The 114928-nt window shown below is 60.7% G+C and carries 96 protein-coding genes and 1 tRNA gene (2 of these 97 running past the window's edge); 45 read left to right on the top strand and 52 right to left on the bottom strand.

The genetic code is table 11. From position 1 onward, the window contains the following. Nucleotides 1–215, top strand: partial view of a hypothetical protein gene (locus C7U61_RS15815; protein WP_106998959.1) — the 3' portion only. It extends 196 nt beyond the left edge of the window; 215 of the gene's 411 nt are visible here — the last part of the coding sequence; its start codon lies off the left edge, out of view; the stop codon is at nt 213–215. 46 nt (nt 216–261) lie between these two features. Here C7U61_RS15815 and C7U61_RS15810 read toward each other — a convergent pair whose 3' ends face one another. The 3 genes from C7U61_RS15810 to C7U61_RS15800 form a co-directional block, all read right to left on the bottom strand. Next, nucleotides 262–1005: a TerC family protein gene (locus C7U61_RS15810; protein ID WP_106998958.1), complete on the bottom strand. Its 744-nt coding sequence runs from the start codon at nt 1003–1005 to the stop codon at nt 262–264. Between the two features lie 129 nt (nt 1006–1134). Continuing rightward, complete coding sequence (locus tag C7U61_RS15805; RefSeq protein ID WP_106998957.1) at nt 1135–1974, bottom strand: GyrI-like domain-containing protein; 840 nt, start codon at nt 1972–1974, stop codon at nt 1135–1137. Nucleotides 1975–2090: 116 nt separating this feature from the next. Then, nucleotides 2091–2771 carry a TetR/AcrR family transcriptional regulator gene (locus tag C7U61_RS15800; RefSeq protein WP_106998956.1) on the bottom strand — a complete coding sequence of 227 codons (681 nt, stop codon included), beginning with the start codon at nt 2769–2771 and terminating at the stop codon, nt 2091–2093. A 181-nt stretch (nt 2772–2952) separates the two neighbouring features. Here C7U61_RS15800 and C7U61_RS15795 point away from each other — a divergent pair, with 181 nt between their 5' ends. The 5 genes from C7U61_RS15795 to xylA all read left to right on the top strand — a co-directional run bounded on the left by C7U61_RS15795 (nt 2953) and on the right by xylA (nt 9952). Next, complete coding sequence (locus C7U61_RS15795) at nt 2953–4173, top strand: HlyD family secretion protein (protein WP_106999130.1); 1221 nt, start codon at nt 2953–2955, stop codon at nt 4171–4173. Between the two features lie 28 nt (nt 4174–4201). Next, entirely contained in the window at nt 4202–5806 is a 1605-nt protein-coding gene (locus tag C7U61_RS15790) for a DHA2 family efflux MFS transporter permease subunit (protein WP_106998955.1), read from the top strand. Between the two features lie 144 nt (nt 5807–5950). Then, entirely contained in the window at nt 5951–6976 is a 1026-nt protein-coding gene (locus tag C7U61_RS15785; RefSeq protein ID WP_106998954.1) for a LacI family DNA-binding transcriptional regulator, read from the top strand. Nucleotides 6977–7013: 37 nt separating this feature from the next. Beyond that, entirely contained in the window at nt 7014–8462 is a 1449-nt protein-coding gene (xylB, locus tag C7U61_RS15780) for a xylulokinase (RefSeq protein ID WP_106998953.1), read from the top strand. A gap of 179 nt (nt 8463–8641) precedes the next feature. Next, complete coding sequence (xylA, locus tag C7U61_RS15775) at nt 8642–9952, top strand: xylose isomerase (protein ID WP_106998952.1); 1311 nt, start codon at nt 8642–8644, stop codon at nt 9950–9952. 40 nt (nt 9953–9992) lie between these two features. On the opposite strand, the gene C7U61_RS15770 is transcribed toward xylA, so the two are convergent. Beyond that, nucleotides 9993–11018 carry a LacI family DNA-binding transcriptional regulator gene (locus C7U61_RS15770; RefSeq protein ID WP_106998951.1) on the bottom strand — a complete coding sequence of 342 codons (1026 nt, stop codon included), beginning with the start codon at nt 11016–11018 and terminating at the stop codon, nt 9993–9995. Nucleotides 11019–11185: 167 nt separating this feature from the next. Between C7U61_RS15770 and C7U61_RS15765 the strand changes: the two genes are divergently transcribed. The 5 genes from C7U61_RS15765 (at nt 11186) to C7U61_RS15745 (ending at nt 17500) form a co-directional block, all read left to right on the top strand. Continuing rightward, nucleotides 11186–12709, top strand: coding sequence for a sugar ABC transporter ATP-binding protein (locus C7U61_RS15765; protein ID WP_106998950.1), 1524 nt, complete (start codon nt 11186–11188; stop codon nt 12707–12709). Nucleotides 12710–12770: 61 nt separating this feature from the next. Further along, nucleotides 12771–13781, top strand: coding sequence for an ABC transporter permease (locus C7U61_RS15760; protein ID WP_106998949.1), 1011 nt, complete (start codon nt 12771–12773; stop codon nt 13779–13781). 68 nt (nt 13782–13849) lie between these two features. Beyond that, nucleotides 13850–14797, top strand: a complete 948-nt coding sequence (locus tag C7U61_RS15755) for a substrate-binding domain-containing protein (RefSeq protein ID WP_106998948.1) — start codon at nt 13850–13852, stop codon at nt 14795–14797. Between the two features lie 269 nt (nt 14798–15066). Next, the gene (locus C7U61_RS15750) at nt 15067–16122 is read left to right on the top strand and encodes a sugar phosphate isomerase/epimerase (protein ID WP_106998947.1); all 1056 of its coding nucleotides are present in this window, start codon (nt 15067–15069) and stop codon (nt 16120–16122) included. A gap of 190 nt (nt 16123–16312) precedes the next feature. Beyond that, nucleotides 16313–17500 carry a Gfo/Idh/MocA family oxidoreductase gene (locus C7U61_RS15745; RefSeq protein ID WP_106998946.1) on the top strand — a complete coding sequence of 396 codons (1188 nt, stop codon included), beginning with the start codon at nt 16313–16315 and terminating at the stop codon, nt 17498–17500. Between the two features lie 50 nt (nt 17501–17550). On the opposite strand, the gene C7U61_RS15740 is transcribed toward C7U61_RS15745, so the two are convergent. Beyond that, the gene (locus C7U61_RS15740; RefSeq protein ID WP_106998945.1) at nt 17551–17955 is read right to left on the bottom strand and encodes a DoxX family protein; all 405 of its coding nucleotides are present in this window, start codon (nt 17953–17955) and stop codon (nt 17551–17553) included. 259 nt (nt 17956–18214) lie between these two features. Here C7U61_RS15740 and C7U61_RS15735 point away from each other — a divergent pair, with 259 nt between their 5' ends. The 3 genes from C7U61_RS15735 (at nt 18215) to C7U61_RS15725 (ending at nt 22521) form a co-directional block, all read left to right on the top strand. Continuing rightward, on the top strand, nt 18215–19582 hold the full coding sequence (locus tag C7U61_RS15735) for a GH1 family beta-glucosidase (RefSeq protein WP_106998944.1): 1368 nt from the start codon (nt 18215–18217) through the stop codon (nt 19580–19582). 70 nt (nt 19583–19652) lie between these two features. After that, complete coding sequence (locus tag C7U61_RS15730; protein ID WP_106998943.1) at nt 19653–20201, top strand: NADPH-dependent FMN reductase; 549 nt, start codon at nt 19653–19655, stop codon at nt 20199–20201. A gap of 109 nt (nt 20202–20310) precedes the next feature. Beyond that, complete coding sequence (locus C7U61_RS15725; RefSeq protein ID WP_106998942.1) at nt 20311–22521, top strand: EAL domain-containing protein; 2211 nt, start codon at nt 20311–20313, stop codon at nt 22519–22521. A gap of 45 nt (nt 22522–22566) precedes the next feature. Here the strand turns inward: C7U61_RS15725 and C7U61_RS15720 are convergent, their stop codons facing one another. The 3 genes from C7U61_RS15720 to C7U61_RS15710 all read right to left on the bottom strand — a co-directional run bounded on the left by C7U61_RS15720 (nt 22567) and on the right by C7U61_RS15710 (nt 24390). Beyond that, a complete protein-coding gene (locus tag C7U61_RS15720; RefSeq protein ID WP_106999129.1) occupies nt 22567–23508 on the bottom strand; it encodes a rhodanese-related sulfurtransferase in 942 nt (313 codons plus the stop codon). Between the two features lie 98 nt (nt 23509–23606). Beyond that, entirely contained in the window at nt 23607–23849 is a 243-nt protein-coding gene (locus C7U61_RS19680) for a hypothetical protein (RefSeq protein WP_245410806.1), read from the bottom strand. A 55-nt stretch (nt 23850–23904) separates the two neighbouring features. Further along, nucleotides 23905–24390, bottom strand: a complete 486-nt coding sequence (locus C7U61_RS15710; RefSeq protein WP_106999128.1) for a CYTH domain-containing protein — start codon at nt 24388–24390, stop codon at nt 23905–23907. A gap of 159 nt (nt 24391–24549) precedes the next feature. On the opposite strand from C7U61_RS15710, the gene C7U61_RS15705 reads away from it, so the two are divergent. From C7U61_RS15705 to C7U61_RS15695, 3 genes are all read left to right on the top strand, one after another. Then, nucleotides 24550–25188: a 2-dehydro-3-deoxy-phosphogluconate aldolase gene (locus C7U61_RS15705; RefSeq protein ID WP_106998941.1), complete on the top strand. Its 639-nt coding sequence runs from the start codon at nt 24550–24552 to the stop codon at nt 25186–25188. 133 nt (nt 25189–25321) lie between these two features. Continuing rightward, entirely contained in the window at nt 25322–26035 is a 714-nt protein-coding gene (locus C7U61_RS15700; protein ID WP_106998940.1) for a tellurite resistance TerB family protein, read from the top strand. An 80-nt stretch (nt 26036–26115) separates the two neighbouring features. Further along, nucleotides 26116–26337 (top strand): hypothetical protein, encoded by a 222-nt coding sequence (locus C7U61_RS15695; protein ID WP_181315855.1) that lies wholly within the window; start codon nt 26116–26118, stop codon nt 26335–26337. A gap of 33 nt (nt 26338–26370) precedes the next feature. Here C7U61_RS15695 and C7U61_RS15690 read toward each other — a convergent pair whose 3' ends face one another. From C7U61_RS15690 to C7U61_RS15680, 3 genes are all read right to left on the bottom strand, one after another. Then, the gene (locus C7U61_RS15690; RefSeq protein WP_106998938.1) at nt 26371–27483 is read right to left on the bottom strand and encodes a nickel/cobalt transporter; all 1113 of its coding nucleotides are present in this window, start codon (nt 27481–27483) and stop codon (nt 26371–26373) included. Continuing rightward, the gene (locus tag C7U61_RS15685; protein WP_181315854.1) at nt 27477–28136 is read right to left on the bottom strand and encodes a DUF1007 family protein; all 660 of its coding nucleotides are present in this window, start codon (nt 28134–28136) and stop codon (nt 27477–27479) included. The genes C7U61_RS15690 and C7U61_RS15685 overlap by 7 nt, the downstream gene beginning before the upstream one ends. A 91-nt stretch (nt 28137–28227) precedes the next feature. After that, on the bottom strand, nt 28228–29121 hold the full coding sequence (locus C7U61_RS15680) for a LysR family transcriptional regulator (protein WP_106998936.1): 894 nt from the start codon (nt 29119–29121) through the stop codon (nt 28228–28230). A gap of 529 nt (nt 29122–29650) precedes the next feature. Here C7U61_RS15680 and odc2 point away from each other — a divergent pair. Together odc2 and C7U61_RS15670 are read left to right on the top strand one after the other, a co-directional pair. After that, nucleotides 29651–30784, top strand: a complete 1134-nt coding sequence (gene odc2, locus C7U61_RS15675) for an ornithine/lysine decarboxylase (protein WP_106998935.1) — start codon at nt 29651–29653, stop codon at nt 30782–30784. A 94-nt stretch (nt 30785–30878) separates the two neighbouring features. Then, nucleotides 30879–31469 (top strand): N-acetyltransferase, encoded by a 591-nt coding sequence (locus C7U61_RS15670; RefSeq protein WP_106998934.1) that lies wholly within the window; start codon nt 30879–30881, stop codon nt 31467–31469. Between the two features lie 153 nt (nt 31470–31622). On the opposite strand, the gene cysE is transcribed toward C7U61_RS15670, so the two are convergent. The 4 genes from cysE to C7U61_RS15650 form a co-directional block, all read right to left on the bottom strand. Continuing rightward, nucleotides 31623–32438, bottom strand: a complete 816-nt coding sequence (gene cysE, locus C7U61_RS15665; RefSeq protein ID WP_106998933.1) for a serine O-acetyltransferase — start codon at nt 32436–32438, stop codon at nt 31623–31625. A 77-nt stretch (nt 32439–32515) separates the two neighbouring features. Next, nucleotides 32516–33505 carry a WD40 repeat domain-containing protein gene (locus tag C7U61_RS15660; protein WP_106998932.1) on the bottom strand — a complete coding sequence of 330 codons (990 nt, stop codon included), beginning with the start codon at nt 33503–33505 and terminating at the stop codon, nt 32516–32518. Continuing rightward, nucleotides 33505–34599 carry a GTP-binding protein gene (locus tag C7U61_RS15655; protein WP_106998931.1) on the bottom strand — a complete coding sequence of 365 codons (1095 nt, stop codon included), beginning with the start codon at nt 34597–34599 and terminating at the stop codon, nt 33505–33507. Before C7U61_RS15655 ends, C7U61_RS15660 begins: the two co-directional genes overlap by 1 nt. A 140-nt stretch (nt 34600–34739) precedes the next feature. After that, nucleotides 34740–35531 carry a creatininase family protein gene (locus C7U61_RS15650; protein WP_106998930.1) on the bottom strand — a complete coding sequence of 264 codons (792 nt, stop codon included), beginning with the start codon at nt 35529–35531 and terminating at the stop codon, nt 34740–34742. Nucleotides 35532–35617: 86 nt separating this feature from the next. Between C7U61_RS15650 and C7U61_RS15645 the strand changes: the two genes are divergently transcribed. The 3 genes from C7U61_RS15645 to C7U61_RS15635 all read left to right on the top strand — a co-directional run bounded on the left by C7U61_RS15645 (nt 35618) and on the right by C7U61_RS15635 (nt 38278). Then, a complete protein-coding gene (locus tag C7U61_RS15645) occupies nt 35618–36130 on the top strand; it encodes a MarR family winged helix-turn-helix transcriptional regulator (protein ID WP_106998929.1) in 513 nt (170 codons plus the stop codon). Nucleotides 36131–36248: 118 nt separating this feature from the next. Continuing rightward, nucleotides 36249–37268, top strand: a complete 1020-nt coding sequence (locus C7U61_RS15640; RefSeq protein ID WP_106998928.1) for a LacI family DNA-binding transcriptional regulator — start codon at nt 36249–36251, stop codon at nt 37266–37268. Nucleotides 37269–37309: 41 nt separating this feature from the next. Beyond that, nucleotides 37310–38278, top strand: coding sequence for a 2-hydroxyacid dehydrogenase (locus C7U61_RS15635; protein WP_106998927.1), 969 nt, complete (start codon nt 37310–37312; stop codon nt 38276–38278). Here the strand turns inward: C7U61_RS15635 and C7U61_RS15630 are convergent, their stop codons facing one another. Beyond that, nucleotides 38279–39067 (bottom strand): gamma-glutamyl-gamma-aminobutyrate hydrolase family protein, encoded by a 789-nt coding sequence (locus C7U61_RS15630; RefSeq protein WP_106998926.1) that lies wholly within the window; start codon nt 39065–39067, stop codon nt 38279–38281. A 289-nt stretch (nt 39068–39356) separates the two neighbouring features. Between C7U61_RS15630 and C7U61_RS15625 the strand changes: the two genes are divergently transcribed. From C7U61_RS15625 to C7U61_RS15600, 6 genes are all read left to right on the top strand, one after another. Continuing rightward, a complete protein-coding gene (locus tag C7U61_RS15625; RefSeq protein ID WP_106998925.1) occupies nt 39357–40463 on the top strand; it encodes a TRAP transporter substrate-binding protein in 1107 nt (368 codons plus the stop codon). Between the two features lie 228 nt (nt 40464–40691). Further along, on the top strand, nt 40692–43007 hold the full coding sequence (locus C7U61_RS15620) for an EAL domain-containing protein (RefSeq protein WP_106998924.1): 2316 nt from the start codon (nt 40692–40694) through the stop codon (nt 43005–43007). 220 nt (nt 43008–43227) lie between these two features. After that, complete coding sequence (locus tag C7U61_RS15615) at nt 43228–43452, top strand: aa3-type cytochrome c oxidase subunit IV (protein WP_106998923.1); 225 nt, start codon at nt 43228–43230, stop codon at nt 43450–43452. Nucleotides 43453–43562: 110 nt separating this feature from the next. Then, nucleotides 43563–44726, top strand: a complete 1164-nt coding sequence (locus C7U61_RS15610) for a Re/Si-specific NAD(P)(+) transhydrogenase subunit alpha (protein ID WP_106998922.1) — start codon at nt 43563–43565, stop codon at nt 44724–44726. A 1-nt stretch (nt 44727) separates the two neighbouring features. After that, nucleotides 44728–45126, top strand: a complete 399-nt coding sequence (locus C7U61_RS15605) for a proton-translocating transhydrogenase family protein (RefSeq protein WP_106998921.1) — start codon at nt 44728–44730, stop codon at nt 45124–45126. A gap of 10 nt (nt 45127–45136) precedes the next feature. Next, entirely contained in the window at nt 45137–46531 is a 1395-nt protein-coding gene (locus C7U61_RS15600) for an NAD(P)(+) transhydrogenase (Re/Si-specific) subunit beta (RefSeq protein WP_106999127.1), read from the top strand. Between the two features lie 36 nt (nt 46532–46567). On the opposite strand, the gene C7U61_RS15595 is transcribed toward C7U61_RS15600, so the two are convergent. The 5 genes from C7U61_RS15595 to C7U61_RS19545 all read right to left on the bottom strand — a co-directional run bounded on the left by C7U61_RS15595 (nt 46568) and on the right by C7U61_RS19545 (nt 51547). After that, nucleotides 46568–48223, bottom strand: a complete 1656-nt coding sequence (locus C7U61_RS15595; protein ID WP_106998920.1) for a sensor histidine kinase — start codon at nt 48221–48223, stop codon at nt 46568–46570. Between the two features lie 246 nt (nt 48224–48469). After that, entirely contained in the window at nt 48470–49540 is a 1071-nt protein-coding gene (locus C7U61_RS15590) for an FAD-binding oxidoreductase (RefSeq protein ID WP_106998919.1), read from the bottom strand. A gap of 167 nt (nt 49541–49707) precedes the next feature. After that, entirely contained in the window at nt 49708–50583 is an 876-nt protein-coding gene (locus tag C7U61_RS15580; protein WP_245410805.1) for a tetratricopeptide repeat protein, read from the bottom strand. A 138-nt stretch (nt 50584–50721) separates the two neighbouring features. Beyond that, the gene (rpsU, locus tag C7U61_RS15575) at nt 50722–50934 is read right to left on the bottom strand and encodes a 30S ribosomal protein S21 (RefSeq protein WP_004117638.1); all 213 of its coding nucleotides are present in this window, start codon (nt 50932–50934) and stop codon (nt 50722–50724) included. Nucleotides 50935–51220: 286 nt separating this feature from the next. Next, a complete protein-coding gene (locus tag C7U61_RS19545; protein ID WP_162718316.1) occupies nt 51221–51547 on the bottom strand; it encodes a hypothetical protein in 327 nt (108 codons plus the stop codon). 177 nt (nt 51548–51724) lie between these two features. On the opposite strand from C7U61_RS19545, the gene C7U61_RS15565 reads away from it, so the two are divergent. The 4 genes from C7U61_RS15565 (at nt 51725) to C7U61_RS15550 (ending at nt 57059) form a co-directional block, all read left to right on the top strand. After that, on the top strand, nt 51725–52978 hold the full coding sequence (locus C7U61_RS15565) for a sarcosine oxidase subunit beta family protein (protein ID WP_106998917.1): 1254 nt from the start codon (nt 51725–51727) through the stop codon (nt 52976–52978). Between the two features lie 181 nt (nt 52979–53159). After that, nucleotides 53160–53525, top strand: coding sequence for a sarcosine oxidase subunit delta (locus C7U61_RS15560; protein WP_106998916.1), 366 nt, complete (start codon nt 53160–53162; stop codon nt 53523–53525). Further along, nucleotides 53522–56518 carry a sarcosine oxidase subunit alpha gene (locus C7U61_RS15555; protein ID WP_106998915.1) on the top strand — a complete coding sequence of 999 codons (2997 nt, stop codon included), beginning with the start codon at nt 53522–53524 and terminating at the stop codon, nt 56516–56518. Before C7U61_RS15560 ends, C7U61_RS15555 begins: the two co-directional genes overlap by 4 nt. After that, nucleotides 56511–57059, top strand: a complete 549-nt coding sequence (locus C7U61_RS15550; RefSeq protein ID WP_106998914.1) for a sarcosine oxidase subunit gamma — start codon at nt 56511–56513, stop codon at nt 57057–57059. The genes C7U61_RS15555 and C7U61_RS15550 overlap by 8 nt, the downstream gene beginning before the upstream one ends. A gap of 20 nt (nt 57060–57079) precedes the next feature. On the opposite strand, the gene C7U61_RS15545 is transcribed toward C7U61_RS15550, so the two are convergent. The 13 genes from C7U61_RS15545 to C7U61_RS15485 form a co-directional block, all read right to left on the bottom strand. Beyond that, entirely contained in the window at nt 57080–57568 is a 489-nt protein-coding gene (locus C7U61_RS15545) for a MaoC family dehydratase (protein WP_106998913.1), read from the bottom strand. 67 nt (nt 57569–57635) lie between these two features. Beyond that, complete coding sequence (glgX, locus tag C7U61_RS15540; protein ID WP_106998912.1) at nt 57636–59606, bottom strand: glycogen debranching protein GlgX; 1971 nt, start codon at nt 59604–59606, stop codon at nt 57636–57638. A 205-nt stretch (nt 59607–59811) separates the two neighbouring features. Then, the gene (locus C7U61_RS15535; protein WP_106998911.1) at nt 59812–61440 is read right to left on the bottom strand and encodes an alpha-D-glucose phosphate-specific phosphoglucomutase; all 1629 of its coding nucleotides are present in this window, start codon (nt 61438–61440) and stop codon (nt 59812–59814) included. Between the two features lie 4 nt (nt 61441–61444). Beyond that, a complete protein-coding gene (gene glgA, locus C7U61_RS15530; protein WP_106998910.1) occupies nt 61445–62887 on the bottom strand; it encodes a glycogen synthase GlgA in 1443 nt (480 codons plus the stop codon). A gap of 3 nt (nt 62888–62890) precedes the next feature. After that, nucleotides 62891–64153, bottom strand: coding sequence for a glucose-1-phosphate adenylyltransferase (glgC, locus tag C7U61_RS15525; RefSeq protein ID WP_106998909.1), 1263 nt, complete (start codon nt 64151–64153; stop codon nt 62891–62893). A gap of 26 nt (nt 64154–64179) precedes the next feature. Further along, nucleotides 64180–66387 carry a 1,4-alpha-glucan branching protein GlgB gene (gene glgB, locus C7U61_RS15520; RefSeq protein WP_106998908.1) on the bottom strand — a complete coding sequence of 736 codons (2208 nt, stop codon included), beginning with the start codon at nt 66385–66387 and terminating at the stop codon, nt 64180–64182. Further along, nucleotides 66384–68846: a glycogen/starch/alpha-glucan phosphorylase gene (locus C7U61_RS15515; RefSeq protein WP_106998907.1), complete on the bottom strand. Its 2463-nt coding sequence runs from the start codon at nt 68844–68846 to the stop codon at nt 66384–66386. Before C7U61_RS15515 ends, glgB begins: the two co-directional genes overlap by 4 nt. A gap of 297 nt (nt 68847–69143) precedes the next feature. After that, on the bottom strand, nt 69144–70391 hold the full coding sequence (locus C7U61_RS15510; protein WP_245410804.1) for a pilus assembly protein: 1248 nt from the start codon (nt 70389–70391) through the stop codon (nt 69144–69146). Nucleotides 70392–70538: 147 nt separating this feature from the next. Further along, complete coding sequence (locus tag C7U61_RS15505) at nt 70539–71417, bottom strand: transglutaminase family protein (protein ID WP_106998906.1); 879 nt, start codon at nt 71415–71417, stop codon at nt 70539–70541. Between the two features lie 4 nt (nt 71418–71421). After that, nucleotides 71422–73839 carry a circularly permuted type 2 ATP-grasp protein gene (locus C7U61_RS15500; RefSeq protein ID WP_106998905.1) on the bottom strand — a complete coding sequence of 806 codons (2418 nt, stop codon included), beginning with the start codon at nt 73837–73839 and terminating at the stop codon, nt 71422–71424. A 13-nt stretch (nt 73840–73852) separates the two neighbouring features. Then, the gene (locus C7U61_RS15495) at nt 73853–77173 is read right to left on the bottom strand and encodes a transglutaminase family protein (protein WP_106998904.1); all 3321 of its coding nucleotides are present in this window, start codon (nt 77171–77173) and stop codon (nt 73853–73855) included. A 183-nt stretch (nt 77174–77356) separates the two neighbouring features. Further along, entirely contained in the window at nt 77357–78784 is a 1428-nt protein-coding gene (locus C7U61_RS15490; protein WP_106998903.1) for a mannose-1-phosphate guanylyltransferase/mannose-6-phosphate isomerase, read from the bottom strand. A gap of 290 nt (nt 78785–79074) precedes the next feature. Then, on the bottom strand, nt 79075–80175 hold the full coding sequence (locus tag C7U61_RS15485) for a DUF475 domain-containing protein (RefSeq protein WP_106998902.1): 1101 nt from the start codon (nt 80173–80175) through the stop codon (nt 79075–79077). Nucleotides 80176–80587: 412 nt separating this feature from the next. Between C7U61_RS15485 and C7U61_RS15480 the strand changes: the two genes are divergently transcribed. Next, nucleotides 80588–80839 (top strand): hypothetical protein, encoded by a 252-nt coding sequence (locus C7U61_RS15480; RefSeq protein ID WP_106998901.1) that lies wholly within the window; start codon nt 80588–80590, stop codon nt 80837–80839. Nucleotides 80840–80863: 24 nt separating this feature from the next. Here the strand turns inward: C7U61_RS15480 and C7U61_RS15475 are convergent, their stop codons facing one another. Further along, nucleotides 80864–81334: a hypothetical protein gene (locus C7U61_RS15475; RefSeq protein ID WP_106998900.1), complete on the bottom strand. Its 471-nt coding sequence runs from the start codon at nt 81332–81334 to the stop codon at nt 80864–80866. A gap of 173 nt (nt 81335–81507) precedes the next feature. Beyond that, a complete protein-coding gene (locus C7U61_RS15470) occupies nt 81508–81762 on the bottom strand; it encodes a hypothetical protein (protein ID WP_106998899.1) in 255 nt (84 codons plus the stop codon). Between the two features lie 232 nt (nt 81763–81994). On the opposite strand from C7U61_RS15470, the gene C7U61_RS15465 reads away from it, so the two are divergent. Next, on the top strand, nt 81995–82303 hold the full coding sequence (locus C7U61_RS15465; RefSeq protein ID WP_106998898.1) for a hypothetical protein: 309 nt from the start codon (nt 81995–81997) through the stop codon (nt 82301–82303). A 139-nt stretch (nt 82304–82442) separates the two neighbouring features. On the opposite strand, the gene C7U61_RS15460 is transcribed toward C7U61_RS15465, so the two are convergent. Then, nucleotides 82443–82517 (bottom strand) — tRNA-Val (locus tag C7U61_RS15460). Between the two features lie 84 nt (nt 82518–82601). Continuing rightward, a complete protein-coding gene (gene cpdR1 / locus C7U61_RS15455) occupies nt 82602–82964 on the bottom strand; it encodes a response regulator CpdR1 (protein ID WP_004117561.1) in 363 nt (120 codons plus the stop codon). A gap of 272 nt (nt 82965–83236) precedes the next feature. Here cpdR1 and C7U61_RS15450 point away from each other — a divergent pair, with 272 nt between their 5' ends. Together C7U61_RS15450 and hisN are read left to right on the top strand one after the other, a co-directional pair. After that, nucleotides 83237–84136, top strand: coding sequence for an N-formylglutamate amidohydrolase (locus C7U61_RS15450; RefSeq protein WP_245410803.1), 900 nt, complete (start codon nt 83237–83239; stop codon nt 84134–84136). A 329-nt stretch (nt 84137–84465) separates the two neighbouring features. Next, nucleotides 84466–85239, top strand: coding sequence for a histidinol-phosphatase (gene hisN / locus C7U61_RS15445; protein ID WP_106998897.1), 774 nt, complete (start codon nt 84466–84468; stop codon nt 85237–85239). A 3-nt stretch (nt 85240–85242) separates the two neighbouring features. On the opposite strand, the gene C7U61_RS15440 is transcribed toward hisN, so the two are convergent. Further along, nucleotides 85243–86217 (bottom strand): alpha/beta hydrolase, encoded by a 975-nt coding sequence (locus C7U61_RS15440; protein ID WP_106998896.1) that lies wholly within the window; start codon nt 86215–86217, stop codon nt 85243–85245. A 220-nt stretch (nt 86218–86437) separates the two neighbouring features. On the opposite strand from C7U61_RS15440, the gene C7U61_RS15435 reads away from it, so the two are divergent. Next, complete coding sequence (locus tag C7U61_RS15435; protein WP_106998895.1) at nt 86438–87172, top strand: SDR family oxidoreductase; 735 nt, start codon at nt 86438–86440, stop codon at nt 87170–87172. On the opposite strand, the gene C7U61_RS15430 is transcribed toward C7U61_RS15435, so the two are convergent. From C7U61_RS15430 to C7U61_RS15420, 3 genes are all read right to left on the bottom strand, one after another. Continuing rightward, a complete protein-coding gene (locus C7U61_RS15430; RefSeq protein ID WP_106998894.1) occupies nt 87123–88061 on the bottom strand; it encodes a LysR family transcriptional regulator in 939 nt (312 codons plus the stop codon). The two genes, C7U61_RS15435 and C7U61_RS15430, sit on opposite strands and share 50 nt — an antisense overlap. Nucleotides 88062–88228: 167 nt before the next feature. Then, complete coding sequence (locus C7U61_RS15425; RefSeq protein ID WP_106998893.1) at nt 88229–89296, bottom strand: cyclic nucleotide-gated ion channel; 1068 nt, start codon at nt 89294–89296, stop codon at nt 88229–88231. A 130-nt stretch (nt 89297–89426) separates the two neighbouring features. Further along, nucleotides 89427–89906, bottom strand: coding sequence for an Lrp/AsnC family transcriptional regulator (locus tag C7U61_RS15420; protein ID WP_106998892.1), 480 nt, complete (start codon nt 89904–89906; stop codon nt 89427–89429). Between the two features lie 128 nt (nt 89907–90034). Between C7U61_RS15420 and C7U61_RS15415 the strand changes: the two genes are divergently transcribed. Both C7U61_RS15415 and C7U61_RS15410 read left to right on the top strand, forming a co-directional pair. Beyond that, nucleotides 90035–90451: a DUF2000 domain-containing protein gene (locus C7U61_RS15415; RefSeq protein ID WP_106998891.1), complete on the top strand. Its 417-nt coding sequence runs from the start codon at nt 90035–90037 to the stop codon at nt 90449–90451. Between the two features lie 353 nt (nt 90452–90804). After that, a complete protein-coding gene (locus C7U61_RS15410) occupies nt 90805–91269 on the top strand; it encodes an Hsp20 family protein (protein ID WP_106998890.1) in 465 nt (154 codons plus the stop codon). Nucleotides 91270–91399: 130 nt separating this feature from the next. Here the strand turns inward: C7U61_RS15410 and C7U61_RS15405 are convergent, their stop codons facing one another. Beyond that, on the bottom strand, nt 91400–92425 hold the full coding sequence (locus C7U61_RS15405) for a bile acid:sodium symporter family protein (RefSeq protein ID WP_106998889.1): 1026 nt from the start codon (nt 92423–92425) through the stop codon (nt 91400–91402). Between the two features lie 107 nt (nt 92426–92532). On the opposite strand from C7U61_RS15405, the gene C7U61_RS15400 reads away from it, so the two are divergent. Continuing rightward, nucleotides 92533–93390: a LysR family transcriptional regulator gene (locus C7U61_RS15400; protein ID WP_106998888.1), complete on the top strand. Its 858-nt coding sequence runs from the start codon at nt 92533–92535 to the stop codon at nt 93388–93390. Nucleotides 93391–93755: 365 nt separating this feature from the next. On the opposite strand, the gene C7U61_RS15395 is transcribed toward C7U61_RS15400, so the two are convergent. Then, nucleotides 93756–94802: a low specificity L-threonine aldolase gene (locus C7U61_RS15395; protein ID WP_106998887.1), complete on the bottom strand. Its 1047-nt coding sequence runs from the start codon at nt 94800–94802 to the stop codon at nt 93756–93758. Nucleotides 94803–95367: 565 nt separating this feature from the next. On the opposite strand from C7U61_RS15395, the gene gltB reads away from it, so the two are divergent. Both gltB and C7U61_RS15385 read left to right on the top strand, forming a co-directional pair. Next, nucleotides 95368–100107 (top strand): glutamate synthase large subunit, encoded by a 4740-nt coding sequence (gene gltB / locus C7U61_RS15390; protein WP_106998886.1) that lies wholly within the window; start codon nt 95368–95370, stop codon nt 100105–100107. A gap of 177 nt (nt 100108–100284) precedes the next feature. Continuing rightward, complete coding sequence (locus C7U61_RS15385) at nt 100285–101739, top strand: glutamate synthase subunit beta (protein WP_106998885.1); 1455 nt, start codon at nt 100285–100287, stop codon at nt 101737–101739. A gap of 62 nt (nt 101740–101801) precedes the next feature. On the opposite strand, the gene C7U61_RS15380 is transcribed toward C7U61_RS15385, so the two are convergent. From C7U61_RS15380 to C7U61_RS15370, 3 genes are all read right to left on the bottom strand, one after another. Further along, nucleotides 101802–102551 carry an aminoacyl--tRNA ligase-related protein gene (locus tag C7U61_RS15380; protein ID WP_106998884.1) on the bottom strand — a complete coding sequence of 250 codons (750 nt, stop codon included), beginning with the start codon at nt 102549–102551 and terminating at the stop codon, nt 101802–101804. Nucleotides 102552–102789: 238 nt separating this feature from the next. Then, nucleotides 102790–103980 carry a DUF459 domain-containing protein gene (locus C7U61_RS15375; RefSeq protein WP_106999123.1) on the bottom strand — a complete coding sequence of 397 codons (1191 nt, stop codon included), beginning with the start codon at nt 103978–103980 and terminating at the stop codon, nt 102790–102792. 79 nt (nt 103981–104059) lie between these two features. Beyond that, nucleotides 104060–105283 (bottom strand): lytic murein transglycosylase, encoded by a 1224-nt coding sequence (locus C7U61_RS15370; RefSeq protein ID WP_106998883.1) that lies wholly within the window; start codon nt 105281–105283, stop codon nt 104060–104062. Between the two features lie 203 nt (nt 105284–105486). On the opposite strand from C7U61_RS15370, the gene galU reads away from it, so the two are divergent. Then, the gene (gene galU, locus C7U61_RS15365) at nt 105487–106374 is read left to right on the top strand and encodes a UTP--glucose-1-phosphate uridylyltransferase GalU (RefSeq protein WP_106998882.1); all 888 of its coding nucleotides are present in this window, start codon (nt 105487–105489) and stop codon (nt 106372–106374) included. A gap of 92 nt (nt 106375–106466) precedes the next feature. Here galU and C7U61_RS15360 read toward each other — a convergent pair whose 3' ends face one another. Beyond that, complete coding sequence (locus C7U61_RS15360) at nt 106467–107984, bottom strand: outer membrane beta-barrel protein (RefSeq protein WP_106998881.1); 1518 nt, start codon at nt 107982–107984, stop codon at nt 106467–106469. A gap of 195 nt (nt 107985–108179) precedes the next feature. Between C7U61_RS15360 and C7U61_RS15355 the strand changes: the two genes are divergently transcribed. Continuing rightward, nucleotides 108180–109175: a KpsF/GutQ family sugar-phosphate isomerase gene (locus tag C7U61_RS15355; RefSeq protein ID WP_106998880.1), complete on the top strand. Its 996-nt coding sequence runs from the start codon at nt 108180–108182 to the stop codon at nt 109173–109175. Here C7U61_RS15355 and C7U61_RS15350 read toward each other — a convergent pair whose 3' ends face one another. Continuing rightward, nucleotides 109176–109634 carry an NfeD family protein gene (locus C7U61_RS15350; RefSeq protein WP_106998879.1) on the bottom strand — a complete coding sequence of 153 codons (459 nt, stop codon included), beginning with the start codon at nt 109632–109634 and terminating at the stop codon, nt 109176–109178. A 1-nt stretch (nt 109635) separates the two neighbouring features. Continuing rightward, nucleotides 109636–110652, bottom strand: a complete 1017-nt coding sequence (locus tag C7U61_RS15345; RefSeq protein ID WP_106998878.1) for an SPFH domain-containing protein — start codon at nt 110650–110652, stop codon at nt 109636–109638. A 300-nt stretch (nt 110653–110952) separates the two neighbouring features. Here C7U61_RS15345 and C7U61_RS15340 point away from each other — a divergent pair, with 300 nt between their 5' ends. Then, nucleotides 110953–111861, top strand: coding sequence for a S1C family serine protease (locus C7U61_RS15340; RefSeq protein ID WP_106999122.1), 909 nt, complete (start codon nt 110953–110955; stop codon nt 111859–111861). A gap of 33 nt (nt 111862–111894) precedes the next feature. Here the strand turns inward: C7U61_RS15340 and hemH are convergent, their stop codons facing one another. Continuing rightward, nucleotides 111895–112929, bottom strand: a complete 1035-nt coding sequence (hemH, locus tag C7U61_RS15335) for a ferrochelatase (RefSeq protein ID WP_106998877.1) — start codon at nt 112927–112929, stop codon at nt 111895–111897. Between the two features lie 97 nt (nt 112930–113026). After that, nucleotides 113027–114928, bottom strand: the 3' portion of a protein-coding gene (locus C7U61_RS15330) for a 5'-nucleotidase C-terminal domain-containing protein (protein ID WP_106998876.1). Its footprint extends 192 nt past the window's final position; 1902 of the gene's 2094 nt are visible here — the last part of the coding sequence; its start codon lies off the right edge, out of view; its stop codon occupies nt 113027–113029.

Here is a 114928-nt window from a genome sequence, read left to right as displayed (position 1 = left end):
ACTATCACGTCTATCGCCGCCGAGACCGTGGCGACCAGGGCGATAGCTTCTTCTTGCAGGCTTCCAATCGTCAGAATCTGGAAGCCATGCTGGTAAATGGCAATATCGCCGACGCTGCCGGGAACCTCATCGTTCGCGGCAACGTCCGGATCAAGGTGGATATATTCGGACATGGCGATGTCGGCCAGTGGGTCGACATCCACGTCCAGGATTGATCGGCGTGATGAAGGCCGCGCCTCGTCACCGGTGCGGCTTTCGCCATTAGTGGACGCCGGATGCCTTTTTGCGGCGATTGCGTGCCATCATGTTGAGCACTTCGACCAGAGCGGAGAAGGCCATTGCGGCGTAGATATAGCCCTTGGGCACGTGCACGCCCATGCCTTCGGCGATCAGCGTCGTGCCGATCATCAGCAGGAAGGCAAGCGCCAGCATGACGATGCTGGGGTTTTTCTCGATGAAGCTGGCGAGCGGGTTGGCGGCGACCAGCATGACGGTGACGGCGGCGATGACGGCGACGAACATGATCGGCAGGTGCGGCGTCATGCCGACGGCGGTGATGATGCTGTCGATCGAGAAGACCAGATCGAGCAGCAGGATCTGGCCGATGGCCGAGGCGAAGGTCGAGGTCGTCGACTTGGCGATGAAATCCTCGCCCTGCTCCTGCGGATCGACATTGTGATGGATCTCCTTCGTCGCTTTCCAGACGAGGAAGAGGCCGCCGCCGATGAGAATCATGTCCTTCCAGGAGAAGCCTTGGCCGAAGATTTCGAAGACGGGCTGGGTGAGCTGCACGATCCAGGCGACGGTTCCGAGCAACGCAAGGCGCATGACAAGGGCAAGGCCGATGCCGATCTTGCGGGCTCGGTCACGATGCTCCGGCGGCAGCTTGTTGGTCAGGATCGAGATGAAGATCAGGTTGTCGATGCCGAGGACGACTTCCATGACGACGAGCGTGATGAGCGCCACCCACGCGCCCGGGTCCTGTATCAGCCCCATAATATCCATTGACGATGCCCCCTTGTCAGCATTTGCCGATGCTGACCCCCAGCACGGCCTCTTCAGAATGGCCGTAATGTAAGGAGCGTCATGGTCCGTACAAGCGGCGCCGCCATTTTCATGGCGGCGGGCGCATGTTCAGGCTTTCAGGGGTATCCAGATTTCCGTCACACCCATGCCGGTGCGCGGATCGAAGCGATCGTCGTAGCGTTCCATCATGTCGGGCGTGCCGGCATGCTGTTGACCCGATTGCGGCAGCCATTCTCCGAAGATCTGATGCACCGTCGCGGAAATGCCGGAGATATGGCCGCGATGCGTGAAGATCGCGTAGCGCTGCTGCGGCAGTTTCGTTGTTACGAAACCTTCGGGCAGGCCGTCCGCGGCGGAAACTTCGGCTGCCGACATATAACGGAAGCTTTCGCTGCCTTCTTCCGCCTGGGTGCAGACGCCATAGGCGACATTGCCGACCTGGCCGGGAATATGGCCGAAATATTGGTTGAATTTCTGCCACAGCGAGGGGATGGCCTGCGTCGCCTCATAGGCATAGGTTTCCGCAAGACCTGCAAGCAGCATTGCGGGATGGGTCTCGAAGCGCGGTGCCTCGAGCTTGGGAAGGCGGGTGTCGTCCATTCTGATCGGTTCCTGTAAAGCGAGGTTGCGAACGTGCCCTTGCTTGCGCAGGCTTTCCGGCGTCATGCCGAATTGCTCGCGGAAGGCACGGGTGAAGGCCTCGTGCGAGCCGTAGCCGGCATCAAGGGCAACCTGGAGAATGGAGGAGGAGCCGTCGGTCAGTGCGAGAGCCGCTTCGCTGAGGCGGCGGCACCGGATATAGCTGCTGATCGAGTGGCCCGTCGTCATGCCGAAGACGCGCGAAAGATGATAGCGCGAGAGCCCGGCCGTCTCGGCGATCTCGTCGAGCGAGATGTCGGATTTAAAATGGCTTTCGATAAACCAGATCGCTCTTCCGATCGCGCTCATGTTCAACTCCCCTGGTTGCCGGGCCAGTCATAGGCTTCCGGCGGTGGCGATGCTTGATCGCTATTGCGGAGTTGAATTATGACCTGCCGGAGGACAGCAGGGGAGGCCTGGCCATCCTAATCCTTGCGATCCGGACCGTAGCCGGCAAGGAAGACGCGTACGGCGCCGCGCACGACATAGTCGATCTCTTCCTTCGACGGCGGCTCTTCCATGTCGCCGAAGAGCCGCAGCTTGAAATAGCCGCCGCTGGCCATTTCCAGGAAGTGGCGGGCAGCCATGTCGAAATCGTCGATCTTGAGATGACCGGCGGCAACCTGCCGCTCGAGGAAGCCGCGCAAGACCGTGCGCAGATTTTCCGGGCCGGTGAAGAAGCGTTGACAGAGGGAAGGCATGCGCTCGCGCACGCCGATGACCGTGCGCATGGCGCTGATGGTCTTGTCCGACGTGACGTGAGTGACGAAGACGATACCGAAATCATAGAGCGAGGTGGTGACATCCGCTTCGTCTGCAAGCGCGGTGCGCACGAGGTTGACGAAATGGGTGCGCTCGCTCTCCATCATGGCGGCGAAGAGATCTTCCTTATTGGCGAAATAGACGTAGAGAGTGCCCTTGGAAACGCCCGCCTCGCGGGTGACGTCGTTCATGCTTGCCGCATCGAAGCCCATTTTCATAAAGACACGCTTGGCGCCTTCGAGAATCTGATGACGCTTGGCAGGGTCCTCCCCGGCGGCCCAGCGTCCACCGGAGCCCGGCGCGGGCGCGTTCAATACAGCGGCATTTTGCGATTCGTGTTTCATCGGCTCTTTCACTGTCTCCTTCACTCGATACTCAATCATTTTTTCCGAATCTTAAACAGATTCGCAAAATAAATCGAACCGCCCGGTTCGATATCTCTTGATATGGAGTGGAAAAGGCTCTATGTCAATTGAACCGAACCGTTCGGTTCGATTTATTTGCCAGATTTTCGGTGGTAGGGAAATGTCGTCAAGTCATGGAAACAATGTAGCGCGCATCGTGAACGATCCCGCTGATGCCGAAGCGGAAGCTCGGGACCCGGGGGTATCTGCCGATGCTCCTGTTGCCGAGACGCGCGGCAATCCTGCTCCCGCCCAGGCTGCGCCCGCTGCTCCGGCCGCAGCGGCCCCACCGCCGCCGGAGAAGAAGCGGCGCAGCCTGGTTTTTCCGATCATCATCGTCGCCGTTCTCGCAGGCGGCGGCTGGTATGGCTATGACTGGTGGACAAACGGCCGCTTCATGGTCTCCACCGACGATGCCTATATCGGCGGCGACATCGCCACGATCTCGCCGAAGGTGACGGGCTATGTCGCCAAGGTGAATGTCGTGGCCAACCAGCAGGTCAAGGCCGGCGACGTGCTCGCAACGCTCGACGACGGCGACTACAAGCTGGCGCTCGGCCAGGCTCAGGCCTCGCTCGATACCGAACAGCTCTCGCTCCATACCATCGATGCACAGATCGCTGCCGGCCAGGCGGCCCTTGCCCAGTCGCAGGCGCAGAAAGTTGCCCTGGAAGCCACGGTTCGCGGCGCCCAGATCACCCAGACGCGCGCTGCCGAACTGCAATCGAAGTCGGTCGGCACCACGGCCGCTTTGGATAGCGCCAATATCGCGCTTGATCAGGCCAAGGCCAATCTGGTCGGCGGCGACGCCGCCATCGCATCCGCACAGGCCAACATCAACCTGCTGCAGGCCCAGCGCCGCCAGGCCGAGAGCACGATCAAGGGGCTGGAAGCCGCTCGTGACAAGGCCGCCCGCGATCTGTCCTTCACCGTGCTGAAGGCGCCCTATGACGGCATCGTCGGCAATCGCTCGGTCCAGGAAGGCGATCTCGTCTCTCCCGGCCAGAAGCTGATGGCGATCGTACCGACCAAGCAGCTCTATATCGACGCGAACTTCAAGGAAACGCAGATCCAGCATCTGGTTCCCGGTTCCAAGGTCAATGTCCACGTCGATGCTTTCAGCGATCATCCGATCGTCGGCACCGTCGAATCGATCTCGCCGGCTTCCGGCTCGGTCTTCTCGCTGCTGCCGCCGGAAAATGCGACGGGTAACTTCACCAAGATCATCCAGCGGGTGCCTGTCCGCATCGCATTGCCGCAGGATGCGCTTAACACCGGCCGTCTGCGCGCAGGCCTCAGCGTCGTCGTCGACGTCGATACCCGCACGGCACCGGACAAGTAAGCGCTCAAGCTCGGGAGAGAGACGCGCCATGTCGTCCGCCAGCACTACAGCCGGGTCGCCCCCACGCGCGGCCGGCCCCGCCGCGCCCACGGCGGATCATATCGACCCGAAAAAGCTCATCGCCTTTCTGGCGATGGTGCTCGGCATGTTCATGTCGATCCTCGATATTCAGATCGTCTCCGCCTCGCTCAGCGAAATCCAGGCGGGTCTCAGCGCGGGATCGGATGAGATCCCCTGGGTGCAGACGGCCTATCTGATCGCCGAAGTGATCATGATCCCGCTATCGGGAACGCTGGCGCGCATCATCTCGACGCGCTACCTGTTCGCGATCTCGGCTGCCGGCTTCACCGCGTCCAGCGCGCTTGCCGCTACCGCGACGAATATCGACCAGATGATCATCTACCGTGCCCTGCAGGGCTTCATCGGCGGCGGCATGATCCCCTCTGTCTTCGCGGCAGCATTCACGATCTTCCCGCCGTCCAAGCGCAATGTCGTTTCGCCCATCATCGGCCTCATCGCAACGCTCGCGCCGACCATCGGTCCGACCGTTGGCGGATATCTTTCCAATGCCTTTTCCTGGCACTGGCTGTTCCTGGTTAACATCCCCCCGGGCATTGTCGTCACCATCGTCACCTGGAACTTCATCGACTTCGACAAGCCAGAACTGTCGCTGATGAAGAAATTCGACTGGTGGGGCCTCTTTTCCATGGGCGTTTTCCTGGGCGCGCTGGAATATGTTCTCGAAGAGGGCAACACCAATGACTGGTTCAACGACAATTTCATTGTCGCGGGTGCTATAGCTTCGGCGATCGGCGCGGTCATCTTCTTCTACCGTGCCTTTGCGGTCGAGTTCCCCGTTGTCGATCTAAGAGCCTTCACGAACAAGAACTTCGCGTTCGGTTCGATGTTCTCCTTCGTGATGGGTATCGGCCTCTATGGTTTGACCTATATCTATCCGCTTTTCCTGGCCCGTATCCGCGGCTACGACTCGCTGCAGATCGGTGAGACGATGTTCGTTTCCGGTCTCGCCATGTTCTTCACGGCGCCGCTTGCCGGCTTCCTGGCAAGTAGGGTCGATCTGCGCATCCTAATGATCATCGGCTTCACCAGCTTCTCGGCCGGTACCTACATCATGATGCATCTGACGGTGGACTGGGATTTCTGGGAGTTGATGATCCCGCAGATCCTGCGCGGTTTCGGCCTGATGCTGTGCATGGTGCCGATCAACAATATCGCGCTTGGAACGATGCCGCCCGCCCGCATGCGTGGCGCATCCGGCCTGTTCAACCTGACGCGTAATCTCGGCGGTGCCGTCGGGCTCGCAATCATCAACACACTTTTGACGAACAGGCAGGACCAGCATTATTTCAACCTGCGCGACCATGTTCATTGGGGCAGCCATGCCGCCGTTACCCAATTGAATAACATGGCCGCCAGCTTCAATGCGGCCGGCCTGGATGGCGAGCAGGCTGCCTTGAAGCAAATGGTCAACATGGCAACGCGGCAGGCGGTCGTCATGTCCTTCGGGGATATCTTCCTGATGCTGACCCTGCTGTTCCTCGCCATGATCCTGGGCGTTCTGATGCTCAGCAAGCCGAACGCTGCGGGCGGCGGCGGTGGCGGTGGCCATTGATCCAGCTCTCATAATTTGCTCCCAAGGCATTGGCCCCTCCTCGCGAGGGGCCTCTTTTTTGCGCTCGGATTGGAAAATTCATTGGTGCGAATTTTTTGATTTACGTACATCAAAAATGGCAGTAAGGATTGCGCAGGAGGAACGATGAGACCAACCGTGCATGACATCGCTGCCGCTGCGGGCGTCAGCCTCGCCACTGTCGACCGGGTCCTGAACCAGCGGCCGGGCGTGCGGCTGGTAACGCGGGAAAAGGTGGAAGCCGCTATCCGGCAAATCGGCTATATCCGCGATGTCGCTGCCGCCAATCTGGCCAAGGGCCGTGTCTATCCTCTCGTGTTCATCGTGCCGACCGGCGACAATTCCTTCATGCACGGGCTTCGCTTCGAAGTGAATCAGGCGATGTTGCGCGCCAGCATCGAACGCACGGATATCCGCATCATCGAAGTGCCCCCTTTTGATATCCCCGCGCTCGTTGCGGCACTGGACGCCTTGCATGGACAGGACATCGCCGGCATCGCTCTCGTGGCAACCGACGCGCCGGAAGTGCGGGCCGCCGTCGACCGTCTCGTGTCGGAGCGTATTCCCGTCGTCACCCTAGTCTCGGATCTTACCGGCTCCGCCCGCCATCACTATGCGGGTATCGACAATATTGCCGCTGGCCGCACCGCTGCCCGGTTGCTGGGGCGCTTTCTGGGCGGGCGTGAAGGCGATCTCACCGTTCTCGCCGGCTCCATGCTGGTCCGCGACCATCGCGAGCGCCTGCAGGGCTTTTCCGCCGTGATGGCCGAGGAGTTTCCCAAGCTGCGGCTGCTACCCGTTTTGGAAGGACGTGACGATCCCGAGCGGACCCAATCGCTCGTTTCCAAAGCGCTCTCCGAAAGCAAGGGTATCATCGGCATCTACAGTCTCGGTGCCGGCAACCGTGGTCTGATCGCGGCTCTGAAAGCCGTACGGCCCGAGCGTGAGTTGACCGTCGTCGTGCACGAGCTGACGCAGCATACGCGGGCGGCACTGCTGGACGGCACGATCGACGCAGTCCTCAATCAAGATGCCGGCCATGAGGTTCGCAGCGCCATCCGCGTCATGAAGGCGACTGCCGACGGTCAAGCCGTCATTGCCGACCAGGAGCGCATACGTCTCGACATTTTCTTGAAGGATAATCTGCCCTGAACATTCGCACGCGGCAGAGCATAGGGAGTACTATCTGATGTATTTGGGTCTCGATCTCGGAACGTCCGGCGTCAAAGCGATGCTGATCGACGGCAATCAGAAGATCATCGGCTCCGCCAATGGCGGGCTCGATGTCTCGCGCCCGCATCCCGGCTGGTCGGAGCAGGAGCCTGCCCACTGGATCCGCGCGACCGAAGAAGCAGTGGCCGGATTGAAGGCTGTGCATCCGAAGGAACTCGCGGCCGTGCGCGGCATTGGTCTTTCCGGCCAGATGCATGGCGCGACGCTGCTCGATACCGATGACAAGGTGCTGCGCCCCTGCATTCTCTGGAACGACACCCGCAGCTATCATGAGGCTGCGGCGCTCGACGCCGATCCGCGCTTCCGCGCACTGACCGGCAATATCGTCTTTCCCGGCTTCACCGCGCCGAAACTGGCATGGGTTGCCAAGCACGAGCCGGAGATTTTCGCCAGAGTGCGCTGGGTGCTCCTGCCGAAGGACTATTTGCGCCTGTGGCTGACGGGCGAGCACATGTCGGAAATGTCCGACTCGGCAGGCACGTCCTGGCTCGATACCGGCAAACGCAAATGGTCTTCCGAGCTGCTGGCCGCGACCAATCTTGACGAGAAGCAGATGCCGACGCTGGTCGAAGGCACGGAAGTGGCCGGCAAACTGCGCGGCGAACTAGCCTCGAAATGGGGTATCGGCGGCGATGTCGTCGTTGCCGGCGGGGCAGGGGACAATGCGGCTTCGGCGTGCGGCATGGGTACGGTGAGCCATGGTGCGGCGTTCGTTTCGCTCGGAACGTCGGGCGTGCTCTTTGCGGCCAACGGCTTCTATCTCCCGAAGCCGGAAAGCGCCGTTCACGCCTTCTGCCACGCGCTGCCCAACACCTGGCACCAGATGGGCGTCATCCTCTCGGCAACCGATGCACTGAACTGGCACTCGCATGTGACCAGCAAATCCGCCGCGGAACTCACCGCCGAGCTCGGCGAGACGCTGAAGGCGCCGACCAGCGTCACCTTTCTTCCCTATCTCTCAGGCGAGCGCACGCCGCACAATGATGCGACGATCCGCGGCGCCTTCATCGGTCTGGGCCACGAAAGCGGCCGCGCGGTGCTGACGCAGGCCGTGCTCGAAGGTGTTTCCTTTGCGATCCGCGACAATCTGGAAGCGCTGCGCTCGGCAGGCACGGATATTGCGCGCGTGACGGCTATCGGCGGCGGCTCGCGCTCGCGCTACTGGCTGGCCTCGATCGCCACCGCGCTCGGCGTACCCGTCGACCTGCCCGCGGACGGCGATTTCGGTGCTGCTTTCGGTGCTGCGCGTCTCGGCCTGATCGCAGCGACCGGCGCCGACCCGGTCTCGGTCTGCACCCCGCCGCAGACCGCCGGCACGATCGATCCGGTTGCGTCGCTGACGGATGCTTATTCGGATGCTTACAAGCGGTACCGGGCGGTTTACCCGGCGATCAAGCCGTTGTGAGCACAATTTGAGGTCAACCCCCTCACCCTAGCCCTCTCCCCGAGGGGAGAGGGGACGATGGAGTAAGGCGGTCACCCATACCTTCTCCCCGTCGGGGAGAAGGTGGCCCGAAGGGTCGGATGAGGGGGCGTCACAAGTGGCAAAACACTACCGAAACACCAAACCCAAGGAGATGAGACATGAGCACCGGATTTTTTGGTGACATCAGCAAGGTAAAATACGAAGGCCCGGATAGCACCAATCCGCTGGCCTTCCGCTATTACAACAAGGACGAAGTCGTCGCCGGCAAGCGCATGGAAGATCATCTGCGTTTTGCCGTCGCCTACTGGCACACCTTCACCTGGCCGGGCGGCGATCCCTTCGGCGGTCAGACCTTCCTTCGCCCCTGGTTCAACGAGACGATGGAAGCCGCCAAGCTGAAGGCTGACGTCGCTTTCGAATTCTTTACCCTTCTCGGCGCTCCCTACTATTGTTTCCACGATGCCGACGTGCGTCCGGAAGGCAAGAATTTTGCCGAGAACACGAAGAACCTCAACGAGATCGTCGACTATTTCGCCAAGAAGCAGGCCGATACCGGCGTGAAGCTGCTCTGGGGCACGGCAAACCTCTTCTCCAACCGCCGCTTCATGTCGGGCGCTGCCACGAACCCTGATCCGGATGTTTTCGCCTTCTCGGCCGCGACCGTGAAGACCTGCCTGGACGCCACCCACAAGCTCGGCGGCGAAAACTACGTGCTCTGGGGCGGCCGCGAGGGTTACGAGACGCTGCTCAACACCGACCTGAAGCGGGAAATGGACCAGATGGGCCGCTTCCTCAACCTAGTCGTCGAGTACAAGCACAAGATCGGCTTCAAGGGCACGATCCTGATCGAGCCGAAGCCGCAGGAGCCGACCAAGCATCAGTATGATTACGATGTCGCCACGGTCTACGGCTTCCTGCAGAAATACGGTCTGGAAAAGGAAGTGAAGGTCAACATCGAGCAAGGCCATGCGATCCTCGCCGGTCATTCCTTCGAGCACGAATTGGCGCTTGCCAATGCGCTCGGCATCTTCGGCTCGATCGACATGAACCGCAACGACTATCAGTCCGGCTGGGATACCGACCAGTTCCCGAACAACGTTCCGGAAATGACGCTCGCCTATTACCAGGTTCTGGCAGGCGGCGGCTTCAAGACCGGCGGCACGAACTTCGACGCCAAGCTGCGCCGTCAGTCGCTCGATCCGGAAGATCTGCTCATCGGCCATATCGGCGGCATGGATTGCTGCGCCCGCGGCCTGAAGGCTGCTGCCAAGATGATCGAGGACAAGGCACTCTCCAAGCCCCTCGCCGACCGTTACGCCGGCTGGGATTCGGCCGAGGGTCAGAAGCTGCTGCGCGGGGAATACTCGCTCAACCAGATCGCCCAGTGGGTCGAGAGCAAGGACGTCAATCCGCAGCCGAAGTCCGGCAAGCAGGAGCTCCTGGAAAACATCGTCAATCGTTACGTTTGATTGACAGCTTTGGGAGGCGGTGGTTCACCGCCTCCCAAGACTATCGCCGGAGGCGTGCCGGAGCTGAAACCGAGTTTCGCACCACGAGATCCGGCCGCAACAGGATCTCAGTCTCGGGCGGCTCGCCATCCGAAAGCAGTTCCAACAGCAGCGCCATGGCATGCTTGCCGATCGCAGTGCGCGGCTGCCGAATCGTCGTCAGCGACGGCGTCATGAAGACGGCCTGCGGCACGTCGTCGAAGCCCGTCACCGAGAAATCTTCCGGGATGTCGTAGCCGCGTGCTTTCAGGCCAATCATCACACCGATCGCCGTCTGGTCGTTGACGCACATGAAGGCCGTCGGCAGCGTATCGCGCATGAACAGCTGCTCGACGGAGAGCCGCCCGCTCTCGATGGTGCCGTCGCCTTCCAGCACGATGCGCAGGTCCTGTCCGATTCCGGCGGCATCCAGCCCGGCCTCGTAGCCCATGCGCCGCCGGCTATAGGCGAGGCGGGTGCGGGAATCGCCGATGAAGGCGATCTTGCGATGGCCCTCGGCAATCAGCAGATCCACGGCCTTGCGGGCGCCGGCGATATCGTCGACGCCGACATAGGGAATGCCGCCGTTGAAGACCGGTTCGAAGACGCCGACGCTCGGCGGCAGCCGCGCCGTCATGGTCTGATGGCCGAAAGGCAGGATCCCGGTGAAGAGGATCAGCCCGGCCGCCTGGTTTGAATTCAGGAACTTCAGATATTCCAGACCGCGCTGCGCGTCGTTCTGCGTGTGTCCGATCAAGATGCCATAGCCGTGCGAACGCGCCTCGTTCTCCAGACCGATCAGGATATTCGAGAAATTGGGATCGCCGATATCGGGCGCCACGACCAGAATCATGTTGGAGCGGCCGAGTCTCAGGCTGCGCGCCATGGCATTGGTGGTATACCCGGTGACGGCGATAGCCTGGTTGACTTTCAGCCGCGTCGAATTGGCGACTTTCTCCGGTGTATGGATGGCCCGCGAAACCGTTGCTATCGAAACATTGGCAATTCGGGCGACGTCTTCGATAGTTGCGGGCGTGGAATTCGACACTGCGCTCTGCCTTGGGATCTCGTCTCGGGCTGGAGACTACACAGACTTACGTGGAGGTCAAAGGTAACCGCGAAATTTTGTAGGATATCCCATGATGTAAACCTTTACACGATGTATGTAAAGGTTTACATAGCATGGAAAGCGGGTGGGACCGCAGGGAGGATTCAATGAGTTCGGAAGCCGTCGACGGTGCGGTCGTGCTGTCTGCGAGAGGGATATCCAAGTCCTTCAACGGCGTGCAGGTGCTGTTCAGCGTCAACTTCGATCTTCGGGCTGGCGAAATCCATGCGCTCATGGGCGAAAACGGCGCCGGCAAGTCGACGTTGGTCAAGGTTCTCTCCGGTTTCGAGCAGCCGACATCAGGCGAAATCCTCCTCGACGGCAAGCCCGTGAAGCTGCCGCCGAACGGTGCGGCCGAGGCGCTCGGTATCGTCATCATCCATCAGGAATTCAATCTTGCGGAACATCTGACCGTCACCGAGAGCCTGTTTCTCGGGCGGGAAGTCACGCATTTCGGCGTGCTGGATCGCAAGCATATGCGGGCGGAGACGCGGCGTGTGCTCGATCTCCTCGGTTCGCATGTCGACGAGAATGCCATGATCAGCTCGCTTTCCATCGCCGACAAGCAGATGGTGGAGATCGCCAAGGCGATCAGCCGCGATGCGCGCATCGTCTTCATGGACGAGCCTACCGCCGTCCTGTCGCGCGAGGAAACCAATTTTCTGTTCAAGCAGGTGCGCAAGCTGCGCGATCAGGGAACGAGCTTCGTCTTCGTCTCCCACAAGCTCGATGAGGTCATGGAACTGACCGATCGCGTTACGGTCTTGCGCGACGGCCAATGGGTGAAGACATCGCCGACATCGCTGCTCGATGGCGAATCGATCGCCCAGCTGATGGTCGGGCGCGAGCTCTCCAGTCTTTACCCGGCCAAGAACGAACCCGATGTCGATGAGAAGGTGGTGCTCAGCGTTACCTCGGTCTCGACGGGCTACGTCCACGATGCGAGCTTCGAGCTGCGAAAAGGCGAGATACTGGGCTTTTCCGGCATGATCGGTTCCGGACGGACTGAGCTGATGGAAGCGATTGTCGGCCTGCGTTCGCGCGTCTCCGGCGAGGTCGTCGCCAACGGCCAGACGGTGCCGCCGCATGATGTGCATGCGGCCATCGATGCCGGACTTGCCTATATGACCAAGGACCGGAAGTCCAAAGGACTGCTGCTGAATTCAGGCATGGTCGTCAATCTGACCCTGCAGTCGCTCGACCGGCACGGCAAGTTCGGCTATCTGAGCGCCTCAAGCGAAGCCGATGCGCTAGCACGGGCGCGCCGCCGTTTCGATATACGCGTGCGTGACGGAAACATCGTTGCGGGACGCATGTCCGGCGGCAACCAGCAGAAGCTGCTTCTGGCGAAGATCATGGAGACCGAGCCGCGGATCATCATCATCGACGAGCCGACGCGGGGCATCGATGTGGGTACGAAGCAGCAGATCTATCATTTCATTTCGGCATTGGCGCGCGACGGCCATTCGATCATCGTGATCTCTTCGGAAATGCCCGAGGTCATCGGGCTTTGCACGCGGGTTGCCGTGATGCGGGAGGGCCGGATCGTCGGCGTGCTCGAAGGCGAGGAAATCACCGAGCAGGAAATCATGCGTTATGCGGCGGGCCTGAAGAAAAAGACGGCCGCCTGAAAGGGCGGCGGAAAACAGGGCGAATTCCCAGCAATCATGGGACGGGAGGTTGGTTTTGGTTATGAGCGTGGGTGAAGACAGCAGCGGCAAGGCCGGTCGGCGAGGGCGCTCCTGGCGGGATGTCGATCTGAGGGCCGTGGCGCCGTTTGCAGCCCTGGTGCTGCTTCTGATCGTGGGCGCGCTGGTCAATCCGAACTTCATCGGCATTACCAATCTTACGAATGTCGCGACGAGGTGCGCCTTCATCGCCATCATCGCCGTCGGTGCCACTTTCGTCATTTCGGCGGGCGATCTCGATCTGTCCGTCGGCGCCATGGTCGCCTTCGTTGCCAGCCTGATGATCCTCCTGATGAATTCGGGCGTCATTGCCGATCCCATGCTGATGCTGGCGGCGGCGATATTGTTTTCGATCGTTGCGGGCGTTCTGTGCGGCCTCGCCAATGGCCTGATCACGACCGTGGGCAAGATCGAGCCTTTCATCGCGACCTTGGGCACGATGGGCGTCTACCGCGGCCTGACCACCTGGCTGTCGCAGGGAGGGGCGATCACCCTGCGTTCGCCGGATGTGCAGGCGCTCTACAAGCCAGCCTATTACGGTTCCGTGTTCGGCGTTCCGGTTCCGATCGTGGTCATCCTTGTCATTACCTGCGTCGCCGCCTTCATCCTCTATCGCACCCGTTACGGGCGGCACGTCATCGCCGTCGGCTCCAATAGGGATGTTGCACGCTACTCGGGCGTGGCGGTCAACCGCGTGCGAACCATCGCCTTCATCATCCAGGGATTTTGCGTCGCCATAGCCGTACTTCTCTATGTGCCGCGGCTTGGGTCCACATCGGCTCAGACGGGTATTCTCTGGGAGCTTCAGGCGATCACGGCAGTCGTTGTCGGCGGCACGGCGCTGAAAGGCGGAGCGGGCAGGGTATGGGGCACGATCTGTGGCGCCTTCATCCTGGAGCTTGTCGGCAACATCATGCTGCTTTCCAATTTCATCAGCGAGTATCTGCTGAGCGCCATCCAGGGTGCGATCATCATCATCGCCATGCTGGTTCAGCGTTCGCTTGCCCGCAAATAGCGAATAACCGGGTCAGGGGGCGCCCGGTCGTCATGGTAAGGCCCTGTCTCTATCTGGGAGGAAGAAACATGCGAAAAAGACTCATAGGTTTGGCTGTCGTGATGGCGGCTCTGGCCGGCACGGTACATGCCGCCGACAAGAAGGTAACCATCGGCGTTTCCATTCCGGCCGCCGACCATGGCTGGACCTCGGGCGTGGTATTCCATGCCGAGCGCGTCGCCAAGCTCCTGATGGCCGAGCATCCGGGACTGAACGTCATCGTCAAGACCTCACCTGATGCCGCCAGCCAGGCAAACGCCGTACAGGACCTCGAGACACAGGGCATCGACGCCCTCGTGATCCTGCCGTCGGATCCGGATCCGCTCGTCAACGCCATCAAGGAAGTCAAGGACAAGGGCAAGTTCGTAGCCCTCGTCGACCGCGCGCCGAGCAACAACGACAATTCCGTCCGTGACCTCTATGTCGCCGGCAACAATCCGGCGCTTGGCCAGGTCGCGGGCGAATACATCAAGAAGAACACGCCGGACGCACAGGTCGTCGTCATCCGCGGCCTGCCGATCCCGATCGACCAGCAGCGCCAGGACGGTTTCGACAAGGGCATTGCCGGCTCGAACGTCAAGGTTCTCGACCGCCAGTATGGCAACTGGAACCGTGACGACGCCTTCAAGGTCATGCAGGACTACCTGACCAAGTTCCCGAAGATCGATGTCGTCTGGTGCCAGGATGACGACATGGCGGTCGGCGTTCTGCAGGCAATCGAGCAGGCCAAGCGGACCGATATCAAATATATCGTCGCCGGCGCCGGCTCGAAGGACATGATCAAGAAGGTCATGGACGGCGACAAGCTGATCCCCGTCGACGTGCTCTATCCGCCGGCAATGGTCGGTACCGCCATGGAGCTGACGGCCGCAAATTTCTACGATCAGGTACCGGTTCGCGGCAACTATATCCTCGATGCGACGCTCGTCACCAAGGAAAATGCCAAGGACTTCTACTTCGCCGATTCACCGTTCTGATCGGTTCTTCGGTTGATCTTCAAAGGCGCCCGCCAGTTTTCGGCGGGCGCTTTTTTCGATGTTCCGTCAGACTCGTTGGCGGCAGGAAGGAAATTTTGCGGCACGTACCTCTTGCCGTCTGCGGCGTGCCGTGATTAGGTCACGGGGCATTCGACTTTCATCCTGACGACCCTATAGTTTTTTGGAGGCTACGGCACCTCAGCCGTCTCGAATATGGGTCCGAAAGGCATCGGAAACGTTTACAGGACGCAATTAGGGAGGAATTACTGATGAAGACGATCAAGGGACCAGGCCTGTTTCTGGGCCAGTTCGCCGGCGATGCGGCGCCGTTCAACTCGTGGGATTCGATCACGAAATGGGCAGCCGATGCCGGCTATATCGGCGTGCAGGTTCCGACTTGGGCGAGTCAGCTCATCGACCTGAAGAAGGCGGCCTCCTCCAAGGATTATTGCGATGAATTCGCCGGTGTCGCCCGCGCCAATGGCGTCGAGGTCACCGAGCTTTCGACCCACCTGCAGGGCCAGCTCGTCGCGGTTCATCCCGCTTATGATGAAGCCTTCGACGGTTTTGCCGCGCCGGAAGTGCGCGGGAATCCGAAGGCGCGCCAGGAATGGGCCGTCGAGCAGGTGAAGATGGCACTGACGGCGTCGAAGCATCTCGGCATCAAGGCGCATGCGACCTTCTCCGGCGCGCTTGCCTGGCCCTTCATCTATCCCTGGCCTCAGCGCCCGGCCGGCCTCGTCGAAACCGCCTTCGAAGAGCTTGCCCGTCGCTGGACGCCGATCCTCAACCATGCCGACGAAAACGGCGTCGATGTCTGCTACGAAATCCATCCGGGCGAAGACCTGCATGATGGCATCACCTTCGAGATGTTCCTGGAGCGCGTGAAGAACCATCCGCGCGCCAACATGCTCTACGATCCCTCGCACTACGTCCTGCAGTGCCTCGACTATCTCGAGAACATCGACATCTACAAGGACCGCATCAAGATGTTCCACGTCAAGGATGCGGAGTTCAATCCGACCGGGCGCCAGGGCGTCTATGGTGGCTATCAGGGCTGGGTCGAGCGTGCTGGCCGCTTCCGTTCGCTCGGCGATGGCCAGGTCGATTTCGGGGCCGTCTTCTCGAAGATGACCGCCAATAACTTCGACGGCTGGGCCGTGGTCGAATGGGAATGCGCGCTGAAGCATCCCGAAGATGGCGCCCGCGAGGGCGCCGAGTTCGTCAAGGCGCACATCATCCGCGTCACGGAAAAGGCCTTCGACGATTTTGCCGGCAGCGGCACGGACCAGGCGGCCAATAAGAGAATGTTGGGCCTGTCGTAATTTCCTCTTCTCCCCACCGGGGAGAAGATGTCCGAAGGACAGATGAGGGGGACGAGGAGCGTCGCGACGAGTGCCTTGAGCGGCAAGCGAAAGGCAGTGTCCGCTGAGTCCCCCCTCATCCGACCCTTCGGGCCACCTTCTCCCCGCTGGGGAGAAGGGAGGTTCAATTCAAATTTCCCAGGAGGACAAAATGGCAATCGAAGGATCATCGGAACAGACGCGGGAGCCGCGCATTCGGCTTGGCATGGTGGGCGGCGGCGCCGGCGCATTTATCGGTGCGGTGCATCGCATTGCGGCACGTATTGACGATCAGTTCGATCTTGTCGCCGGCGCGCTCTCGTCCTCGCCGGAAAAGGCCGTGGCGTCAGGCCGCGATCTCGGTCTCGATCCCTCGCGCACCTATTCCAGCTACCGCGACATGGCGATCCGCGAAGCCAAGCTGAAGAATGGCATCGAAGCGGTTTCGATCGTCACGCCGAACCATGTCCACTATGACGCAGCCAAGGAATTCCTGCGCCGCGGCATCCATGTCATCTGCGACAAGCCGCTGACCTCCAATCTCGCCGACGCCAAGAAGCTGAAGAAGGTGGCCGACGAGAGCGGCGCGCTCTTCATCCTCACGCATAATTATACCGGCTATCCGATGGTTCGCCAGGCGCGCGAGATGGTCGAGAATGGCGAGCTCGGCGATATCCGTATCGTGCAGGTGGAATATCCGCAGGACTGGCTGACGGAAAATATCGAGCAGTCCGGTCAGAAGCAGGCGGCATGGCGTACCGATCCGGCCCAGTCCGGCGCCGGCGGCTCCACGGGCGATATCGGCACGCACGCATATAATCTCGCTTCCTTCGTCACCGGTCTGGAACTCGACAGCCTTGCCGCCGATCTCGACAGCTTCGTCGAAGGCCGCCGTCTCGACGATAACGGCCATGTGCTGCTGCGCTTCAAGGCGAAAGGCAAGGAAAAGCCGGCCAAGGGCATGCTCTGGTGCAGCCAGGTGGCGCCCGGCCATGAGAATGGCCTAAAGCTCCGCGTCTACGGTACAAAGGGCGGCATCGAGTGGACGCAGGCGGATCCGAACTATCTCTGGTACACGCCGTTCGGCGATCAGAAGCGGCTGATCACCCGCAACGGTGCTGGCTCCGGTGCCGCAGCGGCGCGCGTCTCGCGCATTCCGTCGGGCCATCCGGAAGGTTACCTCGAAGCGTTTGCCACGATCTATACCGAGGCTGCGCGGGCCATCAATGCCCGCAAGAAGGGTGTCGCCGTCGATCCTGCCGTGATCTATCCGACTGTCGATGACGGTGTGAAGGGTGTGGCTTTTGTCGAGGCGTGCGTTGCCTCATCCAAGCGCAACGGCGCCTGGGTTAAGCTCTAATCCTTGGTGAGGTTCGAGGCGGACGAACCGCCCGCCTCAAACCAGCTTGTTCAGGCCGCGGCTTGCCGGCCGCGTTTTGTCAGAGCGTCGATGCTCAGCGGGCCGCCGCCGGCGCTGGCGAGAAACAGGAAGATGAAGCAGAAGAGGATGGCAGCCGTGCCGCCGTTCTGCGCAGGATAGAAGCTCTGCGGCGCATGGCGCAGGAAATAGGCAAAAGCCGTCAGGCCTGACAGCACGAAGGCGGCGATGCGCGTCTTGAAGCCGATCAGGACGAGGAAGCCGAGAGTGAGTTCGAGTAGGCCGGCGATCCAGGGCAGCGATCCGACGGCGGGCACATTTTCGGCCGCTGGGAAATGCAGCACTTTCTGCGTTCCATAGCTGAAGAGCACGAGCGAGGCGACGATGCGCAGCAAGCTCAGCAGATGAGGATGAAGGGCGTGAATCGCAGGGAGCATTTGTGTCCTTTCGTTATCAAGTTTGAGGGTACCCTCAATTGATCGGAGGCCGAAAGACAAGTCACGGCCGTTGACATTGCTGTTATCTAGCCGTGCAAAGAATGTTGCTGTTGCCGGCGAAATCCTCCGAGGTGCCCCTTAGCCGCCCTTTGGTTTACGGTGCCTGCAACGTTACAGTTTTCCTGCGCCGGCACTGTACTTTGTCATGCCGCTTGGTTAAACCGCAGCCAACGAAGCCCTAACAGACGGGATTTTCATCATGATCGATCCGAAGCTTCTTGCCGATCGCTTCCCCGGCGATTTCACATTCGGTGTCGCCACCGCCGCATTCCAGATCGAAGGCGCCACCAAGGCCGATGGCCGCAAGCCGTCCATATGGGATGCCTTCGCCAACATGCCCGGGCGCGTCTATCAGCGCAACAATGGCGATGTCGCCTGCGATCACTACAACAGGCTGGAACAGGATCTCGATCTGATCAAGGACATGGGCGTCGAAGCTTATCGCTTCTCGATCGCCTGGCCGCGCATCATCCCGGAAGGCACCGGCCCTGTGAACGAAGCCGGCCTTGATTTCTACGACCGTCTGGTCGATGGCTGCAAGGCGCGGGGGATCAAGACCTTTGCGACCCTCTACCACTGGGATTTGCCGTTGGCGCTTGCCGGCGACGGCGGCTGGACGGCGCGCTCGACGGCGCATGCCTTCCAGCGCTATGCCAAGACGGTCATGGCTCGCCTCGGTGATCGCCTGGATTCCGTCGCCACCTTCAACGAGCCCTGGTGCATCGTCTGGCTGAGCCATCTTTACGGCATTCATGCGCCGGGGGAGCGCAACATGCAGGCGGCGCTCTACGCCATGCACTACATGAACCTTGCGCATGGTCTCGGTGTCGAGGCAATCCGCTCCGTCGCGCCGAAGGTGCCTGTCGGTATCGTGCTCAATGCCGCTTCGATCCTGCCGGGCAGCCCCGAGGATCTGGCCGCCGTCGAACGCGCGCATCAGTTCCACAATGGCGCCTTCTTCGATCCGATCTTCAAGGGCGAATATCCGAAGGAATTCGTCGAGGCGCTCGGCGACCGGATGCCCGCCATCGAGGATGGCGATCTGAAGACTATCAACCAGAAGCTCGATTGGTGGGGTCTGAACTACTACATGCCGATGCGCGTTTCCGACGACGCGTCGAAGAACGGCGATTTTCCCTGGACGAAGGAAGCGCCGCCGGTCAGCGACGTAAGGACGGATATCGGCTGGGAAGTTTATTCGCCCGGCCTAAAGCACGTCGTCGAGGATCTCAACAGGCGCTACGAGCTGCCGGAGTGCTACATCACCGAAAATGGTGCCTGCTACAACATGGGCGTCGTCAATGGCGAGATCGACGACCAGCCACGTCTCGACTACTATATCGAGCATCTCGGCGTGGTCGCGGATCTCATCAAGGACGGCTATCCGATGCGCGGCTATTTCGCCTGGAGCCTGATGGACAATTTCGAATGGGCTGAGGGTTACCGCATGCGTTTCGGCCTCGTGCATGTCGATTACGAGACCCAGGTGCGCACGATCAAGAAGAGCGGCAAATGGTATCGGGAGCTTGCCTCGCAGTTCCCAAAGGGCAATCACAAAGCGGTTTGATAGGTTCTGCTTCTTCCCTTCAGGGGAGCGTCCTATCGCTCGAATCAGCGTGGCCTGATAGACATCGCGCATGACCCAGCGGCCGATTTCCCTTTATGCGCTTTGCGGCAGCCAACGGCGGGCTTCGTCCAGCCGCAGGCTGCTGGAGGCATTGCAGCTCGCCTGCCCGGACGGCGTCACCATTACGATATGCGATCTGATCGGCGATCTGCCGATCTTCAATCCGGATAATGAGGGTGAGCGAACACCAGCTATCGTCGAGAGATTTGCAGCCGAGATCCGCAAGGCAGAAGGTTTGATCGTCGCTTGTCCGGAATATGCCCATGGCATACCCGGCGGCTTCAAGAACGCGCTGGACTGGCTGGTGTCGCGCGACGAGGTGCCGTTCAAGCCGCTGATGTTTGCTCACGCGTCGCATCGCGGCGATCTCGTATTGGCGCAGCTCGCCGATGTCCTGCAGACGATGTCATTGCATATCGTTGAAGACGCTTTCTTGCGTCTGCCGGTTGGCGGCAAGAGCGATGAGGCGCAGGCGGCGATGTTGCTGGAGGCGCGCGAAAGCGGCCTTTTCTCCGCAAGTCTCAGCCGTTTCGCGGGAGCGATTGCTACCAAGGCCTGAATTCTTTCGGCTTCGGCAAATATACAACTCTTTCCTGTAGGAATCTCCAACTCGCCTTAACCGTTTGTTGAAGACCTGACGGCAGACTTCTCCCCAAGGAGAAAAGGTGTTGGGAGCAGTTTTCAGGTCATCGCGCGAAAATGCACAGATCGGTCGTCATTCCATCGTGACGGCCGTTTTGGTTTGTTTCGCACTGATCGTTGCCGTCGTGACCTTGATGGTTCTGACCGCGATCGGCCGGGTTGCCGATTACTCCAACAAGCTGGATGACGAGCGCTCCTGGGAAACGACCGTCGGTGCACTGAAGACTTTTCAGGGGCAGCTGGAAGCGACGCTGCACGACCATTCCGCCCGCAACGATGCGGCGCGAAGCGTTTATGGAACGGACGATCGAGGCTGGATCGCCGGCAATTATGGCGACATTTCCTCCAACGGCGCGCTGTTCGATACTGCAGTTATCGTTGACGATAACAACAAGCCGATCGTCGCTTATCATGACGGCGAGCCATTGACCGGGAACATCGAGGACGTCCTTGGCAGCGCTGTCTGGGCCCTCGTCGATCAGGCGCGTGCGACGCGCGTCACCGGGGTGCCGGAAGCTTCGGGCTATATCATGACAAGGGATGGTATTGCGGCGGCCGCTGCCGCGACGATCCGCGAAAGATCCGGCCGCATCCCAGTGCCCGAAGGTCAGCGGCGTTATCTGATCCTGGTCCGTTATCTCGATGCCGGCCGGATCAAGATGCTCTCCAATACCTATGTCATAAGCGGCTTGACGCTGGTGCCGCCGGAAACCGTCGCCCGCTATGCCGTCTCCATTGTCGATCCTCTCGGCAAGCCTCTTGGCCGGCTGGTCTGGACCTCCCGCCAGCCGGGAGACATGAGCTATCAGCAGGTCCGCCCGCTGGTTCTCGGAGCGCTCGGTCTCGTGGGTCTGTTCTTCATCGTGCTTTTGATCCTGGGATCGATGGCGGGACGCCGGCTGCGGGCGGAAGAGGTCCAGGCGCGTCAGGTTTCTCTTCGAGACCGGCTGAGCGGCCTCCTCAATCGCGAGGGATTGCGGCTCGATGTGGACCGCCTCGTCGAGCGGGCGCGCTCCGATGGCACCAATGTCCTGCTTCTCTATCTCGATCTCGACGGCTTCAAGGAAATCAACGATGCTTATGGCCATGGCACCGGCGATCAGCTCATCCGCGCGGTAGCCGCCGGGCTCAAGGTACTCGTGCCGCCGCAGGCTGCCCTTGCCCGTCTTGGAGGCGATGAGTTCGCCATCGCCTTCCCGACCAAGGAGCTTAATGACGCCCCGGCTTTGCACCTGGCCGAGCAGATCCTGGATTTCCTTGCCGAACCGCTGGAAATCGGCCGCCGGGTGGTCGTCGTCGGTGCCAGTATCGGCATCGCAAGCTCGCCCGAGGGCCGCATCGATCGCGAAGAGCTGGTGCGCCGCGCCGATCTTGCCATGTACAAGGCCAAGGAAGCCGGCCGCGCCCGGATGACCTGCTACGAAACGGCCATGGATGCGCATCGCGAGGAACGCAATGCGCTGGAACTCGATCTGCGCCGTGCCATTGAGTTGGAGGAGCTGACGCTTGCCTACCAGCCGCTGGTGGATGCATCGAGCTGCGAGATGATCGGCGTCGAGGCCCTTGTGCGGTGGAATCGCCCCGGTCACGGGCCGATTTCGCCGGAGGTGTTCATTCCCATCGCCGAAACCAGCGGCCTGATCGAGGCATTGGGCCTGCTCGTCCTGCGCAGGGCCTGCGAGGCGGCACGGCACTGGCCGGATCTGCGCGTTGCCGTCAACGTTTCGCCGGGGCAGTTCCGCAATCCCGCCTTCGCCGATTATGTCCGCAGCGTGCTCCACAGTACCGAAATCGAAGCTGAGCGTGTGACGCTGGAAATCACCGAAGGCTATATCATTCAAAATCCGGAGCGTACCCGTCAGTCGATCGAGCGGCTGAAGAGGCTCGGCGTCAAGGTGGCGCTCGACGATTTCGGCTCCGGCTTCTCCTCCATCGGCTACCTGCGCCAGTTCGGTTTCGACCGTATCAAGATCGATCGATCGCTGACGATGAACGTGCTGGAGGACAACCGCGCCCGCGAGATGGTGAAGGCGACCGTGGCACTGGCCCGATCACTCGACATTCCCGTTACGGCGGAAGGCATAGAAACCGATGAGCAGGGAAGGGCGCTGGAGGGCTTCGGCTGTGACGAGCTGCAGGGCTATTTCTACGGCAAGCCGATGCCGGACGCCGAGATCAGCAAACGGCTCGCGGTGCAGATCGCCGCGGCGGTGGATGCGGAACACGCCGCAGCCTGAGGTTCGTGACGGAAAGCTGCTTGCGCGGTTTTTCCGGAGATGATTTCAGCCGATATGTTCGTGGCCGCGCTTGCGAGCGAGGGCGATCTGCCGCTGCCTTTCGCGATAACGCTCGCGATCCTCCTCGCTGCGCTCATGATAGCAATGGCTGCAGGAGACGCCGACCTCGTAAAAGGGTGAGGTCACTTCCTCTGATGTAATGGGATTGCGACAGGCGTGGCAGAGCTTGTGATTGCCCTCCTTCAGCCCATGCTCGACGGAGACACGCTCGTCGAAGACGAAGCAGGCGCCTTCCCACAGGCTCTCTTCCGGCGGCACTTCCTCTAGGTATTTCAGAATGCCGCCCTTGAGATGATAGACCTCGTCGAAGCCCTGCTGCTTCATGAAGGCGGTCGCCTTCTCGCAGCGGATGCCGCCGGTGCAGTACATGGCGATCTTCGGCTTGTTGTGCAGCCCCATATTCTCGCGCACCCATTCGGGAAATTCGCGGAAGGTCTTGGTCTTCGGATCGACCGCGCCCTTGAAGATGCCGATGGCGGTCTCGTAGTCGTTGCGGGTATCGATGACGATGGTGTCCGGATCCGAAATCAATGTGTTCCAATCCTTGGGCGCGACGTAGGTGCCGACGACCTTGGTCGGATCGATATCCTCGACACCCATGGTGACGATCTCCTTCTTGAGCTTCACCTTCATGCGCACGAACGGCATTTTCGACGCGCGGCTTTCCTTGTGCTCCAGGCCGGCAAATTCCGGCTGGGCGCGCAGGAAGGTGAGTACCTTGCCGATGGCGGCATCCGTGCCCGCGATCGTGCCGTTGATCCCCTCATGCGCGAGCAGCAGCGTGCCCTTCACACCATTTTCCTCGCAGAGCGCAAGCAGAGGCTCCCGCAGGCTCTCGAAGCGCGGCAAGGAAACGAAATGATAGAGCGCGGCAACGAGGAATGCGCCGGTCGTGTCGCGCCGTGGATCTGAAAGCATGTCGGTCATGCCGGGGAAATACAATTTTGTAGGCCTTCAGGCAATCGGATTCGCATTTCGAAACTATGCGCCCGGGCAGTCTCCACCCTCGGATATCGGGCAACGGGCTATCCTCGTCCTTCGACGGGCTCAAGGATGAGGCGGACGTTCTTGCGCCAGCTTTTCTGAAAAAGACGGGCCGTGTCGCGCCGGCCGCAGTCGAAGGCTATCTCCTTCAACGCCTCGCGCGCCTCTGCGCATGTGGCGACGGGAGCTATCAACCGGTAGAGCGCCCATAGGCGCTTGATACCCTTGCGGGCGGCGCGAACTGCTTCATGCAGGCCTTGTGGCCTGTCGGTCAATGCGGCCATCGCCTTGCTAAGTTGATGCGCGGCGGCTTTATGCACCTCACCATCAAAGGCCCGGTCAGGCCGTATGCGATAGCTCATCGTATTCCCGTTCGAACTGCGTCGCCAGGGCCTGGTTGGAATAGCGATATTCGCCGGTTACCTCGCGTCCGATCCAGTCCGGCAGTTCCGGATTGTCGCTTTCGTCGTCCATTTCCACTTCAGCGATAACGAGGCCGCGATGGGTGCCGCGGAAGACATCCACTTCCCAGGTGAAACCCTTGAACTGCACTTTGTGGCGGGTCTTCTCGATGACGAGGCCGATGGCCGTTTCCAGCAGTTCCTCTGCTTCGTCGACGGGGATCTCGTATTCGAATTCGTCCCTCGTCATCGACTTGCCGATCTTGATCGTCAAGGTCGCCTTGGTGTCGTTCGTCAACCGTACGCGCACGGAACGGTCTGCCATCGAGGTAATATATCCCTGCCGCAGGATCAGCCTCTCCGAAACGCAATCACGCCAGTGATCGCCGCGCACCAGAAACTTTCGCTCGATCTCTTTTGCCATGCGTTTGACATGCTCCACCGGCACAGATGACACCAGACTATCGTATGTCAGGACGAATTCCTACCCGTCCTATCCAAAACGTGCTTTTGTCTCGACAAGCACCGTCGGGAAGGCTATTCGAAAACCGGATTTCAATCGTTTTAAGGGAGCGCACCGACCATGGGCGAGAAAACCGAGAAGCTTCTTTCCATCCTGAAACTGCAGCCTGTCGTTCCCGTGCTGATCGTCGACGATGCGAAATCGGCCGTACCGCTTGCGCAGGCGCTCGTCGCCGGCGGCCTGAAGGCCATCGAGATCACGCTTCGGACCGCTGGCGCTCTCGATGCGATCCGCGCTGTCGCCGAAGAGGTGGAAGGGGCCGAAGTCGGTGCCGGTACGATCCTCAACGTCAGGCAGTGGGATGCGGCCATCGAAGCCGGTTCCAAGTTCATCGTCAGCCCCGGCACGACGCAGGAGCTGCTCGATGCTGCGCGAGGCTCGCACGTTCCGCTGCTGCCGGGCGCTGCCACGGCCAGCGAAGTCATGGCGCTGCGGGAGGAGGGCTATACGGTGCTCAAGTTCTTCCCAGCCGAGCAGGCCGGCGGTGCCTCCTATCTCAAGGCCCTCTCTTCGCCGCTATCAGGCACGGTCTTCTGCCCGACCGGCGGCATCTCGCTGAAGAACGCCCATGACTATCTGTCGCTGCCGAACGTCATCTGCGTCGGCGGCTCCTGGGTGGCGCCGAAGGAGCTGGTTGCATCAGGCGACTGGGCCGGCATCACCAAGCTTGCCGCAGAGGCAGCAGCGCTCAAGGGCTGAGACCTGAGCCTATCGAACTCGATTTCAAAGGCGCGTGGAGCTTTCCGTGCGCCTTTTTGCATGATGTGGATTGGTATTTGCGGTTGCGCTTCCTATCTCCCCTTCACCATTACAAGGACGGAGGACCATCCATATGATCGACGCCCGGAAGCTTCTTGACCAGTTCCTGGGATCGCAGGTTCCAGGAGTACAGGGGACCGTGAAAGATAGGGCCACCCAGGCCATCAATCTTGCTAGGGACAATCCGATGGCGACCAGCGCCATTGCCGGCGTGTTGCTGGGAACGAAGACGGGTCGTCAGATCGCGGGCAATGCGCTGACGCTCGGCGGGCTCGCCGCCATCGCAGGCCTCGGCTATCAGGCCTACAAGAATTATCGCGATGGCAATCAGCCGCAGCCGGCGCCGCAATCGGCCCAGCAAGCCGAGCCGCAGTTCCTGCCGCCGCCGACGGATTCCGGTTTCAGCACGTCGCCGGCGGTTGCCAGCAATGATTTTGCGCTTTCCCTGGTGCGGGCCATGATCGCGGCCGCCCGTGCCGATGGCCATATCGACGATTCCGAGCGCCAGCGTATTCTTGGTAAAGTACAGGAGGCCGGTGTCGGGTCCGAGGCGGAAGCCTTCTTCCAGCGAGAGCTTGCCAATCCCGTCGATCTCGATGCCATCGTCGCTTCGGCGAAGACCGAAGAGCAGCGCGTGCAGATCTATACCGCATCGCGGCTGGCGATCGAGCCGGATTCGCGCGCCGAACGTGGCTATCTCGATCTCTTGGCCGGACGGCTCGGTCTCGCGGATGCCCTGGTCGATCATATCGAAGCGACCGTTGCCGGCGCCAAAGTTCAGCTCTGACGGATAGGCCGGTTGCCTTTCCTCGGCAGCTGGCCTAAGCCTTCGCCGGAACTCATGTCAGGGCGTCAGGGATGGCTATATTGACGGATAAGAAAAGCGAGACCCGTTCGGCGGCGATCGCGGCCGGTATCATTTTGCTGGTCGCAACTGCCGTGCTTTACCTGATGCCGTATGTCATCGTCTGGCTCGGCTCGATCTCGCCATGGCTCGGCACCGGCTTCGGCGTCCTGGTCATCCTGGCGTTCTTCTTCGTGTTCTGGCTTCGAGCGCGCTATCAGCGGCGCAATGGCGACAAGCTCTGAGGCAGGGCTCTCCCGAATTCTTTCGAAAATCGCTCAGTTCTGCAGCGAGGCGCCGAGCAGGACGATGCCCGTGCCGATCACGAGCAGCGCGCCGAGAATTTCAATGCCGTTGCCGACCCAAACCGAAAGCCGCGAGCCCTTGCCGGTGAAACGGACGGCGGTGCCTTTCGCGAAGACGGCGATGATCGCAAGCAGCGAGACGGTGAGCGCGGTGCCGATCGACATGGCGAGGACCGATAGCAGGCCGCCAAGATAGAGCCCATTTAGCATCGAGAAGGTCATAACAAGGAGCGCGCCCGAGCACGGACGCAGCCCGACCGCGGCAATGGCAGACCAGGCCTCGCGGGCACTGAATTTTTCGTTCGACAGCATCTTCGGATTGGGAAGATGGGCGTGGCCGCAGGTCTCGCAGTAGGCGCCGTCGCCAGTCGTATGGGCGGGATCATAGCATTGATAGCCGCCGGCGGCGGGCATAGCGGCGCTGCTGCGCGCAAAACCTCTCGCCGAATCAGTGCCGGTTGCTGCTTCCTCGAACAGCGAGAGGCTGATCGGCCCGGCCGATGTCGCAAGCTGCATTTCCTTATGCTGCGCCCGGCCGTGTATCATCGCCCGCAGCTTGCGGAACAGGAGCCAGCTGCCGAACAGGATGACCATGACGAAGCTGGTGATCTCCATGGCGTTGGTGGCCATCGTCATGGTGATGCCAGAGCCGCGTAGGACGAAATAGGCGGCGCCGACGACAAGGACGGCGACGAGGCCCTGGATGAGTGCGGAGACGAAGGAAATGCCGATGCCGCGCTTCAGCTCGATCTCATTGGCGACCATGTAGGAGGAGATGACGGCCTTGCCGTGGCCGGGGCCGGCGGCATGGAATATCCCATAGGCGAAGGAAAGGCCGATCAGCGTCCAGAGCTGCCAAGGGTCCTGGCGCATGGCCTCAATCGACTTGGTGAGTGCGCGATAGAAGGCCTGCTGTTCGTAGTTCACGTAGAGGAAGATCGGCGCCAGCGGTCCGCCCATCGGCTGGAAGCTCGGCTCGGCGGTGCCGATGCCGAGCGGCGAGCCGGCAGCATGGGCAAAACCGGCTGCCGCCAGGAGGGCGAGAGCTACGGTCGGCACAAGCTTCCCTAACCTCGAAATCAGCATTGCACATCTATCCGCGTTGCAAAGAGTTTCGACATGGTCGTTCCCGTCGGATCGTTGAAGAAGGCATCCGTCAATGTCGACCTGTTCTCGGCGATAACCTCATCCGGATTGGGGCGGACGACCTTATGTGTGCAGCTTTTGAAGGCATCGCCCTCCGTCACCAATTCATTGTCGCTCGGGAAATCGATCGAGGTATAGAGCGTCGGGTCGTAGATGCCGAAGCTCAGCTTGTTGCCCTTGGTAAGCGGCATCGGCTCGGCCGGTTTGACGGCGAAGAACATCAGGAGCTGGCCATCGCGGAAATCGACATTGATGACGTCGGGCTTGTCGATCTTGATCACTTTGCCATTCAGCGTCAGGTTCGCATAATAATCGTAATCTGCCAGCGACTCCCGCACTGTCTTGCCGACCTCCTTCAGCTCGTCGGGGTCAAGCTTCAGATTGGTGTTCTTGTCGAAATCCATCAGGACGGAGGAGGAGAATACTTCGTCGAAGCGCCACACGTTGCGCAGTTCCTGCACGTTCCCATCCGGGCCGGCCAGCACTTCCAGACGGGCTTCCACGAAAATATGCGGATGCGCCGATGCTGCGGCCGGCGCGAGCAAAAGGCCGCCGGTCAGGGCAACAGCGTAGGCGGTCGTGGATTTTCTCATGCGTCCGATATGTTTCGCGAGCATTGATTCACTTCGTTTTCTGGTCAGGAAATGAGACGGAATTGGGACCGGTCGGCGGAACCGCGGCCGTTCAGCCGTTCTTGCGGAACCAGTTGTGCAGGTAATCCACGAAGATGCGTACCTTTGCCGGGAGATAGCGGCGGTGCGGATAGACGGCGTAGATGCCGCGATCGGTCGGAAGATAATCGTTGAACAGCGTCAACAGCTGCCCGCTTTCGATCGCCTTGCGGCCGATGAAATCCGGGACGATGGCAACGCCGAGATCGGCGAGCGCCGCACGCAGGGTCGCATGCGGGCTGTTGACCTCAAGTGTGCCGTTGATGGCGACATTGAAGGTCGTGCTGTCGGCATCGACGAAGCGGATGTTGCCCTGTGAGCGAGTGTTGGTATCGATGATGAAAGGCACCTGGGCCAGATCGGTCGGATGTTCGAGCGTCGGATAGCGGTCTAGAAATGCCTGGGTTGCGCAGAGATGGATGCGGAAGTCGGAGATCTTGCGGGCGATCATGCCGGAATCTTCCAGCTTGGTGATGCGCACGGCGACATCGAAGCCCTCCTCGATCAGGTCGACGAAGCGGTCGTCGGCGGAAATTTCCAGCGCAAGATCGGGATTTTCCTTGGCGAAGTCGATCAGCGACTGCCCGACATCCGCATCGGCGAAGGTGCGCGGCACGGAAACGCGCAGCCGACCTTTCAGCTGCTGATTGTTCTCGCGCACAAGGTCGGCAAGATTGTCGATCTCCTTCAGGATATCGGAGGCGGTGCGGTAATAGGTGTGGCCGGCCTCCGTCATGGAGAATTGGCGCGTCGTGCGGTTCAAGAGGAGCGCGCCGAGCTCGTCTTCCAGTTCGCGGACATATTTCGACAACAGCGCCTTGGAGCGCCCGGTCTTGCGTGCGGCCGCCGAAAATCCTTCGGCTTCGACCACGTCGATAAAGGCGCGAATCCGGGTCAACGTATCCATGGCGAAGCCTCCCGCTAACTGTTTCCGGATGTTGAACAAAATGCTTTGATTTGTTCAATTATTTTTTTCGGGCATGGCTGAAAAATTTTCTTGATTATTACGGCGAATGTTCCTATTTCCCGATTAGCCCAAAGTCGCACGTGCCCGTGGGTGTCCGCCGATCCTCGATGTGGTGAGAAAATCGGTAAGGTACCTGGAACTAACCCCTCCAGTCGCTATTTCGGCCAACCGAAAAATGCGAGGACATCTGAAGCAACGACGGTGCGGGCCTTTTTGTTCTCTCCCGGCTTTCCATCAGCCGGGGATACTGAAGAGGCACACCTTCATTGCCGGAAGTGCGGTTGGGATATTCCCTCCAATCCAAGGCAGACAAAGCGAATTAGCGCCGCTTGCGGCACTCGTTCATCATCCGCGCTTCGCGCATTTGCACGGTACCGGGGTCTCCACCGGCTGGTTCCTGAGCGAGTGAGCGTCGCCCTTTGTCCTCTGGGTTTTCCCCGGAGCCTTTGGAATTTGAAAGGGAATTGACATGACCACGCAACGTATTCGCGATTTCCTCGCTGCCCGACGTCCGGACGGTCCTTGCCTGGTGGTCGATCTCGACGTCGTCCGCGACAATTTTCACGCCTTCCGTCATGCCATGCCGGACAGCGCCATCTATTATGCCGTCAAGGCCAACCCGGCTCCGGAAGTGCTGCGCCTCCTCGCAAGCCTCGGCTCCAACTTCGATTGCGCGTCCGTCGCCGAAATCGAAATGGCGCTGGATGCCGGCGCAACGGCGGCACGCATCTCCTACGGCAACACGATCAAGAAGGAGCGCGATATCGCCCGTGCGCATGCACTCGGTATCAACCTCTTCGCCGTCGACAGCCATGAGGAAGTCGAAAAGATTTCCCGTGCCGCTCCCGGCGCCCGCGTGTTCTGCCGCGTTTTGACCGATGGTGAAGGCGCCGAATGGCCGCTGTCGCGCAAGTTCGGCTGCGTCCCGCAGATGGCCGTCGATGTTCTCGTCTACGCTCATCAGCTGGGTCTGGAATCCTACGGCGTGTCCTTCCACGTCGGCTCGCAGATGACCAAGGTCGATGCCTGGGACGATGCTCTTGCCGATGCCAAGCGCGTCTTCGTTTCGCTCGCCAAGCAGGGTATCCACCTGCAGATGGTCAACATGGGCGGTGGGTTCCCGACCAAGTATCTGCGCGACGTTCCCTCGGCCGAAGCCTATGGCAAGGCGATCTTTGCGTCTCTGCGCGCCCATTTCGGCAACCAGATCCCGCACACGATCATCGAGCCGGGCCGCGGCATGGTCGGAAATGCCGGCGTGATCAAGGCTGAAGTCGTCCTGATTTCGAAGAAGTCGGACAATGACGCCGCCCGCTGGGTCTTCCTCGACATCGGCAAGTTCGGCGGTCTGGCCGAAACCATGGATGAGGCGATCCGCTACCCGATCCGCACGACGCGTGACGGCGACGAGATGGAGCCTTGCGTCATTGCCGGCCCGACCTGCGATTCGGCCGACGTGCTTTACGAGAAGAACCTCTATCCGCTGCCGGTGTCGCTCACCATCGGCGACGAGGTCCTGATCGAAGGCACTGGTGCCTATACCACGACCTACTCGGCTGTGGCGTTCAACGGTTTCGATCCGCTGAAGGCTTACATTATCTGAGTCCGATATCGCCGCTCCCGTAGCCAGCCGGGGCGGCACCTTCACAATAGTTCGTCACCACCGCTGATAACGGTATTGGGCACGGGAGGCCGAGATGGCCGCTGTTCTTGATTCTGTCCGCGCATTCTTTGCGCCGTCCACTTTCACCCTCGACCTGGAAAATGCAGGCGATGTCGTTGCGCGCGAAAACCTGCTGGATCGCGCCATGGGTCCCGATCGCCGCAAGAAATCGTCGGAAAAGCTGCGCCAGGGCCGTGTTCCGGCCGAAGGTCTTGCGCTGGTCGCGCGGGATCGTGCCGGCCATGTCATCGGCACGGTTCGCCTCTGGAACATCGAAGCCGGCGTCGACTGCGAAACGCGCCCAGTCGAAGCGCTGCTGCTCGGTCCGCTGGCAATCGATCCCGCGCATGAAGGCAAGGGCATCGGCTCGGCACTGATGCGCGCCGCCATCCTGGAAGCCAAGAAGCGCGGTCATGGCGCGATCCTGCTCGTGGGCGATGCGCCATACTACGAGCGTTTCGGCTTCTTTGCCGCAAAGACGCGCCATCTTGTCATGCCGGGTCCGTTCCAGCGCGAGCGCTTCCTGGCTCTTGAGCTCAAGGAAGGCTGGCTCGACAGCGCCGCCGGCATGATCGTCGCCAGCGGCCGCAAACTGGCTCAGCCGCCGATAGCAAAGGCTGGTTAAAGAGGACTGAGAGTTCTGAGCTCTATCACGCCTTCGTCCATTCGGGCGGAGGCGTTTCTCATTGAGGCTAGGGCAGGAGCCTTGCCGGAACTACGGGTTCATCAGCGCGGCGAGGAAATGCCTCGAAGACGAGGCCGCCACAGTCCTTCACGCCTAAATATTCTGATCCATCGTCTCGGCTGGAATCTCGTCGGCGCGATGGATGCGGACGACTGCAGCCGGAACGCCTGCGACGGTGCAATGCGGCGGAACGGGTTTGACGACGACACTGCCGGCGGCGACCTTGCTGAAGGCGCCGATTTCGATGTTGCCGAGGATTTTGGCGCCGGCGCCGATCATCACGCCGTGGCGAATCTTCGGGTGACGGTCGCCGCTCTCCTTGCCGGTGCCGCCGAGCGTGACGTTCTGCAGGATCGACACCTCATCCTCGACGACCGCGGTCTCGCCGATGACGATGCCGGAGCCGTGGTCGAGCATGATCGACGTGCCGATCATCGCGGCCGGATGGATATCCGGGCCGAAGACGAGCGAAACGAGGTTGGAAAGCCAGCTCGCAATTTCCTTCCGGCCTTCCGTCCAAAGCGCATGGGCGATACGGTGCGTCTGCAGGGCATGGAAGCCCTTCAGGTTCAGGAGCGCATGCAGGTAAGTGGTGCAGGCGGGGTCGCGGGTCCGCACCGCGACAAGATCCGTTTCGGTCGCCTGCAGGATGGCGGGATAGCGCGCCAGCACGTCCGACAGCAACGAAAGCATATCGCCATGCTCGATCCTGACGACGCAAAGGCGGGCGGCCAGTACGTTGGCAAGGCTTTCGGCATCGGAGCTTCCGGCAAGCAGTTGCGCCCGCAGCAGAGGGGCAAGCGTCGGCTCGCGCGCTGCCAGTTCGGCGGCTTCGCAACGGATCACGTCCCAGACGTTTTCGGCTAGGGCAGGAGAATTTTCGGCGATTGCCGTTCCTGACTGAGGCATGATCCTGTCTCTCTGCATCTCGTTGTTTTCACGCTATTCCGGACGGAAAACCGCTGCGCACTTTTCCTGGAATTGGTTTAACCGGAGATATCCACGACGCCGCAATCGCCGGCTTCGGAGGCGAAGGCGAGCAGCTTGCCGGACTTGCTCCAGCTCATTGAGGTGATCGCACCCTTGCCGGGCCGGCGCAAGAGCGCTTCCTTGGCGTCCCCGATGCGAACTGCAAGGATCATACCGTCGATAAAGCCGATGGCGAGGATATCCTCGACGGGGTGGAATTTCACCGAGGTCGCCATGATGTTGGCGCGCGTGCCTAGCTCCAGCGGCGCCTTGCCCATCGGGCCGTCTTTGCCCTGGAACGGCCAGACGATCGCCGCAGGCGCGCCGGACGAGGCGAGCCATTTGCCTTTATTGGACCACGAGAGCGACTTCACCTTGGCGGGATAGCCTGTCATGCGCATATGGCGGGCTTCGGCGCCGGGCTTCGCGTCCATCTTCCAGCCGTGCAGGGCGTTTTCCTGCATGGTGGTGACGATGAACTGGCCATCCGGCGAGAAGGTGACGCCGGTGTGTGCGCCCTTCCATTCGAGATTGGCCGGCGGCGCGCTCATGCCGACCCAATGCAGCGACACGCCGTTATAGCGGGCGACGGCGATGCGCAGGCCCTTGGGCGCGAAGGCGATGCCTTCGACCGTGCGTTCTTCCGGAAACTCTTTCGTCGTCCCGTCGGAAAGCCGCACGAAGGTGCTTTTGCCATAGGAATAGGCGACGGCGCCTTGCGGGCCGGCAGCCACCTGGCCGATCCATTTGCGTGGCGCTTCGGCCAGTACCGTCGTGCTGCCGTCGGATGCGATCCGCAGGACCTTGCCGTCCTCGCCGCCCGAAATCAAGCTCTCGCTATAGGGATCGCGGATGCAGGTCAGCATTCCCTGATGGGCTTCGGTGACCTTCTCGCCGCCTTCGAGACGGTGGATTGCGCCCGCGGCGCTAGCGAAGAAGGGGGTGTCACCTAAAAATTCGACGGCCAGAACGTGGCCGTCGATATCAAGCGGAGCGACAGTCGGCATCAGGCGGACGCCTCGCACGCCTTGAAGCTGGCTTCCAGCTTTTCGCGGTCGAGCTCGCGGCCGATGAAGACAAGGCGGCTTTCATGCTTCTCGCCGTCCTTCCAGGGGCGCTGATGATCCCCTTCGATGATCATGTGCACGCCCTGAACGACGTAGCGCTCCGGATCGTCCTTGAAAGCGATGATGCCCTTGAGACGCAGGATATTGGGGCCTTGCGTCTGCGTGACCTTCTGGATCCAGGGGAAGAAGCGTTCCGGATTCATCTCGCCGCCGCGTAGCGAAACCGACTGCACGGTGACGTCGTGGATCGGCGACAGGCCGTGGTGATCATGATCATGGTGGTGATGCTCATGATCGTGATGATGATGGTGATCGTGATCATGGTCGTGATGGTGATGATCGCAATCCGGACCGCAGACGTGATCCTCGTGCCCGTGCTCGAGGAAATGCGGATCGTTTTCCAGCGCGCGTTCCAGGTTGAAGGCGCCCTGGTTCAGCACGCGGGCGAGCTCGACGCCGGAGCGGGTCGTCTTGTAGACGCTGGCGGCCGGGTTGATGGCGCGAACGATGTCCTCGATCTGGGCCAGCTCTTCCGGAGAGACGAGATCGGACTTGTTGATGACGACGACGTCTGCAAAGGCGATCTGGTCTTCGGCCTCGCGGCTATCCTTGAGGCGCAGCGGCAGGTGCTTGGCGTCCACGAGTGCCACGACGGCGTCGAGTTCGGTCTTGGCGCGGACATCGTCGTCCATGAAGAAGGTCTGCGCGACAGGAACCGGATCGGCAAGACCGGTCGTTTCGACGATGATGCCGTCAAAACGGCCGGGGCGGCGCATCAGGCCCTCGACGACGCGGATCAGGTCGCCGCGAACGGTGCAGCAGACGCAGCCATTGTTCATTTCGTAGATTTCTTCGTCGGATTCGACGATGAGATCATTGTCGATGCCGATCTCGCCGAACTCGTTGACGATGACGGCATATTTCTTGCCGTGGTTTTCGGAGAGAATGCGGTTCAGCAGCGTCGTCTTGCCGGCGCCGAGATAGCCGGTGAGAACGGTGACGGGAACGGGCTTTTGCGTGGCTGTTTCGGTCATGGGAGCCTCGAAATATGGAAGGTTGCCCCGGGGAGCAGACATTGGTCGCGTTCCATATAAGGAGTTGGAGACGTCAGTTCAAAGGCTTTTATATGTTATAAGATCACATTGGGTTGCGGAGAGGTGAACCGGCTGCCCGCTCATGACAGGGTCGAGATATCGAAGTTGTCGACATCTTCAAGCAATTCGACAAGACCTTCGACAGCATGCGAGATGAGCCGCTCGCCCTTCTCCGCCGTTGCCGCGCCTGCATTGCCCGCGACGCCTTGCGGGCTCAGATCGGACATTTTCCAGCCGAAGGCGTGAGGGCCGTAGGCGCGCAGATGCCTGAAGCGCTCGATGAACTCCGATTGGCGCGATGGGAAGTTCGCCGCCTTCGACATGTCGACCTTCTCCGGATGGAGGGCGAGCATCACCGATGTCTCTATATCGCCGCCATGAATGTCGATGGCCTTCTCGTCGGGCGCGATCAGCCCGTTCGGCACGCCGAAACGCGTCCAGCTGGTTGCGACCGCCAGCATGTCGAAGCGCGCGCGCGCTTCGGCCGCCACGATGGTCATCAGCGGCGAGTTGCCGCCATGGGCATTCAGCATGAGGAATTTGCGGATGCCGAGATTGTTCATCTGCTCGGCAATACCGAGCCACCGCCGAACAGCTTCATCGAAAGTTAGCGTCCGGGTACCGGCGACATCCATATGCTCGATGGAATATCCAACCGGCTCGACGGCGAGAAACGTGACCGGCAGGTTTGCCGGCAAGGCAACCTTGAGGCGTGAGACGATTCCCTGGGCAATGAGCGCATCGGTTTCGAACGGCAGGTGTGGACCGTGTTGCTCATAGGCGCCAAGCGGCAGCACGGCGATCCATTTTCTTCGCTCTTCGGGTGTCAATGTTTCATCATTGTCATCGAAACATGGCAAAGGATGCGCCATCTGAGGATGTACCTCTTGTTTATGTCAGTAACCTGCGCAATGTCATAGCGTGATGACTTAGCGGCGAAAAGGTCAACGGAATCACGATGGGCAAAAAGAACAAGGTGGGGAAGAAAAGTAAGTCGGGTAAGAAGAAGGATCACCGGGACTACACGCTTGCCGATCTGTCGCCTGCCTTGACGCAGGCGGCACGGTCCATGCGCACGGTGATGACACGCAGCCTGACGGCGAGCGGTCTCTATGCCGGGCAGGACGGCGTCATTCTGGCCCTGGCGGCAAGCGATGGTCTCCCGGCCGGCACCCTGGCGCAAAAGCTCGGGGTCAAGGCGCCGACCATGACGCGCACGATCGGCCGCATGGAGGCACAAGGTTTCGTCGAACGGCGGCCGGACGCCGACGATGCCCGCCTGACCAAGGTCTATTTGACGGAAGCAGGGCGAAACAGCGTCAGCGAGATCGAGAGTTCGGCGGCGAGCTGCGATGAGCTTGCGACCCGCGGCTTCTCGGAAAAAGATATCCGCTCGCTCGTGCGCCTGCTCAAGACGATCGAGCATAATCTCCAGGCCGGCGATGACGGCGAGGATGAAGACGAATTCTGAGGATCCCCGAGAATTCGTGTTGCGCGGCGTGATTAAAGCTTTTAATTAAAGATTTTAAATTCCGGAATCGTAAAACGAACGGAATATGTTACGGCTGCGTTTCACGGGGAGGGCGCGCGTGGCGCAAAAGATAAAGCTTTCTACGATTGCGGAAACGCTGGGCATTTCAACGGCAACGGTATCTTTGGCCCTGCGCGACAGTCCGCTGGTTGCGGTCAATACGCGAGAGAAGATCAAGGACCAGGCCCGCGCGCTGGGCTATATCTACAATCGCCGGGCGGCAAGTCTCAGGACATCCCGGTCCGGGATCATCGGTGTCGTCGTTCATGACATCATGAACCCTTTCTACGGAGAAATCCTGAAGGCGATCGAAAGCGAGCTCGACCGCAGCCGCCACACCTTCATCCTTTCCAATCATTATGATTCGGTCGAAAAGCAGCGAACCTTCATCGAAACACTGCTGCAGCTCGGCGGCGACGGTGTCATCATGTCGCCGGCTATCGGGACACCGCCTGAGGATTTTGAGCTCGCGGAAGAAAACGGCATGCCGGCCATCCTCGTCGCGCGACAGATCGAAGCGCTGGACCTGCCGACCTTTCGCGGTGACGACAGTTACGGGATCTCGCTTGCAACCAACCACCTGATCAGCCTCGGTCACCGCTCCATTGCCATGATCGGCGGCACCGATCAGACCTCGACCGGACGCGACCGCTATCAGGGCTATGTGAATGCGCTGCGCAAGGCGGGCATCGAGGTCGATCCAGATCTGCGCATCCCCGGCGCCCGTTCCAAGCAGGGCGGCTTCGAGGCGGCGGTGCATTTCCTGTCGCTGCCGCAGAAGCCGACCGCCGCCGTCTGCTGGAACGATCTGGTCGCCATCGGCCTCATGAACGGCATTTCGCGTGCCGGTCTCGTCCCCGGGCGAGACATCTCGGTCACCGGCTATGACGATCTGGAAGAGGCGGCCATCGCAACCCCGGCGCTGACTACCGTCTGGAACGGTCAGGCCGAGGTCGGAAGGCTTGCAGCGCGCGCGCTTTTGGATAGGTTGGCAGGAAGCCATGAACCGGACGGTATTCATCTGATCAAGCCGGAAATGCGCATCCGCCAATCGACGGCGCCCTATAAAGCTCGCTAGCAGCGGTTCGGCGCCGAACTGTCTCTCAAGAGGAAAGATTCATGTCCGATAACCGCATCGCCGTCCTCGTTCCGGGGAAGATACATCCGCGTGTCCTCGAAAGACTAGGGAAACAGTTCGATATCGTCTCTGTCGAACGCGATGGCGGCCCGAAGGTCGATGCGCAAACCGCGGCCCGCATCCGGGGCGTTGCCGTTGCGGGCGGCTTCGACACGGGCTGGATCGATGCCTTTCCCAATCTCGAAGTCATCGCCAATTTCGGCGTCGGTTATGATGGCGTCGACGTCAAGCACGCCGCGTCCAAGGGCATCGTCGTCACCAATACGCCCGACGTGCTGAATGACGAGGTCGCAGATACCGCGATTGCCTTGCTGCTGAACACGCTGCGACGGTTTCCGAAGGCGGAGAACTGGCTGCGCGAGGGGCGTTGGGCGAAGGAAGGAGCGTTCCCGCTCTCCCCCTTTTCGATGAGGGGGCGCCGCATCGGCATCAATGGTCTCGGCCGCATCGGCCTCGAGATCGCGAGACGGCTGGAGCCGTTCAAGGTGACGATCGGCTATCACACGCGTACGCCGCGCGATTCGTTGCCCTATGACTACTATCCGACGCTGAAGGAGATGGCGCACTCGGTGGACACGCTGATCTCCATCGTGCCGAAGACGGCGGAGACGCATAAGGTCATCAATGCCGAAATCCTTTCGGCGCTTGGGCCGCAGGGCGTGTTCATCAATGTCGGCCGCGGCTGGTCCGTCGATGATGATGCGCTGATAACAGCCCTCGGCAACGGCACACTGGGCGCCGCCGGCCTCGACGTCTTCTACGACGAGCCCAATGTCCCGGCCGGATATCTCTCGCTGCCGAATGTTTCGCTGCTGCCGCATGTGGCTTCCGCCTCGGTGCCGACGCGCGATGCCATGGCCGATCTCGTTGCCGCTAACATCATCGAATGGTTCGCCAAGGGTGAGCCTGTGACGCCGGTGCCGGAAACGCCGGTCAAGCCGCGAGGCTGATCACACGGCTTTTTGCGGATATGGAGCGACCGCAGGCCGCTCCCTGCCAGCCGCATAATCGCGCACGGCATCGCCGAAGGCGGTGAAGAGTTTCAGCGACGGCGAATCCGTTTCCGCCCAATATTCCGGATGCCATTGCACGCCGACGGCAAAGGCCTTGGCGCCAATGACGGAGACGGCCTCGATCGTGCCGTCCTCGGCCAGCGCTTCCACCTGCAGTCTCGGCGCCGTATCGGCGATCGCCTGACGATGCAGCGAATTGACACGCACTTCACCTGGCCCGACCACCCGGGCGATGCAGGAGCCTTCCTTGACGAAGACGCTCTGGCGGATGGAATACATCGTATCGCGATCGACATTCGGCGGCTTGCGATGATCCCATATGCCCGGCTGGTCCTGGATTTCGCCTGCCAGCGTGCCCCCAAGCGCGACGTTCAGCTCCTGAATGCCGCGGCAGATGGCGAGCATGGGAACGGCGCGGTCGATCGCACGGCGGATGAGCGGCAGCGACGTCGCGTCGCGCGCCGGATCGAAGGGGCCGTCGCTATCCTTTGCCTCTTTTCCATAGAGAGATGGATGCACATTGGTCGCCGAACCGGAAACGAGGAGCCCGTCCACCCGGTCGAGAATGGCATCCGCATCGTTGCCGTCCTCCAGCGCGGGAACGATCAGTGCCATCAATCCCGCCGCTTTGACCGCCGCGCGGACATATTGCTGCTGCACCGCATGCCAGGCGGCGCCATCGAACTCGCGGATATCGGCGGGAATGGCGATGATGGGTCTGGACATTCGAGGCTCCGGAAAGGGCGAAACGGTTGTATGGTGGACCTCTGGACGATCATGATGTCAATCCCAGGGCGGATTTTTGCTCCATGAATTTACGCGAAGACGGTCCGGCCGGCAACGCGCAGAAGTTTTCATAAGGCTTTGTTTCAGCTCGTCGTGCGGATGTACAGGAATCGCCATAATGCGATGCGAGAGCAAACTTGAAAGACCGTGTGCGGCATGGTTAGCTCTATCGCTTGCGCCGTGACTGGGGGCGCTGTCCCCAGCAATGCTGTCCGTATGGGAGAATTCGATGGATCGCCGTTCCTTTATCACGCGGGCGGGCGCTGTTGGCGCAGGTGCTGCCGCTTCCGCGCTTGCGAGCCCGGCCCTTGCCCAGGAATATCCGAAGATCACCTGGAGGATGACCTCTTCGTTCCCGAAAAGCCTGGACACGATCTATGGCGGCGCGGAGGATATTGCCGCGCATGTTTCCGACGCGACCAACGGCAATTTCGTCATCCAGACCTACGAGGCGGGGGAGATCGTTCCCGGTGCCCAGGCGGCAGACGCGGTCAGCGCCGGCTCCGTCGATGCTGCGCACACCTGCTCCTATTATTTCTGGCAAAAGGATCCGACCTATGCCATCGGCACGGCGCTGCCCTTCGGTCTCAATGCCCGGCTGACCAATGCCTGGTTCTACCAGGGCAACGGCAACAAGCTGATGAACGAGTTCTATGCGACGCAGGGCATTTTAGGACTGCCTGCGGGCAACACCGGCGCGCAGATGGGCGGGTGGTTCCGCAAGGAAATCAATACGCTCGACGATCTCAAAGGGTTGAAGATGCGCATCGCCGGCCTTGCCGGCAAGGTGATCGAGAAGATCGGCGTGGCGCCGCAGCAGGATATTCCGGTCAACGGCATATACGATGCGCTGAGCAAGGGCACGATCGACGCGGTCGAATGGGTCGGCCCCTATGACGACCTGAAGCTCGGGCTGCAGAAGATCGCTAAATATTACTATTATCCGGGCTGGTGGGAGGGCGGTGCCGTGGTGCATGCCTTCTTCAACCTGGAGAAATGGAATGCCCTGCCGAAGCCTTATCAGGCGATCCTCGGCGATGCGTGCGCCTTCGCCAATACCAACATGCTGGCGAAATACGACGTCAAAAATCCTCAGGCGCTGAAGGATATCGTAACGCAAGGCGTGACACTCAGGCCCTTCAGCCAGGAGATCATGGAAGCCTGTTTCCAGGCAGCCGGCGCGCTTTATGCCGATCTCTCCAAATCCAATGATTATTTCAAGCGCATTTACGAGGACCAAGTTGCCTACAAGAAGGATGCATATCTTTGGATGCAGCTTTCCGAGTATACATTCGATACCTTCATGATGATCCAGCAGCGGGCGGGTAAGCTGTAATCGTATTTCATAAGTCTTTGTGGATATATCGTTCTCTTTACGGGATGTTAAATCGCACGTCAGAGCAAGGACTATCAGGAATCATTACGCCAGCGGAGCGTTGATCATAATCCGGCTTCAACTTAAGCTGCCGGTTTGATTGAAAAGTCTTTCCAAACGGGCTCAGTTTGGGCAAGTAAATTTTAAAGGGTTTCCCCTAGGGTGTCCGCCGCATCAGGGGAAGTCTGAATGAAGCCTCCAAGCCCGGACACCGTGCCGACGGATGTTTATCTGTCGTTTGTCAGCTCGCTTTTCGGAAACCGGAAAACGCTCTTTACGGGCGTATTCGTTCATATCCTCACATATGTCATCGTTTTTCTGAGCACACAGGCCAGCATCTTTCTGGCTTTATGCGTGGGGTTTGCCGTCGTCTTTGGCTTGCGGATCAATTTGTTCCGGCTGTTCGACGCAGCAGACAAGAATGGTCTTTCGCGCGCCGATATAGCCAGCTGGGAAACACGCTATGTCATCGGCGCCGCGGCGACGGCCGCCATTCTCGGCATCGGAAGCGCTTATGCCATCCTCATTCTGCGCAATCCGCTGGCGGAATTCATCTGCGTCGCCGTCACGATGGCCTCGATGGTGTCGATCGTCGGCCGCAACTACGGTTCACCTCGTGCGATCGATCTCCAGATTCTGGCCTGTTGCGTGCCGATCGTCATTGCCTGCCTGCTGTCGCAGGAGCTTTACAAGGGAATCGCGTCCCTCATGCTCATTCCGTTCGGACTGACGACGCGGGCAATGGCAAATGGCATGCGCGAATTTCTCTACAAGAACATTGTCGCCTCGCGCGAGATATCGTTGATGGCCGACAGGTTCGACACCGCGCTCAACAATATGACGCATGGGCTGTTCATGCTGGACGCCCAAAATCGGATCCTAGTCGTCAATCGGAAGGCATGCGAGCTCCTCAATTTCGCCGATCCGCAGCGACTCAAGGATTGCGAATTCGACGTCGTTCTACGCTATGGCGCCCGTCATGCCTTTATCGACGGATCGCTTCCCGGGCTCATTCAGCGGCAGTTGACACAGCTCGTCAGCGGTACGCTCTCCCGGACCCTCATTCAATTCAAGGAGGATCAGTTCCTGGAATTTTCGGCCAGCCGGCGCGCCGACGGGATCGTCATCCTGATCTTCGAAGACGTGACGGCGCGTATTCGCGCTGAGCGCAAGATCCTGCATATGGTGCGCTACGACCCTTTGACCGGGCTGCCGAACCGCGAGTATTTCCTGGAGCAGGTCAAGGAAAAGCTGGCGGCGCGCAATCGGGAAAGCCGCATCGGCATTCTGGTTCTGGATATCGATGACTTCAAACATGTCAACGATACCAAAGGGCACGTCGCGGGGGACCGTCTGCTGGTTGCCATAGCCGAGCGTCTGAAAGAGCTTGCCGGCACGACGGCGCTTGCCGCTCGTCTTATCGGCGATCAATTCGTGCTGTTCTTTCCGAATGAGGACGATGTTCCGGATATCGATGACCGCATCCGCGCCCTCCACGCGGCAATGGCCGGCACCTATAACGCGCAAGGCAGCAGCTTTCGGGTTTCCGTCAGCGGCGGGTATATGACCATGCCCAGCCGGGAATTCCGCCCGGAGGAGTGGCAGATCAAGGTCGATCTCGCACTCTTCGAAGCGAAATCCAGGACGAGGGGCGGCTGCAGTGCCTTCGAGCAGGAAATGGACGCACGCTATGTCGAGCGGCAGAAGCTGAAGGACGACTTGCGCGAGGCGGTGGAGGCCGGCAGGCTTCAGGCCGTCTATCAGCCGATGTACACGCCGGATGGCTCCCGCATTGAAAGCTGCGAGGCGCTTGCGCGCTGGATTCACCCGGAAAAGGGTTCGATCCCGCCCGATCTTTTCGTGCAGGTGGCGGAGGAAATAGGTATCGTTGCCGGCATCACCCGTTTCATGGTCAATCAGGCCTGCAAGGATTGTGCTTCATGGCCGGCGCCACTCGCCGTTTCCGTCAATCTCTCGGCGCAGGATCTGCGTAGCGAAGAGATTGTCACAACCGTCATGGCGGCGCTCGAGACCTCGGGATTGGAACCGTCCCGCCTGCATCTCGAAGTCACCGAAAGCTGCCTGATGGACGAGATGGCAACGGTACGCTCAATCCTCGAGGATCTGCGGGTCAGGGGCATCACGATCGCTATCGACGATTTCGGAACGGGATTTTCCAGTCTCAGCTACCTCGATACGCTGCCGGTGGATGTTGTGAAGATCGATCGGTCCTTCGTTCGCGACATCACCACGAACAGCCGTCGGTTCAAGCTGCTGTGCGGCATCGTCGACCTTTCCCGCGCCCTCAGCCTGCATGTAGTGATCGAAGGCGTCGAGACACTGGAGCAGCTGGCATTGGTCGTCGAGCGGAACCTGGCCGATATCATTCAGGGTTATGTATTTTCCCCTCCGATAGCCCAGGAGCAAGTCGTCGAGAAGGTCGCCAGTCTCAACAGGCGGCAGCCGGGAGCCGGTAGGCTCCTGCCGCCCGAGACCGTGAGATAGCCGGCGGCGGCGCGGTGGCATTTGGAAATCCTTGGGCAATTCGATCGGCCTGCCACCTGCGACCTTCTCGTGCATTGCATTTTTCCTCGCTTTGTGTAACGCCTCGGTGGAGGAAAATTGATTGCGGTATCCCCTGGCAGGATATCGCAGCTTTTGAGGATGAACTCCGGCCGGCAGTCTAGAACGTTTGTCGCGGAGAGGATTGAGGGGAGATTTCTGAATGGCCGAACATCACACTGGACCTGCTGAAGTGGGTGCTCCGATGGACTACAAGGAGCATGAGAAGACCTACAATCTTTTCATCTCAGGGGCCAAAGTCGGGTCTGCGATCGTCGCGTCCCTGCTGATCGCTATGGCGGCTGGTTTCTTCGGTCACGCCGGCTTTCTCGGCGGCATCCTGATATTCATCGTTCTGACCATCGCCAGCATCGTCCTGTTGCGCTGATATTGCAGCGCTGACCGATGCCGGGTCGATCGCCCACGCTTTCCCATCATTCTGCAGACCACAGCGCCGCTGCATTCTGAAGCGGCGCCGTCTGATGCGAGGTGTTGTCGTTGAGCAATCTTGTTTTCATAGCCAAGGAAAGCTTGGCCGACGAGACACGTGTTGCGGCCTCCGTCGAAACGGTAAAGAAGATGAGGAGCCTCGGTTTCGACGTGGTGGTCGAAGCGGGTGCGGGCGCCTTATCGCGCATCCCGGATGCCGAATATGAGGCTGCAGGCGCCCGGATCGGCTTGATCAAGGATGCGAAGGCGGCGGATGTCATCCTCAAGGTGAGACGTCCGACCAGCGAGGAGATCTCGGGCTACAAGAGCGGCGCCATCGTCATCGCCATCATGGATCCCTATGGCAATGAGGCTGCGCTCGCCGAGATGGCGCGTGCCGGGCTGACGAGCTTCGCCATGGAACTGATGCCGCGCATCACCCGCGCGCAGTCGATGGACGTCCTGTCGTCGCAGGCAAACCTCGCCGGCTATCAGGCCGTCATCGAGGCTGCAACCGTTTATGATCGGGCTCTGCCGATGATGATGACGGCGGCTGGCACGGTGCCGGCAGCGAAGGTGTTCGTCATGGGGGCAGGGGTTGCCGGCCTGCAGGCGATCGCCACCGCGCGGCGTCTCGGTGCGCAGGTCTCCGCGACCGACGTTCGTCCGGCTGCGAAGGAACAGGTCGCCTCGCTCGGCGCAAAATTCATCGCGGTCGAGGACGAGGAGTTCAAGGCGGCCGAGACCGCCGGCGGCTATGCCAAGGAGATGTCGAGGGAGTATCAAGCCAAGCAGGCAGCTCTCGTCTCCGATCATATTGCCAAGCAGGACATCATCATCACCACGGCACTGATCCCCGGCCGGCCGGCGCCGCGCCTCGTCGGGCGCGACATGCTGAAGGCGATGCGCGCTGGCGCCGTCGCCGTCGATCTGGCCGTGGAGCGTGGCGGCAATATCGAGGGCGCGGAATATAGCAAGGTCGCCGAGGTCGAAGGGGTCCGGGTGGTCGGCTATCCCAACATGGCCGGCCGGATCGCGGCCAGCGCGTCGGCTCTCTATGCCAAGAATCTCGTCACCTTCCTGGAGACGATGGTCGACAAGGATACGAAGAGCCTCGCCCTCAACCGCACCGATGAGCTGATCAAGGCCACGATGCTGACCGACGGTGGCGAGGTCGTGAACCCGAATTTCGTCGATCCCGACCAGCCGACGATCAAGAAGGGAGACCTCTGAGATGGCCAGCCAAGCGATGGACCAGGCACTCCAGCAACTGCATGATGCCGTTAACGCCGTCACGGCCGCCGCAGCGCAGGCCCCGGAGGCTGTGAGCGCGGCAACGGGCGGGGCAATCGATCCCTTCGTCTTCCAGCTGGCGATTTTCGTGCTGGCGATTTTCGTCGGCTACTATGTCGTATGGTCGGTGACGCCGGCTTTGCATACGCCGCTGATGGCGGTCACGAACGCCATTTCCTCGGTCATCGTCGTCGGCGCGCTGCTGGCCGTGGGAATTTCCGCAAGCGGTCTCGCCACCGGCTTCGGTTTCGTGGCGCTTGTGCTCGTTTCGGTCAATATCGTCGGCGGCTTCCTTGTCACCCAGCGCATGCTGGCGATGTACAAGAAGAAGGACAAGTGAGGACGGCATGCTGAGCAATATCGCGGCTTTCCTCTATCTCGTTTCCGGTGTGCTCTTCATCCTGGCGCTGCGCGGCCTCTCGCATCCGGCAACCAGCCGGCGCGGCAATCTCTACGGCATGATCGGCATGGGCATTGCCATCGCTACCACGCTGGTGCTGGCGACGCCATCCTTCGGCGGCTTCGTGCTGATCGTTCTCGGCCTTGCCATCGGCGGCGGAGCGGGTGCCTATATCGCGCGCGTCATCCCGATGACCTCGATGCCGCAGCTCGTGGCGGGTTTCCACTCGCTGGTCGGTCTGGCCGCCGTCCTCGTGGCCGCTTCGGCGCTCTACACGCCGTCCTCCTTCGGCATCGGTGAGATCGGCCACATCCACACCGAGGCTCGCATCGAGATGGCGATCGGTGTGGCGATCGGCGCACTGACGTTCACCGGCTCGATCATTGCCTTCCTGAAGCTCGACGGGCGCATGTCCGGCAAGCCGATCCTGCTGCCGAACCGGCATGTCATCAATGCCGCCCTGCTTGTGCTGATTGTATTCTTCATCATCAGCCTGGCGGCGAGCGAGAGCCATTTCGCTTTCTGGGCCGTGGTCTTGCTGTCGCTGGCGCTGGGTGTTCTTTTGATCGTGCCGATCGGCGGCGCCGACATGCCCGTCGTCGTGTCGATGCTGAACTCCTATTCCGGTTGGGCTGCCGCCGGCATCGGCTTCACGCTCGGCAACCTCGCGCTCATCATTACCGGCGCGCTTGTCGGCTCCTCGGGTGCGATCCTGTCCTACATCATGTGCAAGGGCATGAACCGCTCCTTCATTTCGGTCATTCTCGGCGGTTTCGGCGGCGAGACCGCCTCGGGAGGAGCCGACAATTCCGACAAGACCGTGAAGCTCGGCTCGGCCGAGGATGCGGCCTATCTGATGGCGAATGCCTCCAAGGTCATCATCGTGCCGGGTTACGGCATGGCGGTGGCGCAGGCTCAGCATGCCCTGCGCGAGATGGCCGACAGGCTGAAGGCGCATGGCGTCGAGGTGAAATATGCCATCCACCCCGTCGCCGGCCGCATGCCGGGGCACATGAACGTGCTGCTCGCCGAGGCCAACGTGCCTTATGACGAGGTCTTCGAGCTCGAGGACATCAATTCGGAATTCGCCCAGGCCGATGTCGCCTATGTCATCGGCGCCAATGACGTCACCAATCCGGCGGCGCGCGACGACAAGTCCTCGCCGATCTACGGCATGCCGATCCTCGATGTCGACAAGGCGAAGACCTGCCTTTTCGTCAAGCGTTCGCTCGGTTCCGGCTATGCCGGCATCGACAATACGCTGTTCTACAAGGACGGCACGATGATGCTTCTGGGTGACGCCAAGAAGGTGACCGAGGACATCGTCAAGGCGATGAACGAGTAGGCTGCGGCTGCGCCCGCAAGGGCGGCGTTCCCGACCTCAGTTCCTTTGACGCTCCATCGTGTTGCGCGGCGCGGTGAGTATCCAGACGAGTCCGGCCGGACGGAAATCGACCTCGACATGGCCGCTGAAAGAGGCTGCGGCATGGGTTTTGGTGACGGTGGTACCGAAGCCGGTATCGCTCGGCGGTTTGACCGGCGGACCGCCGCTTTCGGTCCAGACGAAACGGATCATGGTGCCTGTTTCAGCGGCTTCGTTCGTCCATTCGAGAGTGATCTTGCCCTCCGGTGCGGAAAGCGCGCCATATTTAACCGAATTGGTGGCAAGCTCGTGCAGGACCAGGCCGAGATTCTGCACGGCCTCCGGCTTCAGCAGGAAGTCATTGCCGAGAACGTCGAGCTGCTGAGGTCCCTGCAGGAAGGTTGCGAGATGAATATCGATGACGCGGCGCAGCGATACGCCGGACCATTGTTCACTGGTCAGCACCTCGATCGAGCGAGCCAGGCCCTCCAGCCGGTCGGCGACCGCCCGCTGGAACGTATCGACGCTGTCGGTCTGCCGTGCGAGCTGGCGTGTCATCGCCTGGGCGAGCGCCAGCAGGTTCTTGGTGCGGTGGACGAGCTCATGCATGACGAAATGCAGCCGGTCCTCGGTGACGCTGCGGTCGAAGGATGCGTTGGAAAGCGCAACGGCCACCTGGTTTGCCTCGATAACGCTGGTATCGATAGGCGACACGATTTCGCCTCGACCCATGCGGTCCGCCATGTCGGCTATGCTCTGGATGGTCGTGCGCACCTGACGCGCCAGCGCATAGACGGCAACCAGCGCGATCAGCAGCAGCGTCACGCCGCCATAGATCAGGAAACGCCAGGTGCTCATCAGCGACTGCTGGGCGGATGCGATCGGTCCCCAGACGATGGCCTTCCAGGACCATCCGGAGATCTGTGCATAGCCGAGCACCGCATTGGGGAGGGTTTTTTCGTCCTGGTAGACGCCGCTGGATGCGATCAGCTTCGGCAGAATGTCCTTGTTGAACATGTCACCCGGCGCAAGGGTCGTCGGGCCGCCGGCAGCGACGACGTGGCCCGATTTATCCACAATGGCGGCGGACCAGCCGGGCGGCAGAGCCTGCGTCGTCACGAGCTTGGCGAGCTCGTCGGCATCCTGGGTTACCGCCAGAGCGGCGCCCGCTGGCGAATGTTCGAGGGGCAGGGTGACGTTATAGACCCAACGGCGGGCGTTCGAGCCTATGAAGACGTCGGATGCCTCGATGCGGCCCGAGTTCAATGCAGATTGCAGCGCTGCAATATTGCCCGTCTTGCCGAGCGGTTTTCCAAGCGGCCAGCGGGTATTCAGCCGAAGCTGGCCATCCTTTTCCATGAGCAGCACGAACAGCGAATCGGTGCGCAGGACCGTTTCCGTGCGGGCGAAGAAGGTGGCGATGTCGTTGCGTTCGAGTTCCGGCGAGGAAGACAGGAGGCGCAACGTCGTCGCCATATCCTGCAATTGGCGATCGATGGCACGTGCCAGCGCCTGCGCATCCTGGACGGTATCACCCTTCAGCACATCGCGCTCGTTGTTCTCGAGCTGAACCAGAAGCAGCGCGACGAAGGCGAGAATAGGCAAGGCAATCGCCAGAGCGATGGCGATCAGATAGGCACCGATCGACGCTTTCGGAAAATGCGGTTTTCTCATGAAGCGATCAACCGATCGTGCCTCCACGAGAACCCGACGCGCCAGCAAATACAAAGAGAATGGTATTGGTCATCATGCCAGCGCCCCCGTGCCCCGATCCGAGCTACATGCTCCAGAAGCGCCATGTTAGGGCTCGGTAAATTTCCTTGCAACATCTGAAAAGTCATTGCTTCGAAATCATAAGCGATCTCGCATATTTAGGCTGCGGCGACGCATCCCTGCGGTTGCGCCGGCCGCCTCGCCGGGCTAGGAAAAGCGAGAGAGCCGAAACGGCGCAAGATCGTGAGCCTCGCTGCCATCGACGATTTCCTGCGCGGCGAGCAGGCCGACGAGCGGTGCGAGCGTAATGCCGGAATGCAGAACTGCGAGGTAGAGGCCGGGCGCCGCACCGGCATTGCCCAGGATCGGCAGACCGTCTTTCGGGGTTGGGCGATAGCCTACGGTGTGGAAATCGAGTTCCAGCGCCTCGCCGCCTTTCAATGCCGCTCTGACCTTGTCGAAGAGCGCGTCGGCAGCCGCCTGAGGGTTATCGCCGGGATCGGTGCCGCCGAAGTCGCTGCCGGCTATGATTCGTCCTTCCGCCGTCTGGCGCAGATGCAGTTCCGGCGCCATCACCAGACCGTTCAACATTTTCGGTGCGGGTTGGGAATGGACGATGAGCCCCGGAGGTGTTTCGAGCGGCACGAGAATGTCCGCCGAGGCGGCGAGTGCCGCCGTGCCTGCACCGGCAGCCAGAACCACATGATCGGCATGCATCGGCCCTTCGCTCGTTTCGATGCCGACAATGCGCTCCCCTTGCCTCAGCAGACCCTTGACTTGGACATTGGATGACAGGATCGCGCCCCGAAGGCGGGCATCTTCCAGCAGCAGTTTGGCGGCCGCTACGGGTTCGACAGCGCCTTCTTCAGCGACATGCAGAGCATAGTCTGGCGGATTGGCGAGGTTCGGTTCTAGCATCGCAATCGTCGCCCGGTTGACCGGCTGTATGCCATAGCCCCAGCCATGATGCTGCGCCGCATAGGCGTCCAGTTCCGCCTCGGGAAGATCCCAGCTGAGGCCGCCACACCAGGATAGCGGGATATCAGGCAGATCAGCCTTCAGCCTCGACCACTCGGCCATCGAGCGGTGACGGACATGGAAGTAGAATTCCGGATTGCCCCAGCTTGCATTGATCCAGGCGAAGGAATTCGGGGTCGCAACGCCGCCGATCTGCTGCGCGACCACCGTTACCGACGCGCCCTTGCGGCTCAGATGCCAGGCAACGGAAGCCCCGATGATGCCGGCGCCGATGACGATGATTTTCTGCGGGGAGGGCATGTCTTTGTCTCACTTGAACGGGTGAGCGGGAGACTACAGCATGTCGCGCAAAAGTGTGCAGCGGTTTTGCGATAACGACATGCGCGAAATCAAAGACCCGAACAAAGAAAAGCCGCCGGGCGAAGGATCGCCGGCGGCTGGATGTCTTGCCGGGATACGACTCTGTGTCAGGCGCCGGCGCCGACACGCGCCAGGCCGTCTCTGGCCGGCTGATAGTTGGGATCGAGATTGACCGCGTGCTGATAGGAGCGGCGGGCTTTCGCCTTGTCGCCTTTGCGCTCATAGACGAAGGCCTGGTTTGCCCAGGATTCGGCGAGCTTGTTGTTCAGCTCGATCGCATGGTTGAAATCGGCAAAAGCGTTGTCGTCGTCGTTCTGCGCGAGATAGGAGATGCCGCGGCTGTTGTAAGGCTCCGGCGAGTTCGGCGACAGCGAGATCGCCTTGGAGAAATCATCGATCGCCTTATCCTGCTGATTGCGCTTCTGGTAGATCACGCCACGGCCGTTATAGGCGCGTCCATCAGTCGTCCCGAGGCTGATGGCCTTCGAATAATCATTGAAGGCGTCGTTGTCGCGGCCGGCCTGACGGTAAAGATTGCCGCGGCCGATATAGGCGACGTCGTAGTTCGGATTGATCTGCAGCGCCGCATTATAATCCGCCACCGCTTCCGGCAGCTTGCCCATGTTGCGGTAGATGAGCGCGCGGTTGGCATAGGCCTGGTAGAATTTCGGATTGAGCTGGATCGCCTGATTGAAATCGCCAAGAGCCCGGTTGAAATCGCCGCCGCGGCCATAGGCAGTGCCGCGCACATTGTAGCCTTCCGGATCCTGTGGATTGGCATTGATGACTGATGTCAGCGAGGCAATATTTTCGGACGAGCCTTGCGCCTTGTCGATCTGGATCACGTTATCTGTGGTGGCAGTCTGGCAGCTGGAAAGGCTGATTGCGGCAAGTATCGCCAAAGCAGGCAGCACCACGGCGCGCTTCGAAACGGCTAAGGAGAGGTTCGAAGTGCGGAACTTTACGGAAGTCGTCATTGCCATTATCGGGTTCGCTTTCCCCATGCGTCATATCAGGCTGTTCTGATTTAATCCGATTTGCGTAGAGAATAAATCAAAAAGGCGGCGGCGAACGACTCGCCCCCGCCACACATGCATCTGAAAACGTCGAAAAAACGGCGATTACTTGGCAACAAGGCCTTCGCGCTGAGCGCGCTTGCGAGCAAGCTTGCGAACGCGACGAACAGCTTCAGCCTTTTCGCGAGCACGCTTCTGCGACGGCTTTTCATAGTAGTCGCGCATCTTCATTTCGCGGAAAATACCTTCGCGCTGCATCTTCTTCTTGAGAGCGCGGAGAGCCTGGTCGACATTGTTATCGCGGACAAGTACCTGCACGAGAATCACGTTCCTTTGGTTTTGGTTGATGCCAGCGGCGACGGCAGCGCCAGGAGGCAAAAATATTACGTTCGCGCAGCCGCAGCCTTGCGATTGGGAGGCGGGATAGCAGATCGGTTTGTCAAAGTCTAGCCAGATCGTGAGTTTGCAGAGGAAAAAGCGGTTTGTCGAGCACCGAATTCAGCCGGCCATGCCCGTGGCGCTTCATCGGAGCTGTTGAATAAGGGATTAGCGGACCCCGATCTTTGCGACATGGAGGTGCTTATATGAGTATTTCGGATCATAGTCATTCGCGCATGACGGCGATTGCATCGTGCGAGCAATGGTCCGAGCAAAGGAGGAATCGTTTTATGAAATCGCTTGGCTTTGCTGTCGTCGGAAGACTGCTCGCGCCGCCTATATTGGCGCTGGTCGTTCTTGCTGCAGCGCGTGCCTCGTCCGCGCCGGCGAGCTGCGTTTCGGCAAGAGTGTCCGGATCGGCGGCCACGATTTTTCCAACCAAACCTGTGACAACAAACACCGGGCAAGAATCTATCTTTACAAGGGAAAGCCGCGGAATGGGGGGTGTGTCTGGCACAAGGATGGCCATGATGGGCGGGTGAAGGTCTGCCATCTGCAACGCAAATAGATCTGCTAAGCAGTCATGGGCTGGCCACTCGACTGAATGGCAATTTTAACCGTGTCGAAAGACGGTCCTAAATGCGTCGCAAAAGAGCCGTTGTGTCGGTTTTCGATTTGCGATTTGTATGACCTACAAGAAGGGCGTCTTGCCTGAAGGAGTTGAGGGCGAATGCGTAAATACTCGGTTTTTGCCGTGGCACGGGAAGCGATGCGGGCTCACAAGGGCTGGGAGGCTCAATGGACCTCGCCGGAGCCGCGCAAGGAGTATGACGTCATCATCGTCGGCGCCGGCGGTCATGGGCTGGGCGCGGCCTATTATCTCGCCAAGGAGCACGGCATCACCAATGTCGCCGTGATCGAGAAGGGTTGGCTCGGCGGCGGCAATACCGGCCGCAACACGACCATCATCCGCTCGAACTATCTCTATGAAGAGAGCATGCACATCTACGAGCATTCGATGAAGCTCTGGGAAGGGCTGTCTCAGGATCTCAATTACAATGTCATGTATTCGCCGCGCGGCGTGATGATGCTGTCGCACAATGTGCATGACCAGCAGTCCTTCAAGCGCCATATCCACGCCAACAGTCTCTATGGCATCGACAATGAATGGCTGACGCCCGAGCAGGCCAAGGCCTATTGTCCGCCGCTCGATATTTCGAAGACGGCACGCTATCCGATCAATGGCGCCGCCCTACAGCGCCGCGGCGGCACAGCCCGCCATGATGCCGTCGCGTGGGGATATGCCCGTGCTGCTTCCGATCGCGGCGTGCACATCATCCAGAATTGCGAAGTAACCGGCATTCGCCGCGGGCCGGATGGCCGTGTGACGGGTGTCGAAACGAGCAAGGGCTTCATCGGCGCCAAGAAGGTCGGCGTTTCCGCCGCCGGCCACACCACGGTCGTCATGCAGATGGCCGGTGTGCGAGTGCCGCTGCAATCTAGCCCGCTGCAGGCGCTCGTGTCCGAGCCGCTGAAGCCGATCTTCCCCTGCGTCGTCATGTCGAACACTGTGCACGCCTATATCTCGCAGTCCGACAAGGGCGAACTCGTCATCGGCGCCGGCACGGATCAATACAACTCCTATAGCCAGACCGGCGGTCTGCAGATCATCACCCATACGCTGGATGCGATCTGCGAGCTGTTCCCGATGTTCCGCCGCGTGAAGATGATGCGCTCCTGGGGCGGCATCGTCGACAATACCCCCGACCGTTCGGCGATCCAGTCGAAGACGCCGGTGCCCGGGCTCTATGTCAATTGCGGCTGGGGCACCGGCGGCTTCAAGGCGACGCCGGGGTCGGCCAATCTTTTTGCGCATCTGATTGCCCGCGACGAGCCGCATAAGTTCAATGCCGGCCTGACGCTGGAACGCTTCCGCACCGGCCGTCTGATTGATGAGGCGGCGGCGGCCGCCGTGGCACACTGATGCCCGCCGCGGTCGGCATGGGCCTGGTCAATCTGGGGATGACCGACGTGCCGAAGCCCTACGGATCGCTTGAGGCGCTGTTGAAGCGCATACACCTTTCGTCACTATGGGACGGCAGCTTTGCGCGCAGCCTCCCGGTACAAGCCTTTCGGGCTCCGAGCTTTAACACAGGTAGAAAACGATGCTGCTGATTTACTGCCCCTATTGCGAGGAAGAGCGTTCGGAACTCGAATTCCGCAACGCCGGCGACGCGCATATCGTTCGGCCGGCCAATATTGCCGGAATCTCGGATGAAGAATTCGAGGAATATTTCTTCCTGCGCGACAATCCGAAGGGCCTGATCTTCGAGCGCTGGCGGCACATTCATGGCTGCGGCCGCTTCTTCAATGCGGCGCGCGACACGGTGAGCGATCACTTCTACCGGACCTACAAGGCCGGCGAGCCGAAACCGGATCCGGCGACGCTGCTGCCGGGCGCGGCCGAACCGGTGGCGCAGCAACGGAACGAACAGGAACAGACGGCACCAACAGAGGGATTCGTTGAATGAGCGGCGCCAATCGTATCGCGGGCAAGGGACGTCTGACGCCGGCCAGAACCGCTCGCTTCACTTTTGACGGCAAGACCTATACCGCGCTCGAAGGCGATACCGTCGCCTCGGCGCTGCTTGCCAACGGCGTCCATCTGGTCGGCCGATCCTTCAAGTACCACCGTCCGCGCGGTATCCTGTCGGCTGGAGCCGAAGAGCCGAACGCGCTGCTCGATATCTCCCGCGACGCGGCGCGGCGGCAGCCGAACGTACGGGCCAGCGTGCAGGAAGTCTTCGACGGCATGAAGGCTCAGTCGCAGAACCGCTGGCCGTCGCTCGCCTTCGATATCGGTGGCGTCAACAATCTGATGTCGCCCTTCTTTGCTGCCGGCTTCTACTACAAGACCTTCATGTGGCCGAAGTCGGCCTGGAAACATCTCTACGAGCCCTTCATCCGCCGTGCCGCCGGCCTTGGTGTCGCGCCGACGGAAGAGGATCCGGATCATTATGCCAGCCGCTATGCCCATTGTGACGTTCTCGTCGTCGGTGCCGGCGTTGCGGGTCTTTCCGCAGCACTTGCGGCTGCTGAAACCGGCGCCAAGGTCATCCTCTGCGACGAGCAGCCGGAGGTCGGCGGCGCGCTCCGCTTCGATACCGGCATCAAGATCGACGGTGTCGAAGGCTATGAGTGGGCGCAGGTGACCTTCGCCAAGCTTAAGGCGATGCCGAATGTCCAGGTGCTGACGCGGACGACCGCCTTCGGCTATTACAACCACAATTTCTTTGGTCTTGCCGAACGGGTGACCGACCATCTGGCCAAACCCGGCCGCAACCTGCCGCGCGAGCGGTTGTGGCAGGTTCGCGCCAAGCGCGCCGTTCTGGCGACGGGCGCCATCGAACGCCACATGGTATTCCCGAACAATGACCGGCCGGGCATCATGCTGGCTTCGGCGGCGCGCGCCTATCTCAATCATTATGGAGTCGCCGTCGGCGCGAAGATCGGCGTCTACACGGCGCATGATTCGGCCTATGAGGCCGCCTTCGATCTCAAGCGTGCCGGCATTTCCATCGCTGCCATCGTCGACAGCCGCGCGCGGCCGGGCGAGGCGGTTCTCGCCGAAGCAAAGCGGCTCGGCATCGAGGTCATGACCGACTATGCCGTCGTCGATACATCAGGCAAACTGCGGGTCTCCTCCATGACCGTCTCGCGCAATGGCAGCTCCGCCACCCGTAAGATCCCGGTGGATGCCCTGCTGGTTTCGGCCGGCTGGACGCCGTCCGTGCATCTCTTCTCGCAGTCGCGCGGCAAATTGAAATTCGATACAGAGAAGCAGCGCTTCCTGCCGGGCACCTATGTTCAGGATTGCCTTTCGGTCGGTGCCTGCAACGGTACGGACGGGCTGCAGGCCGCGATCGAGGAATCGCTTGCCGCCGGCGAACTGATGGCGCGCGCCACGGGCAGCACCAATGGCGGAGAGAAGATCCAGCTTCAGGCCGAACAGGCATTCGAATGGACCGGCGGCATGATCGGTGCGGCCGAGGGCGCCGGACCGGATACGAATGCGAAAGCTTTCGTCGACTTCCAGCATGATGTTTGCGCCAAGGATATCCGGCTTGCCGTGCGCGAAGGCATGCATTCCATCGAGCACATCAAGCGCTTCACCACCAACGGCATGGCCTCCGACCAGGGCAAGCTTTCCAACATGCACGGGCTGGCGATCGCTGCCGAAATGCTCGGCAAGGATATTCCTCAGGTCGGTCTCACCACCTTCCGTGCGCCCTATACGCCTGTCACTTATGGCACGCTGATCAGCCATTCGCGCGGGGCTCTCTTCGATCCTGCCCGCAAGACGCCGATGCATGCCTGGGAAGAGGCGCACGGCGCGATCTTCGAGGATGTCGGCAACTGGAAGCGCGCCTGGTTCTACCCGCGCGCCGGTGAAACAATGCATCAGGCCGTCAACCGCGAGTGCCGCACGGCGCGCGAAGTGGCCGGCGTGTTCGATGCCTCGACGCTCGGCAAGATCGAAGTGGTCGGGCCTGATGCGGCCGAATTCCTGAATCTGATCTACACCAATGCCTGGGATACGCTGAAGCCCGGCCGTTGCCGCTACGGCATCATGACCCGCGAAGACGGCTTCGTTTATGATGATGGCGTCGTCGGGCGTCTGGCCGAGGATCGCTTCCATGTGACCACAACGACCGGCGGCGCGCCGCGTGTGCTGCATCACATGGAAGACTATCTGCAGACCGAGTTCCCGCATCTGAAGGTGTGGCTGACCTCCACCACAGAGCAATGGGCAGTCATCGCCGTACAGGGTCCGAAGGCACGCGAGATCATCGAGCCGCTCGTCGAGGGCCAGGATCTTTCCAACGAGGCCTTCCCGCATATGAGCGTGGCCGAGTGCAAGGTCTGCGGCGTCCCGGCACGGCTGTTCCGCGTCTCCTTCACCGGTGAGGTCGGCTACGAAATCAACGTGCCGGCGGACTACGGACAGTCGGTCTGGGAGGCCGTCTGGGCTCGCGCCGAGCCGCTGGGCGCCTGCGCCTACGGCACGGAGACCATGCACGTGCTGCGCGCCGAGAAGGGCTACATCATCGTCGGCCAGGATACCGACGGTACGGTCACGCCCGACGATGCCGGCCTTGCCTGGGCCGTCTCCAAGAAGAAGACCGATTTCGTCGGCATTCGCGGGCTGAAGCGGCCGGATCTCGTCAAGGAAGGGCGCAAGCAGCTCGTCGGTCTCGTTACCCGCGATCCGAAGGTGGTGCTGGAGGAGGGCGCACAGATCGTCGCCGATCCGAATGAGCCGAAGCCGATGACCATGCTCGGCCATGTCACTTCGGCCTACTGGTCCGAAAATCTCGGCCGCTCCATCGCCTTCGCGCTGGTTGCTGGCGGTCGCGAGCGCATGGGCAAGACGCTCTATGTGCCGATGCCCGACAAGACGATATCAGTCGAGGTGACGGATCTGGTGTTCTTTGACAAGGAAGGAGGCCGAATCAATGGCTGATCTCGCTACCCGCAAACTGCCGCTCGCCGGCCGCCACGGTGGTTCCTCGACCGTCCGGCTGACGCCAGCGGCGCCCGCAAGCCGCATTTCGCTGCGCGCGCCGGCCGATTCCGTCCATGGTCTTTCACAGGCGCTCGGCCTGCAGCTGCCGACCCGGCCGAAGACCTCGGCCAGTGCCAATGGCCGTCATGGCCTGTGGCTCGGCCCGGACGAATGGCTCGTCATCGATGAAAACGGCGCCGAGCTGGTCGGCGTGGCTGCATCGTCAGGCGTGCTGCATTCGGCGACCGATGTCTCGCATCGCAATACCGCAGTCATTGTCTCTGGGCCGGGTGCAGAAGCGACGCTTGCCGCCGGCTGCCCGCAGGACGTGTCCTTGAGCGCATTCCCCGTCGGCGCCTGCTCGCGCACGCTGCTCGGTAAGGCGGAAGTGGTGATCCTGCGGCTCGATGAGGAGACATTCCGCGTCGAGGTCTGGCGCTCCTTCTCCGACTATGCCTTCGGCCTTCTCGCCGAGGGTGCGGAGGATGCAGGCCTTTAAAAGGCCGGCATCAGTGTAGCTCAGACCTCTTCCGGCCGATCCTTCGGGTCGAACTGCGATATGGTCGTCCATGTCGCAGTCATCGCCGGTTTGTGCTCGTTTTCAATCTCGACGGTTACATCATAGGTCAGCATCAGCATATTGGCGCCGCGCAGCCGCGTTTCGGCGAGCGTGAAACGCCCGCGCACGCGCGCGCCGCACTTGACCGGCGACATGAAGCGGATCTTCTCGAAGCCGTAATTGATGCCCATGGTCTGTTCGCGGATTTTCGGCAGGCCGCTATAATTCATCGCCGAGAGCAGCGAGAGTGTCAGGAAGCCATGGGCGATGGTGCCGCCATAGGCCGTTTCCGCTTTGGCACGTTCGGGATCGACATGGATGAACTGGTGATCGAGCGTCGCATCGGCAAAGGTGTCGATCATCGTCTGGTCGACGGTGATCCAATCGGAAACGCCGATCTCCGTTCCCACAAGCTTCATGATCTCAACAAGCGAAATTTCGCCGGGCATGCCATCCTCGTCAGTCGGTGTCGTCAAAACCCTTTCTGGCGAATCGGGACTGAAAGTGCAACCGGGATCAGTTTTCCAGAAGGAAGGCGACGGAGCGGGCGGGTAGGGTGATCTGCCCACCGGCTGCATTCTCGCCTGCCGTCGTCAGGTGGGACCAACCCCCGCTTTCGGAAGCCGGTAATGTCACGGAGCGTTCGTCTGCGGCGCGATTGAAGGCTATGGCGAGTCGCGTCGATCGGTGGGTCGCGCGATCCACTGTTTGCAGCGCCATGCCGAGCACGGCCGCTCCCGGTGCTTCCCAATCCGGCACCGTCATCGGCGTGCCGGCGCTTGAGAACCACAGCACGTCGCCATCGCCGCGAAAGAAATTCATGTCGCCAAAGGCCGTGAAGCGGCGGCGCAGGCCGGCGAGCCAGGCGGTATGGGCGATCAGTTCCTCATCCAGGAGCTTCCAGTTCATCCAGGTGATGGCGTTGTCCTGGCAATAGGCATTGTTATTGCCCTGCTGGCTGCGTCCGCCTTCATCGCCTGCGGTCAGCATGATCGAGCCGCGTGTGGCAAAGAGCGTCGACAGCATGGCTTCGATATCGGCGCGGCGTTTGGACTGGATCGCCGGATCGTCCGTTTTTCCCTCGATGCCGTCGTTCCAGGAGAAATTCTCGTTGTGGCCGTCGCGATTGTTCTCGCCGTTGGCTTCATTGTGCTTGTTCTCGTAGGAAACGAGATCCATCAGGGTAAAGCCGTCATGGGCGGCGAGGAAGTTGACACTGCGGGTCTGCGTTCGCCCGTCACGGCCGAAGATGGAGGAGGAGCCGGCAAGAACCGTTGCCAGATCGCCAATGCCGGCATCACCGCGCCAGAAGCGGCGCAGGTCGTCGCGGGCGCGGTCGTTCCATTCGAGGAAAGGCGCCGGGAAATTCCCGAGTTGATAGCCGCCGGGACCGATGTCCCAGGGTTCGGCGATCATGATGCGATCCTGCAGCAGCTCGTCCGCCAGCATGGTACGCAGCGTCATGCTTTCCGGATCGAAGCCCTTGCCGTTGCGTCCCAGCACGGTGGCGAGATCGAAGCGGAAGCCGTCGATGCCGGCATTGCGGACGAGATGGCGCAAGCTGTCGATGATAAGCTTGCGTGTCGGCGGCTGATCACATGCGACAGTGTTTCCCGTGCCGGTATCGTTGACCAGCGTTCCGGGCTGATCCGACAGACTGCGGAAATAAGTGGGGTTGTCGAGGCCGCGCAGGGATAGTGTCGAGCCGTGGCGGTCGCTCTCGCCCGTATGGTTGAAGACGAGATCGAGAATGACGGCGATGCCTTCGGCGTGAAGGGCAGCGACCGTCTCGCGCAGTTCCTTCATGCCGCCGGGGACGAGACGCGGGTCGAGCGCCATGAAGGCGACAGGATTGTAACCCCAGCCATTGGTGAGATCGAGCGGCGGCAGGTGCCGTTCGTCGATCCACGCCGTGATCGGCATCAGTTCGACGGCGTTCACCTGCAGGCGCTTGAGATGCGCGATGATGGAGGGATGGGCGAGGGCGCCGAGCGTACCGCGCTGCTTCGCCGGCACCTCGGGATGCAGCATGGTGAAGGGCTTCACGGCGATTTCGTAGATCAGCCCGCCGGGCTGAAACAATGGCTTGGCCGGTTTGACGGCGACAGGGCGCGAGACGATCGCCTTCGGCATCAAGTCCTGCGTGTCCGCGCCTAAGACGCCCAGACGCGGATCATAGCGAAACGGCCGATCGATCTCCCTGGCGTAAGGATCGACCAGCAATTTGGACGGATCGAACCATAGGCCGCGATCGGGATCATAGGTGCCGTGGGCACGCAGGCCGTAGCGTGTGCCTTCCCCCACATCTTTCACGAAGAGGCGGTGTTCATCGCCGTCGCAGGCGAGCGGCAGACGCGCAATTTCCTTATGGCCCTCGGTGTCGAACAGGCAGAGGTCTATCTGCTCGGCATGCCTGGAATAGACGGTAAATTCAACACCCGAGTCGGTAAGGGTCGCGCCAAGGCAGCGGGTTGTCGGCTCTGACATGTCTCGCGGCTTTCCATTTTCGGATGTTGGAACGAGGTGATACGATTTGCCGTCGTTCCTGGATAACCCCTCATCCGTCTTTCGGTGATTTCGCTCTGCTCAATCACCAAAATCCACCTTCTCCCTTTGGGAGAAGGTCCTGATGGCACAATTCCCCCTCCCCTCGGGGAGAGGGTAGGGTGAGGGGAGCTCGGTAAAAATGCTGTCAGGTAATCACCGTCGGTGCGTCACGGCCAGTACGGCCCTTGATGTCGGCGATATCCTGGGCAGCCCTGATGAGATCGGCCAGCGCTTCCTGGGTCTCGATATTGTGGCGGGTCGGATCGGGCTCGTAGCGCTCGATATAGACGCGCAGCGTCGCGCCCGTGGTACCGGTGCCGGAGAGACGGAAGACCACGCGGGAGCCGCCTTCGAAGAGGATGCGGATGCCCTGATGCTGGCTGACCGACTTGTCGACCGGATCGTGATAGGCGAAATCGTCGGCGGCGGAAACGGTAAGATCGCCGAATTTCGTGCCGGGCAGGGTCGGCAGCTTTTCGCGTAGCGCTGCAATCAGGCCGTTGGCAGCATCGGTATCGACGCCTTCATAATCGTGGCGGGAATAATAGTTGCGGCCATAGGTGGCCCAATGCTGCGTGACGATATCGATGACGCTCTCGCCGCGAACGGCCAGGATGTTCAGCCAGAGCAGCACGGCCCAAAGACCGTCCTTTTCGCGAACGTGGTTCGAGCCGGTGCCGGAGCTTTCCTCGCCACAGATCGTCGCCATGCCGGCATCGAGCAGATTGCCGAAGAACTTCCAGCCGGTCGGCGTCTCATAGATGCCGACGCCGCGCTTTTCGGCAACACGGTCGGCGGCGCCGCTGGTCGGCATGGAACGGGCAATGCCGGCGATACCATGCGAGTAGCCGGGAGCGAGGTTGGCGTTGGCAGCCAGGATCGCCAGGCTGTCCGACGGGGTGACGTAGATGCCCTTGCCGATGATGAGATTTCGGTCGCCGTCGCCGTCCGACGCGGCGCCGAAATCGGGCGCATCGTCGCTCATCATGTCGTCGTAGAGCTCCTTGCAATAGACAAGGTTCGGATCCGGATGATGACCGCCGAAATCGGGCAGCGGCAGAAAATTGCGAACCGATCCGTCCGGGGCGCCAAGGCGGATTTCGAAGATTTCCTTGGCATAGGGGCCGGTGACGGCGCTCATCGCGTCGAAACAGATGCGGAAGCCGAGGCTGATCAGGTTGCGGATGGCGCCGAAATCGAACAGCTCCTCCATGAGTGCCGCATAGTCCTCGACGGGGTCGATGACCGAGACGATCATGCCGCCGACATCCTCGCGGGCGATGCGGTCGAGGTTGATGTCGGGGAAATCGGCGATCTTGTAGCTGTCGATCACCTTGGAGCGCTCATAGATGGCGTCGGTGATCTTTTCGGGCGCGGGGCCGCCGTTGCTGATGTTGTATTTGATGCCGAAGTCTTCCGTCGGGCCGCCGGGATTGTGGCTGGCCGACAGGATGATGCCGCCGAAGGCCTTGTACTTGCGGATGATGTTGGAGGCTGCAGGCGTCGAGAGGATGCCGCCCTTGCCGACCATCACCTTGCCGAAGCCGTTGGCAGCGGCCATTTTGATGGCCTTCTGGATGACTTCGCGATTGTAGTAGCGGCCGTCGCCGCCGATGACCAGGCACTTGCCCTGATAGCCTTCGAGCGAATCGAAAATCGACTGAATGAAGTTTTCCGCGTAGTTCGGCTGCTGGAATACGGGAACCTTCTTTCGCAAGCCCGAAGTGCCGGGTTTCTGATCCGCGTAGGGGGTGGTCGGTACGGTTTTAATCATCGGGTTAAGCGCCTCTCGAGACTAGACTGGAGTAGAGAGCGGCGTAGCGTTCTGCGCTCCTGCCCCAGGATACGTCGGATTTCATGCCCTGCTTTTGCATCTGCGTCCAGACCTTTCGATCCTGGAAGAGGTGCATCGCGCGGCGCATGGCCTGCAACAGCCCCTCCGCGGTGACGGGCGAAAATTGAATGCCGGTCGCGACTTTTGCCTGCAGCGCGGCGTGATTGGCGTCGATAATCGTATCGTTCAGGCCGCCCGTGCGCGCAACGATCGGCAGGCAGCCGTAGCGTAAGCCATAAAGCTGCGTGAGACCACAGGGTTCGAAGCGCGAGGGAATGATAATCGCGTCGCAGCCGGCCTGCATCAGATGCGACATAGGCTCGTTGTAGCCGGCGGACACGCCGACACGACCCCGATGACGGCCGGCCGCGGCAAAGAGTGCGCCCTCGAGCGCCGCGTCGCCGGCGCCGAGAATGGCGAGCTTGCCGCCCATGTGGACAATATCGCTGGCAACCTCGGCCAGAAGATCCATGCCCTTCTGCCAGGTGAGGCGGCTGACGACGCAGAAGATCGGACCATCATCCTCATCCAGGCCGAAATGCTCGACGACCCGATGCCGGTTGACGGCACGATCCTTCAACGTCGCCGCGCTATAGGTCTGGGCGATCATCGGATCGATCGCCGGATTCCAGATGTCGTCGTCGATGCCGTTGACGATGCCGTAGAGATTGTAGGCCTTGCTGGCGATGACCCCTTCGAGACCCATGCCGAATTCCGGCGTCAGGATTTCCTCTGCATAGGATGGGCTGACGGTGGTCAGGGCATGCGCCGTCTGCAGTCCGCCCTTGAGGAAGCCGACATCGCCGTAATATTCGATGCCTTCCATGGAAAAGGCGTGGTCGGGCAGGCGCAGGCTCGGGAAAATATCGGCGCCGAACTGACCCTGGAATGCGATGTTGTGGATGGTCAGAACGCTTGGCAGTTCCGGTGTCGGATAGTAGCGCATGTAGACCGGTACCATGGCCGACTGCCAATCATGCGCATGCACGAGGTCCGGCCGCCAGCCTGGCAGGAGACCTGCGGCAATTTCCGCACCGGCGAGCGACAGAGCGGCGAAACGCCGCCAGTTGTCGGGGTAGTCCTTGCCTGTCGCATCGACATAGGGACCGCCGGTGCGGCTGTAATAGGCTGGTGCGTCGAGCACGAGGAAGGAAATACCCGCGTGCTCGACTTCGAGAATGGTGGCTGCCTCGCCGAGGAGATCCGGAAGCTCGAGACGAGCGACCGGATCGCGAATGGCTTTCATGACCGCAGGATAGCCTGGGATGAGGGTTTTGGTTTCGACGCCATAGGGCTTCAGTGCGATAGGCAGGGCGCCGACCACATCGGCCAGGCCCCCCGTCTTGATCAGGGGGAAGACTTCGGACGAAACCGAGAGAACCTTCATCGGTTACAAATCCAGCTTGTCGATCATCGATTGGGTGATGAGGCAGATGCCGCTTTCCGTTCGGCGGAAACGCTTGGCGTCGAGTTCCGGATCCTCGCCGACCACCAGCCCCTCGGGAATGGTGACACCATGGTCGATGACGACATTCTTGAGCTGCGCGCGGCGGCCGATCTTGACGCTCGGCAGCACGACGGCTCCCTCCAGCTTGGAATAGGAATTGGCGCGGACACCGGTAAAGAGCAGGCTGTTATAAAGGCTGGCACCGGAAATGATGCAGTCGCCGGCAACGACGGAGGAGACGGCCGAGCCGCGGCGGTCTTCATCGTCATGGACGAATTTGGCCGGCGGCGTGATTTCGGCATAGGTCCAGATCGGCCAGGATTTATCGTAGATGTCGAGTTCCGGCACCACGGCGGTCAGATCGATATTGGCCTGCCAATAGGCGTCCACCGTTCCGACATCCCGCCAATAGGCCTCGCGCTCGAAATCCGAGCGAACGCAGGACTGGGTGAAGCGGTGCGCGATGGCTTTGCCGTTCTTGACGATATGGGGGATGATGTCCTTGCCGAAATCGCGGCTGGAATTCGGGTCGGCCGCATCGCGCTTCAGGCAGTCGATCAGGAATTTCGTGTGGAAGACGTAGATGCCCATCGAGGCGAGCGCGAAATCGGGATTGCCGGGGATACCGGGCGGATCGGCCGGCTTTTCGACGAAATCTATAATCCGGTCCTTGTCGTCGACATGCATGACGCCGAAGCCGACAGCCTCCATGCGCGGCACTTCCAGGCAGCCGATGGTGACATCCGCGCCGGAATCGACGTGCTGCTGCAGCATCCATTCGTAGTCCATCTTATAAATATGGTCGCCGGCGAGGATGACCATGTATTCCGGACCATAGGGCTCAATGATGTCGATATTCTGGTAGACGGCGTCCGCCGTGCCCTCGTACCATTGCGTTTCCGAAACGCGCTGCGATGCCGGCAGGATGTCGAAGCTTTCGTTTCGTTCGGGGCGGAAGAAGTTCCAGCCGCGCTGCATATGGCGGATCAGCGAGTGCGCCTTGTATTGCGTCGCGACGCCGATGCGGCGGATGCCGGAGTTGAGCGCGTTGGACAGCGCGAAATCGATGATCCGGGTCTTGCCGCCGAAATAAACGGCGGGCTTGGCACGGCGGTCGGTCAGCTCTTTCAGGCGGCTGCCGCGTCCGCCGGCAAGAACGTAGGCCATGGCATCGCGCGCCAGCGGCTGGAAACGTTTTTCTACCATTTTATTCCTCCCTGTCCGTAGTGATCTCAAAATTCCGGTTCGAGCATGATCGTCGCCAACGGAGGCAGCGTTATCACCGCCTGGACGCCTCCGCCCGCGTTGACAGCCTGGACACGCCCGCCGTTCCCCTTGCCGCTGCCGCCGTAGATATCGGCATCGGTATTCAATATCTCGCGCCACCGCCCCTCAGCTGGCAGGCGCAAGGCGTAGTTCTCACGATAGACTGGCGTGAAATTGGTGATGACGGCAACCGGCTTCTCGCCCGGTGCCTTGCGCAGCCAGGCGAAGACCGAGTTTTCGAAATCGTCGACGACAAGCCATTCGAAGCCCTCGCCCTCGCAGTCGCGGGCATGAAGGGCCGGCTTGCTGCGATAGGTGAAATTGAGATCGCGAACGAGGCGGCGCATGCCTTCGTGCATGCGATATTGCAGCAGGTTCCAGTCCAGCGCGCGCTCTTCGCTCCACTCGCTCCATTGCGCGAATTCCTGCCCCATGAAGAGCAGCTTCTTGCCGGGATAGCCCCACATGAACGCGTAGTAGGCACGCAGATTGGCGAATTTCTGCCAGTCGTCGCCGGCCATCTTGGCGATCAGCGATCCCTTGCCGTGAACCACCTCGTCATGGGAGAGCGGCAGCACGAAGTTTTCGGAGAAGGCGTAGACGAGGCCGAAGGTCAGCTCGTTGTGGTGATATTTGCGATGCACGGGCTCGCGGGCGAGATAGCTCAGCGTGTCGTGCATGAAGCCCATGTTCCATTTGAAGCCGAAGCCGAGGCCGCCTTCATGGACCGGTTGCGACACTTTCGGCCAGGAGGTCGATTCCTCGGCGATGGTCATGACACCGGGATGAGCCCCATAGATCCGGGTGTTCATCGACTGCAGAAAACGCACGGCTTCCAGATTTTCGTTGCCGCCATATTCGTTAGGAATCCATTCGCCGTGCTTGCGGGAATAATCGAGGTAGAGCATGGAGGCGACGGCATCGACGCGCAAACCGTCCAGATGGTATTTCTCCGCCCAGTAGAGCGCGTTGTTCAGCAGATAGGCGAGCACCTCGGTGCGTCCGAAATTGTAGATCGCCGTATTCCAGTCGGGATGGAAACCCTTGCGCGGATCTTCATGTTCGTAAAGGGCGGTTCCATCGAACCAGCGCAGTCCATGCTCGTCTGTCGGGAAATGTGCCGGTACCCAATCGAGGATGACGCCGATGCCGACCTTATGGCAGCCGTTGACGAAGCGGGCAAAGCCTTCCGGTTCGCCAAAGCGGGCGGTCGGTGCGTAAAGGCCCGTGGTCTGATAGCCCCAGGACGGATCATAGGGATGTTCGGTGATCGGCAGGAATTCGATATGGGTGAAGCCCATGTCGACGCAATAGGGGATGAGGCGCGAGGCAAGCTCGTCCCATGACAGCATCGAGCCGTCGTCCCGGCGCTGCCAGGAACCGGCATGCACCTCGTAGATGGAGATCGGCTGGCGGCGCTGATCGACGCTCGCCCAATGTTCGCGGTGGGCGGAATCGTCCCACACCTGAAGCAGTTCGTTGGCGGTGACCGAAGCCGTCTTCGGGCGCAGTTCGCTGCGCCGGGCGAAGGGATCCGCTTTCAGCGGCAGCAATACGCCATCATGGCCGCGGATTTCGAACTTATAGGCGACACCGGCAGGCACATCCGGGGCGAAGATCTCCCAGATGCCGCTGTCGGAGCGGAAGCGCATGACATGCCGGCGGCCATCCCAATTGTTGAAATCGCCGACCACGGAAACACGCTGCGCATTCGGCGCCCAGACGGCGAAATGAAAGCCCTGCACGCCTTCGTGCTTCAGCGGATGGGCGCCCATCCTGTCGAAGAGCCGTAAATGCGTGCCCTGCCGCGCGAAGTAGTCGTCCATCGGTCCGAGAACCGGGCCGAAGCTGTAGGGATCGGTCACGGCCCATTCAACATCGCCGCGTCTGGCGCGATAGCGAACCGGCTGCTGCTTGGCGAGCTTGACCTCGCCGGAAAAGAAGCCTGCCGGATCGAGACGTTCCAGCTCGCCGATGACGGAACCGTCGAGCGCGGTCGCGGTTACAGCCTCGGCGCCAAGGATGAAACAGCGGGCCACATAGGCTTCATCCGTCTTGTGAACGCCGAGAACGGCGAAGGGATCGGAATGCGTGCCTGCGAGAATTGCAGCAATATCCTCTGCCGAAATATCCCTCAAGCTCGTGCCGTCAGCGGGTTTCTTCGGCTTTTTCATCCGGCTCTCCAGATTTCCTTGGCATATTGACGGATCGTCCGATCGGAGGAGAACCAGCCCATGCGAGCGGTATTGTTGATCGTTTTCGCATACCACTCGGATGGATCGGCCCAAAGAATATCGACTTCGCGCTGTGCCGAGGCATAGGCATCGAAATCGGCGGCGACCATGAACCAGTCGTGGCTATAGATGCCGTCGATAAGCCCGGCATAGCGGCTGCGATCGTCGGGAGAGAAGACGCCGGAGGCGATGGCCGAAAGAGCTTGAGCCAATTCGCGCGAACGCTCGATGATGGCCCGGGGATTGTGACCGTCGCTGCGCAGGTTGGCGACCTCGTCGGCCCGCAATCCGAAGATGACGATATTGTCCTCGCCGACATTGTCGCGCATCTCGACGTTGGCGCCGTCGAGCGTGCCGATGGTCAGCGCGCCGTTAAGCGCGAATTTCATGTTGCCTGTACCCGAGGCTTCCATGCCGGCCGTCGAAATCTGCTCGGAAAGATCGGCGGCCGGAACCATGACCTCTGCCAGCGAGACGTTGTAGTTCGGCACGAAGACGACCTTCAAGAGGCCGCGCACCGACGGATCGTTGTTGATGACGCGGGCGACGTCGTTGATCAGCTTGATGATGAGCTTCGCGTTGTGATAGCTCGGCGCCGCCTTGCCGGCGAAGAGTTTGACGCGCGGTTGCCAATCGAGCTCCGGATGCGAGCGGATCTGGTCATAAAGCGCCACCGCCTCGATGATGTTGAGGAGCTGGCGCTTGTATTCGTGAATGCGCTTGATCTGAATGTCGAACATCGCATTCGGATCGAGCTTGATGCCCATGCGGCTGGCGACCAGATTGGAAAGCTGCACCTTGTTGGCGCGCTTGACCGCTGCGAACTTCTCCTGGAAGGCGCTGTCGCGGGCAAACTGATCCAGCGGCTTCAGCTGTTCGGCATCGTCCAGGAAGGCGTCGCCGATGGTTTCGCGCACGAGATTGGTCAGGCCGGGATTGCACTGCATGAGCCAGCGTCGCGGCGTGATGCCGTTCGTCTTGTTGTTGATGCGATCGGGATAGAGCTTGTGCAGGTCGGCGAAGACCGTGACCTTCATCAGGTCGGTGTGAAGCGCGGAAACGCCGTTGATCGAGTGCGAGCCGACGAAGGCGAGATTGCCCATGCGCACGCGCCGATCGCCGTTTTCGTCGATGAGCGAGATCGAGCGGATTTCGGTGTCGCTGAAATTGTGCAGTTTGCGCGCTTCCAGCAGTACCTTGGCGTTGATGGCGTAGACGATCTGCATGTGGCGCGGCAAAAGCCGCTCGAAGAGCGGCACGGGCCAGCTTTCCAGTGCTTCTGGCAGCAGGGTGTGATTGGTGTAGCCGAAGGTGTTTCGGGTGATGTCCCAGGCCTTGTCGAAATCGAAGCCGTGGACATCGATCAGCAGGCGCATCATTTCCGTGACGGAGACGGCTGGATGCGTGTCGTTCAGCTGGATCGCGACCTTGTCGGCGAGATTGGTCAGATCGTCATATTGCTGCAGGTGACGGCGCAGGATGTCCTGCAGGGAGGCGGACGAGAAGAAGAACTCCTGGCGCAGGCGCAGCTCCTGGCCGGCGGGCGTCGCATCGGCAGGATAGAGAACCCGCGTCAGGCTTTCGGCCTTGTTGCTTTCACGCAGCGCGCCGATATGATCGCCGGCGTTGAAGGCATCGAGCAGGATCGGGTCGATCGGCTGCGCCGACCAGAGGCGCAGCGTATTGACGCGTGCGCCGCGCCAGCCAACTACAGGGGTATCGAATGCGGTGGCAATGACGCGCTCGGCCGGCTTCCAGACGTAACGCGGCTGATCGTCATGGTTGCCAATGGTCTCGACAGTGCCGCCGAAGCCGATTTCATAGGAGCTTTCCTGGCGCTCGAACTCCCAGGGGTTGCCATGCGCCAGCCAGGTTTCGGGCAGCTCCACCTGCCAGCCGTCGGCCATCTGCTGGCGAAACAGGCCGTGCACATAGCGAATGCCGTAACCATAGGCCGGCACGTCAACGGTTGCCATGGATTCCATGAAGCAGGCGGCAAGACGGCCAAGGCCGCCATTGCCGAGCGCCGCGTCGGGCTCGAGGCCGGCGATGACACGAATATCGACGCCGAGCGAGGCGAGAGCGTTGGTGATCTCTTCCATCAGGCCGAGATTGGAGATGGCGTCGCGCATCAGGCGGCCGATCAGGAATTCGAGAGATAGGTAGTAAACGCGCTTGGCACCGGTCTGATAGACCTTGCGGGTGGATTCGATCCATTTGTCGATGACGCGGTCGCGAATGACCAGGATCGTTGCCGTCAGCCAGTCGTGCGGCTTGGCCACCTTCGCGTCCTTGCCGATGCGGTATGTCAGGCGCTCAATGATTTCTTCGGCAAGGATTTCGGGGCGGGAACTGCGCGGGGCTGGAACGGGGAGATCAGCCTTCGTCAAGTTATTCATACTATCAACTCTCGCCATTTGTGATTTATATTCAGCGTGTTACGGCCAATTAAATCGATTTGCCTTCCGTTTCCCTATCAGTTTACGCACTGATGTAAAGCAGTTGCAACAAGCGAGTTGCGCAGATGCGAAAATTGCGGCGAAAGGTTTTGGGTGAGTGCGAAAAGACTTGATTCCGATGATATTTCGGGCTCTTATTCGCGCATCGATCAAACGAAAAGCCACGCAATACTCGCATCGCGCGGCTTTTTTATTTCGATGGCTATTTATGGTTGCTTGGCGTGAGGCCTGGGGAGGTCACTTCGTCAGGAGCGTCATCTGCTTGGATGTTTCCGTAGCGATTGTCGTAAATGCCTTGAAGAGATCCGCGGCACTCTGCGGAGTGAAATAGTCAGAGGAAGAAGTTGCACAGTACTGCAGCAACGCCTGACCGTTCTGAGGCGCCATGAAGGCAATCGTGTAAACGTGAATGCCGTTTTTGCGCGCCTTGTCGCATTGTTCCTTGGTCTTTGTATCGGCGTTTGACACGTTGTTGTCGCCATCGGTCATGAACACGATGTACATGGTCGGATTTGTAACGCCGCTCTTGTCCTTGTGCTGGAGTTGTTCATACGTCAGCCCCGACGTCGTCGACAATTTCGTCAATGCGTCGACAGCGGCTGTAAAGGCGGGGGCAGAATTCGTGGAGCCGCTTGAGGTCAGGTTGTTGACATAGGCCGTGATGCCGTTCGTACCCCAGGCCAGGGCTGTAGGCGTCTGAGCGACATTATTATAGGAGTCGGCGCCGGTGCGGACGTACATCATGTTTGGATCGGCGCTGTTTAGTTGTGCGGTCAGATTGGATGTCGCAATCTTCAGCGATTCCATTTTAGTGTAATAGTTGGTCGAGGTACCGGTGCAAGTACCCCACTCCTGCTTGCCATTCTTATTTGTTTTTATGCAGTTATAAGTGTACGTCGTCGTAGGCTGCTGGGCGTTAACCGTGTCCGTGGCTTCGTCCATCGATCCGGAGCGGTCCAGAACGAAATACATCGACAGGGCATTCTTCTGAGTTTCGGAAGTCTTTCCGCTGATTGACGTGCTGGATGCAGAAATGTTCAGGGAACGCTGCCCGATCAGGCGGGTCATGCTGTTCACCGGCATCGAATAGGATGAATTTACGACGACCGTGTAACCCGAATTCCCGGAGGAATCGGTCGTTTTTGTTACCGTCGTGCTGGTGCCCGCTTTCAGTGAATTTGTAGCATCCGTATCGCCGGCGAGATAATTCGACATCTGGCCGAGTACAAAATTGTTGGCGAGTTCCTTGGCGTTTGTCGTTGTCGTGCTACCCTCGGCCAATGCCGTCGCGGTAGCGAGCGCGGCGGCATCCGTTGCCTCTTGAAGTTGACTGCGCGAGAGCGACATGTTCGTGACATCGATTGCAACGCCGCCGGCTGCTACGAGCACAGGGACCGAAATCGCCGTCAGGATGCCGAAATTTCCGCATCTGTCGCGTAAAAGTTGTTTTGTAATCCGAAGTAAATCCGAACCGGCAATCATCATGTCCGCCTATTGAAAGAGTTAGATTCTCAAGAGTGGCGGGACTATTAGATACAAATATTAGTTGAAGGTTTAAGCGATCAGTTGTTTTTTAATAAACCACGTCATCTGGCGCGATTTGCTTCAACTTTTTACTACTCAAGATATATTTTATTTTAGTGGAATAACATTTACGGCCTGAATGGATTTCTGGCTGCCGTAGCCTTTGAGCACGCCGATGACGGGCGACACGTCCGAATAATCACGGCCATAGGCGACGACGATGTGATCCGTGCCGGCCGGGATATTGTTCGTCGGGTCGAGCTCGATCCAGCCTGCCGTCTCGCCGCACCAGACGCGCACCCAGGCATGCATGGCGTCGGCGCCCTCCAGCCTTTCCTTGCCGGGCGGCGGGATGGTGCGCAGGAAGCCGCTGACATAGCCGGCGGGAATGCCGAGGCTGCGAAGCGCGATGATCATGACATGCGAAAAATCCTGGCAGACGCCGCGCTTGAGACGGAAGGCTTCTTTCGGGGTGGTATCGACCGTCGTCGCCTCGGGATCGTAGACGAAGTCCTTGTGTATCTGCGCGCAAACCGTATGGGCGATCTGCAGGGTCGTCAGATTGGTCGATTTCCACTGTCTGCTGTAATCCGCAATCTCCCTCGTGTCGGGCAGACGCGGGCTGCTGCCTAGAAAATGGTGAGGCGAAGACGGATCGATCGACCAGCAATCGTCGATCTCTTGAGGCAGCTTGGCGAGGAGCGGCGAGAAGTCCGCCCCGACGGGCTGGCTCTCCACCTGAACACGCGCCTGCATGCGGATATCGAGCCTTTCATGCGGCTCGCGCACGAGGATCGAGGTCGCCGGATGCTGGAAGAAATCCGTGAAGTTCGACTGCTCGTCCGGACCGGGGGTTATTTTCACCGAGCCGGCGATCAGCCGCTGCCGATTGGGCAGGGAAAGCGGCATGACGCGCAATATATGCCGCGCACCGCTCGCCGGCACGTCATAGATGTAGCCCATGTGAAGCGAGAGGTCGTATAGCATCACGTCATCCGAGATAGGTGCGTGCCAGCAGATCGGACAGCCGCTCCAGTTCGCGCGCCAGCTGCTGGTAGACCTCGACGGTCATTGCTTCGGGCGTCATCACTGCCAGGCCCGAATGCAGGCGCATGGCTTCGCGGAAGAAGGGCGACATCTGGCCGTTGACGTAGGCATTCGGCAATTGCTCGACCTCGCGGTGGATCTCGTTCATCTGGAAAAGGATCGAGCGCGGGTTCAGCGGATCGAGTGCGAGCAGATCCGTCACCGTCAGACGAGCCGTATTGACGTTGTAGCGGCGGCGATGGGTCATGACGCTGTCGCCGATCTCAAGCAGCATGTCGAGCGCGCCGTCCGGCGCGTCGGGGCCGGACATATGGCCGAGCAATCGCGTCATGTGCAGGCCGCGCTCGATATAGCGGCCGAGCGACAGGAAGCGCCAGCCGGTGAAGCGGTACATGTTTTCATGCACGAGACCGGCAAAGCCCGCGAGCTTGCGCAACAGGATCGTCATGGCATGGCTGGCATCGTCGCCAGGTTTCACCCCTTCCTTGAAGCGGCGGGCCGTCTTGGCGAGATCGTTCAGCGCCAGCCAGCCGTCAGGAGAGAAGCGATCGCGGATGTTGCTCGCCGAATAGACGGCGCTATCGATATTGCGCAGCAGGTTTTCCGGTACCGCCTGCTTGGTATCGATGTCGATGGCGACGAGATAGGCGCTGACATCGGCAAGCAGCGGCTGGTTCGGATCGGCCGCTTCCGCAAAACGGCCATGCCAGGCGCGCAGGATGCGCAGGGCACCTTCGGCGCGCTCGATATATCGACCAAGCCAGAAGAGGTTGTCGGCGGCCCGGCTCGGAAGACTGCCCGGCATGTTGCGGGTGAAGGTCTCTTCGGCCGGCAGCAGGGTATGGGCTTCGACGGGCTTGTGCGAGACGATCCAGACATCGGCGGCCGAGCCGCCGGCCTGCATGGCGATGGCGGCGACATCGTCGCCGCTGCCGATGCGGGCAAAGCCGCCGGGCATGATCTGCCAGCCGTTTTCCGTGCGAGCGGCGAAGACGCGCAGGCTCATCGGCCGCGGCGTCAGCCTGCCGTTGACCCAGGCCGGCGTGGTCGACAAGGTCACGACCTCCTGGCCGACCAGCTTGTGCCCCTCGGTCGCCAACCAGTCTGCGATGGAATCGCGGGCGGTGCTGCGCAAGGTCGATCCGAGCACGGACTGGCCGTTATCGTCGAAGAACGGCATGCAGGAATAGGCCGGGCCGATGACCATCTTCTCGATATTGGCGGCAACATGCTCGCGCTCGGTCTTCTGGCCGCACCACCAGGTCGCGATAGAGGGCAGCTTCAGCTCTTCCCCGCGCAGATGCCGAGAGATGGTCGGCATGAAGGCGAGCAGGGCGCGCGTCTCGAGAATGCCGGAGCCGAGCGCATTGACGATGGTCACCGTCTGCGCCCGCAGGGCTTCGACGAGACCGGGCGTGCCGATATGGGAATGCTGATTGAGCTCGAGCGGATCGGCGTAGGAAGCGTCGAGACGGCGCCAGAGTACGCTGATCGGCCGCAGGCCCGCGACGGTGCGCACCATCAGCTGATCGTTGACGACGGTGATGTCCTCGCCTTCGAGCAGCATGAAGCCGAGATAGCGGGCGATATAGGCGTGTTCGTAATAGGTCTCGTTGGCAGGCCCAGGCGTCAGGACGGCGACACGGCCTTCGCCACCGCGCTTGCCGCCGAGCAGGGCATCGCGGAAGGCGCCGAAGAAGGAGGCGAGGCGATGAACCTTGGTTTCGGCGTAGATATCGGAGAAGGCCCGGGTGGTGCCGACCCGGGTTTCCAGCGCGAAGCCAGCGCCGGACGGCGCCTGCGCGCGGTCGGCCAGCACCCACCAGTTGCCATCGGGGCCGCGGCCGACCTCGAAAGCCAGGAAATGCAGGTAGTGGCCGCTTGCGGGCTTAACGCCGACGAGCGGGCGCAGAAACTCGGGATTGGCGGCAATCAGCGCCGGCGGCAGCAGCCCTTCGCTGACCAACCGGCTGTCGCCATAGATATCGGCGATGATCGATTCCAACAGATCGGCGCGCTGCTGCAGGCCTTCGGAGAGAGACTGCCATTCGCGCTCGTCGATGAGCACGGGAATATGGGAGATCGGCCAGTTGCGTTCGCTGACACCCGCCGTTCCATAGGCGCGATAGAAGACGCCGGCATCGCGCAGATAGCGGTCGGCGCGGGCGAAGCGCTCGGTCAATCCCTCTTCCGTCATGCGCGTCAGCGCCGAGAGGAAGTTTTGCCAGACCGGGCGGACGGCGCCGGTGTTGTCGACCATTTCGTCGGCGACACCAGGCAGGGGACGATAGGCAAAGGCCGGCGCCTTGGCAGTGCCGGTCTTTACCTCATCCCGTCGTTCCCTCGCCGGTTTTCTACCCATTCATAGTCTCGTCTCAAATTCCCGCCGGACGCCTGAGGTCGAGCGTCAGCGGGAATTCCACCGATGCGCTCTCCGGTCTTACGGCATAGCCACCTGCTGTATGCCCCCAAGGCTCGAAACGCGCAAGACGTCGCGCTTCCGCCTCGTTGCCATTGACGGGGAAGGTGTCGTAGTTGCGGCCGCCCGGATGGGCAACATGATAGATGCATCCGCCGATCGAGCGCTGTGACCACGTATCGTAGATATCGAAGGTCAGCGGCGTATCGATGGGCAGAACCGGGTGCAAGCCCGACGCCGGATGCCATGCCTTGTAGCGCACGCCCGCGACCGAAACGCACGCCACCCCCGTCGGCGTCAGCGGCACGGGACGGCCATTGCAGGTCACCGTATAGCGGGAGGGATTAGCGGTTTCGAACCGCACTTGCAGGCGCTCGACCGACGAATCGACATAGCGCACGGTGCCGCCGATCGCGCCTTCTTCGCCCATGACGTGCCACGGTTCCAGCGCCTGGCGCAGCTCCAGCTTGCTGCCCTCGTATTCGACTTCGCCGCAGAAAGGGAAGCGGAATTCGAGCTGCGCTTGGAACCATTCCGGTCTGAGGTTGAAACCGTTTTCGCGAAGATCGCTGAGGACGTCGAGGAAATCCTGCCAGATATAATACGGCAGCATGAAGCGATCATGCAGCGTCGTGCCCCAGCGCACGAACTTGCCATCGATCGGGTTGCGCCAGAAGCGGGCGATCAGTGCGCGCACCAGCAATTGCTGGGCAAGGCTCATGCGGGCATTCGGCGGCATTTCGAAACCGCGGAATTCGACGAGGCCGAGGCGTCCCGTCGGTCCATCCGGCGAAAACAGTTTGTCGATGCAGATTTCCGAGCGATGCGTGTTGCCGGTGACATCGATCAGAAGATTGCGGAAGAGCCGGTCCACCAGCCAGGGGAGCGGCTGAGTGCCGCGACCTGGCGCCGGCACCTGGGCCAGCGCGATTTCCAACTCGTAGAGGCTGTCGTGACGGGCTTCATCAATGCGCGGCGCCTGGCTTGTCGGGCCGACGAACAGGCCGGAAAAGAGGTAGGAGAGCGAGGGATGGCGCTGCCAGTGCAGCACCAGGCTCTTCAGCAGGTCGGGACGGCGAAGGAACGGGCTGTCGTTCGGATTGGCGCCGCCAACGACGACGTGATTGCCGCCACCGGTGCCAGTATGACGCCCGTCGATCAGGAATTTGTCCGTGCCGAGGCGTGTCTGTCGCGCTTCTTCGTAAACCGCCGTCGTGATGTCGACGCAGTCCTGCCAGTTCGACGCGGGATGGATATTGACCTCGATCACGCCCGGGTCAGGCGCGACACGAATGACGTTGATGCGTTCGTCCTGTGGCGGCGAATAGCCTTCGATGTGAATCGGCAGCGCAAGTTCAGCTGCGGCATTTTCGGCCGCTGCCAGCAGTTCGAGATAATGTTCGATCTTTTCGACCGGAGGCATGAAGACACACAGTCGACCGTCACGCGGTTCGACAGAGATCGCGGTGCGGACGGCGCCGCCGATTTCGCCGAGCGTCTGTTCGACCCGCGATTGAGAGCTTTCATCCACCTGGAACGAGGCTTCTGGCATGGTGCGGCCAGCCGGCACGATGACGTCGGGCAGAGGCATGCGCGGAATGGAGGGATCGGCCGTATGGATATAGGGATATCGTGATGGCGGCACATAAGGGAGCGTGCCGAGCGGCAGGCGATAGCCCACTGGAGAATCGCCGGGCACAAGGAAAATCTTGCCGCGGCGCGTGCGCCACTTTTCGCTGACCCAGCGTGTACCGCCGGCGCGCCCGTTCCATGCCTGTATGGGCAATATGTAGCCGGTTGGAGTGGTCAGGCCACGTTCGAAAACACGAGCGATACGGCTGCGCTCCTCGGGATCCTTGAGCTTCGAATTGGAAGGATCAACATTCTCTGGCAGGCTCCCTTCCTTGACGATCCATTCAGCCGGATCTTCGTAAGCCGGTTGCACCATGTCAGGCTCGATCGCCAGTTCCTTTGCAATCGCATTCAGAAGCTTGCTGGCGCTTTCCGAGCCCGCACCGGTCTGTGCTGTTTCCTCGGCGATCAAAGCTGGGTTCTGCCAGATCGGCCGTCCGTCCTTGCGCCAGTAAAGCGAGAAGGTCCAGCGGGGTAGGCTTTCGCCGGGATACCATTTACCCTGGCCATAATGCAGGAAGCCTCCGGGCGCGAAACGCTCGCGTAGGCGTCTGATCAACTGATCGGCAAGGTCGCGTTTGGTCGGGCCGACGGCGGCAGTGTTCCATTCCTCGGACTGGAAATCGTCGATCGACACGAACGTGGGCTCGCCACCCATGGTCAGGCGCACGTCATCTTCCTTGAGGATCGCGTCAACCTTTTCGCCGAGTTCGTTCAATGCATCCCAGCTTTCATCGGAAAACGGTTTGGTGATGCGCGGATGCTCGGCGACGCGGGCGACCTTCATGTCGAAATCGAATTCGGTATTGGCTTCGCCGAAATAGCCGCCCGAGATCGGCGCGGCGTTGCGGTAGTGCGGCGTGGCGGCGAGCGGGATATGGCTCTCGCCCGTCAGCAGACCGGAGGTCGGATCGAGGCCGACCCAGCCGGCGCCGGGAAGATAGACTTCTGCCCAGGCATGCAGATCGGTGAAGTCGACCTCGGTGCCGGAGGGACCGTCGAGCGCCTTCAAGTCGGGTGTCAGCTGGATGAGGTAGCCGGAGACGAAGCGGGCGGCGAGGCCGAGATGGCGCAGCACCTGAACGAGCAGCCAGCTCGTATCGCGGCAGGAACCTTTCGCCGTCTCCAGCGTCTCTTCGGGCGTCTGCACTCCGACCTCCATGCGGATGACATAGCCGATCTCCTGTTGCAGGCGCGTATTGAGGCCGACGATCATATCGACGGTCTTCTGTTCCGAACGGTCGAGCGTGGCGAGGAAGGCTTTCAGCCTGGGGCCGGGCTCCTCCGGCTTCATATAGATCGAAAGATCCTCGCGGATCGTCTCGGGATAATCGAAGGGCCATTTGGTGGCTTCCTCTTCGACGAAGAAATCGAAGGGGTTGTAGACCGTCATGTCGGCGACGAGATCGACCTCGATCTTCAGTTCGGTCACCGGATCGGGAAAGACGAAGCGGGCGAGATAGTTGCCGTAGGGGTCCTGCTGCAAGTTCACGAAATGGTTTGACGGCGTGACCTTGAGCGCATGGCTCAGCACACGAGTCTTGGAATGCGAGGCGGGTTTGAGGCGGATGATCTGGGGGCCGAGGCGGACCGGGTTGTCGTATTTATAATGGGTGAGATGATAGATGCTCGCCTTGATCGCCATATGTCTCTTTGCCTAGCCCGCATCGTTGTGCGGCGATTGCTGTTCCCTTGAGGCAGTGTGTGCAATGCAGCGAAAGAAAGCAAGGCGTCTCTCCGCGCTTCGAAAGGTGCCGCCGCATAACGCCCAAACAAGAACGGCGAGCTTTCGCCCGCCGCCCTGAAACCTCGATCTGGCTGCTTGCAATCAGCTTCTGCCGAACTCGTCGACGAGGCGGATGATGTCGTCTTCGCCGAGATAGGAGCCGGTCTGCACTTCGATGAGCTCCAGCAGGATCTTGCCCGGGTTGGCAAGGCGATGCACTTCGCCGAGCGGGATATAGACCGATTCGTTTTCGCGCAGCATCTGGACGTTCTCGCCGACCGTCACTTCGGCCGTACCCTTCACGACGATCCAATGCTCGGAGCGATGGTGATGCTTCTGCAGCGACAGCTTCTTGCCCGGCAGCACGAAGATGCGCTTCACCTGGAAGCGTTCGCCGTTCAGCACCGAGGTATAACCGCCCCATGGACGATAGGAGGTCGGATGCGTTTCGGTAAGCTTGGCGGTCTTCTTCTCGCTTGCGAGCAGCTTGACGAGCTTGCCGACTTCCTGGCTGTCCTTGAGATGACCGACGTAGACGGCGTCTTCGCTAGCGATGACGGCGACGTCCTCAAGGCCCTGCACGGCGACGTGCAGGCTATGCGACATGACGAGCGAATTCTTCGTGTTGACCAGCGTCGTCGCGCCGGCAGACACGTTGCCGCTTTCGTCACGGCTGCCGACTTTCCACACCGCGTCCCAGCTGCCGAGATCGGACCAGGTGAAGGGCGAGGGAACGACGGCGGCGTTCGCCGTCTTTTCCATCAGCGCGTAGTCGATGGAGATGTCCGGGCTCTTTGCGAAACTATCGGCGTCCAGGCGGGTGAAATCGAGGTCGCGCGTCGATTTGGACACCGCCTTGGCGGCGGCCTTTTCGACCTCGGGCGCAAATTCCTTCATTTCGGCGAGAAGCTGAGCGGCCGAGAACATGAACATGCCGGAGTTCCAGTAGAAGCTGCCGCTTCCCACCATCTCCTCTGCCTTTTCCAGGACGGGCTTCTCGACGAAACGCTTGACGGTATGGGCGCCGGTCGCGAGCGCCTTGCCGGTTTCGATATAGCCGTAGCCCGTGGCGGGCTCCGTCGGCTTGATGCCGAAGGTGACGAGCTTGCCCTGCAGCGCGGTATCGCGTGCCATGCGCACGCAATCGTAATAGGTACCGTTGGCGTCGATCTCATAATCGGAGCCGAGGACGTGCATGATCGCATCCTCGCCGAAAAGCTCGGTGACGAGCGCGGCGGCGGCAGCAACGGCGGCAGCCGTATTGCGGGCGACCGGCTCCAGCAGCACTGCTGCCAGTTTCAGGTCGAGTTCGCGCGCCTGTTCCGCGACGAGGAAGCGGAATTCCTCATTGGTGAGAACGATCGGCGCTCCGTAGAGCTCGGGATCGGCCACCCGCTCCAAAGTGTTCTGGAACAGCGTCCTGTCGCCGATGAACTGGATGAATTGTTTCGGGGCGGAAGCGCGCGATAGCGGCCACAGCCGTGTACCCTTGCCGCCTGCCATAATCACCGGGACGATTTTCGCCGCCATGCTCTGCCTCTCCTGGACATCTCAATTGAAGCCGTCCGACGACGCACAACCATTGTGCGCCCGACCATGCTCCTTCGACAATTTCCATCGCCATTGCAATGTTATTTCTTAAAGCGCCAGCTCCAATACGTCGAGATCCTAAACATTCGACGACTTTAGTCCACAAGATCCACCGAAAGTGTGTCGCGTGCACCATTCTGTTTAAAAAAAAGCAGAAGTCGCGGAGAGACTGCTTTCATTGCAGATTAAAATAGCCTTGTTTGTGAGTAATAATTTCAATGCTACACAGCTTAAGCTTCGGCCCTATCGTGCTGTTCATCCTGCGCCGGCGCGTGATTGGGGCCGTGGCGCCTGTTGTACCGGATCGATGACCAGAGCGAGATGCCGATCAGGGCCGCGCCGCCAAGGCCGGTAATGACTTCCGGGATGTGCGTCAGTGTCTGCACGTACATGATCACCGAAAGGATCAATATGGCATAGAAGGCACCGTGCTCGAGGTAGCGATAGTGGGCGAGCGTGCCCTTTTCCACCAGCATGATCGTCATGGAGCGGACATACATGGCACCTATGCCGAGGCCGATGGCGATGATGAAGAGGTTCTGCGTGAGGGCGAAGGCGCCGATGACGCCGTCAAACGAGAAGCTGGCATCGAGGATTTCCAGATAGAGGAAGGCACCTAAGCCGCCCTTCGCCGCTGCGCTCATCGTTTGCTGCGAAGCATCCAGAAAGCCCGCCAGAACCTCGACGAGCAGGAAGGTCAGGAGGCCATAGATCGCGGCGTGCAGGAAGGTCGTCGCGTCATCACCGTCGAGCACAGAGGTGAAGATGAGGACGAGGACCAGCACGAAGGCGATTTCGACGCCCTTTACGGTGGCAAAATGCGCCATCCGCTTTTCGATGAAGCCTATCCAGTGCACGTCCTTCTCATGGTTGAAGAAATAGGTCAGGCCCACCATCATCAGGAAGGTGCCGCCAAAGGCGGCAATCGGCAGATGCGCTGCCTGCATGATCTCGGCATATTGTTCGGGCTTGGCGGCGGCGAGTTTCAGCGCTTCCCACGGGTCGATCCAGGCGGCGATCGCGACGATCGCCAGCGGAAAGACGATCCGCATGCCGAAGACGGCGATGATGATGCCCCAGGTCAGAAAGCGATGCTGCCAGACCGGCGTCATCTCCTTCAGCTTGTTGGCATTGACGATGGCATTGTCGAAGGAAAGCGAGATTTCCAGCACGGCCAGGACGGCGCAGATGAAGAAGGCTGTGGCAACGCCGCTGAAGGTGCCGGTGGTGTTCCAGCCCAACAGCGCACCAAGCGCAAGGCCGCCGGCGGTTACAGCGAAGGCCCAGCTGAAATAACCGAGGACAGATTTTGAGGCGGCGGGCAATTTCATGGCTGCGCCTCGCTGCAAATGGAGTGGATATACGCGGATTGCGCGCATAGCCGCATACCGAAGACGGCATGCGGGTCAGGCATGGTCAAGCTGATCATGGAAAGAAGTCCGCCGGCTCATCTGCAGGCGGTACCGACATCGCGAGAGCGCCGTGAAAACTCTCGCCAGAGGGGCCCGGCACCAAAGTTCAATCCGCTGCCGATGTCAGGAAGGCGCGGAGGTATTCAATAGTTAGTGAAGTTAGGACTGAGGTCAAGGGTTGAAATCCTTCTGACCGTCGTTGCCCTCGATAATTGAGAAATCCAAGGAACCAAACCGAAAAGGCTGCGTTTGGCCTTGAAGTGTTCTTGCGGCCATTCGCCGTTATGGCGGCCGCGCCCTAGACGATAGCGTTCAACAGGAGGAGTTCCCCATGAGTCCCGCACCCATTCATCGCGCGCCGCAAACGCAAAAACCGGAACTGACGGAACGGCAGAAAAAGGCGCGGCCGAATAGGCTGCGCCAAGCCCAGGTCCTGCCGCCCCATCAGGTGGACCTGACGCTGCATCCCGTAACCCATGAGGACGTGCACGTTCCCGCGCATATCAACGGCTCGGACCTGTCCCGGGAAGCGCCGGCCGACGCAAATCATGGCAGAAAACAGAAAACTGCCCTTCCGCACTAATTCGGATGGCGGCGATGGTAATGGCTATTTGTGGCGGGGTGCCTTGCCGTCGGACGTAAAGCTGCCGTTAAAGCTCATTTCCGGCGATTTGGCCGAGCATTCGATGGCGATCGGCTTGCCGGCGTAAGGATTTGCAAAGGTGCATGTGCCCTTCGCTTCTACCTGGCCCGACATCTTGTTGCCCGCGCCTGTGGAGATGATGTCGATCGGCAGCTGCGCGGTTCCCTTTTGGTTACCCGGCTTGATGCCCTTGCCATCGCCCTGGAAGCCGAGCATTTTTCCGCCCGAGGTGAAAATGAAGGTCACGGATCCGTCGGGGCCCGTGACGCTGGCGATTTCGGCCTTGCATCCCTTGGAAGCATCGAGCTTGCCGACGACGAGCCTGGAGCATTTTCCGCTGACGACGGTAACACCCTTCGACGGGAAATCTTCCACTGCTGCAGCCGATGTTGCGGCCAAGACGGTCAATCCAAAAGCAATGCCTGCGAATCGCATAAGAGGGGCTCCTTTCAAGCCCACGCAGATTCGCCGATCAAAATGTGGCAGTCAACCCGACGCGGTGCGCAGCTCAAAACCTGCTGAACGTGCCAGCTCACGCCGGGCACTTCAGGATCAAGCCTCAGGATTCCGCTGCCGCAAATCACTTGCAGCCCTGATGCAACCCCGCGTCAATGTTGTTGCGGGTGCTGCGCCGATTCCGGAACAAGCGAGCCGATCAACTGCAAGAGCGCATTCTGGCGATTGCCGCCGCCGGCCAGGAATTCATAGAGGGTCATGCTCTTCTCGCTGCCGCCGTCGACGACATAGTCCGCCTGGCGGATGACGAAGACCTCGCCGCTTTCGGTGTCGCGGGCGAGATGAAACATGTATTCATCGCCGTTGGGCTTGTGGCTCTTGTAGAACTGCCGCTTCACCACCGTCATCTCCGTCCTCCCGTATGATCGATGTGCTGATATGACAGTAGGATGACGGCACGGGCGGAAGTCAAGCGGCTTGTAGCGGGAACTTGTGCCGCAGGCTGCATTCGCCCTGCATCCAGCGAACATCAGCATGTGATTGGCGATCTTTCAAAAGGCTATTATTCTCGGGTTTGCGCTCCGAACGGAAACCGCTGCGCACTTTTCCTGGAATTGCTCTAGTTGGAGATTGAAGCACATGAGAATGATGTTAACGCTGGGAGCGATTTTGAGCCTGGCATGCGTCTCCGCAGGCGAGGCGCCCTCAAACTATCAGACCTATCACGGCATTCGTGCCGACAGCGACCCCGTGGTGCTGGCAACATATGAGAGGGTTCTCGACCGCTGCGAGCCCGAGGCTTATTCCTGGCGCCGCGGCTCTCCGGATCCAAACAGTACGCTTTACTGGCTGGCTCTGCGGGATTGCCTCTACCGCCACGGTTTTGTCGACCGCGGTGCCTACGCCTATCCCACGACGGCGGTGTTCCGGCATTTCCTGGATCGCTGACCGACCTGCAATTGACTTCAGGCCGAGGGTTTGTTCTTCGGCCCGGTCTCCTTGGGGATGCCCCGAACTTTGTCCATCAATAAGAAATGAAAAAGGCCTTTCGATTTCTCGAAAGGCCTTGCTTTTCAGCGAATTAGGATGGTGGGCGTGACAAGGATCGAACTTGTGACCCCTACGATGTCAACGTAGTGCTCTCCCGCTGAGCTACACGCCCATCCGATGGCGGCGCATAGATCACAAAACCTTGGTCGCCGTCAATAGGCTTTTTTTCGGTTTTGTGACGTGGCCGCCGAAAGCCTTACGCGGCAAGGAGTTTGTTGACTTCGTCGACGAGTTCGCGAAGGTGGAAAGGCTTGGAAAGGACCTTTGCATCCTTCGGCGCTTTCGAATCGGGGTTGAGGGCCACTGCAGCAAAGCCGGTAATGAACATCACCTTCAGGTCCGGATCGAGTTCGGTAGCGCGCCGCGCCAGCTCGATGCCGTCCATCTCAGGCATGACGATATCAGTCAAAAGCAGCGAGAACGGCTCTTCGCGCAGCCGGTCGTAGGCGCTGGCTCCGTTGTCAAAGGACAAGACCTTGTAGCCGGCTTTTTCGAGTGCCTTCACGAGAAAGCGACGCATGTCGTTATCGTCTTCGGCAAGAAGTATCTTCTGGGTCATCATCTCTATCGCTAATCAATCTTGTCTTGTTGGTCTCGTCCAGCGTTTAGGGTACCGCAGCGCCGTAAACAAGCCGTGAATGGTCAGCCAAAACGCGCCATTCCGGCATTTGTTCGAAGCACAGGTTCATTCCACGAAAACGCCGTGCGTTTCCGCTGACCAGGCATCCGAAATTCCGAGTACGGTCCTTTGGATTAAGGCCATTTCGCTCAAGTCACTATGGACTTGCGGTCATGCAACTGGCAACATGATTGCTGCGACAAGTTGTTGACATGGTAAAGACGTTGATGTCCGCGGAAATGCGCAGTTTCGAGATTTTCGAGGTATTGGAACCTGCTTCCCAGACGATACCGTTTGTCTACAGTTCGCCTCACAGCGGTCGCATCTATCCTCCCGATTTCATAGCCCAGTCCCGCCTGCAGGGTATCGCTATCCGCCGCTCGGAGGATCACTACGTCGATGAGCTCTTCTGCGCGGCGAGCTCGCTCGGGGCGCCGCTGCTGCTCGCCAATTTTCCGCGCGCCTATATCGACGTGAATCGCGAGCCCTATGAGCTCGATCCGCGCATGTTCGATGGCGCGTTACCGTCCTATGCCAACATCAATTCGTTGCGGGTCGCCGGCGGGCTCGGCACCATTCCGCGAATCGTGGCCGAAAACATGGAGATCTATGCGCGCCGCGTGCCGGTGGAGGATGCTTTGAGGCGTATCGACACCATCTACAAGCCCTATCATGCCACGCTTCGGCGGCTGATCGCGCGCACCCATGTCAAATTCGGCTTCGGCGTGCTGGTGGACTGTCATTCCATGCCGGGCAATATCCGTATAGCCGGCAGCAATATGCGGCCGGATTTCATCCTGGGCGATCGCTACGGCACCAGCGCCTCGGCCGAGCTTTCGCGCGCGGCCATGCAGATCCTCGAGGAAATGGGCTTCAATGCCGTGCGCAACAAACCCTATGCCGGCGGCTTCATCACCGAGCATTACGGCCGCCCGTCCCGGGGGCTGCATGCCCTGCAGATCGAGGTCAACCGGTCGCTTTACGTCGATGAGACGACGCTGGAGAAGCGCCCGGATTTCGACAAGGTCGCGGCCGCCATTACGCTGTTCATGAAGCGCATGGCCGAGCATGTGGAATCCTATACGGGCGATCCGGCGCTGGCGGCGGAGTAGCGGTATCTCACCTACCAGAACCCAGAGATCCTCCGGCGTTCGTCGCCCGTTCGGCTGAGGCTTGCCACCAAAAAAAGAACCGCGCTTGTGGCGCGGCTAAGTCTAGGGAGGAAACACCCAAGGAGGGTATTTACAGTCGAAAGACTGCATGACGATATTGCTGCTGCACTGCACAAATGTCAAGCACTTTATTGCGGTGCAAAATATTTAGGCAAATTCAAAAATCCTGCCTGATCCGCAGGCATTGCGCCCGGCGCGTCATCGTCCGGTTTGCTTCACGAACTATATGCGTTATGACATCGCCATACCGCCACTTATCTGGATTCACCATGCTTCCCGATCGCTCGTTCTTCTACCGTCTGGCCGAGGCGGCCAAGGCCGAAACCTTGCCGCGCTTTCGTACCGGCATCGATGTGGTCAACAAGGAAACCAAGGGCTTTGATCCCGTGACGGAAGGAGACCGCGCCGCCGAAGAGGCGATTCGCGCGCTGATCGAGGCCGAGTTCCCCGAGCACGGTATCCTTGGCGAGGAGCATGGCAATGTCGGGCTCGACCGCGAGCATGTCTGGGTCATCGATCCGATCGACGGCACGCGCGCCTTCATCTCGGGCGTCCCGGTGTGGGGAACGCTGATCGGCCTGCAGAAGAACGGCCGCGCCATCATGGGGATGATCGACCAGCCCTTTACCGGCGAGCGCTATTTTGCCGACGGCAACGGCGCTACCTATTCCGGTCCGGACGGCGAGAGACGGCTGCAGGTTCGCGACTGCGGCAGCCTCTCGAACGCCATCCTCTTTACCACCTCGCCGCATCTCTTCGTCGGCGACGAGCTTGCCAAATATCGCGAGATCGAAAGCAAGGTGCGGCTCTTCCGCTATGGTTGCGATTGCTATGCCTATGCGCTGTTGGCCGCCGGCCATATCGATCTCGTCATCGAGAATTCCCTAAAGCCCTATGATGTCGGCGGCATCATTCCGGTCATCGAGCAGGCCGGCGGCATCATGACCACTTGGGATGGCGGTCGGCCGGAAATGGGCGGAACGATCATCGCAGCCGGCAGCCGCGCCGTTTATGAGCAGGCTCTGGCAGTGCTGTCCCGCTGAGAATCAGGCTTCCGCTTCGATTTCGTAAGGATGGGTCTCGGCGTCGCTGCCGGGGATGAAGGCGTGGATCGCTGCAAGTGCCTGGTTGCGATAGATATCCCGTTCCTGCAGGATTTCATGCTTGGCGCCGTGGACAGGCACCAGCTGTGCCGCGCGGAAATAGCGCGACAGCCGCTCCTGATCGGCATAGGGCACGACGCCGTCGCGCGTTGGCGCGATCAGAACCGTGGGAATCTGAATCGAAAACAGATGTTCGGGCATGTTGACCCGTTCGATCGCCCGCAAGGACTGCGACAGCCAGCGTGCCGTCGGCGGCCCAATGCAAAGTTGTGGGTAGGCGGTGCCGATGCCGGTGTTGCGCCGGTAGCGCTGCTCGTCCGTGGTCAGCGGGTTTTCGGCAAACGGTCTTTCCTTGAACTTCTTGCTGAACTGCATGCGGCCTAGGCCGATGCCGCTGACCACGCCGGAGAGGAAGCGGATAAAGCCGGGGGAGGCGCCGTGGCCGGTCAAGCCGATGAAGGGGGCGGACAGGACCATGCGTTCGATTCGGCTTGCAAGTCTCGGCGCGGCGGATAGGGCGATCAGTCCGCCGGTCGAATGAGCGAGCAGAAAGAAGGGCAGGCGTGTATCCGGCAGGACGATCTTGTCGAGGAAGGCGGTCAGATCCCGCTCATAATCGGAAAAATGGCGGATATGGCCGCGCAGCGGGTCTTTCAGCAGCCGCTCGGATCCGCCCTGGCAGCGGAGATCGAAGGTCGCGACCCACAGGCCCTTGGCTGTGAGATCGCGGATCGTCTCGAAATATTTCTCAATGAATTCGTTGCGGCCCTGCAGCAGCACAACGGTTCCCTTCGCGACCGGCTGCTCGCAGCGGAAGATGGCGTAGCGGAGCTTGCGCCCGTCGAAACTTTCGAAGAAGCCTTCGGTGCGGTTTTCCGGCACCGGATTGTCTGCCGTGGAATAGAGGATCGAATCCATGACGGTGTCGCGCCTCGCTGACCCATGTCTCATCCCAAGGGGATAGCGCAGGCTGGGGGAATTGCAACAGGTTTGTTGGCGGTTCCGGCAATCGAAATCCGGTGCGTCTAAAATACTCCTCCATCGGAGATTCCGATGGTGCCATCGTTTTTCTTCGTTTCATCTTCTTGTGCAGCTTTGCGAATGTTCGGCCGTGGTCATCACCTGCTGGAATGGAAACATGGCAATCACTGAAATTGCAAATTCGAGAATTCTTATTGTCGGCGGCAGCTCCGGAATGGGGCTGGCGCTGGCGCAACGCGCGCTCGCAGCCGGGGCCGAGGTCATCATCGCCGGGCGGAGCGCGGATAAGCTCAAGCGCGCTTGCTCGGAACTCCAAAGCCCATTGCTTTCCGCTGAGCCAGTCGATATCACGCAGGAAAACCAAGTGGCCGGTCTGTTTGAGCGCATCGGCCGGCTTGACCATATCGTATGCACCGCCGCGGATATTGAAGGCGCTTACGAGCTGCTGCCTTCGCTGGACCTCGGGGCTGCGCAGAGAGTCGTGGAAAGTAAATTCTACGGTCCGCTGCTGCTTGCGAAATATGGGTCGCCGTTGCTCTCGGCCACGGGCTCCATCACGTTCACGTCAGGTATCGCCGCCTATCGTCCGGCTGCACGGGGGTCGGTGGTCGCAGCCGTCAATGCTGGCCTGGAAGGGCTGGTTCGCGCACTCGCCGTCGAGTTGGCGCCCATTCGCGTGAACGCCGTTTCACCAGGCTGGGTCGATACGCCGATCTGGACGTTCGTTGTCGGTGACCGGAAAGAGGAAACATTGGATGCCATGGCAAAAAGGTTGCCGGCCGGACGAGTGGGACAACCAGAAGATATCGCCGATGCTATCGACTTCCTGATGGGCAACGCCTTCACAACGGGGACGGTACTGCATGTCGAGGGCGGGCATCGGCTGATTTAGCGGGTGCCAAGCCGGTGCTTACAAATTTCAGGAACAGCTTCAAAGCTGGCGGCTGAACACGCCTGCGCCGCCAGATCATCACAAGCGAGGCTGTTCGCATTGGTCCCGGCCAGGGCATTTCGTCGATTTCGCCACGATGAAGAGCGTCCGCGACGGCAAACCGCGGAACGAAGCTCGAGCCTGTACGGGCTGCGACGAGCCTGGCAATGGTGCCGATGCTGCCGACTTCGGCGGCAAGCTTCGGTGCTGCCGTTCCTGACGCCTCGAATGCCTTGTCGAACAGGTGGCGGTAGACGCAGCCGACTTCGGTTACTACGAAGTTCATCGAAGCAATTGCTGCCAGATCGCTTGTCTTCAATGATGCCTCCTGTGCTGGAGGGGTGATGAGGATCAGCGGCTCCATCGATATCACCCGTTTTGCAAGGCGCTCATCGAGATCGCCTTTGTCAAAGCAGAAGGCGACATCGATCTCACCGGTTTCGAGTTTGCGCGTCAGATCGCCACTGCCCTCAACCTTCACCCGCAGATCGATATCGCGATGATCGCGCTGAAAGACCGGCAACCATTGCGGAAGCTTCATGGAGGCAATGGTCTCGAGCGCGCCGATCGTCACCGTCCCAGCCGTAGCGACCGAGGCTGCTTCAACGGCAGCGCGCGCCTCGTTGGCGATGGCCAATAATTCCTCGGCATAGGGTCTCAATGCCTCGCCAGCTGCCGTCAGCTCCAGGCCCGATCGCGACCGGATAAAAAGTGCGGCGCCCAATTCGGCTTCGAGCGACTGGATCTGATCGCTGACGCTCGATTGCGCGAGATGGACCTCTTCGGCTGCGCGGGTGAAGTTCCGGTTCCGCGCGACCGCCAGGAATGTCTTGAGTAATCTGGGGTGCATCGAGCCGTGCCGAACCAATGTGAACAAGCGTCATCTAATTGCGAGACGGCGCCAATGCCGGTCAGGCTGCCACATCCCTTGTATCGACGTCAATGCACCACGGAATAGTCGCCGGCATCCGCAATTATTGCGCCTTCGGAAGCTTCCGCTGCATGATGCCGATCGGGTCAAGCTTTCGGTGCGGCGCCCCGTCGTTCCAGCGCGGTCTTGCGGATGATCTCGGCGATCTCGGGGCTGCTGCTCGAGAGCATCTGGAAATCCGATGAATAGAGCGACAGCAGCGACACCTCGGTCGCGGCGCTGACGGTTGCCGAGCGGGGTTCGCCGGTGATCAGCGCCATCTCGCCGAAGAAACTGCCGGAGCCGAGCTCCACCGGGTTCGGCGTGGCGACGCTGACGCGGCCCTCGACGATGAAATACATCTGGTCGCCGGCCTCACCCTTGCGGCAGATGATGCCGCCGGCCGGCACCACACGGGGTCTCAGCGCCCGTACGATCTCGATGAGCGCGCCTGAGCCAAGCTTCTGAAACAGCGGCACTCCCGCCACCAGCTGCCAGTTGCGCACGAAATCCTGGCGGCGAACCTCTTCGTAGAAGCCGGTAGCGAGGATGCCGGCCCATAAGGCAAAGATGCCGATCCCGCACATCATGACCAGCCCCGCAAGGGTACGGCCGGCAAAACTTTGCGGGATCTCGTCGCCATAGCCCGTGGTCGACAGTGTCGTTACGGCCCACCACATTGCAAGGGGGATGCTGCCGAACTTGTCGGGCTGGACGTCGCGTTCGATGATGTAAGCGGCCAGCGCTGCGGCGAACAGAACGATGCCGAAGATCGAGGTGACGCCGATCAGGTTACGCGCTTCCTTGGTGATGACCCTGCCCAGCAGCCGGAAGAAGGTCGAGCCGCGCAGCGGCTTCAAAAGCCAGATGGCGCAATAGAGGCTTTGGTCGCGCCCGCGGATGAGAAGGAATGCGGCCAGAGGAACCAGAACCGCCAGCACGTCGACGGCGATTTCCGGTATCCTGCCGCGAACGTCCCTTGCGCGATGTATGACCAGCGTCTCGATCAATTGCAGAACATAAATTGCCCAAACGCCAGCAAGCAGGAGTTCCAGGATGAGCCTCGTCTGTCCGACGATATCGGGCGTCGTGAGCACCGCCACCGTCAGCAGGCCGATGGCAGCCAGAAGCGTATTCAGCGATGAGGAAATCTTCGAGAAAGAGAGCGCCGACATTTTAGACCCCGGGGGATGCCCTGGGGGGGCAGCCACTTGCCCGAGAATAGGATGGCTTCGATCCAAACGTAAAGAGCACAGGGATGGCTGCCTTCCTCCATGTCTCGCCTGGCATTTCGTGCCTTGCCCGCTATCGCCGGCCGACTTCGAGCGGAAAGCCCTTGAAAGGCTTGATTTCCTTCAGCACGAAGGTGGTCTGCATCTCCTTGATGCGCGGCAGGCGGCGCACCACCGCCATGGCGAAATCGGCATAGCTGTCGAGATCGGCGGCCACGACCTGCAGCAGGAAATCCGCGTCGCCGGCGATGCTGTAGCAGGCAACGACCTCGCCGAGCTTCAGCACGTCGCGGGAAAATTCCTCGGCTTCCGCCTCGCTGTGGCTGCCGATCTTGACTCTGATGAAAGCAAGCACGCCAAGGCCGATTTGGCGCCTGTCGAGGGTGGCCGTATAGCCTTGGATCACTCCTGTTTCCTCCAGCTGGCGCACGCGTCGCCAGCACGGAGATGTCGAGAGCCCGACTTGGGATGAAAGAGCCTGGTTCGTCAGGCGCCCATCCTTCTGGAGGGCGCCGAGAATCTTCAAATCGATGGGCTCAAGTGTATCGGGCATATTTAACCTTGTATCTGCGGATTTTAGGTGAATCCTACCACGTCACTCGCATATGTGGCAATGAAAGGTAAGATTATCCGCGTCAAGAGAGATATCCTGCGAGCATATGTCAACAGCAGCAGGTCTCCATGCTTCTTGATATCCGTTTAGCCATCGTCATCAATCCGGCATTGCCGCTCGGTCTGATCGCCAACACTGCCGGCGCCATCTCGATCGGGTTGGGCGCAAAGTTTCCTGCGCTCGCAGCCAGGCAATTGACCGATAGAGAGGAGCGCACGATCGACATCAGTTCGAATATGTCCGTTCCGATACTGCAGGCGGATGCGGAAACCATACGATCCCTGTTGCTGAAGACCTTGCCGGTGGGAAACGACCGCGCGATCGTTCCCTTTCCTGCCTTCGCCCGCTCGCTGCATGATTACCGGGAATATGAGGCGGCGTTTCCGGATCGCGATCTCGCCGACGAGGCGATCGACGGCCTTGGGTTGGCGGGGCCTTCGAAATGGGTGAAATCGCTGACCGGTTCGCTGAAGTTACTGCGGTAGTGTCCGCAAAGAAAAAAGGCCGGCTGGCGGAGATAGAGAGATCCGCTTCGCCGGCCGAGCAAGGACTGAAGAAGAAGGGACGATACACTTCAGTCATCGGACGATGGTGTTCCGATGGTTTTGACCATAGGCCCGCCAGCCTGAACGGGTTCCGAACCATTCGTTCATCTGCGGTTCACGCAGCGCTTTTCTGCAGAATGGGGGGCGAGGACAGGGTCTTGAACTCCTGAAAAGCGATCCCCATCTTTTTCTTGCGGGTGCCAAAAGGGCTCGCGGAACCGTCCCGAGGCCGCCGAGAGCGGGGTCGTGGGACAAGAACTGAAATCGCAATTGTCGCTCACAGGAGGACTTCCATGCGTCACGTAGACTTCTCTCCCCTTTACCGTTCCACCGTCGGTTTCGACCGTCTGTTCACCATGCTCGACAGCCTTGGCCAGCCGGATCAGGCCCAGTCCTATCCGCCCTATAATATCGAGCGCACGGGTGAAAACACCTATCGCATCACCATGGCTGTTGCCGGTTTCGATGAAAAGGAACTGAGCATCGAGGCCCACGCCCATGTCCTTCAGGTCAAGGGTGAAAAGAGCGAAGAGCCGGCTGAAACCAGCGAATATCTCTATCGCGGTATCGCCAAGCGTGCCTTCGAGCGTCGTTTCCAGCTTGCCGACCATGTCGAGGTTCAGGCTGCTTCACTGAAGAACGGTCTGCTGCACATCGATCTGTTGCGCAACATTCCCGAAGCCATGAAGCCCCGCCGTATCTCCATCGCGGCCGAGCCCGTGGAAACCCCCAAGGCTATCGAGGCTCACATCAACTAAGTAAGGCTGGCGGTCTCTGACCGCCAAGCCCGGGCTGACGGACTTGTGCCGTCATGCCCTTGATCCTCCCAAGATCAAAGAAGCGGCGTCCGATCGGGCGCCGCTTTCGTTCTGCCTTGTGCCGGAGAACTCAGGCTGCGTTCGGCGCTTCGCCGGACTTTGCGCCTGCCTTTGCCTTCGCAGCTTCGCGCCGCTTGGCGGCATCCGCATATTTCTGGGCAAGCACCGCACAGGTCATCAACTGGATCTGGTGGAACAGCATGAGCGGCAGCACGATGGCGCCGATGCCTTGGCCGGCGAAGATCACGTTGGCCATTGGCACACCGCTCGCCAGCGACTTCTTCGAGCCGCAGAAGGTGATGGTGATCTCGTCGGCTTTTTCAAAACCGAGGGCGCGGCTGCCGAACATGGTGATGCAGATTACCGTTGCGAGCAGCACCATGTTAGCGACGATCACGGTGGCGATATCCAGCACCGAAAATGTATGCCACAGACCCTCGACCACAGCCTCGCTGAAGGCTGAATAGACGACCATGAGGATAGAGCCGCGATCGACCGGCATGAGGATCTTTTTCTTCGAGCGGATCCAGTCGCCGATCCAGGGCTGCAGGATCTGGCCGGCGATGAAGGGGGCCAGCAGCTGCAGCATGATCTGCCACAGAACATCCCAGGAAAAGCCACCGCCCTGGCCGCCGACCGAAAACAGGATGCCGACCAGCAGCGGCGTCAGGAACATGCCGAAGATATTGGAAGCGGACGCCGAGCAGATCGCGGCCGGCACATTGCCGCCGGCGATGGAGGTGAAGGCAATCGAGGACTGCACGGTCGACGGCAGCACGCTCAAAAACAGCAGGCCCGTATAGAGCGATACAGGCAGAATGCTGTTCGGAACCACTTGGCCCATGGCCAGCACCAAGAGCGGGAAGATGCCGAACGTCGTCAAAAGAATGACGAGATGCAGCCGCCAGTGCAGCATGCCGGCAATGACGACATCGCGCGACAGGCGTGCGCCATGCAGGAAGAACAAAAGACCGATGGCGAAGTTGGTGGCAATGCCGAAATAGTGAGCGCTCGCCCCCTGCACCGGAAAGAAGGACGCCGTCAGGACGGTGAGCACCAGCAGCATGGTGAAGGTGTCTGGAAGAAAGCGGCGCATCGTGCCTACCCCAATCGCATTGCAAGTCTTGATGATGACTCCTTGCAGATAGACCTATTGTGATCCACGATGCAAGGAATAACAGTTATCGCGATACAGGATAAGATATGCTGGATCTCACGCAGTTGCGCAGCTTCGTCGCCGTCGAGCAGATGGGCAGCTTCACGCTTGCCGCGGAGCGGCTGGGGCTTGGGCAATCGACTGTCAGCCAGCATATACAGCGGCTGGAGGCGGAGCTCGGGCGAAAGCTTTTGGCGCGCGACACGCATCGCGTCGTCTTGACCGGTGATGGCGAGGCGCTGCTCGGCCATGCGCGCCAGATGCTGTCGATCGAAGGGGAGGTGCGTCAGCTTTTTGCCGGCAACAGTCTGCGCGGCAATCTTCGGCTCGGTGTCTCCGAGGATTTCGTCACCAGCCAGCTGCCGGACGTATTGGAGGAGTTCGTGCGTTCGCATCCCTCCGTCGATCTCGAGCTGACGGTTGCACTCAGCGGCGTGCTTTATGAAATGCAGGATAATGGCGATCTCGATCTCGTGCTTGCCAAGCGCCGGCTCGGCGATGCGAGAGGCAAGCTCGTTTATCGAGAGCCGCTGGTCTGGCTGGCGCGCGATCCCGATCGCATCCGCAGGCTTGCAGGGCCATTGCCGCTGATCGCCTTTCCCACACCAAGCGTTACGCGCGCGGTGGCGCTGGAGGCCCTGCGCCGGCAGCAGATGCCCTGGCGCATCGTCTGCACCTGCGGCAGCCTCAGTGGTTTGACGGCGGCAGCGCGCGCCGGCATGGGCGTTCTCGTGCAGCCGAAAAGCATGGCGCCGGCGGGATTGACCGAGATCGCGCCGGGCTGGCTGCCGATCCTTGAAGATGTGGAATTCGTCCTCGTGCCGCGCAAGGGTGCGGACCAACTCCTGGTTAATGCACTCTCGGACGACATACTCTCCAAGGTGCGAGGGCCACGGTCAGGCTGACGACGAAATCGTCTACCAGCTATCGTTAAAAGCCATTTCCTATCATGTGGATGAGATCCGCATTTATTTTGCCGGCTGATTTTCCGTTGCGCTCGTTTTCAGGCGGAAGTCAGCTTCCCTCGCTATCTTAGGTGGCGATGAAAGAATTGCGGAGGAATAGTCGTCCGGTGATATATGGTGCCATCTTCATTTCCGGGCTTGTCGCCTGCGTCGTGGCAATGACGATGATTATACACAACGCACCAGCATCCGATCGCGACGATCTATCGAACTTCACAATGATCGCTCATCGGAATTAAAATTGATCTCGTGCCCCGTAGTGAGCGCCGTCTGGCCTTGTAGGCCGGCTCCGGCGCTCTTTTTCATCAGGCCAGGCAGGCGAGGAAATTCGCTACATCGGCCTCGGTGGTGGCGAAGCTGGTCACGAGCCGGATCAGCGTTTCATCGCTGCCGACCAGATCCGGCTGCGACTCCGGGATCGGCCACTCGTAGAACTTCGCTCCCTTGTCTTCGGCCGCCTTGGCGGAGGATTTCGGTATGATCGCGAAAACCTCGTTCGAGGTGGTTGGCCATGCCAGGCGAGTGCCAGGGGTCTTTTCCAGCCCGGCGCGCAGGCGATCGGCCATGCCGTTGGAATGGTGGGCGAGATCGAGCCAGAGGCCATCCTGGAAGTAGCCGTCGAACTGGGCGGCGATGAAGCGCGACTTGGAGAAGAGCTGGGCGGCCCGCTTGCGGATGAAGTGCATTTCCTTCGCCTTCTCCGGATCGAAGAAGACGATCGCCTCGGCGCACCAGCAGCCGTTCTTGGTGCCGCCGAAAGAGAGGATGTCGACGCCGCGCTTCCAGGTCATCTCGGCGGGAGTGGTGCCGAGTGCCACCAGGGCGTTGGCGAAACGGGCGCCATCCATATGCAGCGGCAGCCCCTTCGCCTTGGCGACGGCGGCGATGGCATCGATCTCATCCAGGGAATAGACCGTGCCGATCTCCGTCGCCTGGGTGATCGTCACGGCGGCGGCGCGCCCGTGATGCACGGCATCCTGCGGGAAGCGGGCGATCTTGGCGGCGAGCGCCTTTGGATCGATCTTGCCGAGAGCGCCTTCGACCATTGCCAGACGCGCGCCGCTGAAGAAATCGGGCGCGCCGCATTCGTCTTCGGCGACATGCGCCTCGGCGTGGCAGAAGCTGATGCCGCCAGGTTTCTGGACGCTGGCAAGCGACAGCGAATTGGCGGCCGTACCTGTCGCAACGAAGAAGACGGCGACCTCGCGCCCGAAGATGTCGCAGAATTTGGCTTCGACGCGCTGGTCGAGCTCGCTCGTGCCGTAAGCCGAGGCAAAACCGCTGGATTCTGCGAGCAGACGTTCGGCGACTTTAGAATGGGCGCCGGCCCAGTTATCGGAAGCAAAGAACATGGAGATGCACCAGATGAAGGATGAAATTGCGGTGAGATCAGATAGGGGCGGCAGGACATTACGCCAATGCAAAAACCTATCAAGAGCATGAGCTTGAAGAATGCATCACAGAAATTGATTGACGCAATCAACAAATAAAATGGTGCGCCACGGCGAAACTTTATTGCTTGATTTATGCAACATAGGCAATCTTACGTCTTAGGTTGACGAAATTTTGCCGTTTTGCTCTTGCGAAAGCAGAAGCTTTCTGGCATAGAGCTGATGAATTAGGACAGGGTTGCTGTCCTATTTTGGCCGCCAAGGCCGAAGATGCGCCAGGGGTCCTGACGATATCGGGATTTCGAGCTATAGTTACCGGGAGCATGTTCCTTTCCGCCTCTTGGGCGGCAGGCAATGCGGCGGTGGAATAGCAGGGCGCGAAACGCTGACGACGGGCTCAATATAGAGAGCCGCGGTTCGCGGCCGGATCTTCACAATGCAACAGCGCAGTCGCGCGTCGGCCCCGGAAACGGACCGCGCGGGACGAAGGAGCGCTCGCGATGCGGGCCTTATCGGAGGGAAGACCATGACGAACAGGACGACGTTCACGAGTTTTGACCAGACTGCTGCAGCCAATGCTGCCGCTACGGCCAAAACGTCGAAACGCGCCAATCGTTCGACATCGGGCGGCATCCCGCCGAAGCAGGGCCTCTATGATCCGCGTAACGAGCATGACGCCTGCGGCGTCGGCTTCGTCGCGCATATGAAGGGCCAGAAGTCGCACCAGATCGTGCGCGACGGCCTGTTCATTCTCGAAAACCTGACGCATCGCGGCGCCGTCGGCGCAGATCCGCTGATGGGCGATGGCGCCGGCATTCTCGTGCAGATTCCCGACCGCTTCTTCCGTGAGGAGATGGCGAAGCAGGGCGTCATCCTGCCGAAGGCGGGAGAATATGGCGTCGGTCATTTCTTCCTGCCGCGCGACGAGGCGCTGATCGAGCATTTCAAGACCGCGATCAAGCAGGTTGTTGCCGAAGAAGGCCAGGTGCTGCTCGGCTTCCGCGACGTCCCGGTCGATAATTCCTCGCTGTCGAAGGCGCCGGACATCGCCGCCACCGAGCCGCACCATGTGCAGGTCTTCATCGGTGCCGGCCGTGATGCCGGCACGAACGAGGAATTCGAGCGTCGCCTCTTCACCCTGCGCAAGGTGATCTCCAACCGCATCTATGCGGAATACGAGGGCGAGGAGAGCAGCTTCTACCCGGTCTCGCTGTCGAGCTCGACCATCGTCTATAAGGGCATGTTCCTCGCCTACCAGGTGGGCGCCTATTACAAGGATCTGTCCGACCCGCGTTTCGAGACGGCGGTTGCCCTCGTGCACCAGCGTTTCTCGACGAACACCTTTCCGTCGTGGAAGCTTGCGCATCCCTACCGCATGGTCGCGCATAACGGCGAAATCAACACGCTGCGCGGCAACGTCAACTGGATGGCGGCGCGTCAGGCATCGGTATCCTCGCCGCTGTTCGGCGAGGACATTTCCAAGCTCTGGCCGATCTCCTATGAGGGACAGTCGGACACGGCCTGTTTCGACAATGCGCTCGAATTCCTCGTGCGCGGCGGCTATTCCCTGGCGCATGCCATGATGATGCTCATCCCCGAGGCCTGGGCCGGCAATCAGCTGATGGCGCCGGAACGCAAGGCATTCTACGAGTATCACGCCGCCCTGATGGAGCCATGGGATGGTCCCGCCGCCGTCGCCTTCACCGATGGCAAGCAGATCGGCGCAACGCTCGACCGCAACGGCCTGCGTCCGGCCCGCTATCTCGTCACCAGCGACGACCGCATCATCATGGCGTCCGAAGCCGGCGTTCTGCCTGTCGAGGAAGAGAAGATCATCCAGAAGTGGCGCCTGCAGCCGGGCAAGATGCTGCTGATCGACATGGAGAAGGGCCGCATCATCTCCGACGACGAGGTGAAGTCGGAACTGTCGACCAAGCACCCCTATCGCAGCTGGCTGAACCGTACGCAGCTGATCCTGGAAGACCTGAAGCCGGTGGAGCCGCGGGCGCTGCGCCGCGACGTGTCGCTGCTCGACCGCCAACAGGCCTTCGGCTACACCACTGAAGACACCAAGCTCCTGATGTCGCCGATGGCGACGACCGGTCAGGAAGCAGTCGGCTCGATGGGCACGGATACGCCGATCTCGGCCATGTCCGACAAGCCGAAGCTGCTCTACACCTATTTCAAGCAGAACTTTGCGCAGGTGACGAACCCGCCGATCGATCCGATCCGCGAGGAACTCGTCATGAGCCTCGTCTCGTTCATCGGCCCGCGCCCGAACTTGCTCGACCATACCGGCATGGCCAACGCCAAGCGCCTGGAAGTGCGCCAGCCGATCCTGACCAATGGCGATCTCGAAAAGATCCGCTCGATTGGTCATACCGAGGATCGCTTCGACACCAAGACGCTCGACTTCACCTATGACGTCGAACGCGGCGCCGAAGGCATGCCCGAGATGCTCGACCGTCTCTGCGAGCGGGCGGAAGCGGCCGTTCGCGGCGGCTACAACATCATCGTGCTTTCCGACCGTCAGATCGGACCGGACCGCATCGCAATTCCGGCGCTGCTGGCGACCGCCGCCGTGCACCATCACCTGATCCGCAAGGGCTTGCGCACTTCGGTCGGTATCGTCGTCGAAACCGGCGAGCCGCGTGAAGTGCATCATTTCTGCCTGCTGGCCGGCTACGGCGCGGAGGCGATCAACCCCTATCTCGCCTTCGACACGCTGCTCGACATGCATCAGCGCGGCGAATTCCCGAAGGAAGTGGACGCGACCGAAGTCGTCTACCGCTACATCAAGGCGGTCGGCAAAGGCATCCTCAAGGTCATGTCGAAGATGGGCATCTCGACCTATCAGTCCTATTGCGGCGCGCAGATCTTCGATGCCGTGGGCCTGCAGCAGGAGCTGGTCGACAAGTATTTCTTCGGTACGGCGACCATGATCGAAGGCATCGGCCTCGAGACGATCGCCGAGGAAACCGTTGCCCGCCACAAGGCTGCTTTCGGCCGCGATCCGCTGCTGGCAAGCACGCTCGACATCGGCGGCGAATATGCCTACCGCATGCGCGGCGAAAGCCACGCCTGGACTCCGGATGCGGTGGCCGCCCTGCAGCATGCCGTGCGCGGCAATGCCGAGGATCGCTACCGCGAGTTCTCCGAAATGGTCAATGAATCGGCGCTTCGGATGAACACCATCCGTGGGCTCTTCAAGATCAAGGGCGCGGAAGCGCTCGGCCGCAAGCCGATCTCGATCGACGAGGTCGAGCCGGCCGTCGATATCGTCAAGCGCTTCTCGACGGGCGCCATGTCCTTCGGTTCCATCAGCCGCGAGGCGCATACGACGCTGGCAATCGCCATGAACCGCATCGGCGGCAAGTCGAACACCGGCGAAGGCGGCGAGGAATCCGACCGTTACATGCCGCTCTTCGACGGCTCGCCGAACCCGGAACGTTCCGCCATCAAGCAGATCGCATCCGGCCGCTTCGGCGTGACGACCGAATATCTCGTCAACGCCGACGTGCTGCAGATCAAGGTGGCGCAGGGTGCCAAGCCCGGCGAAGGCGGCCAGCTGCCCGGCCACAAGGTCGATGCGACGGTTGCCAAGACCCGGCATTCGACGCCGGGCGTCGGCCTGATCTCGCCGCCGCCGCACCATGACATCTATTCGATCGAAGATCTGGCACAGCTGATCTACGACCTGAAGAACGTCAATCCCACCGCGGATGTCTCGGTCAAGCTCGTTTCGGAAGTTGGCGTCGGCACGGTTGCCGCCGGCGTCGCCAAGGCGCGCGCCGATCATATCACGGTCTCGGGCTATGATGGCGGCACCGGCGCTTCGCCGTTGACTTCCCTCAAGCATGCCGGCTCGCCTTGGGAGATCGGCCTTGCCGAGACCCAGCAGACGCTGGTGCTGAACGGCTTGCGTTCTCGCGTCGCCCTCCAGGTGGATGGCGGTCTGAAGACCGGCCGCGACGTCATCATCGGCGCGCTGCTCGGTGCCGATGAATTCGGCTTCGCCACTGCGCCGCTGATCGCGGCCGGCTGCATCATGATGCGCAAGTGCCATCTCAACACCTGTCCGGTTGGCGTCGCCACCCAGGATCCGGTGCTGCGCAAGCGCTTCAAGGGCACGCCGGAGCATGTCATCAACTACTTCTTCTTCGTGGCCGAAGAAGTGCGCGAGATCCTCGCCTCGCTCGGCGTCGCCAAGCTGGACGATATCATCGGCGCTTCCGAGCTTCTGGAAAAGGACGACATGCTCGCTCACTGGAAGGCGAGGGGCCTCGACTTCAGCCGCATCTTCCACAAGGTCGATGCGCCGAAGGAGGAGACCTATTGGACGACCGTGCAGAAGCATCCGATCGACGATATTCTCGACCGCAAGCTGATCGAGAAGGCGGAGCCGGCGCTTGCTTCCAAGACGCCGGTCGCCTTCGAACTCGGCATCAAGAATGTCGACCGCTCGGCCGGCGCCATGCTGTCGGGCGCGGTCGCCAAGCGCTATGGCCATCGCGGCCTGAAGGACGACACGATCAACGTTACCCTGAGGGGCACCGCCGGTCAGTCCTTCGGCGCGTTCCTGGCGCGCGGCGTCACCTTCAACCTCGTCGGCGACGGCAACGACTATGTCGGCAAGGGCCTTTCGGGCGGCCGGATCATCATCCGTCCGCCGGAGAATTCGAAGATCGTCGCTGAGAACTCGATCATCGTCGGCAACACCGTGCTTTACGGTGCGACCGAGGGCGAGTGCTACTTCCGCGGTGTTGCGGGCGAGCGCTTCGCGGTCAGAAACTCGGGCGCGATCGCCGTCGTCGAAGGCGTCGGCGATCATGGCTGCGAATACATGACCGGCGGTGTCGTCGTGGTGCTCGGTGAAACCGGACGCAACTTCGCGGCCGGCATGTCGGGCGGCGTGGCCTATGTTCTCGACGAGAAGGGCGATTTCGCCCGTCGCTGCAACATGGCGATGGTCGAGCTGGAGCCGGTTCCCGAAGAGGATGAACTGCTGGAGAAGCTGCATCATCACGGCGGCGACATCATGCACAAGGGACGCGTCGACGTTTCCGATGACATGACGCGCCATGACGAAGAGCGTCTCTTCCAGCTGATTTCGAACCACTTCCACTATACGGGCTCGACGCGAGCCAAGGAGATCCTCGATCACTGGGCCGACTACCGCCCGAAATTCCGCAAGGTCATGCCGGTCGAATACCGCCGCGCCCTTGAGGAAATGGAGCGCAGCCGGATGAGCGTGGCGGCGGAGTAATCCGCCCCGGCTCTGAAGTCAGCCGAGGGTTTCGCCTCGCATTGCGATCGCCATCATGGCGATCGCGACTGTCGAACAGCGGAATCGGATTTGAATTAAAGTGCCGGACAGGGAAACCGAGATGACCCTCAGGCACGGGAGCCATGAGCTCTTCTTTTTGAGTGAGGAAACGAAAGCATGGGCAAGGTAACAGGCTTCTTGGAAATCGACCGGCAGGTGGCGAAGTATCAGCCGGCGTCGGACCGCATCCGGCATTTCCGCGAATTCACGATCCCCATGTCGGACCAGGAAGTGCAGAAACAGGCAGCGCGCTGCATGGACTGTGGCATACCCTATTGCCACGGCCCGACCGGCTGCCCGGTGCACAACCAGATCCCCGATTGGAACGACCTCGTCTACAACAACAATTGGGAACAGGCGATCCATAACCTGCATTCGACCAACAACTTCCCGGAATTCACCGGCCGCGTCTGCCCCGCGCCCTGCGAGGAAGCCTGCACGCTGAACCTGGAAGATGCGCCCGTCGCCATCAAGACGGTGGAGCAGGCGATTGCCGACAAAGCCTATGAGCTCGGCTTCATCCGTCCGCAGCCGGCAACCGTGCATACGGGCAAGAAGGTCGCGATCATCGGCTCGGGTCCTGCCGGTATGGCAGCCGCCCAGCAGCTCGGTCGCGCCGGTCACGACGTCCATGTCTACGAGCGCGAGAGCAAACCGGGCGGTCTGCTGCGCTACGGCATACCGGATTTCAAGATGGAGAAGAACTTCATCGACCGCCGCGTCGAGCAGATGAAGGGCGAGGGTGTCACCTTCCATTGCGGCGTCAATGTCGGCGTGGATATCAAGGTCGAGCAGCTTCTGGCCGACTACGATGCCGTGCTCTATTGCGGCGGCTCGGAAACCCCGCGCGAAGCGGGCATTCCTGGCACGACGCTCGCAGGCGTCCATGACGCCATGCCCTATCTCGTGCAGCAGAACCGCCGCGTCGGCCGCGAAAACATCGACAGCGTCGGCTGGCCCGCCGATCCGATCCTGGCGGGTGGCAAGCACATCGTCGTCGTCGGCGGTGGCGATACGGCATCCGACTGCGTCGGCACGGCATTCCGTCAGGGTGCGGTGAAGGTGACCCAGCTCGACATTCGTCCGCAGCCGCCAGAGAAGGAAGACAAGCTCGCCGTTTGGCCGTTCTGGGCAACGAAGATGCGCACCTCGTCCTCACAGGCCGAAGGCGCAGTTCGCGAATTCCAGGTCGCGACGCTCGAATTCATCGGCGAAGACGGCGTGCTGACGGGCGTGAAGTGCTGCGAAGTGGACGATCGCCGCAAGCCGATCCCCGGCACGGAGTTCGTCATCCGCGCCGACCTCGCCTTCATCGCCATAGGCTTCCGCGGCCCCTTCACCGACAGCGTGCTCAAGGAACTCGACGGCAAGCTGACTGTGAATACCGACCGTCGCGGCTCGACCAACGTCGTTGCCAACGACAAGGACTACAAGACCTCGGTCGACAAGCTCTGGACCGCCGGCGACGTTCGCCGCGGCCAGTCGCTGGTGGTCTGGGCGATCCGCGAAGGCCGTCAGGCCGCCCGCGCGATCGACGAGGCTTTGATGGGCTCGACGGTTCTGCCGAACTGAGGTTCGCTGTCTTCGGGCAAAGTGATTGAAGGCCGGGTTCCCGATGAACCCGGCCTTTGTCGCTACCGGCTTGCGGCGATATTCCAATTGTAGATGCAGCGATCGAGGCCGATGGCGATTTCGAGCACCATGATGTCATGGTCTGTCGCCGGCCCTTTCTTCGGCTGGCTGCGATAGCGTTGAGGGAAGTCTGTTCGTCGCGAAATCGAGCAGATCTCCATCCATTTGTCGCCATTATCGACCTCGATATCCATTGTAACCTCGGAATAGGCCGGCAGGCGATCGGAGGGCACGATCCTCGTCGGCAAATGGATGACGGAGGCGATCATCCGGCGGACCGGTTCCAGCGAGGCGGCATAGTAATCATTGCCGCTATCGGCAGTGAAAGCGCATTGGAATTCGAGCTGCCAGAATTCCTTGAGCCGTACATGCTTGCTCGGCTGGTCCTGTTCCCGGCGATAGGATTTTCCGGCCTGCCAGACGCATAACGGCAGCCGCGTTCTGGAATGATTTCCGAGAAGATGCTGCATGTAGACATAGGTTGAAGGTGTCGTTTCCGGCCGCAGGACGAGTTCGGTCTCGGAGTTCGACATTCGCTTCTGCACCCATATGTCCGAGTTGGAATAGGCGCTTGAAACGAGGTTTCGCGGCATCAGGGTCGGAGCCTCGACCCTTCGTATATCCCAGGCGGGGTTTGCGGATCGTAGAAAGCTTGCCACTTCATCGGAAAAGAAGCGGACGAAGTCGTCGCGCAGTTTAATGTCCCGCTCTTCCCAGTGAACGAGCGAATTGACGTTATAGATATTGAGCACGTGCCTTTCTCCATGGGCAACGTTGATGTCTTGAGGCGAGGGCTTTACGTCCAGCAGCCGCCGGACGCACCAACGCCTCCGGCCGTCACGACTGGACGCGGAGACCTCGGCCGGAGAAAGAGCGCAAAACCGCAACCTGCGGGCAGGTGTGGTAACGATCGATCTGATCAGCGCTCTTGGTGCTCATGCAATTCTTCTATTGGTGGGACGCGGCGTTGTCAAACCGCCTCTACGCCGCCTACCGCGCGATCGATCCCGGCAAACGATAGTCATCCACGCGCCCTGTCGGCGCCGGGTCCATCAGGCCTTTTTCGACCAGAAGATCGCGTGGCGATGAAGTCGTTGGGGTAGGCGCAGGGCTGCTGCCCAAAAGCTGCGAGCCGCCGTCGAGATCGGGATCGGAGAGGCTCATCGGCTGGGTGCGGGTGATCCTCTCCGGTTCCGCGCCCGGAGGATTGGCCTGCTGCACCGGCAGCGGATTGTTCGTGTCGAGGCGCGTAATATCGGGACTTGCCTGATCGCCCAGGATTCGGCGTGCGGATTTCTCCAGATAGAAGGCGAGTTTGCGCTTGCCGGCGGCCGTCAGGTTGACACCGTCAGCCGTTCTCAATCGAACCTGCTGGCCGTTGACATCGGAACCGGTGACGATGAACTCGCCGTTCTGATCGGTAAAGCCATCCCATATGTCGATGAACTCACCGCCGACGCTGGTCGTCTGGCTTTGATAGATCTGGTTGAGCTTGACGGCGCTGGCGGTCAGTTGATCGGAGCCGAAAGACGGCAGGCCGACCCAGAGCAGCGGGATATGGCGGCTTGTCACCAGCTTGGCGAATTGCTGTACGCGCTCTTCATAGGCGAGGAACCATGGATCGGTCCCATATTTCTCATTCAGCCCGTCGCCGATCATCTGCTGGCGGTCGTTGGCGCCGATCATGACGACGACCATGGCCGGTTTCAGCTGGTCGATCATGCCAGGCAGTTGCTGCGGCCAATTGTAATAATCCTGGCGCACGAGACCGGAGGCGACGTTGCCGCGGGACTGGATCACGACGCCGGGAGAGCTGGAGAAGGCATCCTCCAGCCCGGTCGCCAGCCCGCTCGCCAGAAAGTCGCCGACCACGAGGATGGTCTTGGCATCGCGGAGCTTTTCGGCGGGCGGCGGTGTTTCCGGCTGCGCGACCGGCTGGCGCGGCGGCGGGGTTGGACGCTTTTTCGGCTGCACCTTGCGCCGGGGCGGCGGCTGCTCGACGGGCTGATCCGGGTAATCGGGCTCGCGGGTGCCGAACAGCATGTCGAACAGGTTCCGCCGGGGCCGCTCTTGCGCTTCGGCCATGTTCGGCAGGCAGCCAAGCGCGATGAGGGCGGCGAGGAATGCCGTCAGAACAATCCTTAGAGTTGCCTTAGTCGCGCGGGCAGGGTGTTTCATCATCGTTTCTTTTCCGCTGACGAGTCCCGGCCGCATAAGGACGATTTCATCGTCCGGCGATCCCGGATTCGCTCGAGGCGGCCTACTTGCGCAATGCTTTCAGCAGGTTCATTGACGGCTCGCCGTCCGCATCTATGCCCATGCGCTGCTGAACGGCTGATATCGCGGCCTTCGAGCCCGAGCCGAAATTGCCGTCGACCACGCCGTCATAGTAGCCGAGCTCCTTCAGACGCGTCTGCAGCTCGAATTTCTGCTTGACATCGAGCGCACCGCTCGGGCGCGGCCATGATTGCTGCATGCCGCCATATCCGGCGATTTGATCCGCGAGCAGGCCGACGGCCAATGCATAGCTGTCGGAGGCGTTGTAGCGCTTGATGGTGAAGAAGTTGCCAGTCATCAGAAAACCGGGACCGTTCGGTCCGCCGGGCATCTTCAGCTGCGCGCGGTCGGAGGTGCTGCGGAAACCCCTGCCGTTGGGACGCACGAAGCCGAGAGCCGCCCATTGTGCGATCGTATGCGTCTTGCCGGCCTGGGCGCTGCCGCCGGGCGGTACGACGACTTCATAACCCCAGGTACGGCCGGTATTCCAGCCGTTCTTGGCGAGAAGATTGGCTGTTGTCGCCAAGGCGTCCGGAACGGAATTCCAGATATCGGCATGGCCGCTACCGTCGGCATCCACCGCATAGAGCAGATAGCTCGTCGGGATGAACTGCGTATGGCCCATGGCGCCGGCCCAGGAACCGTTCAGATCCTTGCGCGAGATATCGCCCTTCTGCAGGATCTTCAGGGCAGCGATCAGCTGTTTCTTGGCATAGTTCGCCCGTTTCGGATCGGCATAGGCAAGGGTCGCCAGCGCGCGGGGCACGTAATGCAGCCGATCGTTCTTGGCGAGGACCTCGCCGTAATTCGACTCCATCGACCAGATGGCCAGCATGATATTGCGGTCGACGCCGAAGTGCTGTTCAAGCGTGCGCAGCGTGGTCCCGTATTTGACCGCCATCTTGCGGCCAATATCGACCGTATAGGGATTGACACGGGAGTCGAGGTAATCCCAGATCTGGGACTTGAATTCCGGCTGGTACTGCGCCTTTTCAAGCACCGTGGGGTCCGGGTCGGTTACGCCGGCAAACGCATTGCGATAGGTGGATTGCGTAATCCCGCTCTTTGCGGCGGTAGCGTAGAAGCCCGCGATCCATTTCTGGAACCCAGGGTCAGCATTGGCGTTAGCGGGAAGGAAGCCAGCGAAGGCGCCGAGCGCGAGCGCCAGAGCGAGACCACGAAGGGAGTGTTTGCGGTTTACGGTCATCTACAGCCTTGTCCATCAATCGTTGGATTTCGGTGCGGCGATGCGCGTGGCATCGGCCCATGCGTGACGCTAAACGAACGAAGTCAACAAATTCTTTACCATGGAAGTTTGCGTCAGTCATTATTTGCAAAACAGTAGCAAATTTAATCTACTGACCTTTAGAATGGCTTTGTGCCAACTGATTTATTGCCCAGGAGGTATGCGTGGGACAGCATAAGAAGGTTCGTAAGGCAGTATTTCCGGTCGCCGGACTAGGGACGCGGTTCTTGCCGGCGACCAAGGCGGTGCCGAAGGAAATGCTGACCGTCGTTGATAAGCCGGTGATCCAGTACGTCGTCGACGAGGCGATGGAAGCGGGCATCGAGCATTTCGTATTCGTCACTGGCCGCAGCAAGCATGTCATCGAGGATTATTTCGATATCCAGTTCGAGCTCGAGCAGACGCTGCGCCAGCGTAACAAGAATGCCGAACTGTCGCTGCTGAACGGCTTGCTGCCGAAGGCGGGTACGGCAAGTTTCACGCGCCAGCAGGAGCCGCTCGGTCTCGGCCACGCCGTCTGGTGCGCCCGCGAGATCGTCGGCGACGAGCCCTTCGCACTGCTTTTGCCCGACATGGTCATGCGCGCCGAAAAGGGCTGTATGAAAGGCATGATCGAGCTTTACGAGCATAGCGGCGGCAATGTCATCGCCGTCGAGGAATGCGCGCCCGATCAGGCCCATAAATACGGCATCGTCGGTGTCGGCGAGACGATCGGCAACGGCTTCCGCATCACGGAAATGGTCGAAAAGCCGGCCAAGGGCACGGCTCCTTCCAACTTCTTCATCAACGGCCGCTATATCCTTCAGCCGGAAATCTTCCGCATTCTGGAAAGCCAGGAGCGCGGTGCCGGCAACGAGATCCAGCTGACGGACGGCATGCTGAAGCTTGCCAAGACGCAGGATTTCGCCGGCTATCACTTCCGGGGCCAGACGTTCGACTGCGGTGCCAAGGACGGCTTCATCCTCGCGAACATCGCCTTCGCCTTGGCGCGCGACGATATCCGTCCGACTATCGAGGACGAGTTCAAGGCGCTGATCGCTGCCCTGAAATAAGGATTCGACCTTTTGGGGAAAATCTTGAGACCTGGCACATGCTGGGCCTCAATTCATTTGAGTGGGTGCTGGGATTTAAGCGAAGGCGGTGCTTAGCGTTTTACCGTCAGGCCCAGGCCGGCCTGGAACTGACGGGTGCTGTCGCCAACATCCCTCGTCGTCAGCTGATAGCCGACATTGCTGGTGAGATCGAGGTAACGATTGATCCCCCAGGTCAGACCGAAGGCGGCGTCATATTCGGTTTCATCGGCGGCGCTTCCGTTCGACGGATAGTCGCGCCAGATCGTTCCGCCCGTCAACTTGGCGGTGAGATCGTCACGCAGCTGATGGGCCACGGTGCTCGTCAACTGATAGGCGGTGTAGCCGCTGAGGCCGGCCGTGGTCGAGGGCTGGACCGTCGTCGAAAGGCCGATGCTGATATCGGTGCCGCGCTGGGGTGACCAGGCGAGATTGCCGTCGATCGTCGGTGAGTCGACTGATGCGAGACGCGAATCGTCGAATTCCGTGTGCTGGTAGCCGAAGCCGAGCTCGCCCCTGAATTTTTCACCGAGGTCGAATTCGACACCGCCCTTGCCGCCGTAGCTCTGGTTCGAGCGGGCATAGCCGTTGCTGTCGCGTGTCTGATCGTAGATCGTGCGGCCGAGATCGACTTCCACAAAGGGTATGATGGCCGGCGAGAGCTCATAGCCGATGCGTCCGCGCCAGGTTCCGGCCGTCTGGTCGCGGTCACTGAGCGTGACCGTCGTTCCATCCGACAGGACGGCATTGGAATAGACGGTGCGCGTCAATGCCACGGCCGTCGTGCCGCGCAGCACACCGAAGTCACGTTCCAGTGAGAGGCCCGTGGTGAACTGGTTGACGGCTGACTGTTTCGTGGCGCCAGCAATCGCGTTCGGATCGCTCGTGTCTTCCCGGTAGAACTGATAGCCGGCGGTGATATGCGCTGTCGTGTTGGCGGGAAGATCCAGGCGCAGATCGGCATTGAGGTTGACGGTCGGCTTTTCCTGGCCCGTGCCGCTGACGTTCCTTTGCCAGACGCCTTCGCCGGTGACGGTCAGCGCGTGGCGGTCCCAATCCGATGTCAGGGTGCTGCGCAGATCGGTTTGCAAGAAAGTGCGGTTGTCCTTGACGTCGCCGGTGCGATCGCGCTCGATATTGATCGACTGATTGATCGAAGGACGCAGGGTAAAGGTGCCGAGCGGTATGCCCTGAGCATCCGCCCGATCCGGATACCGGCGGGCTCTCAGATCATCAACGCTGGGTTCGCGCAGATTTACGCGGCGCAGGTCGTTATCCAGCGTCGAGCCGGTGGTTGTGGGGTCGATGCCGGTGAGGCGCAGCCGCGCGTTCAACGGCTCGTCGCTGGAGGTCGATGTCTGGTTTGCCGGTTGGATCGCCTGATCACCCGTGGTGGTGGCACCATTCGGATCGGTCGGGGAAGCCGATGTCGGGGTGGGTAAAGTATCGTCAAGGTTCTGGTCTGGCGGCAATGATTGCGCATTGACCGGCAGCGGCGCGGCGAATGCCATACCCCAGCCCAGCAGGGCGGAACTTGCCCATGCCGCCAGCCGGAGGGCACCATGACCCGCCTTATCCTTGCCGATGCCCATGTTGGTTATATCTGACCTGTTCGAACTGACCTAAATTCTTACCCAAGTGTAAAGCCGCGTGGTTAACGCTTGGTTGCCAAGCAGTGGCGACAAGAAAGGTTCGATCATATTTTGCAGCGATGCATTGCATGCTGCCGCCTTGTTATCGGTCGATCTCTGGTGGACAGATTTGCGGAAAAGCGTTAGGGCTCGCTCATGAATAAGAGAGCTGTAAGACTCATCGAGAACGGTGCGATCGAATCCGCGATGCGAACGATCGAGACCGAGAGACGGGGCATGGAGGCGCTGGAACGCGCGCTGACCGATGGTCTGGCCGAGCCTTTCAGCCGCGCGGTGGAGATCATAGGCGATATTGCCGGCCGCGTCGTGATCACCGGTGTCGGCAAAAGCGGTCATATCGGCAACAAGCTTGCCGCCAGCCTGGCGTCCACCGGAACGCCGGCATTCTTCGTCCATCCGGTCGAAGCCAATCACGGCGATCTCGGCATGATCACGCAGGATGATGTCATCATCGCCATTTCCTGGGGCGGCGAGAGCGCCGAACTGCGTGGGATCATCAGCTATTCCCGCCGCTTCTCGATCCCCATGATCGCGATCACCGCCGGTGAAACCTCGACGCTTGCGCGTGAGTCGGACGTTGTGCTGCTGCTGCCCAAGGAGCAGGAGGCCTGCCCGCATGGGCTCGCGCCAACCACCTCGACGCTGCTGCAGCTTGCTATCGGCGATGCGCTGACCGTCGCGCTGCTGGAGGCGCGCGGCTTCACGGCCGAGGATTTCCGCACCTTTCATCCCGGCGGCAAGCTGGGCGCCAGCCTCTCGCATGTGGCCGATATCATGCACAAGGGCGACCGCGTGCCGCTCGTCAAGCTCGGAACCGGCATGCCGGAGGCGGCGATGACGCTATCGAAGATGCGGTTTGGCTGCGTGGGCGTGGTGGACGATGACGGTTGCCTGTGCGGCATCGTCACCGATGGCGATATCGCCCGCAATCTCGGCACCAGTCTTGCGGAGAAGCTGGTGGACGAGGTGATGACCCCCAATCCGAAAACGGTGAAGGAAACGACGTTGGCGACGAGCGCCATGGCCGTACTCAACCGTCACAATATCTCGGCGCTCATGGTCATCGATGAAGCGCGCCGGCCGATCGGCGTCGTGCACTTCCACGATCTACTGCGGATCGGCGTCGCCTGATCAGACGGGTTCGACGGTCAGATCGCGACCGTTGCTGGCGACCACCCTGACGCGGGTGCCGACCGGCAGGTCCGGCCCGCTGACGGTCCAATAAGTATCGTTCAGGCGAATGCGTCCGCGGCCTTCGGCGATGGGCTGGTCGAGCGTTGCCGTGCGTCCGACCAGGCTGGCGCCGCGCTGGTTCAGGAAAGGCTCGTCGGTCACCTGGCTGTTGTTGTAGAGATAGCGGCGGCCGAGCAGGGTGACGATGACCGCCACGGCCGCGAAGACCAATCCCTGTGCTTGCCAGACCCAGAAGCCGCTCTCCCAGAAAAGGAGCGATAGGGCACCGACAATGATGGCAGCAAGCCCGATCCAGACGAGAAAGAAGCCAGGCAGGATCAGTTCGGCGGCAAGCAGCACCAGGCCCACGAGCCACCAGCTCCAGGGGCCGAGTTCGACGAGGAGATTGTCGAACATGTCAGCTCTCCTTCGGCGGCAGCGGATTGATCGAGGGCGTCGTGCGGGCAGAGCCGGAGCGCGGGCGGGGTGGTTGCGGCGCGCCGCCGCCATCGCCATTGTCGCCGAAGACTTCGCGGGCGATGGCGCCGATGCCGCCGAGCGAGCCGATGACCGAGCTCGCCTCCATCGGCATGAGGACAATCTTCGAATTGCCGGCGGATCCGATCGCGGTCAGCGCTTCGGTATATTTCTGGGCAATGAAGTAGTTGATCGCCTGCACATTGCCCTCAGCAATCGCCTCGGACACCACGCGGGTTGCCTTGGCTTCGGCCTCGGCCAGGCGTTCGCGCGCTTCGGCATTGCGGAAAGCCGCTTCGCGCTGGCCTTCGGCCTGGAGGACGGCCGCCTGCTTTGCACCCTCGGCCCGGAGAATCTGCGCGTTGCGCAGGCCTTCCGCCTCCAACACCTGGGCACGCTTTTCGCGCTCAGCCTTCATCTGCCTTGCCATGGCGTCGACGAGATCCTTCGGCGGCTGGATGTCCTTGATTTCGACGCGGGTCACCTTGATGCCCCAGGGCTCTACCGCCTCGTCGACGACCCGCAGCAACCGTTCGTTGATGGCATCGCGGTTCGACAGCAGTTCGTCGAGGTCCATCGAACCCATGACGGAGCGGATGTTGGTCTTGGTGAGATTGAGGATCGCGCTTTCGAGATTGGTGATCTGATAGGCGGCCTGCGCCGCATTCAGCACCTGATAGAACGCGACTGCATCGGCGGATATACTGGCATTGTCCTTGGTGATGACCTCCTGCGTCGGCACGGCGAGGACCTGTTCCATCACATTCATTCGCGCGCCGACCGTTTCGATGAAGGGCACGATCAGATTGAGCCCCGGTTCCAGCGTACGGATATAGCGGCCGAAGCGCTGGACCGTGTACCTGTAGCCCTGCGGCACGGTCTTGATGCCTGCGAACAGCACCAGAATGACGAAGACCACCAAGGCAATCACAACGATGCTGAAACCACCGACGACCATCGAACTCCTCCATGGACGCGCCCGCTTCGACAGGTTCGCGTCGCCTAAACCGCTGCTGCTCAGCTCCCCCTCGCTCGGGCGAGCTCACGAGACGGCAGCTCAATCAAATGTGGTGGGTTAGCATGTTCTCGGCAAGTGAGGAATGGGGATCGCAGCGGGTGTTTTGCTGCGAGACCGATCAAGCAATCGCCGTCCGGGTCTTGCGCCCGGCGATTGATATTCATACCTTATATGGGATTTCCGGCTCGCTGCCTCGCAGCCTTTTCGGGCCAAGTCATCGCGCATCATCAGGGTGAAGCTATGAACTTAGATAGGACCTTGCGGTCGGTTGTGGCCGTGCACGCTTCAATTCCGGAAGACGCCTTTACGGCGGCAACCCTCGGCACCCGCAGGGAAGGCAGTGGCGTCGTCATCCGCGGTAACGGCCTGGTACTGACGATCGGTTATCTGATCACCGAAGCGGAAGAGGTCTGGCTCACGACCAATAGCGGCCGGGTCGTTCCCGGCCATGCGCTCGCTTACGATCAGGAAACGGGATTCGGTCTTGTCCAGGCGCTCGGGCCTCTCGATGTGCCCGCACTGGAATTCGGCGATACCGACAAGGCGGAGATCGGCGATGAAGTCATCGTCGCCGACGGGATCGGCCAGTTCGTCGAGGCGAAGATCGTCGCCAAGCAGGAATTTGCCGGCTATTGGGAATATCTGCTTGACGAGGCGATCTTCACGGCGCCCGCACATCCCTCCTGGGGCGGCGCGGCTCTTATCGGCGAGGATGGCAAGCTTCTCGGCATCGGTTCGCTGCACTTGCAGATGGCGACGCAGAACGGCGATAGCGCCGATATCAACATGATTGTGCCGATCAATCTTCTGATGCCGATCCTGGACGATCTGATCAAGCGCGGTCGGGTCAACAAGCCGCCGCGGCCCTGGCTCGGTGCCTTCTCGGCCGAAAGCAATGGCGAAGTCGTCGTCATGAGCGTCACCGAGGGCGGCCCGGCCGCCAAGGCTGGCTTGCGCCGCGGCGACGTCATTTCGGAAATCCGCGATGGCGAGGTCGATGGACTCGCCGATTTCTACCGCAAGGTCTGGGAGAGCGGTCCCGCCGGCTCCGAGATACCCATGCGCGTATTGCGCGATGGCCGCGAGGCCTGGCTGCGCGTCAAATCCGCCGATCGCGGCAGCTTCCTTAAAAAGCCGCAGCTTCAGTAGGCGCGTGTCGCCGGGATCAATCCGGCGGTCCGGTCAGGCCCAGCCGAGCAGTTCCCGCCGCACGACTTTCTCCAGCACGTTCATGCCGTCTTCGCTGTCGTTGAGACAGGGAATGTGGGTGAATTTCTCGCCGCCATTGTGATGGAAGGATTCCGCCGCCTGCTCGGCGATCTCCTCCAGCGTCTCCAGGCAGTCGGAGACGAAGCCGGGATTGAGGACGGCGATACGTTTGGTGCCGGTCCTGGCAAGCTCTTCCACCGTCTTGTCCGTATAGGGCTGCAGCCATTCCTCAGGGCCGAAGCGGGACTGGAAGGTAACCATGAACTGATCTTCGGATAGGCCGAGCTTCTCGCGCAGCAACCGGCCGGTCTTCTGACAGAAACAGTAATAGGGATCGCCGAGTTTGAAGTAGGACATGGGGATGCCGTGGAAGGAGGCGATGATCTTTTCCGGCTGCCAGTCCAGCGTCGAGAGGTGCCGGTTGACCGAATTGGCGAGCGCTTCGATATAAGTCTCGTCGTCGTGATATTGCGGCACGGTGCGGATTGCCGGCTGCCAGCGCAACTTCTGGAGCTTCTCGAAAGCCTTGTCGTTGACCGTCGCTGTCGTCGCCGCCGCATATTGCGGATAGAGCGGGAAGAGCACGATGCGCTCGCAGCCATCGTCCTTCAATGCCTGGATGCGATCGGCGATCGAGGGCTGGCCGTAGCGCATGGCCCAATCGACCTTGACGTTCGGCAGGTCGCGCAGCCGTTCTGCCATCAGGTCGGACTGGTTGCGCGTATAGGTGCGCAGATAGCTCTCATTCTTTTCCTTGTTCCAGATCGTCTCATAGGCCTTGCCGACCTTCCGCGGCCGGGTGTTGAGGACGATGCCGAACAGGATCGGGTACCATTTCCAGCGTGACCACTCGATGACGCGGCGGTCGGTCAGGAATTCGCGCAGGTAGCGGCGCATGGAGGAATAATCGGTGCCATCGGGCGTTCCGAGATTGATGAGCAGCACGCCGACCTTGCCGTATTTCACGCTGGCGTGACCGGGAGAAAGCGTGGTCAGGTCTGCTGTCATCGATTGAATTCCTCTCAAGATACGAAGCACTTCACATAAGAACAAAAGCCGGCCCGAAAAAGCCCGGGCCGGCCTTTTCATACGAGACAATTGATCCTTACTTGGCCGGAACCCTCAGCTTTTCGCCGACCGTCAGACGATGCGGCTTGATATTCCGGTTGGCGGCCACGAGTTTGTGCCATTGCTTGGCATTGCCGTAATAGGTCTTGGCGAGATCCCAGAGCGTGTCGCCGGCGACGACCACATGGGTTATCGGTGTTTTCGGCGGCTCGCTGGCTTTGGCTTCCGGCGCTGCTGTTGCCGGAGCCGTGGCTGCGGGCGCAGCCGGGGTATCCGCCGCTGGAGCTGATGTGGCGGGTGTCGAGGCTGCCGGATCCGAATTTGCCGGGGCAGACGGCGTAGCCGTCGGGTTTGCCGGCATGGTGGTGCCTGGCGTTGTCACAGTGGGAGGCGAGGAGGGCGGCGGGGTCGTCGTGGACGGAGCGCCGCTGCCACCTGTAGCGGCCGCTGCCGGCTTCTGCTCCGGTGCTGTCTGGGTGGTATCGGCGGGCTTTGCGGGTTCCGGCTGCGCAGCTGGCGCTGCCGCGGCTATCTGGGTTATGCGGCCGTCGGTATAGGGCTTATAGGGATTGTGCGCGCCCAGATAATCGGCGACCACCGATTCCAGGTTGGGGCCGAAGTCATAGGCATTCTTGCCGTCCTTGGCGAAGACGGTATAGCCGTCGCCGCCGGCGCGCATGTAGTTGTTGCTGACGACGCCATAGGTCTTTTCGGGATCGATCGGCTTGAATTCGGTGCCTTCCTGCACCTCGACGGAGACCAGACGGCTGCCGAGCGGCTTCGATTTATCGAAGCTGTATTTGAGGCCGGCGACCTGCGGGAAGCGGCCCGCCCCGTCGTCGATCTGGCTGAGACCGTTTTCGAGAGCAGCCTTCACGTCGGCTCCGGTCAGCTGGAAGGTCGCAACCGTGTTCTGGAAAGGCAGCACGGTCAGGACATCGCCCATGCTGACATCGCCGGCGCCGATGGAGGCGCGCAGACCGCCGCCGTTCTGGATGGCGATGGAAATGCCCTGCGCCTTGGTGCGGTCCAGCATCGCATCGGCGACGAGATTGCCCATCGAGCATTCCCGAACGCGGCAGACTTCACGCGCACCTTCGATCGGCCCCTCAGAATTGCCGATGACCTTCTTGCGCAGTTCCTCGATCGGTTTTGCCATTTCCTGCACGCGCGCAAGGATCGCCGGATCGGGCTTGATGGAGGAATCGAGCAGGATCGGGTCGCCCTTGGCATCCTTGACGGCGCCGTTGTCATCGAAGGTAACGACGAGATCACCAAGATATTTGCTATAGGAGGCGGCCTGGACGACGGGCACCTTATAGCCGGCCGGATTGTCGACCATGGTCGGGTAGGGGCCGGCCGCCTTCGGATCGGTATTCGACAGCAGCGTATGCGAGTGGCCGCCGACGACGACGCTGACGCCGGCGATCTTGGCGATCTTTTCGACATCGCGCGGATAGCCGACATGGGTGAGCGCGATGATCTTGTTGACGCCTTGGGATTTCAGCGCATCGACTTCGGCGCTGATGGCGGCGGCATCGTCGGTGATCTTCACATGCGGGCCCGGCGAGGCGAGTTCGGGCGTTTCGGTCGTTACCGCGCCGACGATGCCGATCTTCTGGCCACCGATATCGAGTACGATCGACTTCTTGATGCGGTTGCCGAGCTTCGACTGGTCGTCGACCACCAGATTGGCCGTTACGATCGGAAACTTCGCTTTGTCGAGAAAGGCGGCGAGCGGGCCTTCGCCATCATCGAATTCGTGATTGCCGACCGTCATGGCGTCGATCTTCATGTCGTTCAGGAATTCGACTTCGGCCGCGCCCTTGTAGGTGGTGTAGAACAGCGAGCCCTGGAAGTTGTCGCCGGCATCGAGAACGAGGACGTTCTGGCCGGCAAGGGCGGCATGCCGCTGGTCGATGGCCGCCTTCAGCCGTGC

Origin of the sequence: Rhizobium sp. JAB6 (genome assembly GCF_003024605.1) — a bacterium.
Classification (GTDB): Bacteria; Pseudomonadota; Alphaproteobacteria; order Rhizobiales; family Rhizobiaceae; genus Rhizobium.
Note: the sequence above shows the minus strand (reverse complement) of the source record. Positions and strands in the feature narration are given on the sequence as shown.

What these genes read in the sequence shown, in the direction of transcription:
- C7U61_RS15810 (WP_106998958.1), bottom strand. Translation starts at nt 1,005, where the DNA reads ATGGATATTATGGGGCTGATACAGGACCCGGGCGCGTGGGTGGCGCTC.
- C7U61_RS15805 (WP_106998957.1), bottom strand. Translation starts at nt 1,974, where the DNA reads ATGAGCGCGATCGGAAGAGCGATCTGGTTTATCGAAAGCCATTTTAAA.
- C7U61_RS15800 (WP_106998956.1), bottom strand. Translation starts at nt 2,771, where the DNA reads ATGAAACACGAATCGCAAAATGCCGCTGTATTGAACGCGCCCGCGCCG.
- C7U61_RS15795 (WP_106999130.1), top strand. Translation starts at nt 2,953, where the DNA reads ATGTCGTCAAGTCATGGAAACAATGTAGCGCGCATCGTGAACGATCCC.
- C7U61_RS15790 (WP_106998955.1), top strand. Translation starts at nt 4,202, where the DNA reads ATGTCGTCCGCCAGCACTACAGCCGGGTCGCCCCCACGCGCGGCCGGC.
- C7U61_RS15785 (WP_106998954.1), top strand. Translation starts at nt 5,951, where the DNA reads ATGAGACCAACCGTGCATGACATCGCTGCCGCTGCGGGCGTCAGCCTC.
- xylB (WP_106998953.1), top strand. Translation starts at nt 7,014, where the DNA reads ATGTATTTGGGTCTCGATCTCGGAACGTCCGGCGTCAAAGCGATGCTG.
- xylA (WP_106998952.1), top strand. Translation starts at nt 8,642, where the DNA reads ATGAGCACCGGATTTTTTGGTGACATCAGCAAGGTAAAATACGAAGGC.
- C7U61_RS15765 (WP_106998950.1), top strand. Translation starts at nt 11,186, where the DNA reads ATGAGTTCGGAAGCCGTCGACGGTGCGGTCGTGCTGTCTGCGAGAGGG.
- C7U61_RS15760 (WP_106998949.1), top strand. Translation starts at nt 12,771, where the DNA reads ATGAGCGTGGGTGAAGACAGCAGCGGCAAGGCCGGTCGGCGAGGGCGC.
- C7U61_RS15755 (WP_106998948.1), top strand. Translation starts at nt 13,850, where the DNA reads ATGCGAAAAAGACTCATAGGTTTGGCTGTCGTGATGGCGGCTCTGGCC.
- C7U61_RS15750 (WP_106998947.1), top strand. Translation starts at nt 15,067, where the DNA reads ATGAAGACGATCAAGGGACCAGGCCTGTTTCTGGGCCAGTTCGCCGGC.
- C7U61_RS15745 (WP_106998946.1), top strand. Translation starts at nt 16,313, where the DNA reads ATGGCAATCGAAGGATCATCGGAACAGACGCGGGAGCCGCGCATTCGG.
- C7U61_RS15740 (WP_106998945.1), bottom strand. Translation starts at nt 17,955, where the DNA reads ATGCTCCCTGCGATTCACGCCCTTCATCCTCATCTGCTGAGCTTGCTG.
- C7U61_RS15735 (WP_106998944.1), top strand. Translation starts at nt 18,215, where the DNA reads ATGATCGATCCGAAGCTTCTTGCCGATCGCTTCCCCGGCGATTTCACA.
- C7U61_RS15730 (WP_106998943.1), top strand. Translation starts at nt 19,653, where the DNA reads ATGACCCAGCGGCCGATTTCCCTTTATGCGCTTTGCGGCAGCCAACGG.
- C7U61_RS15720 (WP_106999129.1), bottom strand. Translation starts at nt 23,508, where the DNA reads ATGACCGACATGCTTTCAGATCCACGGCGCGACACGACCGGCGCATTC.
- C7U61_RS19680 (WP_245410806.1), bottom strand. Translation starts at nt 23,849, where the DNA reads ATGGCCGCATTGACCGACAGGCCACAAGGCCTGCATGAAGCAGTTCGC.
- C7U61_RS15710 (WP_106999128.1), bottom strand. Translation starts at nt 24,390, where the DNA reads ATGGCAAAAGAGATCGAGCGAAAGTTTCTGGTGCGCGGCGATCACTGG.
- C7U61_RS15705 (WP_106998941.1), top strand. Translation starts at nt 24,550, where the DNA reads ATGGGCGAGAAAACCGAGAAGCTTCTTTCCATCCTGAAACTGCAGCCT.
- C7U61_RS15700 (WP_106998940.1), top strand. Translation starts at nt 25,322, where the DNA reads ATGATCGACGCCCGGAAGCTTCTTGACCAGTTCCTGGGATCGCAGGTT.
- C7U61_RS15690 (WP_106998938.1), bottom strand. Translation starts at nt 27,483, where the DNA reads ATGCTGATTTCGAGGTTAGGGAAGCTTGTGCCGACCGTAGCTCTCGCC.
- C7U61_RS15685 (WP_181315854.1), bottom strand. Translation starts at nt 28,136, where the DNA reads ATGAGAAAATCCACGACCGCCTACGCTGTTGCCCTGACCGGCGGCCTT.
- C7U61_RS15680 (WP_106998936.1), bottom strand. Translation starts at nt 29,121, where the DNA reads ATGGATACGTTGACCCGGATTCGCGCCTTTATCGACGTGGTCGAAGCC.
- odc2 (WP_106998935.1), top strand. Translation starts at nt 29,651, where the DNA reads ATGACCACGCAACGTATTCGCGATTTCCTCGCTGCCCGACGTCCGGAC.
- C7U61_RS15670 (WP_106998934.1), top strand. Translation starts at nt 30,879, where the DNA reads ATGGCCGCTGTTCTTGATTCTGTCCGCGCATTCTTTGCGCCGTCCACT.
- cysE (WP_106998933.1), bottom strand. Translation starts at nt 32,438, where the DNA reads ATGCCTCAGTCAGGAACGGCAATCGCCGAAAATTCTCCTGCCCTAGCC.
- C7U61_RS15660 (WP_106998932.1), bottom strand. Translation starts at nt 33,505, where the DNA reads ATGCCGACTGTCGCTCCGCTTGATATCGACGGCCACGTTCTGGCCGTC.
- C7U61_RS15655 (WP_106998931.1), bottom strand. Translation starts at nt 34,599, where the DNA reads ATGACCGAAACAGCCACGCAAAAGCCCGTTCCCGTCACCGTTCTCACC.
- C7U61_RS15650 (WP_106998930.1), bottom strand. Translation starts at nt 35,531, where the DNA reads ATGGCGCATCCTTTGCCATGTTTCGATGACAATGATGAAACATTGACA.
- C7U61_RS15645 (WP_106998929.1), top strand. Translation starts at nt 35,618, where the DNA reads ATGGGCAAAAAGAACAAGGTGGGGAAGAAAAGTAAGTCGGGTAAGAAG.
- C7U61_RS15635 (WP_106998927.1), top strand. Translation starts at nt 37,310, where the DNA reads ATGTCCGATAACCGCATCGCCGTCCTCGTTCCGGGGAAGATACATCCG.
- C7U61_RS15630 (WP_106998926.1), bottom strand. Translation starts at nt 39,067, where the DNA reads ATGTCCAGACCCATCATCGCCATTCCCGCCGATATCCGCGAGTTCGAT.
- C7U61_RS15625 (WP_106998925.1), top strand. Translation starts at nt 39,357, where the DNA reads ATGGATCGCCGTTCCTTTATCACGCGGGCGGGCGCTGTTGGCGCAGGT.
- C7U61_RS15620 (WP_106998924.1), top strand. Translation starts at nt 40,692, where the DNA reads ATGAAGCCTCCAAGCCCGGACACCGTGCCGACGGATGTTTATCTGTCG.
- C7U61_RS15615 (WP_106998923.1), top strand. Translation starts at nt 43,228, where the DNA reads ATGGCCGAACATCACACTGGACCTGCTGAAGTGGGTGCTCCGATGGAC.
- C7U61_RS15605 (WP_106998921.1), top strand. Translation starts at nt 44,728, where the DNA reads ATGGCCAGCCAAGCGATGGACCAGGCACTCCAGCAACTGCATGATGCC.
- C7U61_RS15595 (WP_106998920.1), bottom strand. Translation starts at nt 48,223, where the DNA reads ATGAGAAAACCGCATTTTCCGAAAGCGTCGATCGGTGCCTATCTGATC.
- C7U61_RS15590 (WP_106998919.1), bottom strand. Translation starts at nt 49,540, where the DNA reads ATGCCCTCCCCGCAGAAAATCATCGTCATCGGCGCCGGCATCATCGGG.
- C7U61_RS15580 (WP_245410805.1), bottom strand. Translation starts at nt 50,583, where the DNA reads ATGGCAATGACGACTTCCGTAAAGTTCCGCACTTCGAACCTCTCCTTA.
- C7U61_RS19545 (WP_162718316.1), bottom strand. Translation starts at nt 51,547, where the DNA reads ATGGCAGACCTTCACCCGCCCATCATGGCCATCCTTGTGCCAGACACA.
- C7U61_RS15565 (WP_106998917.1), top strand. Translation starts at nt 51,725, where the DNA reads ATGCGTAAATACTCGGTTTTTGCCGTGGCACGGGAAGCGATGCGGGCT.
- C7U61_RS15560 (WP_106998916.1), top strand. Translation starts at nt 53,160, where the DNA reads ATGCTGCTGATTTACTGCCCCTATTGCGAGGAAGAGCGTTCGGAACTC.
- C7U61_RS15555 (WP_106998915.1), top strand. Translation starts at nt 53,522, where the DNA reads ATGAGCGGCGCCAATCGTATCGCGGGCAAGGGACGTCTGACGCCGGCC.
- C7U61_RS15550 (WP_106998914.1), top strand. Translation starts at nt 56,511, where the DNA reads ATGGCTGATCTCGCTACCCGCAAACTGCCGCTCGCCGGCCGCCACGGT.
- C7U61_RS15545 (WP_106998913.1), bottom strand. Translation starts at nt 57,568, where the DNA reads ATGCCCGGCGAAATTTCGCTTGTTGAGATCATGAAGCTTGTGGGAACG.
- glgX (WP_106998912.1), bottom strand. Translation starts at nt 59,606, where the DNA reads ATGTCAGAGCCGACAACCCGCTGCCTTGGCGCGACCCTTACCGACTCG.
- C7U61_RS15535 (WP_106998911.1), bottom strand. Translation starts at nt 61,440, where the DNA reads ATGATTAAAACCGTACCGACCACCCCCTACGCGGATCAGAAACCCGGC.
- glgA (WP_106998910.1), bottom strand. Translation starts at nt 62,887, where the DNA reads ATGAAGGTTCTCTCGGTTTCGTCCGAAGTCTTCCCCCTGATCAAGACG.
- glgC (WP_106998909.1), bottom strand. Translation starts at nt 64,153, where the DNA reads ATGGTAGAAAAACGTTTCCAGCCGCTGGCGCGCGATGCCATGGCCTAC.
- glgB (WP_106998908.1), bottom strand. Translation starts at nt 66,387, where the DNA reads ATGAAAAAGCCGAAGAAACCCGCTGACGGCACGAGCTTGAGGGATATT.
- C7U61_RS15515 (WP_106998907.1), bottom strand. Translation starts at nt 68,846, where the DNA reads ATGAATAACTTGACGAAGGCTGATCTCCCCGTTCCAGCCCCGCGCAGT.
- C7U61_RS15510 (WP_245410804.1), bottom strand. Translation starts at nt 70,391, where the DNA reads ATGATGATTGCCGGTTCGGATTTACTTCGGATTACAAAACAACTTTTA.
- C7U61_RS15505 (WP_106998906.1), bottom strand. Translation starts at nt 71,417, where the DNA reads ATGCTATACGACCTCTCGCTTCACATGGGCTACATCTATGACGTGCCG.
- C7U61_RS15500 (WP_106998905.1), bottom strand. Translation starts at nt 73,839, where the DNA reads ATGGGTAGAAAACCGGCGAGGGAACGACGGGATGAGGTAAAGACCGGC.
- C7U61_RS15495 (WP_106998904.1), bottom strand. Translation starts at nt 77,173, where the DNA reads ATGGCGATCAAGGCGAGCATCTATCATCTCACCCATTATAAATACGAC.
- C7U61_RS15490 (WP_106998903.1), bottom strand. Translation starts at nt 78,784, where the DNA reads ATGGCGGCGAAAATCGTCCCGGTGATTATGGCAGGCGGCAAGGGTACA.
- C7U61_RS15485 (WP_106998902.1), bottom strand. Translation starts at nt 80,175, where the DNA reads ATGAAATTGCCCGCCGCCTCAAAATCTGTCCTCGGTTATTTCAGCTGG.
- C7U61_RS15480 (WP_106998901.1), top strand. Translation starts at nt 80,588, where the DNA reads ATGAGTCCCGCACCCATTCATCGCGCGCCGCAAACGCAAAAACCGGAA.
- C7U61_RS15475 (WP_106998900.1), bottom strand. Translation starts at nt 81,334, where the DNA reads ATGCGATTCGCAGGCATTGCTTTTGGATTGACCGTCTTGGCCGCAACA.
- C7U61_RS15470 (WP_106998899.1), bottom strand. Translation starts at nt 81,762, where the DNA reads ATGACGGTGGTGAAGCGGCAGTTCTACAAGAGCCACAAGCCCAACGGC.
- C7U61_RS15465 (WP_106998898.1), top strand. Translation starts at nt 81,995, where the DNA reads ATGAGAATGATGTTAACGCTGGGAGCGATTTTGAGCCTGGCATGCGTC.
- cpdR1 (WP_004117561.1), bottom strand. Translation starts at nt 82,964, where the DNA reads ATGACCCAGAAGATACTTCTTGCCGAAGACGATAACGACATGCGTCGC.
- C7U61_RS15450 (WP_245410803.1), top strand. Translation starts at nt 83,237, where the DNA reads ATGGTAAAGACGTTGATGTCCGCGGAAATGCGCAGTTTCGAGATTTTC.
- hisN (WP_106998897.1), top strand. Translation starts at nt 84,466, where the DNA reads ATGCTTCCCGATCGCTCGTTCTTCTACCGTCTGGCCGAGGCGGCCAAG.
- C7U61_RS15440 (WP_106998896.1), bottom strand. Translation starts at nt 86,217, where the DNA reads ATGGATTCGATCCTCTATTCCACGGCAGACAATCCGGTGCCGGAAAAC.
- C7U61_RS15435 (WP_106998895.1), top strand. Translation starts at nt 86,438, where the DNA reads ATGGCAATCACTGAAATTGCAAATTCGAGAATTCTTATTGTCGGCGGC.
- C7U61_RS15430 (WP_106998894.1), bottom strand. Translation starts at nt 88,061, where the DNA reads ATGCACCCCAGATTACTCAAGACATTCCTGGCGGTCGCGCGGAACCGG.
- C7U61_RS15425 (WP_106998893.1), bottom strand. Translation starts at nt 89,296, where the DNA reads ATGTCGGCGCTCTCTTTCTCGAAGATTTCCTCATCGCTGAATACGCTT.
- C7U61_RS15420 (WP_106998892.1), bottom strand. Translation starts at nt 89,906, where the DNA reads ATGCCCGATACACTTGAGCCCATCGATTTGAAGATTCTCGGCGCCCTC.
- C7U61_RS15415 (WP_106998891.1), top strand. Translation starts at nt 90,035, where the DNA reads ATGCTTCTTGATATCCGTTTAGCCATCGTCATCAATCCGGCATTGCCG.
- C7U61_RS15410 (WP_106998890.1), top strand. Translation starts at nt 90,805, where the DNA reads ATGCGTCACGTAGACTTCTCTCCCCTTTACCGTTCCACCGTCGGTTTC.
- C7U61_RS15405 (WP_106998889.1), bottom strand. Translation starts at nt 92,425, where the DNA reads ATGCGCCGCTTTCTTCCAGACACCTTCACCATGCTGCTGGTGCTCACC.
- C7U61_RS15400 (WP_106998888.1), top strand. Translation starts at nt 92,533, where the DNA reads ATGCTGGATCTCACGCAGTTGCGCAGCTTCGTCGCCGTCGAGCAGATG.
- C7U61_RS15395 (WP_106998887.1), bottom strand. Translation starts at nt 94,802, where the DNA reads ATGTTCTTTGCTTCCGATAACTGGGCCGGCGCCCATTCTAAAGTCGCC.
- gltB (WP_106998886.1), top strand. Translation starts at nt 95,368, where the DNA reads ATGACGAACAGGACGACGTTCACGAGTTTTGACCAGACTGCTGCAGCC.
- C7U61_RS15385 (WP_106998885.1), top strand. Translation starts at nt 100,285, where the DNA reads ATGGGCAAGGTAACAGGCTTCTTGGAAATCGACCGGCAGGTGGCGAAG.
- C7U61_RS15375 (WP_106999123.1), bottom strand. Translation starts at nt 103,980, where the DNA reads ATGATGAAACACCCTGCCCGCGCGACTAAGGCAACTCTAAGGATTGTT.
- C7U61_RS15370 (WP_106998883.1), bottom strand. Translation starts at nt 105,283, where the DNA reads ATGACCGTAAACCGCAAACACTCCCTTCGTGGTCTCGCTCTGGCGCTC.
- C7U61_RS15360 (WP_106998881.1), bottom strand. Translation starts at nt 107,984, where the DNA reads ATGGGCATCGGCAAGGATAAGGCGGGTCATGGTGCCCTCCGGCTGGCG.
- C7U61_RS15355 (WP_106998880.1), top strand. Translation starts at nt 108,180, where the DNA reads ATGAATAAGAGAGCTGTAAGACTCATCGAGAACGGTGCGATCGAATCC.
- C7U61_RS15350 (WP_106998879.1), bottom strand. Translation starts at nt 109,634, where the DNA reads ATGTTCGACAATCTCCTCGTCGAACTCGGCCCCTGGAGCTGGTGGCTC.
- C7U61_RS15345 (WP_106998878.1), bottom strand. Translation starts at nt 110,652, where the DNA reads ATGGTCGTCGGTGGTTTCAGCATCGTTGTGATTGCCTTGGTGGTCTTC.
- C7U61_RS15340 (WP_106999122.1), top strand. Translation starts at nt 110,953, where the DNA reads ATGAACTTAGATAGGACCTTGCGGTCGGTTGTGGCCGTGCACGCTTCA.
- hemH (WP_106998877.1), bottom strand. Translation starts at nt 112,929, where the DNA reads ATGACAGCAGACCTGACCACGCTTTCTCCCGGTCACGCCAGCGTGAAA.